Source organism: Desulfovibrio desulfuricans DSM 642, assembly GCF_000420465.1.
Classification (GTDB): Bacteria; Desulfobacterota; Desulfovibrionia; order Desulfovibrionales; family Desulfovibrionaceae; genus Desulfovibrio; species Desulfovibrio desulfuricans.
The window spans coordinates 1-115,343 of sequence record NZ_ATUZ01000017.1 but is presented as its reverse complement, the minus strand read 5'-3'; the positions used below and the strand labels follow the sequence as shown (position 1 = coordinate 115,343).

Sequence of the window (115,343 nt, the reverse complement as noted above, 5' to 3'; positions counted from 1 at the left end):
AACCATGACGGAAACCAGCACCAAGGCCTCCCGCCCCGTATTCAAGACGGGCCTGCCCCACGTGGCCTATGTTCTGCTGTGGTATCCGCTGTTTACACAGCCCTTTATCTTCAGGGAAGTGGAAGGCCTCAAGGGGCTTCTGCCGCTTTCCGTCTACAGCCTGTACGGCCCCAACCTGCGCCACTGTTCCAACGAAATGCGGGCCGTAGCCGGAGAAACACGCACCTACGGCATGCGCGCTCTGGGGCGTGTGCTGGGTGAATGCTTCCGGCAGATTGCGCTGCACCCGCTGCGTACCGGACGCCTCTTCCGCAGGGCCATCTTCCGCCGCTGGCGCAGCTGGGAAACGCTGGGGGAAAACCTTTGGGCATTCTGCGCCGGCATGTACCTGGGCCGCCTTTTCAGCGAAGCCGGCATAGACATGGTCTACGCTCCCTGGCCGCGCGGCACTGCCACAGCTGCCTGGGTTGCCTCGCAGATCGCCGGATTGCCCTTTGCCACTGCCGCGCGCGGCGACAATCTGGAGCCAGCAGACCCGGACCTCGGCGACAAGCTGACCGCAGCCTTCTTTGTACGTGCCAACAACGAGGCGGACAAAACCCGTATCGAGGTTTTTGCCAAGGGGCAGGCCAAGGGCAAGGTAGAGCTGATCTACAACAGCCTGACCCTGCCGCCCTTGCCAGAAACTGAAACAGCCGCAAGCATCGCCGCACCCAAGGCACAGGAACATGCCCAGACACAGCAGCCCATGGAGCGCCCAGTGCGTCTTCTGGCTCTGGGGCGGTTTGACGTTACCAAGGGTTTTGACGTGCTGATCAAGGCCTGCGCCATCCTGCGCGACAGGGGCGTGGATTTCAGGCTTACCCTTGCTGGCGGCGGCGGCGCTGTTATGGGTCTTGGGCGTATGGAAGCCGAAATACTGCGCCTGCGCGAGGAGCTGCGGCTTGAAGACCGTGTGCTGCTGCCGGGCATTATTTCGCACAACGAACTGCCGCACATCCTGGCCGAGCACGACATTTTTGCAGCGCCCTGCGTGGTGCACGAATCTGGCCGCCGCGATGGCATTCCAAACACGGTTATTGAGGCCTTGGCCTACGGCCTGCCCGTGGTGAGCACCACGGTCAACGCCCTGCCTGAAGTGGTGATCAACGGTAAAACCGGCCTTGCCGTGCCGCCCAACGACCCCGAAGCTCTGGCTGATGCCCTGCAACGCCTTGCCGATGACGACGCCCTGGCTCAGGAACTGGCGCGCAACGGCAAACAGCTTGCGGCGGATATGTTTGACCCGACCCGCAACAATCGGCGTCTGGCAGATATTTTCATCAAACACTACACGATCTGGAAGCAAAAATGTGCGGTATAGCGGGCATTTGCCAAGTTGACGCCTCGCCTCTCACTCCCGAAGCCGGGCAGTGGGTCAAGGCCATGACCGATCGCATGTCCCATCGCGGCCCCGACGGTGAAGGACAGTGGAGCAGCGGCCCGGTCTGTCTTGGGCACAGGCGGCTCTCCATCATCGACCTTTCCGGCGGCGGCCAGCCCATGCACAGCGCCGATGGTCAGATGACCGTCACCTTCAACGGTGAAATATACAATTACGCCGAACTCAAGGAACAGTTGACCGCCCTTGGCGGACAATTTCAGACCAGTTCCGACACGGAAGTCATTCTTGAAGGCTACCGCATTTGGGGGCCGGACTGTCTGGCCCGCTTTGACGGCATGTTTGCCTTTGCCCTGTGGGACAACCAGCAGCGCCGTCTGTTCTGCGCCCGCGACCGCTTTGGCAAAAAGCCATTTTTCTATACCGTGCAGCACGGCAGGCTGTATTTTGCCTCCGAGCTGACCGGGATTGAACAGTTGCGCCATCTGAGCCTGACCATGAACCCGCAGGCCGTTATGCGCTATCTGGCCTACGAATATGTGCCCACGCCGCACAGCGTCTACACAGAGGTGCAGAGCCTGCCGCCTTCGCACATGCTGCTGCTGCAGGACGGCAATCTGAGCATTTCCCGCTACTGGGATATGCCCATGCCCGATGAATCCGACAGACGCAGCGACAATGAACTTTGCGAAGAACTGCGCTTTCTGCTCTCACGGGCGGTGCGCCGCCGTATGGTCAGTGATGTGCCGCTGGGCGTCTTTCTTTCCGGCGGCATTGATTCTTCCATTGTGGCGGGGCTCATGGCCCGCCAGTCTTCCACGGCCATCAAGACATTTTCCATCGGCTTCAGCGAGGCCAGCTACGATGAGTCGCGCTATGCCCGCATCGTGGCCAAGGCCTTTGCCACCGACCACCATGAACGCGTGCTTTCCGCCGAGGAATGCGCGGATACCCTGCCCGGCATCATCAGCCGCATGGACGTGCCCATGGCGGATGCGTCCGTGGCTCCCACATGGCTGCTTTCCGGCGTCACGCGCGAAAAGGTCACTGTGGCTCTTGGCGGCGACGGCGCGGACGAACTGTGGGCGGGGTACGAACACTATATCGGCTTCAAGGTTGCCCAGTGGTACAATGCTGCCCCCTCTGCGCTGCGCAAGGGCATCATAGAACCGCTCGCGCAATTGCTGCCTTCCTCTGCGGGGTACATCAACCCCCGCCTGGCCGTTGCAACATTCCTGCGGGCGGCGCATGCCCCGGCATGGCAGCGGGTGCAGACCATGCTCACGGCCTTTACGCCCGACATGCAGGAATCCATTCTGGATAGCGCTTTCAAGGCGCAACAGCCCGGTTTTCTTGCTCCCGAAGTTCTCTTTGCCCCCACGCGCGAACACTATGACCACTGGCAGCCGCAAAACGCCGCCACGCCGCTTGCCCGCGCTTTCCACGTGTATGCCCGCCAGTTCATGCTCGATGATATCCTGGTCAAGGTTGACCGCTGCTCCATGCTGCACAGCCTGGAGGTACGCGCGCCGTTCCTTGACAAGGACGCAGCGGAGTTTGCCGCACGCCTGCCTGTGAGCAGGAAACTGCACGGCTTCAAGCGCAAGTGGCTGCTCAAAAAGGCTTTTGCCGAACTGCTGCCTGATGAAATCCTGTACCGCAACAAACGCGGTTTCCAGATCCCTGTGGCAGAGTGGCTGCGCGGCCGCATGCGGCCCCTCATGGAAGACCTGCTGAGCGAATCCACCCTGAAGGCGCAGGGCATATTCAACCATCAGGCGGTTCGCGCCCTTATGGACGAGCATGTCTCCGGCAGGGCCGACCTGCGCAAGCCCCTCTGGACGCTGCTGGTCTTCCAGCTGTGGTGGAGGGCTCGCCATCCCTGAGCCTGCCCCGCTTGCCACCATCAACAGAGTGCTTATAATCAAAGAAGCATGCGGAAAACCCGCAGCTTAAATCTGCTTGAGAGGAAAATGCATGACCAGCCAGATCAAGACTGTTCTTCTGCTCGCCCTGCTTTCCGCCATTATAATCATGCTTGGCGGCCTGATGGGCGGGCGCACAGGCGTTATCTTTGCCTTTGGCCTAGCCCTGATCATGAACGTGGGCAGCTACTGGTATTCCGACAAGATAGTGCTTTCCATGTACCGCGCGCGCGAGCTCGCACCGGAAGAAGCACCATATCTGCACAAAATTGTGGAAGAACTTGCCCACAATGCGGGCATTCCCAAGCCGCGCATCTGCGTGGTGCCTGAAGAAGCTCCCAACGCTTTTGCCACGGGCCGCAACCCGGAAAATGCCGTTGTTGCCGTCACGGAAGGCATCATGCGCCTGCTCTCGCCCGAAGAACTGCGCGGTGTGCTGGCGCATGAAATCGGGCACATCGTCAACCGCGACATCCTTATTCAGACCATTGCGGGCGTTATGGGTTCCGCCATCGTAACCCTTGCCAATATCTTTCAGTTTACGGCTATCTTTGGCGGCAACCGGGACGAAGAAGGCGGCGGAACCAACCCCATTGCCGCCATTGCCATGGCCCTGCTGGCACCCATGGCTGCCGGGCTTATCCAGATGGCGATTTCACGCTCGCGAGAGTATCTGGCGGACGACACTGGCGCCGCACTTTGCGGTCAGCCGCTGGCCCTTGCCGGGGCGCTGAACAAGCTGGGCATGGCCAGCGGCCAGATCCCCATGCAGGAAGGCAACCCCAGCACTGAACAGATGTTCATTGTGACCCCCATGTACGCTCATGGCGGCATGGCAAGCCTCTTCAGCACCCATCCGCCCCTGGAAGAGCGCATTCGCCGTCTGCGCGAAATGGCCGCTTCGGGGCGCTGAAACCACAGCACAATGAGGTAGATGATGCACGTACGCCTTGTTTGCGCCGCCCTGTTGAGCCTTGCGCTGATGGCCTGTACCAGGGCGCAGCCAACGCAGGATACAGCGCCCCTTCCCCCGGTTGAGCCTTGCCCATTTGTGTACGTCTACGCCCCTGGCAACTACATTGTAGATATTGCCAGCGGCTCGGAAGTGATTCTTGACCCCGGCGTACAGGAGTTCGATCTTTTCTGCTCACCTGGCGAAGCACGGGCGGCCGTTAATGAAGCAGTGCGGCTCGGTGTTCTGACCGAGGGCGACTGGCGCATTTACCGGCTTGAGGGCTCCATGGAAGAGATCGGCCAACGGCAGCGTAACAACCAGCATACCCTCACCCGCATGACTCAGATTGTGGACTGGGTGGCTGAAGGTTTCTAAACGCCGCATATGAATGAAGTGCGAAAGCTCCGGGCATTTTCCATGTCCGGAGCTTTTTTGTCTGCACTGGCAATATGGGCTTAGTTTTTACGAAACACCATGGTCATCATATTGCCCCAGAATGGCGGCGACATCCCTTCCGGTTCATCACCCCTTTTTCTGGCTTCAATGGCCTTGTACAGCGTCTGAATGTCCCGTGGCGGGTCCGCGTAAGGAGTTTCCTCATAAAAGAAGGCCTGCCCGGCTGTGACGCAGCCCTGCGCAGCAAACTCTGCCGCCAGCGACTGCGGCGTGTACCCCACGCAATCACATGGGGTTAAACTGAAGCGAAATCTGTTGCGGTACACATGGTGGCAAAACGCTTCCATGTTGGGCTGCGCGGTCACGTACACATGGCCGCCAGGTGCGAGCAGGGAAGCCGCCTTGCTGAAAAAACTGCGCGGCGCATGCACATACTGCAATACACCGCGAAAAATAATCAGGTCGTAACCGGGGGCTAAGTCCAGATCTGGAAAATATCCCTCCTGAACAGGATACCGCTGCGCTGCCTTCAAAGCTGCTTCATGGCCAAATTCCACCCCGCTGCACTCGTGTCCGGCCGCCGCGAACCAGTCCAGAAACAGGCCATCCGCACAGCCCACATCCAGCACCCTTGCCCCGGGTTTCAGAAACTGCGCAATATACGCATAATCCACCGCGTACATGCGCTGCCGCAGGGCGCACTCCTCCTCCACTGCACTATGTTCACGATTTTGATAGTCCTGCCAGTAGGCTGACAAACCTTCGGGGTTAAGGCGATGGTCGCAATAGTACCCGCCACAAGCGCACTTTTGCGCCATGACTCCCTCGCCAGCCTCATAGACTACCTGACTCTGTCTGCTGCCACAGACAGGACAGGCGTCAACATTTTCCAGATAGCGCTGGTCAAAAAAATCTTCTTCCATAATTCCCTCCTCAAAAACACTAAAGCTCCTCTGGCCTGCCTGTCCAGCATGTCTGCGTGAACTGGAAGCAGAAATTATGACGTGCAGAAAAATCGTATCTGCATGCAGCATGGAAGGCGTAAAAGCATGTATGCATCCTTCCATGTCAGGCAAGTATCTGTGAAAATGCAGGAAGGATACAGCAAAATCCCCGCAACGCGCAGGTAATGCCTGATGCGGTGCGGGGCTTGATAATAAAGGTCAATGACAGTGTGAAGTGGTGGAGAAACCTTATGAACGGTAGTCAGAGTTCAGGGTCACGTATTCATGACCAAGGTCGGAAGCCTGAAAATTGTAGAAGCCGGAACCGCCACCCAGATCGATCTCCACCTGCACGTCCTTGGCCTTGAGCAGTTCGGCCAGGGCGTCTTCCTTGTCTTCATTGACAGGGCAGCCCAGGCGGAAACGCTCGATGCCGCACAGTTTCATGCTGACCTTGGAGGGGTCAAACTTTGCGCCGCTGTAGCCAACAGCCGTGACGATGCGGCCCCAGTTGGCATCGCCGCCGTAGATGGCGGTTTTTACCAGCTGTGAATGCCCCACGCTGCGCGCCACGGTGCGGGCATCGTCATCGCTGGCGGCTCCCGTCACGGTGATGTGGATAACCTTGCTGGCTCCTTCACCATCCATAACCAGCATATGCGACACAGTGCCCAGAATGTCGGTAAGCGCTTCTTCCAGCAGGGCCAGATCTGCCGCACTTTCAGCGGCAACGCCAGCCGCGCCGTTGGCAAGGCCCAGGATGGTGTCGTTGGTCGAGGTATCACCGTCAACGCTTACGCGGTTGAAGGTCTTCTCCACAGCACGCCCAAACATGGCCTGCCAGGGGTCGCGCGCCACCTTGGCGTCTGTAAGCGCCACGCAGAGCATGGTTGCCATGTTTGGGCAAATCATGCCCGCGCCCTTGGCCATCACGGTAAGGCGCACAGTGCCGCCTGCAAGCGTAACCTCGCGCATGGAAAATTTGGGAAAGGCATCCGTGGTCATGAAGGCGCGTGTAAAGCCCTCCGCATCGCGGGTGCCTATATTGCTGACCAGTTTGGGCACTGCATCAAGCCACAGATCCATCTTGAGATGCGCGCCCACAACGCCAGTAGAAAGGGGCAGGATCTCATCGGCCTCAAGCCCGGTAAGGCCAGCCACCATAGCCTGCGTGGCGCGACAGTTGGCAAGCCCCTCGGCACCGGTGCAGGCGTTGGCCTGACCGGAATTTGCCAGAACTGCGCGCGCTGTGCCCCGGCTTGCCAGTATCTCCTGGCACACCAGCACAGGTGCGGCCTTGAACAGGTTCTGGGTGAACATGCCCGCCAGCACGGCGGTTGTGTCTGAAACAATAATGCCAAGGTCGTCCCGGCCAGCCTTTTTGAAATTGGCAGCCGCAGCCCCAGCCCTGAAACCCTTTGGCAGATCGTCCTGCATCACCTACTCCATCACATCGTTGACTGTGCCGTGATGCCCCAACAGAGTGCGAAGCCTCACGCAATATAGCAAATCCAAGTTTCCGTTACAGCAGAATGCCCTTTTCTTGCCCCGCCAACAACAGCTAATTTCAGTGCCCGCCACAAGCAAGGCGGGGGAGAAAGCTTGCTGCTTCCTCCCCCGCCACATAAAGTCCTGAGCGGCTAGGCCGCCAGGCTCAGACTATGTACGGCTCTTCTGGATTTCTTCGGCAATGGCCTGGGGCACGCGTTCGTAGTGATCGAACTGCATGGTGAAGGTGGCGCGGCCCTGAGTGCGCGAACGCAGGTCAGTGGCATAGCCGAACATGGCGGAAAGCGGCACCTGAGCGCGCACGCTCTGCGCGCCGCCAGCGCGGGCTTCCATGCTCTGCACGCGGCCACGGCGGCCATTGAGGTCGCCCATGACGTCGCCGAGGTATTCTTCAGGCGTAACCACTTCCACGTCCATGATGGGTTCAAGCAGCACAGGGGTAGCCTTGCGCATGCCGTCCTTGATGGCCATGGAGCCAGCCACGTAGAAGGCCTGTTCCGAGGAGTCGACTTCGTGGTACGAACCGAAAATGAGCTTAACCTTCACGTCCACTACGGGGAAGCCAGCAAGCACACCGGACTTCAGCGCATCAATGATACCCTTGTCCACTGCGGGGATGTATTCCTTGGGAATGACGCCGCCGGAGATGGCATTGATGAACTCATAACCGTTGCCGGGGTTGGGTTCAACCTCGATGACAACGTGACCGTACTGACCACGACCACCAGACTGCTTGGCGTACTTGAGGTCCGACTTGGCAGGCTTGGAAATGGTTTCGCGGTAGGCAACCTGGGGCTTGCCCACGTTGGCGTTCACGCCGAATTCGCGGGTGAGGCGGTCAACGATGATTTCCAGGTGCAGTTCGCCCATACCGGCGATCAGTGTCTGGTTGGTTTCATCATCACCCTTCACGCGGAACGAGGGATCTTCCTTGGCCAGCTTGTTCAGAGCGGCGGAAAGAGCATCACGGTCAGCCTTGGTCTTGGGCTCGATGGCGACTTCAATAACCGGATCAGGAATGTTCAGCGATTCCAGAATGACTTCGCGCTTTTCATCGCACAGGGTGTCGCCGGTGGAGGCGTTCTTCAGGCCCACCAGAGCCACGATGTCGCCAGCGCCAGCCCATTTAACGTCTTCACGCTTGTTGGCGTGCATCTTCAGGATGCGGCCAATGCGTTCGCGCTTGCCGGTGTTGGCGTTGTACACGGTCATGCCGGATTCAAGGAAGCCGGAGTAAATACGGAAGAAGGACAAGTGACCGATGAAGGGGTCGGAGAAAAGCTTGAACACCAGACCGGCAAGGGGTTCCTTGTCGTCGCAATGGCATTCCACAATGTCTTCGGGCTTGCCAGCAACGTGGCCGGGCATGGCCGGGATGTCCACCGGAGAAGGCAGGTAGTCCACCACGGCGTCCAGCAGGGGCTGCACACCCATGTTGCGGAAGGCGGAACCCAGCAGCACCGGCACGATGTTGCGGGAAATGGTGGCCTTGCGGATGCAGGAGATGATTTCTTCTTCGGAAAGGGTCTCGCCGGCAAGGTACTTTTCGAGCAGGGCTTCGTCTTCCTCTGCCACGGCTTCCAGCATCTCGTGATGCTTTTCGTCGTAAAGATCCTTCATGTCGGCAGGCACGTCTTCAACGCTGAATTCCGCACCCTTGGAGCTTTTGTCAAAACGGATGGCATGCCCGCGCACCAGATCCACCACGCCTTCAAATTTGTCTTCGCTGCCGATGGGCAACTGCAACGGCACGGCCTTGGCGCCAAGGCGGTCGTGAATCATTTCCACGCAGCGGAAGAAGTTGGCGCCGATACGGTCCATCTTGTTCACAAAGCAGATACGCGGAACATTGTAGCGGTCAGCCTGACGCCACACGGTTTCAGACTGGGGTTCCACGCCGGCAACAGCGTCGAACACGCACACGGCACCGTCGAGCACGCGCAGCGAACGTTCCACTTCAATGGTGAAGTCCACGTGGCCGGGGGTGTCGATGATGTTAACGCGGCAGTCGTTCCAGAAGCAGGTGGTGGCGGCAGAGGTAATGGTAATGCCGCGTTCCTGTTCCTGCTCCATCCAGTCCATGGTGGAGGCGCCGTCGTGCGTTTCGCCGATCTTGTGGTTAACGCCGGTATAGAAAAGGATGCGTTCGGTGGTGGTAGTCTTGCCTGCGTCAATATGGGCCATAATGCCGATATTGCGCTGTTTGTTTACAGCAACGGTGCGGGACACGGTGTTTCCTCCATACTGCGGATGCGGTGTGGTGCAAAGCCGACGCCGCTTCCTTGCGGACGCGGCGTCGGGCTGAATTCAGATAAAAAACGGAAGGCCCTCTTACCAGCGGTAGTGAGCGAAAGCCTTGTTCGCATCGGCCATACGGTGCGTGTCTTCACGCTTTTTCACCGCGCCGCCGCGACCGTTGAAAGCATCCAGCAGTTCGGCGGAAAGTTTGGCAGTCATGCCTTTTTCACCGCGCGAACGGGCATAGTTGATAAGCCAGCGGATCGACAGGGAAACCTGACGTTCCGGGCGCACTTCCATGGGCACCTGGTAGGTGGCGCCGCCAACGCGGCGGGCCTTGACTTCCATGTGGGGCTTCACATTGTCCAGGGCCTTTTCAAAGGCGCGCATGGGTTCTTCGCCCGACTTTTCAGCCAGGGTCTCAAGGGAGCTGTAGAAAATCTTTTCGGCTGCACCCTTCTTGCCGTCGAACATAAGCCTGTTCACAAACTTGGTGACAAGGCGGCTGGAGTACAACGGATCGGGCAGCACTTCCCTCTTCGGGACAGGACCTTTACGGGGCATGGGGTTTCTCCTTCATGCTTGATTTGCGGCGGTACCAAACCCCGCGGCGACCGGCGCTCCCCAGGGGAAGCAGCCAGGCGGGCCGCATGGCACGCGCCGAAAGAATAAAACTACTTGGGACGCTTGGCGCCGTATTTGGAACGGCTCTTGCGACGATCGGCCACGCCGGACGTATCAAGGGTACCGCGCACGATGTGGTAACGGACACCGGGCAAGTCTTTTACACGACCGCCGCGGATGATGACCACGGAGTGTTCCTGAAGGTTGTGGCCTTCGCCGGGGATGTAGGCCGTAACTTCGATACCGTTGGTCAGGCGCACACGGGCGACCTTACGCAGAGCCGAGTTAGGCTTTTTCGGGGTGGTGGTGTAAACGCGGGTGCAAACGCCACGGCGCTGCGGGCAAGCCTGCAGGGCGGGGGTCTTCTTGCGCTTCACCACGGCCTTCCGCTCGATGCGGATAAGCTGGTTAATCGTGGGCATTATTTCCCTCCATATGGGATATTGCGCTCAAAAAAGAGCTTTTTGAACGACAGGACATAGCGTGTCCGTCGGGGCCTGTCAATAGGCAGGCCCCGACGGACACGCGCACAAAAAATTTATTTTTATACCAAAGGCTGACAAAAAAACAAGCTGTTAGCCAGCGGGCGGCATCAGTAAGTCCGTTTTAGTGGGGCATGGAGCCTGAAAAAAAATGTATGACAAGCACGCCAAGCACAATCAGCCCAAGGCCGAGGCAGGCGGCAAGATCAAGCTTCTGCCCAAAAACCAGCAAGCCCAGAAGCGAAACCAGCACAATGCCGATGCCGCTCCAGATGCCGTATGATATGCCCATAGGCACGACATTGAGCACCTTGGAAAGCAGGTAGAATGAAATGCCGTAGCCGAGCAGCGAAGCAAGGGTGGGCAAAAGGCGGCTCATGCCCTCTGAATGCTTGAGGCAGGCCGTGGCCCCCACCTCGACCAGAATGGCCGCTCCTAGCTGAACATATGCCAATGCGGCAGGAGTCATACCAACCTCTTTTGTATACAGGGGCAGCAAGGCCACCCGCAGGAACTGCGGCGCGGACAACAGGCAACCGCCCGTCGTCCGCGCCGCGTATAAAAACAGCAACCCGTCAGGGTTACAGACGATTACTCTTCGTTCAGGGCCTCGGCAAAGCGGGCACGCAGGGCCTGCATTTTTTCCTTGGCGTCCAGCAGCTTTTCGGCGCGTTCACGCTCGCGGGCCACCACATCCGCAGGAGCGCGGCTCACAAAGCTCTCGTTGCTCAGCTTCATGTTCACGCCCACCACGTCTTTTTCAAGCTTGGCGATTTCCTTGTCCAGACGTGCCAGCTCGCCGTTCAGATCCACAGCGCCCTTGAGGGGCACAATAACCTGGCAGCCTTCCACCACCGCAGAGGCCGAAGCCTTGGGCGCGTGTACATCCGCGCCGATGGTGAGGGTTTCAAGCCGCGCCAGAGTGGCCATGCACTGACTGTTGGCCTCGAGCAGTTCGGCCTGGGCCGCGTCCACAGGGTGCAGCATGAGGCTGACCTTGTGGCTGGGGCTGATGCCAAGCTCGGCCTTGATGGTACGCACTGCCACAATGATGCCCTGAATCAGCTCCATGCGACCGGCTTCCACCGGGCGCTGGCAGGCGGTGCGCGCTGCGGGATACAGCTCACGGGCGATATCTGTGGCCTTTTCGCCTGCCGACACGGGCAACGCGGCCCATATTTCGGCGGTCACAAAGGGCACGATGGGATGCAGCAGCACCAGCAGCTCGCGCAGGGCCAGCCACAGCACATACTGGGCCTCGGCCTTGCGTTTGGGATCTTCAGACTGCATGTCGGGCTTGATAAGCTCAAGATACCAGTCGCAGAACTCATTCCAGAGGAATTTGTAACCCAACTGCGCCGCATCGTTGAAGCGGTAGTCGGCCAGGGCCTTGTCCATGTCCTGCTTGACCACTTCAAGCCGGTGCAGCAGCCATTGGTGGTGCAGGCCGGGAACCGTCTCGGGAGCCACAGGGGCCGGGGCTTCTTCCGGCAGGTTCATGAGGGCGAAGCGGGCCGCGTTCCAGAGCTTGTTCACAAAGTGGCGGTAGCCCTCGATGCGCTCCTCGGAAAGACGGATATCGCGCCCCATGGCGGCAAAGGCCGTCAGGGTAAAGCGCAGGGCATCACAGCCGTATTTGTTGATCATTTCCAGCGGATCAATGACGTTGCCCGTGGATTTGGACATCTTGCGGCCAGAGGCATCGCGCACCAGAGCATGCAGATACACGTCCTTGAACGGCACTTCGCCCATAAAGTGGATGCCCATCATCATCATGCGGGCCACCCAGAAGAACAGGATGTCAAAGCCCGTCACCAGCACCGAGGTGGGGTACCAGCGGCGCAGATCCTTGGTGTCCTCAGGCCAGCCCATGGTCGAGAAGGGCCACAGCGCGGAGGAGAACCATGTGTCCAGCACGTCTTCTTCCTGCTTCAGCGCGCCGCCGCACTTGGGGCAGACTGCGGGGGCTTCTTCGGCCACCACCAGTTCGCCGCACGATTCGCAGTTCCATGCCGGAATGCGGTGCCCCCACCATATCTGCCGGCTGATGCACCAGTCGCGGATGTTATCAAGCCAGTGGTAGTAGGTCTTGAGCCACGTTTCGGGAAAAATCTTGGTCATGCCGGGCACGGCATCACGCGCGGCAGGGGCCATCTTGGTGGCGGCCACAAACCACTGCGTGGAAACGTGCGGTTCAACCACCGTATGGCAGCGGTAGCAATGGCCCACGGCGTGGTCGATTTCTTCAATGCCCTCAAGCTGCCCGGCGGCTTCGATATCGGCCACGATGCGGGTGCGGCATTCTTCCTTGGCAAGGCCCGCATAGGCCCCGGCCTCGGCGGTCATGACGCCGTTTTCGTCAATGGCCTTGAGAAAAACGAGATCGTGCTTCTTGCCCAGCATCCAGTCGTTATGGTCGTGGCAGGGCGTCACCTTGAGCGCGCCTGTGCCGAATTCGCGGTCAACATAGGCATCGGCGATAATGGGGATCTCGCGCCCAAGCACGGGAACCACGGCCTTTTTGCCTATGAGGGCGGTGTAGCGCTCATCTTCGGGATGCACGCAGATGGCGGTATCGCCGGGGATGGTCTCGGGCCGGGTGGTCGCAATGGTGATATGCCCGCTGCCGTCGGCCAGCTGGTAGCGCACCTTCCACAACTTGCCCCGACTCTGCTCGTGTTCCACTTCGTCATCGGCAAGAGCCGTATGGCAGCGCGAGCACCAGTTGATGATGTAGTCGCCCTTGTAAATCAGCCCTTCATTATAGAGCTGCACAAAAACCTTGCGCACGGCGGCGGAGAGGCCTTCATCCATGGTGAAGCGCAGACGCGTCCAGTCCACGGAATCGCCAAGGGCGCGCGCCTGATCAAGAATGCGGTGGCCGTATTCATCGCGCCATTCCCACACCCGGTTGATAAAGGCTTCGCGGCCCAGATCCTTGCGGCTCTTGCCTTCCTTGGCCAGGGCGCGTTCCACCACGTTCTGGGTGGCAATGCCCGCGTGGTCGGTGCCGGGCACCCAAAGCACGTTCTTGCCCTTCTGGCGGGCGTGACGACAGAGCACGTCAATAAGTGTATGGTTGAGCGCATGCCCTATGTGCAGCGCGCCCGTAACGTTGGGCGGCGGAATGACAATGGAATACGGCTCGCCGGGAGCGTCCGGATCGGGCGTAAAGGTTTTGTCATCTTCCCAGTGCTTGCGCCACCGGGCTTCAACGTCATGGGGCTCATAGCCCTTGGGTAGCGTATCCGCCATCTTGCTTTCTCCATGAAAGGCGGCGATAATGCGGTATATGTTTGCCGCACAGCCAATCTGCATTTTATGGGACGCGTCCCACATCTGGGGCCTCATGGCCTGGCGCGCTGTTCGCGCGCTGGGACTGCCCTGCCGCCTGGTTAAGGGACAAGAAATAGCCGAAGGCGCGTATTTAGGCAAGCCGGGGGGCGTCAGCCCCAATGGCGGCCCGCAACAGGGCGCAGCGGGCGTACGCCTGCTGCTGGTTCCCGGCGGCAACGCGCGGCTCAAGGCTGCGGCCCTCGGCAAGAACGGGCGCGAGGCCGTGCGCCAGTGGGTGGAACGCGGCGGCAACTATCTGGGCTTTTGCGGCGGTTCCGGCCTTGCCCTGACCCACCCAAACCCCGACCACGGCCTGAATATCTGCCCCTGGGCGCGGGCCGCTTATCCTGAGCGTCTGTACCATCTTATTTCCGGGCATGTGCGCGCCCACGTTGCCAGCGGGCATGAATTCTCGCCCCGCAGGCCCGCCGCGCCAGCCAGCCAGCCCGTGAACGGGCACAATGATACTGGCGCGACTCCCCCCCTGTGCCCCGGTATTCGCCGCGCTGCCGCACGTCAGGCCCAGAGCGGAGCAGCGCCTGAAATATTTTTTCCCTCGCTGCCTGTCTGGTGGCCGGGGCGCTTTGCACCTGAAAAAAAGGACAACGTCACGGTGCTGGCCTCCTACGGTTCGCCGGATGCGGACTTCTGGCTGGCGGATCTACCCCTGCAAAGCCTGCCCACGAAGGTTTTTTCTCACTGGCGCGACCTTTATGGCCTGAATCTTTCGGCAGATTTTCTTGAAGGTCAGCCCATGGCCGTGACCGGAACTTACGGGCAGGGGCGGTATGTGCTGAGTTATTCGCACCTTGAAACACCGCACAGCCCCGACGCCAACGCGTGGCTGGCCCAGTTGCTGCGCAGCATGACAGGCCTTGAGCCAACGCGCGAGGATGTGCCCCTGTGGCAGCTGCGCCACCCCTGCGCCGCATGGCCAGAAGGTTCGGGCGGCCCCCTGCTGGACGCTCTGCGCCACATGCGCGAGCTGCTTGATCTGGCAGTGGCCCACCACCTTTTCTTTGGGCGCACCCACTGGCTGTGGGGCTGGCGCACGGGCCTGCCCGGTGCGGCCTGCAACAACCTGCATGCGGCCCTGTGCACGGCGGCAAGCCTTGAGCCGTCTGCGGCGGCGCTGGCCTACTGGCAGCAGGTGGCCCCGCGCTTTGCCAAGCTCGAGGGCCTGTTTGCCGCCGGGGCGGAAGATTATTTTCTGGCCTGCCGCCTTGCGGAAACCCTCTCCCCCACAATGCCGGACGCCATTGACAAGCGCGGGCTTGACCACCAGCGGGAATCGCTGTTCGGGCACCCCATGAACGGCGGGGGCATTCTGGCCGAGCTTCTGGAAATGGTTGAAGAGCTTGTCTACCTTTCCCAGACCTCCATGCCCTGCGATCTGGCCTGATTCCGCTGCGCCCTGATCCGTCACGGCGTCATGCCCCGCCCGCCTCTGCGCGCCGCAAACGCTGGACGCCGAGGCTGCAAGCCGCTATGAGGGCTTTTTGCATCAACCTACAATGCCCAAGGCTCACATGTACGCATTTGATCTCGGCTGCGCCGCCTACCAGCGCGCCTTTGAAATACAAAAACAGGCGCAGGCTTACGTGCTTCAGGGCGGCGACGACATTCTGCTGCTTCTGGAGCATCCGCCCACCGTCACCCTTGGTAAAAACTCCGGCCAGGAGAATCTGCCCCCCAACCTCGCCAGCCTGTGGGGTTCAGCCGTGGATGTTGTGCACAGCACGCGCGGCGGCAATATTACCTGCCATTTTCCCGGACAGCTGGTGGCCTACCCCATCATCAACCTGAAAAAACGCTCCGGCGGCGTCCGGGCCTATGTGTATGATGTGGAAGAAACAGCCATCCGCACGGTACGGCGCTTTGGCATTGAAGCGGCCCGCAAGCCGGGTTTTCCAGGCGTATGGGTGGGCGGCAGCAAGATTGCCTCGCTGGGCATTGCCGTGCAGCGCCACGTGACCCTGCACGGTCTGGCCATGAATGTGGACCAGGATCTTTCCCTCTTCAACATCATCACCCCCTGCGGCCTTGACGGCGTGACCGCAACCTCGGTGCAACGGGAGCAGAACGGCGACCCGGCGACTATGGACGCGGTGAAAGCATGCTTTCTTGAGGCTTTTTGCGAGGTTTTCAGCCAACCGCTGCCGCCCTTGCAATCGGCGCAAGCCTGCGAAGCGCTGCTCGTGGCCCAACCGTAACGGGTATGCAGGACGAATCAAATCACAAGCCCAACACCAGATCAGGCAATTTGCGGCATGCCGCCGCAGGTGCCCTAGCAAGGACGAAACAGATGACCCAACCCGATTCTTCCGACAATTCCGGTTCTGCCAATGCCCCTCTGCGCAAGCCCGCCTGGCTGCGCCGACCGCTGGCCTCCGACAGGCGCTTTTTCACCACATCCGCTCTGCTGAACGAGCAGGGGCTTTCCACCGTGTGCAAGGAGGCCAACTGTCCCAACCGGCAGGAATGCTTTTCTTCCGGCACGGCCACATTTCTGATTTTGGGTGAAACCTGTACGCGCAACTGCCGCTTCTGCAATATACACCCCGGCCAGACCAGCGCCCCCGATCCCACGGAGCCGCAACGCGTGGCTCAGGCCGCCGTGACCCTGGGGCTCAGGCATGTGGTTGTCACTTCTGTGACGCGCGATGATCTTGCGGACGGTGGCTCCACCCAGTTTGCCGCCGTCATTCAGGCGCTCCGTGAGGCCCTGCCGCAGAGCAGTGTTGAAGTGCTTATCCCCGATTTTCAGGGCAACGCCGATGCCCTGCGCACGGTCATGGACGCCAAACCCCATATCATCAACCACAATGTGGAAACGCACCCCGCGCTCTATGCGCAGGTGCGCCCCCAGGCCGATTACGAACAAAGCCTGGAACTGCTGCGCCGCGTGAACGACTGCGGCATGACGGCCAAAAGCGGCCTCATGGTGGGGCTGGGCGAAACAGACGCGCAAGTGCTTGAGGTGATCAAGGACCTGCGCACGGTAGGCTGCTCCATTGTGACCATCGGCCAATATCTGCCGCCCACAAGCCAACACCACAAGCTTGACCGCTATGTGACGCCGGAACAGTTTGACGAGTACGCCGCCTACGGCAAATCGCTGGGTTTGCACCACGTGTTTTCCGGCCCGCTGGTGCGCAGCAGCTACCACGCAGCCAACTTTGCCTGATTGCTGGCCCGTCGCTGGTCAGCCTCTACCCGCACCAGCCGCGCAACCATAAAAAGCGGGCTTTGCTCCCAGGATCACCGCCGGAGAACAAAGCCCGCTTTTCTTTTCTCAAATTTCAAGACCCGGCTAAACCATACCCAAGGCCTGAAAACCCCATACAAAACCTGTCAGGGTAAAAATACTCAGCCCGTTGGCGACCACCGCCGTGAGGGCCGCTTCTTCCGGCACGGTGCTGTACACCTCGGCGATGACCGTCACCACCAGAGCTGTAGCCGTGGCGCTGACAATCACGCTGATCACGAGCCACAGGCCCGAAACACCCAAGGCCGCCAGCATGGCCCAGCACAGCAGCGGGTGCAGCACCAGCTTGCAGAGAATAAACCACGCTTGCCGCGCAATGGCGTGTCCGTGCGCCTGACGCGTAGCCACCACCAGTTTTTGCCGCAAATCCAGCCCCAGAGCCAGCAGCATGCAGGGGGCCGCAGTGTAGCCCACAAGGCTCACCGCGCGGTCAAGCGGAGCCCACAACCCGAGCCCGGAGGCGGAAAGCGCTATGCCAGCCAGGGTCGAAAGCAGAATGGGGTTGCCAAGGATGAAGACCTTCAGGAGCTTACCCACAAATTTCAGGGGATTGCCGCCGTCCCAGGCCAGCGACCCGGCCAGGGCATCCAGACGGGACTGCCCGATGATCATGACCACATTGGGCGTGAGGGTGCAAAGACCGGCAATGAGCATGGCTGCGGCATTACCGGGGAACAGATTGGACACGATGGGCAGCCCCACAAAGGCGGCATTGCAGGCGGAACAGGAAAGCCCGGCAATGACGCCCGGCCCCACGCCGCGGCGGCAGAAAATTTTGTCGCCCACGTAGCCAAGGCAGTACATCACAAGCTGGGAACCAAGAATGCCCCCCCAGAAAGCCCAGTGGGCAAGATCCTTCAGGCTGGCCCCGGCCAGCAGGTGCAGAATCAGCAACGGCAGAGCCAGCTTGAGCACATAAATGCCAAGAACAGGGCCAGCGTTTTCGGGCAATACATCGCGACTGCGCAAAAGAACGCCCGCGCCAATAATCAGGAATACGGGCATGACGGCAAACAGCGCTTGAAACATAATCAACCTTTTCCATTCGGATGCGTTTTTCACCCACCGGCATACCCGGCTGGCGACGGCGAAACTATGGCGCGGCTTGTCCACCTTGTCCAGTAAAAACTGTTTGTTCGTTCAAACAGTTTTTAACCTGTATAATTACAGAATATTACAAAAATTATATCATCTGCTTCAAACAATTGCCAACCTTTTGCCAGAGCTTCGCCATCGCCCGCTTTTCAGCTCAGCCTCAGCCAAACCCGCAAACAGGCCATAAAAAAGCCCTCCGTCAATGACGAAGGGCTTTACCAAACATTCAGCCGTCAGATACAGCCGAAAGAATCTGTCTTACTTCTTGGCCTTGGCAGCCTTGTCGTCCTTGGGCGTTTCGGCCTTGGGGGCGGCTTCAGGAGCCTTTTCAGCTTCGGGCTTCACAGACTTGAAATCAAGCTTCTGCTTGTTCACAAGTTCCAGCACTTCATTGGTCACGTCGCTCTTGGAATCAAAAGCGGCGACAGCTTCAGTGCTGATGATGACGGCATAGCCCTTTTCGGTGCGATAGGTATTGATCACGCGCTGAATGGCATCATACAGCAGGTTTACAACATTCTGCTGTTCCACCTGCATGCGCTGCTGGGCAGACATGTAGACGGCCTGCAGTTCTTTCTGCGCTTCAGCGTCCTTGGGGTTGGCTTCCAGGCGCTGCTGGATGTCGTTAAGCTTGGTCTGCATGTCGCCCTGAAGGCTTTCAAGGAACTTCACGCCGGCCTTGCCGGGTTCGCTATCGCGCATCACGCGCGCCATATCCACCACCGCCACCTTGGGCTGGGCATTATTGTCGCCCTGTTGGCAGGCAAAAAGCATGAAACTCAGCAGCAGAGCCAACGGCATAAAAAAACGGATTCGCATGGTTGTGACCACTCCTCTAATAAATGCCGGGCATAGAGTTGGGGCTCGGCGTTGAAGAACATGTACGTTGTTTTTATAGGCACCACAACCATTTTTCGCTGAAATCCCCTCTTGGGCGGTGCTTTGCGCGCGCCCCTGTGCGAGGGAAATCCACATCAGCGCAGTGAGGCGTACTGAGCCTTCATTCTCTGCACCCGGGCAACGTAGAAACGTGTTTCACGGGCTGGCAGACGCGTGGCAAGATCCCTGTAAAAGGCGTCAACCGTCATGGAGTTTATGTTGTCCACGGCTTCTTCCATGGTTTTGCCGTAGAGCCGCAGAAAACGGTTCGGCCCCATATTGTAGGCGGCAATTGCGCAATATTCCCTTGCCAGCGGGTTGTGCACCCCGGAAAAATACCGGGTAAACAGGATGTGCAGGTAGGTGGTGCCATAGCGGATGTTGGTTTCCGGCACGCGCAGGTCGTCAAAACCCACGTCGCCCATGCGCCCGTAAAGGTATTTGTGCACCTCGTCGTTGGCGGTATCCGGCACTACCTGCATGAGGCCCATGGCCGACTTGTTGCTGACCAGGGTTGGCGAAAAGTCGCTTTCGCTGTGGATGATGGCGTACACAAGCTCGGTGCTCAAATTGTATCGGCGCGAAAAATTCTCCACCAGATTCTGATAACGGCGGGCTCTGGCCTGTAGTTTTTCCATGTCGTTATCGTCAATATCGCCCACAAAGTTATCAAAAACCGTACCGTGACGCAGCACTTCAATAGCTGCCCTGCGCACCACGCGGGGCGAATAGCCCGCCATCATGGCCGTGGGCGTCACCCAGCGCAGCGGGCGGCCCGCCGCATCAAGGGCATCGCCGTAATCGCGGGGCTGGTTGCTGACCAGAAGCGGGCTGGACACGCCGTCCAAGGCCAGCAGCGGGGCAAAATCGCCCTGCGCGTCGCCGGAAAAGGCCAGTGATGGCTCGCCAGTATCAAGGATGACGCCGCCCGAACCAAAGGAGACAATGCGCCTGACCAGAGTCTGACCCGTGGCCTTACCCGAGGCAGAACCCGAGGCAGAGGATGTCCCCTGCATTTTGTCCGCAGCAGATACCGGGCGTGCAGATGTGCTGGCATCAACAGGCTGACGCGTCTGCGGACTGCCCCCGGATGTCTGTCCAGAGTGCGGCTCCACCGCCCCGCGCACGGCCCACTGGCGTATGCCGTCACCCTGCGCCTGAATGGGAATGGGCATGTCTTCGGGACGCAGGCGGGCCACCATGCCGCTGGCGCGTCGGCGCAGTTCCGGCCCCTCGCTCTGCGGCACAAAACCGGCCAGCAGACCGAGCACCAGCAAGGCGGCGGCAAGGCCGAGCGATATGAGCAATATTGTGTTACGTTGTTTCATGGGCATCCCCGTGGGCGTCGGCACGGCCTTGAGCCTGCCGCCGTCTGACGGTTGTAGGGCTGATCTCATGCACCCTGCCCGCAGGCAGGATATGCGTCGGAAATCCGACAGCCGAGAATCTTCCGCAACACTTCTTGCAATTCCTTTGCCAATTCTCCACACATCCCAGACAAACCACTTTACAAAATGTGTACTTTAATTCAGAACAGACGGCCCCTTTTATGAGCTACCGTTGACCAGACCTTTTTTCCCACCTATACTTATTTCTGTGAAAAAAGGCTTGCACGCCACGCGCGCGAAAGCCGCCGCACTGGCCTCAAAAGAGCGCCCAAGGCGGCCATCCCTCTGGGAATCAGGCGGTTCAGCCCGGGCAACAACGTCTTAATACGCGCATAGCCGCGCCGGTTCCCCATGCTGCCAGTCACCACAGGCACCCCGGGGAAATGGAGCAAACCGTGTCCCAGCATTCGCCAGAATACATTCGCGAAGAAATCAAGCGACTCCTCAAATATGCGCCACCCGAGATGCGCGCCGCTGCCATTGCCCTGCTGCCCGCCGCAAAGCGCTCTCTCAACACCGGTTATCACCCCTGCCTGCGCGGGGTGCCCATGCGCAGCTGGCGCTGCCTGCTTATGCTGCTCACCTCCATATCTGCCATGCAGAACGACACTGAAATGCTGCTGCGCGTTTCCAACGATCTGCTTGCCATTGCCGACCGCATGGCCCCTCCTGGGGAAGTGCTGCGGCAAAGCGCTGAAATTCTTGTCCACGCCCTGTACGCTGATATGTACGTGTGCCGCCTGCGCAATGCCAATGGCGAATGGGTGGCGCGCTCGGCCAATCAGGTGGACGGCGGCAGCATTCCCATCGTAACCCCCATGCTGGAGGAAGGCCTGCGCGAACACCCGGTGATGCGCGCCATTCTTGAAGGGCACGTCCGCTATGTGGTGTCCAACAACCTTCAGGCCCTGGCCATGGGCGGCGAATCGTTCGACTGCATCATCTACAAGGAAGGCTACCGTTCGCGTCTGGCCTTTGTGCTGCGCGAGCGCAGCAACAAGCCTCCTTTCGGCCTGGTAATGTTGTATACCAAACGTGAGTATGGCTTTGAAAGCTTTGACGAACGTTTTCTTTCAAAATGTGCCAGCATTGTTTCGCTCACCGTGGGCCGCCGCGTGGCCGTTGCCCGCGACACGCTGGAAAAAGCCGCCGGAGCCATGGCCCACTACGGCAACAACGCCCTGAACGTCATGCGCAATCAGGCGGAGTATTGCGGCGAACTGGTGGAAGACCTGGACGCAAACCAGGCGCGCAGCCTGCGCCTTGCGCGCGAGCTGCTGGCCGAGTTTCCTGAAAATTCGCGCGGGCGCATGCTGGGCATGGAGCTGGAACGCGCGCTCGCCCGCAACGACCTCACCGAACTTGCCGGGCATCTTGGCGGCGTGCTTGAAGGTACGCGGCGCATGACGCGCATTATCAATTCGCTCAAAAAATCCGCAGACCGGCCACGCCTGATGCACTACGCCCTTGGGCACGATGTGCTGCGCCTTGAGGACGATGTAACCCGCGAGGATTAGTCATGCGAGCCGCCCGGCTTTTTCCCTTTCTTGAGACCATCAGGACTTATTCCGCCCAGGATTTCAAGGCGGACATGACGGCGGCCCTTACCGTGACGCCCATGGCTGTGCCTCAGGCCATGGCCTACGCCATTATTGCCGGGGTTCACCCGCAGTATGGCATCTACGCCTGCATGCTGCCCGTGGTGCTGGCCGCCCTGTGGGGATCATCCCGCTTTATGGCCGCTGGCCCCACCAACGCCATCTCCATGATTATTTTCTCCACCCTCGCTACCATCAGCGTGGGCGGTGAACTGATCAGCACCATGCCTGAAGAATCGCGTATGGCCTATATTTTCGGCATGGCGCTCCTGTGCGGGCTTATCCAGCTGGGCATGGGGCTGGCGCGGCTGGGCGATCTGGTCAATTTTATCTCGCACTCGGTCATGGTGGCCTTTACCACCGGAGCGGCGCTGCTCATTGCCGCAGGGCAACTCTACATGGCTATGGGCCTGACCGGCCCCAAGCCCTCGGGCTTTTTCAACCAGATGTTCGGGGCGCTGCACGGCCTGCCCTTTATCAATTACTGGAGCCTCGGCATTGCCGTTGCCACCATTGTTCTGACAGTGGCCTTCAAGCGTCTGTCGCCACGCTTTCCCGCATCACTGGCCGCGCTCGGCGTGATTACGCTCTTTGCCGCCCTGTTCAGCGTGGACGCAAGGGGCGTTCCGCTGGTTGGGGCCATACCAAGCGTTGTGCCGCCTTTTTCCCTGCCGCCCTCCTTTGATCTGGACGCAGTGCGCGACCTGTTCATGCCCGCGCTGGCCATTGCCCTGCTGGGGACGGTGGAATCACTGGCCATTGGCAAGCAACTGGCCAACATCAAGGGCGATGTGTTTGACGGCAGTCAGGAGCTTATCGGTCAGGGCCTCGGCAATATCGCCGCGGGGCTTACCTCGGGCATTCCCGGCTGCGGTTCTTTTACCCGCAGCGCACTTGTAGTCACATCCGGCGGCAGAACGCGCATGGGCACGGTGTTTTCGGGCATTCTCGCCCTGCCACTGCTGTTTGTGCTGGCCCCGCTCATAAGCTGGCTGCCGCTCCCCGCCCTGAGCGGCATACTGCTGCTTATTTCCTTCAAGATGATTGATATTGATGCCATCCGCCTCTGCGTTGTGGCAACCAGCGTGGACAGAGCCGTGCTGCTCATCACTTTTTTGTCCACACTGCTGTTTGATCTTGAAAAAGCCATCTTCATCGGTGTGCTGCTTTCCCTCACGCTGTTTATTTACAAGACTGCCCACCCGCGTGTGAACAGGCTTCACAAGGGCGACCCGCTGCTGCGTGAAGGCCCTGCCGAACTGCCGCAGGGCATCACCGTGTACATGATTGAAGGAACCCTGTTTTTCGGGGCCATCCACGAGCTTGAACGTCTGCTGTATGCCGAGGACAACGAGCCAACCCGGCTTGTGGTGCTCCATCTTTCGCGCGTGTTCTGGATTGACGCTTCAGGGGCGCATGCGCTTTCGCAATTTATCGAGCGCTGTTACGCCCGCAGTCTGCCGGTTATTCTTGTGGTGGGCAGCCCCTCGGTGCGCAGCATCTTGCGGCGCACTGGCCTTCTGGATTATCTCAGCAACGGTTTTGTGGCCGACACCACGGGCGAAGGCCTGCGGCTGGCCGCAGCCATGCTGAACCGCTTTGCATGCAGCGATGCCCAGTGCGCAACCGCCGCCACAGACGCAACCGATGCGCAGCCCGCGCATCCTGCGCAGGCAGCCCTGCCTGCTCCAGCCAGTCCCGGCCCGGATTATATGGCGCAGTCTGCCCGCGTGGCGCTGGATCCCCAAGGCAACGTGCTGCCCGCCGAACAAACCGCCCCTGCGGAAAATTCCGCAGAACCGCCGCGCGTGACCAAGGAGCGCCTGTGACCAAGGTTTTTCAACTGCCAACCTGCCCCGCAAACCCAGATTCCCTGCCTTTTGGCCCCGAGCATCCCTGGCTGGCCCCGCTGGCCGGATACAGCGATCTGCCCTTTCGTCTTCTTTGCCGTGAATACGGCGCAGCCGTGTGCGTTACCGAAATGGTCAGCGCCAAGGGCCTTGTTTATGAAAGCCCCGGCACCAACGAACTGCTCATGACCCTGCCCGAAGACCAGCCGCTGGTGGTGCAGCTTTTCGGCGCGGAGGCATCCTTTCTGGGGCGCGCGGTGGAGCTGTTGCGTCAGTCCGGCTTTGGCTGGTTTGACCTGAATATGGGCTGTTCTGTTTCCAAGGTTTTGCGCCAGAGTGCTGGCGCGGCCATGCTGGGCGATACGGAAAACGTGCTTGCCGTGGCCCGCGCCATGATTGAGGCAGCAGGCCGTGGACGCGTGGGCTTCAAATTACGCCTGGGCCTGGACGACGCCCGCCCGGTGCTGCCCGATCTGGCCTTGCGCCTTGAGGATGCGGGCGCTGGCTGGCTGACCCTGCACCCCCGCACGGCCCGTCAGGGTTTTGGCGGCACCGCGCAATGGGAGGCTATTGCCATGCTGGCCCAGCGCCTGACCATTCCCCTGCTCGCCAGCGGTGACCTCTTTAGCGCGGAAGACGGCGTGAACTGCCTCAAGAGCACCGGAGCCAGCGGCGTCATGTACGCCCGTGGGGCCATGCATAATCCCGCCATCTTTGCCGACCACGCAGCCCTGCTGGCCGGGAACACCCCGGTTCAGGCCGATGCCCCCCGTTTGCGGGCCATGATTTCGCGGCATCTGGAGCTTGCCCGCGCCCACTGCCCCGGCAAGGCCGCCCTGTGGAAAATGCGCTCCGTGGTGCCGCGCTACGTGCGCACCCTGCCCGGCGCACGGGCCTTGCGTCAGGAGCTGTGCCGCTGTAATGATTGGGAAGAGCTTGACCGGTTACTGGATATTTTTCTGGGAAGCCCCGGCTAGCAAGGAACAAAAGCGCAGGCGGTCATGTTTGCTGCGCCTCTGCAATACAGTATTGCATACAGGTAAAATTTTTGTTGATGGGTTGGGGTCGGGCGAGGGGCAGTGCAGCCACGGCTCCACGCCTGAAAGCGCCGCCCCTTGAAGGAGATCCATGATGGATGTTTACCGCGCCAAAACAGCGGGCTTTTGCATGGGCGTGAGCCTAGCCCTGCAAAAACTTAACACTGCGCTGGAGCGCAAGGGGGGTACCCCCGAGATGACCCGCATCTGTACCCTTGGCCCCATCATCCACAATCCGCAGGTCCTGGCGGAATATGAGTCGCGCGGCGTGGTCTGCGTCAAGGAAGCCGCGCAACTGCACCCCGGTGATGTGGCGGTTATCCGCGCGCACGGCATCACGCGGCAGGTTGAGGAGCAGGTCAAGCAAAGCGGGGCCGACATTGTGGACGCCACCTGCCCCAAGGTAAAAAAAGCCCAACTTTCCATCGGGCGGGCCACCGCCGATGGCGCAACCCTGCTGCTTTTTGGCGAGGCGGATCACCCTGAAGTGCGCGGGCTGGTTTCTTACGCCTGCGGCCCGGCCCATGTATTCGGCACGGCGGCAGAGCTTGATTCCCTGCACCTTGCCGAAAACAAGGCCTATGTGCTGGCCTCGCAGACAACTCAGGATCGGCAGATATTTCAGGAAATCGTGGAAGATTTGCGCACGCGCATTGCTGACCTTGTGGTGCTTTCCACCATTTGCGACGCCACCCGCGAGCGGCAGGAGGAGGCACGCAACATTGCCTCCTGTGTGGATGTCATGGTAATCATAGGCGGAAGGCAGAGCGGAAACACCCGCAGACTGGCTGATGTGGCTGCTTTGAACGGCATCGACACCTACCTCGTGGAGCGTGTCGAGGAACTGGCCGCAGATAATTTTTCGCAAAAAAATCGTGCAGGTCTAACGGCTGGCGCATCTACGCCGAAAAGTCTTATTGACGCGGCTCATTTGTGGCTGCAGTCGCTTTAATCCCGTTTGCTCCTGAAGCGGTACTTTTCTGGAGGCAGCATGGCCCAGACCAATATTCTGCTGGAAGCCGGCACCAACGAGCTGGAAGTGGTGGAATTCTATCTTGAAGAATTCACCCCTCCTTCTGCCGACGCGCCGCAGCTGGACGAAAATGGCGAACCCGTCCCCGCCAAGCCCTATCGCGGCTACTACGGCGTCAATGTGGCCAAGGTGCTTGAAATTATCCGCATGCCCAAGGTGACGGCGCTGCCCGAAGTGCAGCACCCGAGCGTGCTCGGTGCTTTCAACCTGCGTTCGCGCATTATTCCGCTGGTGGATCTGGCCATGTGGCTGGGCAAAACCCACCCTGCGGAAGAAGAACAGCCCAAAACCATTGTGACGGAATTCAACAACGTCACCACGGCCTTCATGGTTTCCGGCGTCAACCGCATTCACCGCATCAGCTGGGAGCAGGTTGAACCGCCGAACAAGTACGTTGCTGCCGTGTCCAACAATACGGTCATCGGCGTGGTCAAACTTGAAGACCGCATCATCTTTCTCCTCGACCTTGAAAAGGTGGTCGCCAACCTCAATCCCAAGCTGGGCCTGCGGCTTGACGATCTGGGTGAAGACTGGACGAATGAAGGCTACCGCGCCCTCGTGGCCGATGACTCCGCCCTTATCCGCGAAATGCAGCGCGACCTGCTGGAAAAGGCGGGCTTTACCGTTGAAGTTGTTTCCAACGGACGCGCGGCCTGGGATCGTCTGCTGGATTTCAAAAAGAGCGCCGAAGAAGGCAACCGGCCCATCACAGACTTCGTGCATGTGGTGGTTTCAGACATCGAAATGCCGGTTATGGACGGCCTCAACCTCACCTTGCGCATCAAGGAAGACTCCATGCTCAAAAAACTGCCGGTGCTGCTTTTTTCCTCACTCATCACAGAAAAGCTGCGCCACAAGGGCGTGAGCGTGGGTGCGGACGACCAGATTTCCAAGCCGGAAGTGACCCAGCTGGCCCACAGGGCCATGAGCCTCATCAAGGCCAGGGAGCAGGGGCAGGCCTAAAAACTCCCAGCCGCTTTTGCCGTTTTCAAGGGGACCCTTTTTGCAAGGGGTCCCCTTTACGTTTCTGGGCTGGCGCTGTTTGCAAAGGCGCTTGCCAGAGTGTAAACTCGGCCCAAGACCACCAAGGAGCTTTTATGGCAGTAGTGCTAGGCACGGCAGGGCATATTGATCACGGCAAAACTTCGCTGGTACGGGCGCTTACAGGCATTGACTGCGACCGCCTGCAAGAAGAAAAACGCCGGGGAATCACCATTGAACTTGGCTTCGCCTGGGTTGACCTTCCCGGCGGCGAGCGGCTGGGAATCGTGGATGTGCCGGGGCACGAGCGCTTTGTCAAAAACATGGTGGCTGGCGCGGCTGGCGTGGACTTTGTCATGCTTGTCATTGCCGCGGACGAAGGCATCATGCCCCAGACACGGGAACATCTTGAAATCTGCTCTCTGCTCGGCATACGCACCGGGCTTGTGGCCCTCACCAAGGCAGACATGGTGGACGCCGACTGGCTCGAAATGGTGCAGGAAGAAGTACGCGGGTTCCTGCAAGGCACCTTTCTTGAAGGTGCACCCATATTCCCCGTTTCCTCAACCACAGGCGATGGCGTGGACACGCTGCGCGACCACCTTGCGCGCATGGCTGCCGAGCTGCCCGCCCAACGGCGCAGCGATATTTTTCGCCTGCCGGTAGACCGTGTATTCAGCATGAAGGGGCACGGCACCGTTGTGACCGGAACTGTCATTTCCGGCGTGTGCAACCTTGGCGACGAACTGCGCTTCATGCCGCCCGATCTGCCCACCCGCGCGCGGGGGCTGCAACGTCATGGCAAGACCGCCGATTCCGTGCAGCCGGGCCAGCGCTGCGCCGTCAACGTGCAGGGGCTGGATGTGGAGGAAATCGAACGCGGCTTTATGCTGGCCCGCCCCGGCGAACTGTTCCCCTCCAACCGCTGGCTGGTCAGGCTCACCTGCCTTTCCTCCGCCCCCAGAGCCATGCGGCAAAGGGTGGAAATCCATTTTCACCACGGTACGCGCGAATGCGCGGCGCGGGTGGTCTTTCGCGACAGGGACAAGCTGGCCCCTGGCGAAACCGCGCTGGCGGAACTGCGCTTCAAGGAACCTATGGTGGGCGTGTTTGGCGACCATTGCGTGCTGCGGGCCTACTCCCCCTTGCGCACGGTTGCTGGCGGGCTGCTGGTCAGCCCTCTGCCCCCCGAACTGAGGGCCAAAGACCCTGAACTGGCCGACAAGATGCGGCTGTTGCAAGAGCTGCCCGAACTGCGCGATGCGGCAGAAGCCATTGGCGGCGGCAAGGCCGAAGCCAAGGCGCGCGATGAAGCCAGGGCCGCGCTTGTACGCGGCGCACTGACCCTGCGCGGTATCGAAGGTGCTGACGACGCGCGGCTGCGCGCCCTGACGGGCCTTGCCCGGTCCGCCGTGGAAGCGGCGCTGCAACTGCTTTCCGCCCGTGGCGACGCCATCTGCTGGGACAAGGACAACCGCTGCTGGATTGGCAAAATTCCCTTTGAAAAACTGCTGGCCGCCAGCCTTGAACGCGGGGCAGACCTGCACCGCCGCGAGCCTCTCAAACCCGGATTCACCCGAGGGGCCCTTTGCACGGGCTGGAGCCGCAACCTGCCCCCCAAGCTGGTGCAAAAATTGCTGGATCAGGCCCTCAAGCAGGGCGATCTGGTCATCGAGGGCGAGGGGCTGCGCCTGCAAGCGCATACGGTGAGCCTGGCCGCCGATCAGGCAGGCCTGCGCCAAAAGCTGCTGGACGCGCATGCCGGCGCGGGGCTGACCCCACCCAACGCCAAGGACGTGCTTGAAGGACTTGGCGTCACGCCCAAGGAGGCCGCCCCGGTGCTGCGCCTGCTTTGCGAGGCTGGCGAACTGGTCAAGATCAAGGACGGCCTGTATTACCACGGCCCGGCCCTGGCCGATATTCTTGAACGTGTGCGCGGCTGGTTCAGCACCCACGACAATCTCGATGTGGGCGGGCTGAAAGAACTCCTGGGGCTTTCGCGCAAATATCTGATCGCCTTGCTGGAATATATGGATAATGAGCGCATAACCGTGCGCGTGGGCGACCAGCGGCGTTTTCGCGGGCGTTAGGTTATTCCGTAAACAGGAATTGTCCTTGCATTCTTGCCTTGAATGCTCATATATCTCAGTAATGCTCATTTGCTCATAACTCTTCACTAAGGAGCCCGGATATGTCTGAAAAAATTCTGGTAGTTGGTGGTGTTGCCCTGGGGCCAAAGGCGGCTTGCCGCTGCAAGCGCCTCATGCCCGATGCGGAAGTGATGCTTGTGGACGAAAACGTCTTCATTTCCTACGGCGGTTGCGGCATCCCCTACTACGTGTCCGGTGAAATACAGAATCTCGACGACCTGCGCTCCACACCCTATCATACCGTGCGCGACACCGAATTTTTCCGCGATATGAAGGGCATCACCGTACGCACCCAGACGCGCGCCCTGGCCATTGACCGGGCTGCCAAAACCCTGCTCGTCAAAGACGTTGTTTCCGGCAAGGAAGAAAAACTGCCTTACGACAAGCTGGTGCTGGCTACCGGTGCAAGCCCGCGCGTACCCCCCATTGAAGGCAAGGATCTGAAAAACGTGCTTTCCCTGACCCGCCTGGAAGCCGCCGGAGCCATCCGTGCAGCTTGCCAGGAGGGCAAGGTGAGCGAGGCGGTCATTGTGGGCGGCGGCTTCATCGGCCTTGAGGCTGCCGTGGCCCTGGCCGATATGTGGGGCGTGAAAGTCAGCGTTGTGGAAATGATGGATCAGATTCTGCCCGGCGTGCTTTCCCAGCCTCTTTCGCTCATGGCCGCCAACGACTGCCTGACCCACAAGGTCGACGTGTTCACTTCTGAAAAAGTGCTGCGCCTTGAGGGCGAAAACGGCACTGTCACCAAGGTGGTCACGGACAAGCGCGAAATCCCCGCCCAACTGGTGATCTTTGCCGCTGGCTTCATTCCCAACGGTCAGCTTGCCAAGGATGCCGGGCTGGAAGTGGCCCCCTTTGGCGCGGTGGTGGTGGACGAGCACATGCGCACCACCGACCCCTCCATCTATGCGGGTGGCGACTGCGTAGCCATCAAGAACATCATCACCGGCAAGATCGGCTACCTGCCCCTGGGCAGCATGGCCAACCGCCAGGGCCGCATCATCGGCACCAACCTTGCTGGCGGCAATGCCAGATTCCCCGGCTTTGTGGGTTCCTGGGCCGTCAAACTCTTTGCCCTTTCCTTCTGCGGCGTGGGCCTTACGGTTGAACGCGCCCGCAAGGAAGGCTTCGACGCCATGAGCGTCAGCGTGGAGCAGCTCGACCACGCCCACTTCTACCCCGAAAAAGCGATGATGAGCCTTGAGCTGGTGGTGGACAAGGCCACCAGCCGGGTGCTGGGCATTCAGGGCGCCTGCGCCGACCCGGATTCGCTCAAGGCCCGCATTGATGCGGTGGCCGCAGCCCTGCAATACTCCAAGCCCACGGTGGAAGACATCTCCAACCTTGAAATCGCTTACGCCCCGCCCTTTGCCTCGGCAATGGACGTGGTCAACGTAGTTGCCAACGTGGCCGACAACGCCCTTTCCGGGCGCTTCACCCCCGTGACCGCCGACCAGTTCATGGACTTGTGGAAGAAACGCAGCGAAAACCACGTGTTCTTTATTGATTCCCGCCCCGCGGCGGCAGGCAAGGCCACGCAGGAAAAGCATCCCGACTGGCACGCCATCCCGCTGGAAGAAATCGCCGCCAGAATCAGCGAGGTGCCCAAGGACCGCCCTGTTGCCATTATCTGCAACACGGGCCTGCGCGCCTATGACAGTCTGCTGGTACTGGCCCGCAATGGCGTGACCAACGTGGTCAACTCCACTGGCGGCATGCAGGCGGCCATCAAGATGGGCCTCTCGCTGTAACATGCCCGCCAAGAGGGAACGCATCTGAACGCTTTAGGGGGAGGAACTTTTGCAAAGGGGTTCCTCCCCCGTTTCAATCAGGCGCAGGCTTTCTCCACCCGGCGGATTCTGCCACAATCAGCTCAACGCACTGCCCGCAGGGCGGGTTTTGACTGGAGTCCATCCCGGGGCCAGCCCGCAAGCGCCCAAATCCGTAACATTGAATCAGGGGCAAGCCGCAGATTTTTTGCCATGAAACATTTGTAACATTTTTTTCATTTGCCCTGCACATTCCAACATGCCGTCATCATAGGTTTTCCCTTCGGGTATGCCCCAAACCTCCTTGCCATATTTCACAATTCATCACTATTTTCCGCATGTTGCGTCTGTCACAATTTTTTTTGTTGCGCCCCCGATTAAACTGTTCAAACAAACAATTTTATGGTAAGCGCAAAAACGCGCATTCCGTCGGGGCAGACGAGGGTGAGCAGCAAGGCTCCAAAACAAGTGATACCAAGCTTTTTTGGTGGACGCGAAAAGGCGGATTGGGTAGGGTTTTTCTACCACGATTCCACACCCAGCCTCCATTTTGTGTTCACTTCACGGCACTAGCCGTTGCCCGTCCCTGCCCAGTGCAGGGCCTTATCTCAGGGGCCGATCCGACCCAAGCTGATTTTGTAAAAACATTGCGCGCCTGTGGGCGCCAAGGAGGAACAGATGGCTCATATGAAAACTATGGACGGCAACAACGCCACCGCGCACATTGCCTACGCTCTGTCGGAAACGGCAGCCATTTACCCCATCACCCCCTCGTCCGTCATGGGCGAAGTCATGGATCAGTTGGCGGCCAAGGGCACCAAAAACCTGCTCGGCCAGATCGTGAATGTGCGCGAAATGCAGTCCGAAGCCGGCGCCGCTGGCGCTGTGCACGGTATGCTTTCCGCCGGCGCCCTCACCTCCACCTACACGGCTTCCCAGGGTCTGCTGCTCATGATCCCCAACATGTACAAAATCGCCGGTGAACTGCTTCCCGGCGTTTTCCATGTTTCGGCTCGTGCCCTGGCCTCCCATGCCCTGTCCATCTTTGGCGACCACCAGGACGTGATGGCCGCCCGTCAGACGGGCTTCTGCTTCCTGGCTTCCTCCTCCGTGCAGGAATGCATGGACCTGGCCCTCGTTGCGCACCTTTCCGCCATCGACGCCAGCCTGCCCTTCTGCCACTTCTTTGACGGTTTCCGCACCTCCCACGAAGTGCAGAAGATCGAAACCATTGATTACGAAGACATCCGCTCCCTGGTGAACTGGGAAAAGGTGGCCGAATTCCGCGCCACCGCCATGAACCCCGAGCATCCGCACATTCGCGGTACCGCCCAGAACCCCGACATTTACTTCCAGAACCGTGAAGCTTCCAATCTCTACTACGATGCCGTGCCCGGCATCGTGCTTGAGAACATGAAGAAGGTCGAGTCCATCACTGGCCGCAAATACCGCCTCTTTGACTACGTGGGCCACCCCGAAGCCGACCGCGTGATCGTTTCCATGGGTTCTTCCTGTGAAGTCATTGAAGAAACCGTGAAGTACCTCAACGCACAGGGCCAGCGCGTGGGCCTCGTGAAGGTGCACCTGTTCCGCCCCTTCTCCACCGAGCATCTGCTGCGCGCCCTGCCTTCCAGCGTGACCTGCATCACCGTGCTTGACCGCACCAAGGAAAGCGGCGCTCTTGGCGATCCCCTGTATCAGGACGTCTGCACCGCCTTCCTCGAAAAGGGCGAAGCTCCCACCCTGGTGGGCGGCCGCTACGGCCTGGGCTCCAAGGACTTCACCCCCGGCATGGCCAAGGCCGTGTACGACAACATGATGGCCCTTCAGCCCAAGAACCATTTCACTGTGGGTATCAACGACGACGTCACCTACACGTCGCTTGACGTGGAAGAAGAAATTGACACCGTGCCCGCTGGCACCGTGCAGTGCAAGTTCTTCGGCCTCGGCGCCGACGGCACCGTGGGCGCCAACAAGCAGGCCATCAAGATCATCGGCGACAACACCGACCTCTACGCCCAGGCCTACTTTGCTTACGATTCCAAGAAGTCCGGCGGCTTCACCGTGTCGCACCTGCGCTTCGGCAAGGAACAGATCACCTCTTCCTACCTGATCACCAAGGCCGACTACGTTGCCTGTCACAAGGCTGCCTACGTGACCCAGTACGACATTCTTGAAGGCATCAAGGACGGCGGCACCTTCGTGCTGAACTCCAACTGGTCGCTTGCCGACATGGAAAAGCACCTGCCTGCCTCCATGAAGCGCGTCATCGCCCGCAAGAAGCTGAAGTTCTACAACGTGGACGCCGTCAAGGTTGCCCAGGAAGTGGGCCTCGGCGGCCGCATCAACATGATCATGCAGACTGCCTTCTTCAAGCTTGCCAACGTGCTTGACTTTGAAAAGGCCGTGGGCCTGCTCAAGGAATCCATCAAGAAAACCTACGGCAGCAAGGGCGACAAGATCGTCAACATGAATATTGCCGCCGTGGACAAGGGCATGGACGCTCTGGAAGAAGTGAAATACCCCGCTTCCTGGGCCACTGCCACCGAAGGCGCCGCTGCCTGCTGCTGCGACGATGACGAATACATCAGCGCCGTTGTGCGTCCCATTCTGGCCCAGCAGGGCGACAAGCTGCCCGTGTCCGCCATGGATCCGGCTGGCTTCATGCCCCTTGGCACCGCCGCCTGCGAAAAGCGCGGCTGCGCCATCGACGTGCCCGAATGGCAGGTTGAAAACTGCATCCAGTGCTGCCAGTGCTCCTTTGTGTGCCCCCACGCCGCCATCCGCCCGGTGCTCGCCACCGAGGAAGAACTGACCGGCGCGCCCGCTTCCTTTGTGACCAAGGACGCCATCGGCAAGGAACTCAAGGGCATGAAGTTCCGCATTCAGGTGTACACTGAAGACTGCCTGGGCTGCGGCTCCTGCGCTGAAGTGTGCCCCGCCAAGGTCAAGGCCCTCGTTATGAAGCCCCTTGACACCCAGATGCCTACCCAGAAAGAAAATCTGGCCTTCGCAGAAGCCAACATCACGCTCAAGGACGAGCTCATGGCTCGCGACACCGTCAAGGGTTCGCAGCTGCAGCAGCCCCTGCACGAGTTCTCCGGCGCCTGCGCCGGTTGCGGCGAAACGCCTTACGTCAAGGTGCTCACCCAGATGTTCGGCGAGCGCATGATCGTGGCCAACGCCACGGGCTGCTCGTCCATCTGGGGCGCTTCTTCGCCCACCACGCCTTACTGCACCAACAAGGACGGCTTTGGCCCGGCCTGGGGCAACTCCCTGTTTGAAGACGCCGCCGAATACGGCTGCGGCATGGGTATTGCCTACGAACAGCGCCGTGGTCTGCTGGCCATGAAGGTTCAGGAAGCCCTGAAGGAAGAATCCGCTTCTCCCGAACTGAAGGCCGCCCTCCAGGGTTGGCTGGACAACAAGGACGATGCCGAAGGCTCCCGCAAGTACGGCGAAATGATCATGGCCAACCTGGAAGGCTTTGACAGCCCCCTGGCCCATGAACTGTGGCACATGGACGATCTCTTCACCAAGAAGAGCGTTTGGGTCTTCGGCGGCGACGGCTGGGGATACGACATCGGTTACGGCGGCCTTGACCACGTCCTCGCCAGTGGCGACGACATCAACGTGCTGCTGATGGATACCGAAGTGTACTCCAACACCGGCGGCCAGTCCTCCAAGGCCACCCCGCTTGGCGCCGTGGCCCAGTTTGCCGCCGCAGGCAAGCGCACCGGCAAGAAAGACCTTGGCCGCATGGCCATGACCTACGGCTATGTGTACGTTGCTTCCGTGTCCATGGGCGCGGACAAGCAGCAGGTGCTCAAGGCCTTCCGCGAAGCCGAAGCCTACAAGGGCCCTTCGCTTATCATCGCTTACGCTCCCTGCATCAACCAGGGTCTGCGCAAGGGCATGGGCAAGAGCCAGGAAGAAGCCAAGATGGCCGTGCTTTCCGGCTACTGGCCCCTGTACCGCTACAACCCCGAACTGGCCAAGGAAAAGAAAAATCCCTTCCAGCTCGACAGCAAGGCTCCTTCTGCTGACATTCAGGAATTCCTGGGCGGCGAAACCCGTTTTGCCTCTCTGGAAAAGATGGCTCCCGAAGTCTCCAAGAAGCTGCGCGCCGAACTGGCCGAAGCCTATACTGAACGCTACGCCATGCTCAAGCAGATGGCTGATCTGCCCTACCCCGGCACCAGCGCCGAGTAGAGAGGTCTGACGTTATGACTACCCGCGCCCGCCAGCATCTGGCTCCTCTCCGGGGGGCAGCCTGCTGCTGCGGGCGCGGGCTACGTCACACGCTTGGGATCAAAGGTTAAAGGCCTGGGCGCGGGGAATGCCCTCGCGCCCTTTTCGCGTTAATCCGCCAGCCTGCCGGCACAGCAGGGGAGGCACTATGCACAACGGTCTATACATCACCGCCACCGGGCCCATGACGGGCAAGAGCGCCATCGCCCTTGGGGCCATGCAGCTGCTCACCCGCAGCATGCGCAAGGTGGCTTTTTTCCGTCCCATCATCAACGAACCTCTGTGGGACGACCGCGACCCCGACATCCATCTGATGCTTGAATACTTCAAGCTCAAGATGGACTACGCTGACACCTTCGCCTACACCCAGCGCGAAGCCCGCCAGATCATCAATCAGGGTTCGCGCAACCTGCTCATCGAAAACATCATCCAGAAGTACAAAAAGCTGCTGGAAACCTATGATTTCGTTGTGTGCGTGGGCACAGACTTTCTTGCCAAAGACCCGGTTTTCGAGTTTGAACTCAATGCCGAAATTGCGGCCAACCTTGGCTGCCCGGTCCTCTTGGTCACCAGCGGCTACAATGTGAGCGCCGAAGACATTCGTGATTCGCTCCAGATCACCATGGACAGCCTTGAACCCTATGCGCTGGACGTGGTTGCCACCATTGTGAACCGCCGCAGCCTCACGCAGACAGAACTGGACGAACTGCGCGCCCACTTCAGCACGCAGGAAAGCCCAGCCCTGATTTTCTCCGTTCCCAACGACCCCACCATCGGCCAGCCCACCATGGCTGACGTGAAAAAGGGCCTGGACGCGGAAGTGCTGTTTGGCGAAAAACGCCTGGACGCGCTGGTGGGCGACTACCTTATCGCCGCCATGCACGTGGACAATGTGCTCAACTACATTGCCAAAGACCAGCTCATCGTCACCCCTGGCGACCGCGCCGACGTGCTCCTGGCAGCCATTGCCTCGCGCCTGTCGTCTTCTACTCCCGACATTGCGGGCGTTCTGCTGACCGGGGGCATCCGTCCCTCCGAAAATGTATGCAAATTCATTGAAGGCTGGACTGGCTCGCCCCTGCCCATCCTGCTGACGCCGCACCACACCTACAAGGCCTTTATGGCCCTGCAAAGCATCATCGCCCCCATTGAACCGGGCGATCTGCGCAAGATCAACAGCGTGCTGGGCCTGTTTGAACAGTACGTCAACGGCAAGGAAATCGAAAACCGCATCGGCGGCGAGCGCAGCAGCCGCATCACGCCCATGATGTTTGAATTCGAGCTGATCCAGCGCGCCAAGGCCAACAAGATGCGTATTGTGCTGGCCGAAGGCACCGAAGAACGCATCCTGCGCGCAACGGATATCCTCCTGCGCCGCGATGTGGCCGAAATCATCCTGCTGGGCGATGTGGAAGAAATCCGCTCCAAGGCCAGCGCCTTTGGCCTGGACATTGCCAAGGCCCGACTCATCGACCCGGTGAAATCCGACCTGTTTGAAGACTACGCCAATACCTACTACGAACTGCGCAAAAAGAAGGGCATTACCCCTGAACAGGCGCGCGACACGATGACCGATGCCACCTACTTTGCCACCATGATGGTCAAGAAGGACGATGCAGACGGCATGGTTTCCGGTTCGGTCAACACCACGGCGCACACCATCCGCCCGGCCTTTGAATTTGTGAAGACCAAGCCCGGATTCACCGTGGTTTCCTCGGTCTTCCTCATGTGCCTCAAGGATCGCGTGCTGGCCTTTGGCGACTGCGCCGTTAACCCCAACCCCACTGCGCAGCAACTGGCAGAAATCGCCATTGCCTCGGCCCACACGGCCAAGGTGTTTGGCATTGAGCCGCGCGTTGCCATGCTTTCCTACTCCACCGGTACTTCCGGCAAGGGTGCGGACGTGGACGTTGTGGTGGAAGCCACCAAGATCGCGCAGGAAATGGCCCCCGATCTCGCGCTGGAAGGCCCCTTGCAGTACGATGCGGCCATCGACCCCTCGGTTGCCAAAACCAAGATGCCCGACAGCAAGGTTGCCGGTAAGGCCACGGTGTTCATCTTCCCTGACCTCAACACCGGCAACAATACCTACAAGGCTGTGCAGCGCGCTGCTGGCGCGGTGGCCATCGGCCCCGTGCTTCAGGGCCTGAACAAGCCTGTCAATGATCTCTCGCGCGGCTGCACCGTGCCAGATATCGTCAATACCGTGGCCATCACTGCGGTGCAGGCCGCTGCCGAAAAGGCCGCGCAGAAATAGTTGCAGATATTCAGCCCTGGCTGTCATGAGCTTTCGGCGGTTTGCCCTGACAGGGCAAACCGCCGCATAAAGCCTGCCGCCGCAAAAACATTACTGACGCAAGGCATGCGCCACAAACTGCCGGCCCGCGATCAGAATAAACAAGTTTAAGGAAAGGAAGAGTCATGAAAATTCTGGTGATTAACGCGGGTTCCTCGTCCTGCAAGTATCAGTTGCTGGAAATGGACACGCGCAGCGTGCTCTGCTCCGGTCTTGCCGAGCGCATCGGCCAGGAAGGCGGACGCCTCACCCATAAAATCGCCCCCGATACGGACAAGGAAGAAAAGCTTGTTCGCGAGGCCTTCTTCCCCACCCATGTCGAAGCCATGGAACTGGTCATCGCCCTGCTGACCGACGGCGACAAGGGCGTTATCAAGGACAAGAGCGAAATTTACGCCATCGGCCACCGCGTGCTGCACGGCGGCGAAGCCGTGAGCGATCCCGTGCTGGTGAATGAGCGCGTGAAGCAGATTGTGGAAGAATGCGCCGTGCTTGGCCCCTTGCACAACCCCGCCAACCTCATGGGCATTGAAGTTGCTGAAAAACTCTTCCCCGGCGTTCCCAACGTGGCCGTGTTCGATACCGAATTCGGCATGGGCATGCCCAAGGAAGCCTTCATGTACGCTCTGCCATACGAGCTGTACGAAGAACTGCGCATCCGCCGCTACGGCTTCCACGGCACCTCGCACAAGTATATTGCCAACGCCACTGCCGAGTTCCTTGGCAAGCCCCTTTCCGAGCTGCGCTCCATCACCATGCACCTCGGCAACGGCTCTTCCATGAGCTGCGTGAAAAACGGCAAGTGCTTTGACACCAGCATGGGCCTCACCCCGCTGGAAGGCCTTGTGATGGGCACCCGATGCGGCACCATTGACCCGGCCATCGTGCCCTTTGTCATGGAAAAGAAGGGCCTCAGCCCCTCCGAAGCCGATACCCTGATGAACAAGAAGTCCGGCCTGCTTGGCCTGTGCGGCTATACCGACATGCGCGATGTGCATGCCCAGGTGGACAAGGGCAACGAACGCGCCGAGCTGGCCCTCAAGCTGCTCGTACGCAGCATCAAAAAGACCCTTGGTTCCTACTTCTTCCTGCTTGAAGGCAACGTGGACGCCCTGGTGTTCACCGCCGGCATCGGCGAAAACGATGACATCGTCCGCGCCATGGTCTGCGAAGGCCTTGAAGCCTTCGGCATCAAGCTGAACAAGGAAGAAAACAGCACCCGCAAGCCCGGCGCGCGTATCATCACCACGCCGGACAGCAAGATCCCCGTGATCATCATCCCCACCAACGAAGAGCTCCAGATCGCCCTTGCAACGGTGGAAGTGCTGAAAAAGTAAGCTCCCTTACTTTTGCCTTATTGCATGTCAAAGGCCGCCTCCGAAAGGAGGCGGCCTTTTGTTTTGTCGTGTGTTGCTCGCTGGAGTGAGCACCGCGTGGGGCCTCACCGCAAGCTAACCGCTAAATTGATGTGTCAGGATGTAAAGTCTCACCGCAAAATCCAATTCTCCAGCCTCTAACGTATGGACTTATACCCGTCATACGTTTTGAGCTTGCCCGTAAGCTTGGGAGCGTCATTGATCAGCACGGGCACAGGGGTGCCGCTTTCGAGCTTTTTCAGCCAGCCCTCGGCCTTGCTGCTGAGCAGTTCGGGCTTGTCCTTGCCCAGCTGCTGCACTTCGGGCCTGGGCCACAAATATCCGCCGTTTTCATTGCGCCCTTGCAGGAGGTAGCGGGTATTGCCCAGCTGCACGGCTTTGGCCACGGTGAGCTTTTTCTGGTTCTGGTACAGGGCCACGGCTGCCAGAATACCGGCATCGTCCTTGCGGGCGCGGTTAAGCGCAAGGCCCACGGCGGTGTCGGCATATTCGCTCACAAAGTTGAAATCACCCTGCGAGTCAAAGGCCACAAACACGGGGCCGCGCCCACGGTACAGGGGCGCAATGAGCTTTGAAATACTCAGCGTTTTGCCCTTGCCCTGGGTCTGCGCATGAAAATCATAATCATAGGCATTGATGTACTTGCCGTTCTGTTCCTTGTTGGTCATGGCAAGTACGCCGTCCACGCCTTCAATGCCAAAAACTTCGGGGCTGACCGCAGCGGAGATGACATCAATAAACGAGGCAGAACACACCCAGGCGTCAAAACCATTGACTTCAAGCGCGTGGAACAGCTCCTGAATTTCAGGCGATACCGTTATGCCCTGCTTGTATGATACTGTGAGCTGCCCGGCCTTGCTGCCCTTGTAGGCCGCGGGGCTCTGCCACTTGCGCTTTTGCCAGAAGGCAGGGTCGGCGCTGGCCTTGCGGTAGTGCACAAAGGCCTCGTGCGCCATGCCGTAGACCTGCTGGGGCGTCATGCCTGTAAACCAGTAGGTGATCCAGGGGTAGGAAACGGAAACATCCATGGTGTCGCCAATGGCGTCATAAAGCCAGCGCGCCTTGGTGGCAAATTCCTTCCAGTCGTCGCCTGCCTGCATCTTCTGCATTTTTTCGCCGTAAATTCCGGCGGGTGAAACATACCCCTGCGCGTACAGCCTTTTGTATGCGGCAGCGGCATCGGCAGCAACCGTGGCAACCGTGAGGTTGTTATATTCCTTGCCCAAATCCATGTTGATATCCGGCACACCGGTGGTCAGCACGGCGTACATTTGCTCGGGCTTGACGGCAAAGCGCATGTGCTCCAGCTGATTAATGGCAAGCTGCTCTTCCACATCCAGAATGGAAACCGTGTTGTCAAAATCAAAAACAGCGTAAGGCCGGATGGAGGGATTATAGTTGGGGCTGCCCTTGCCGTAGAGCACAAACATTTCATTGAGGCTCTGCCTGACGGTGGGATCCCACCCCTCGCGCTGCAACATGACAGTATCCGCTGCGCCAGCGGCGGAAGCCATGAACATCGCCGCTGTAACCAACAAACAGCACACCCATAATCTGCATTTTTGCATATCGCACACTCCTGCAATCAGTTTTGTTCCTTGCACTGCCATGCCAAGGTGAATCTGCCCCAAGCCGCGGCTCTACGTTAGAATCTTCACAGCTGGAGGAAACTTGTAAGTGACAAAAATGTTGCAGTTTGTGTGCCATCAATAAATCTTCAATATACTGCATTTGTTTATAAAATATGCTGGAAAATTATAAAATGACATAGAACTGATACAATTCCGTAAAAGGCACTTGCGCACGAAACAAAATTGTAATTTTATGCATTTGTGGAATTATATGCTTTTTGCACAAAAAAGGCCGCCCTAAGGGCGACCCTGCTGGCGGCGCAGACACTTCCGCCGACAAATTCAGAACCAGCGTGTTACGCTGAAGCCTGCGGCAAGACCTCGCTCATGGCTTGCTCAAACTGCTGAATATAGCTGTCCAGCTTCTTTTTGCGGTTGTAGTCGTTGGAACTTTTCATGTACAGGCCACCGCCCACGGCTACTACAAGGGCAGAAACACCCCCGAATTTGGCGCTCATGTTCAGGGCATCGGGCAGTCGGCGCACAAATTCATCCATGCTTTCCGTAAACAGATGCATAAGGAAGCTAAAGCACACCAGACCCACCAGAAAAACAATAGCGCTGACTTTACAAACTTTTTTCAGCGGGTACTTTTCAACCACATATTCGTTGGCACGAGCCAGACCGCAGCGCTTCATCACAGTGGCAGCGTCTGCAAATTCGTAGCGTTGAACCATAGATTCGCCGGAGCCATTGGGGGCTGTGCTGCGGACGGCATAGACCTCCAGCGGCACACTTTCGCCGAACGAACCATTTTTTACATCTTCGACGGGGCCCAGACAGCCAAGTACCAGTGAATCACCCTGTGCAGCCGCAAAGGTTCCCGGCAAGGGCAGTTGCACTTCCGTGCCGTATTCCAACTGAAGGGCAGCGCTCTGCCAGCCTTTTTCTCCACGGGGCATACGCAACGCCATGCCGGCGCTATCCCCCAGTGACACAACGGTTCCTCGCGTGTCGGCCGTGGGCGCTGTGCCCAACACAACCGCCTTTACGGCCATCACGCGAAAATTCCTGCCTTCAACTGTAAAATCCATGAAAACCTCTCTCCATAATGCGCCCGTGGGGCTTGCCTCCCTTTACCGGGGCAGCAGCGTTTCCTCAAGGGCAATATCCACTGGAACCTCGCGCGAGGGCAGTGACTTGTCTATGCGCACCGTGCCCGCAGGGGCGTTGCGCATGGGTTTGACGTGACGCACCTCGGCATACTGTATGCGCGCGCGGGCGGCGTCGCGCTGCCAGCTTTTGCAGGCGGCCAGCGCCCCGGCCTCGTCAAGGGTGCGCGGCGGCACTTCCTGCCCGCCGTGGGCGCGGCGGATAATCACATGCGAACCGGGGCCGTTTTCCGCATGCAGCCAGATATCGTGCGGGGCAGCAAGCTTGCGCGCTGCCAGATTGCCCTTGGAATCGCGCCCGCGCAGCAGCACAAAACCATCTGAACTTATAAACATCTGCACATTCTTGGGCAGGGTGGCGGCCATGCCGGAACCTGCTGCGCGCCCGGTGGAAGCCGCCTCATCGGCAGCGCCCGCAACAGCGCCCAGCAGGCTGCCAGGCCAGATGCCGGGCCGGGCCTGACGCAAGGAGGCCAGCTCGTCTTTCAGCGCGGCCCGCCGCACGGCCAGATGCTCCATGCCCCGTTGCCCGCGCCGGGCCGTATGAAAAAGGCGGGCCATTTGCTCGCGCACGGAAAAACGCAGATCCAGCGGTATTTCCCGCGCCGGGCCATGCGAACCTTCCTCCACGCTGACGGAAGCCGCACGAAAATCCGCAGGCCAGCGCCACAACTCGGCCTGAAGCGCAAGAGCGTCTGCCTGGCAAGCCATCATCTTGCCAAGGCGGTTTTCTTCCTCTCGCAGTTTTTCCAGCAGTTTTGCGAGCTTGCGCGCGCGCCTGTCCAGAGGCTGGGCAGCCTCCCGCGCCTGATCCAGAGCCAGTCGGGCAAGCACCATGTCTTGCCCTGCCAGTTCGGTCAGGTTCAGGGCATCCGGCCCGCAATATTCAGCAATGGATGGAGCGTCCGCATCCTTGCCCTGCAAGGCCTTTTGCTGTTCCGGGGGAAGGGGCCAGGCGCTTATGGCAAGCACCGGACGTGGCATGACCGGTGCAGAGGCATTGTCGGAGGCAGGCACGCATGGGCCATAGCAGAATACATCCCCGCCGCCCGCCCGCAGGTCTTCCAGCAAGGCCCACTGTTCCGGTTCTTCAAGGCAGGCAAGGGTTCGGCGCAGGGCGGGGGTAAGCACAGGCCACTGCCGCCAGTTGTTCAGGGCATCCGCCAGTTGCGCTGGCTCGGGCCAGGCGGCCTGCTCATCTTCCGGCGATTCATTCTCGGCCAGAAAGCGGAGCGAAGGCCCATCGCGCAGATCAAGCAGCAGCCAGGTCAGACGCGGGGATTGCTCCGTGCCAGCATCAGCCTGCCCCAGTTGCGGCAATAACAGTTGGGGAGCCTCTGCGCCGCCGCCAAGCAGCAGCCACAAACAGCGCTCGCTCCAGCGAGCTACGCAGGCAACAATGCGCCGACCAGCGGCATATTTGCGCAACCGCATGATGGGAGCTGAAGGTGCGCGGCCCACGCTGATGCGCTGTGAGGTAACAAAGCAGAACGGTTCCTTGCGCCCAAAGCGCAGACAGAGCTGCCGCTTGCGCCCACCGCTGTAGACCATGAGGGCCAGCAGGCCATCAGCGGGTTCCTGAATTTTTTCCACCCTTGCACCAGTGAGCAGGGGGGTCAGGTCTTCACAAAAACGGCGGAAAAGATGGGCATCCATAGAAAAAACCGGCTTCGGGACAAGGTGAGTGGCTGGGGAGTAAACGGGGGGGGCAAAACGGCAAGGCACAGCAGACGGCCCGCTCGGGATGGAAGGCCTACCCTGCCGAAGACAAGGCCGCACAACGCCCCCAGCGTGTGCGCAGACGCAACGGCAAACGCAGTTCCGGGTGCACCCGATGACCGACCGCAGGCTGGCTTAATTGCGCAGGCGGTTCGGGCAACAGCCTCGCCAGCATATCCCATGGGCATGATTCGGCCATTACAAACAGGGCCAAAAGTCTCGCAGACCCAGTTCGCCAGCCCCCCGCCGCACGGCGAATCCACCGGGAGTCTGCCCGAAGAATACATGCAATCAGGCGCAAGCGGGAGTGCGCGAGCGCAGCGCCCGCCTGGCCGAAAGCAACAAAAACAGTGCCTTTAAGGCAAAGAAATGACGTTAATCGCCGCGAAGGTGTTCGTCTTCTTCCTGTTTGGCTTTGCAGTTGATGCACAAACGCGTCACAGGCCGGGCCTTGAGACGGGGAACGCTGATATCGTCGCCGCAGTCTTCACAAATCCCGTAGGTGCCATCGTCAATGCGGGTAAGGGCTGCCTGGATCTTGCGGATCAGGCGGCGCTCACGGTCACGGATGCGCAGGGTAAAGGCCCTGTCGGATTCTGCAGTGGCGCGGTCAGCCGGGTCGGCAAACACTTCGTTGCTATCCGTCAGTTCTTCCAGGGTGCTGTCACCCTTCTGCTTCGCTTCTTCAAGCATGTCGGAAAGAAGCTTGCGAAAGTATTCCAAATCCTTGTGATCCATTTAAATCCTCCGGCGGACGCCGCTGGGGGGCGCATGAACGGTCTACTAATAGGCCTGACAGGAGCATGCATGGAGCAAGCGATTCGCACCGCATATCCTGCATTGGCCAGCCATGCGGCGGCATGGCCCGCTCAGAGCACCTCTCAATGAAAATGCTCTTTTGATGCAATGGACTCATATAGCTACATGCGCAACCTTTGTAAAGCTGTGCCCTCAAGATTACGCAAAGCATGCACTTTGGCGACTGGCACAAACAGAAACCCCGGTTAAACCGGGGCCTAAGGTGTCATAAAAGCACAACAATAAGAAGTTATGGTGAACGTTGTGTGGCAATCAGGCACCAGTTGGATCGTCTTCCCGTCCGGCTTCAAGTCGCTCCGCCTCGTAGCGGGCTTCGCGGGCTGCTGCCTTGGCGGCATCCTGTGCGGCCTGCCGCTCGCGCGCTTCGGCGCGGATAACGCCCTTGATCTCGTCCCAGGCAGGCTCGTTCCACAATTCCTCGCAACGCTGCGTGGGAACGGATATGTCTGTGAATTCCTCGCCACGGCGGGCGCGCACAAACACATCCCCGCCGGTGGCGACGGCCTTGGGCGCATAGGAGGACGTCATCTGACAGGCGGTGCGCAGCACGTCCTCGGGCCACAAGGCTCCGTTGCGGGCCAGAGCCAACGGCCCCGGCATGTCGCGCATGCGCAGGATAAGATCGTCCGAGCCTGCGGCTGCGGCCAGCAGGTCGTTGTCCGCGCTGTTGCGCCCAACGCACAGCCAGTAGTGGTTCTGCCCTTCGCTGTGCCAGAACTGACGCCCAAGATTGGCAAGGGTAAAATCACTGGCGCTTGGCTCCGACAAACGGGTAAGCACCAGCCAGTAGCGGCGGGCGTTCTCACGCTCGGTCAGACGGCAGCCGCCCCCCGGCGTGGGAATTTCCTTGATGCCGTATTCCTTGGCAAGGTTCAGCTGCTCGGTGCGGCCCCGGCCCCAGATGCCCAGCAGACGCGAGCGGTCCACAAGCCCGCTGTCTTCAACAGGGGTCGGCGGCAGATGCTTGGCGCACAGTGGCCGCAGCAAAATATCGGCCACGGCGGCATCACGCATGATAACGTTCAGCGTGTCGCGCCGCTGCGACATGGGGCGCTGGCCCAGCACCTCGCCCGAGGCCAGAGCCTTGGCGCCCACGCTTTCCATATATTTGCGGGCCTCGCGCAGCAGCAGTATCTTGCAGTCAACGCAGGGGTTGAGCACCTTGCCAAAGCCGTGTTCCGGCCTTTGGCGCAGCATGGCTGCAAACTGTGGCCCGACGTCCTGAGTAACAATATCAAGGTCGTAAATCTTGCGCCAATGTGCCGCCGCCGCTTCGCCGCCAAAAAAGGGCGAATAAAAATGCAGGCAGCGCACGGCAAGCCCTTGGCGTTCGAGCAGTTTGGCTGTGAGCAGGCTGTCGAGCCCGCCGGAAAACAATACGATGATTTGGGGAGAATCGCTCATGCCCGCGCTTGTACGACAGCATGCGCCGCCGCGCAAGGGGCGCATGCAAGCCTTGCCCTGCTTTTGCCTGCTTGCAATTATCATTATCAGGAATTAAACTCAATTAACGGCGACACAAGCGCAGCCCCTCCGCCGACCTGGCATTTGCCTTGCTCGCCTTGGTCTGCTACACTGACGCGCTTGAAGATATTTTTACCCGGAGCAATGAGCTATGGCGAAGAAACCGGCCATGAGTCAGGAAAACGCGCGCGCCGAAGCCTTGGGCACCGCACTTGCCACCATCGAACGCAAGTACGGCAAGGGCGCTGTGATGAAGCTTTCCGACGATGCCCACGTCAATATTCCCGTGATCCCCACAGGTTCAATCGGCCTTGATCTGGCACTTGGCGTGGGGGGCATTCCGCGCGGGCGCATCAGCGAAATTTTTGGCCCGGAATCTTCGGGTAAAACCACGCTCACCCTGCACATCATCGCAGAATGTCAGAAGATGGGCGGCACCTGCGCCTTTGTGGACGCAGAACACGCTCTTGACATTGCTTACGCCAAGCGTCTCGGCGTCATCACCGACGAACTGCTCATTTCGCAGCCCGATTACGGCGAACAGGCGCTGGATATTGCCGACATGCTCGTGCGTTCCGGTGCGGTTGACCTTGTGGTAGTGGACTCTGTGGCCGCGCTTATTCCGCAGGCCGAACTTGACGGCGACATGGGCGAAACGCAGGTAGGCGGCCATGCCCGCCTTATGTCGCACGCCATGCGCCGCCTCACCGGCACCATTCACAAATCGCGCACGTCTGTGATCTTTATCAACCAGATCCGCATGAAGATCGGCGTGACCGGCTACGGCAGCCCCGAAACCACCACCGGCGGCAACGCGCTCAAGTTCTATTCTTCCGTGCGCCTTGATATCCGGCGCATCCAGACCCTCAAGGACAAGGAAGAATCGTTTGGTTCGCGCACCAGGGTCAAGGTGGTCAAAAACAAGGTTGCCCCGCCCTTCCGCAGCGCCATTTTTGATATTCTGTACGGACAGGGCATCTCCCGCTCTGGCGAACTGCTCGACCTTGGTATTGAAGCCAAGATCATCGACCAGAGCGGCTCGTGGTTTGCCTTTGGCTCTGAAAAGCTCGGCCAGGGCCGCGAAAAAGTACGCGCGCTGCTGGACGAAAACCTTGATCTGCGCAACCAGATTGAAGCCAAGGTTGTGGAATTTCTGGGCCTGAACCCCAAGGAATTTGTACCCACAGAAGAAGACCTGGACGAAGGCGAAGCCCCCACGCCCACTTACGAATAAAGGCCATTTTTTTACTTGCGACCGCGCGCCTTGGTGGTGCGCGGTCGTTGTTCGCGCAGACCCCATTACGGAGCCAGTAAATGCTCACCGCCAAAGAAATACGCCGCCGCTACCTCGAATTTTTCAAACGCCACCAGCATGAAATTGTCGAATCCGGCCCCATCATTCCGCCCAACGACCCCACCCTGCTGTTCACCAACGCGGGCATGGTGCAATTCAAAAAACTGTTTCTTGGCGAGGAAAAACGCGCTTACAGCCGCGCCACCACCTGCCAGAAGTGCCTGCGCGTTTCGGGCAAGCACAACGACCTCGAAAACGTGGGCCGCACCGCGCGCCACCATACGTTTTTTGAAATGCTGGGCAACTTTTCTTTCGGCGACTATTTCAAGCGCGAAGCCATCACCTGGGCCTGGGAATTTGTAAGCAAGGAGCTTGAACTGCCCAAGGAAAAGCTCTGGGTCACAGTGTTCCGCGAGGACGACGAGGCCGCGGCCATCTGGGCCGAGGTTGCCGGTCTGCCCGCCGACCGCATCGTGCGTATGGGCGAAAAAGACAACTTCTGGACCATGGGTGATACCGGCCCTTGCGGCCCCTGTTCCGAAATCTATGTGGATCAGGGCGAAGACATGTCTTGCGGGCCGGACTGCGGCATCGGCAAGTGCGACTGCGACCGGTTCCTTGAAATCTGGAACCTCGTGTTCACCCAGTTTGACCAGTCTGCCGACGGCACCCGCGTGGCTCTTGCCAACCCCAACATTGATACGGGCATGGGCCTTGAACGCATGGCCGCCGTTGCCCAGGGCAAGCGCTCCAACTTTGACTGCGACCTGTTTCAGGAAATCATCCAGTACGCCGCCTCGCTTGCCAATGTGAGCTACAGCTTCAGCGCGCCCGACACCAACGATGTGGATACGGCCCTGCGCGTCATTGCCGACCACAGCCGTTCGGCGGCCTTTCTTGTGGCTGGCGGCGTGCTGCCCTCCAACGAGGGCCGGGGCTATGTGCTGCGCCGCTTGATCCGCCGCGCCCTGCGCTTTGCCACGCTCATTGGCGTGAACGAACCCTTCATGTACAAGGTGGCCCGCAAGGTTACGGAAGTGATGGGCGATGCCTATCCCGAACTGACCGAACATGCCGACTTTATCGCCCGCGCCGTGCATGAGGAAGAACAGCGTTTCTCCCTCACCCTGCAAAAGGGTCTGGAACTGCTGGACGAAGAACTGACATCCCTCAAGGCCGCCGGACAGACGCAAATTCCCGGTGAGTTCTGCTTCAAATTGTACGACACCTACGGCTTCCCGCTCGATATCGTGACTGACGTTGCCGAAAAGCGCGGCTTCACCGCTGATGCCAAGGGCTTTGAAAAGCATATGGGCGAACAGCGCAAGCGCGCCCGCGAGCATCAGAAAAAGGGCGGCCTGCTGGGCCAGGCTGACGGCGCAAACGTGTTCAAGCCGCTGCTGGACGCTGGCGTAACCAGCACCTTTGTGGGCTATGAACGTCTGACCGAAACCAGCCCCCTGACCCTGTTGCTCAATGCTGCTGGCGAAGAAGTGGCCGACCTCGGCGAGGGCGATACCGGCTACGCCATTACCGCTGCCACGCCTTTTTACGGCGAGGGCGGCGGTCAGGCTGGCGACATGGGCACGCTGGCAAGCACCTCTGGCGAGGCGCGGGTGCTGACCACCCACAAACCTGCCCCCACCCTGCTGGTGCATGAAATTGAAGTGACCAAGGGCGAGCTGCACAAGGGCGGCGAGGCCACCCTCAAAGTGGACGCTGACCAGCGCAAATCCACTGCCCGCAACCACACCTGCACTCACCTGCTGCATGCTGCCCTGCGCCGCGCGCTGGGCACCCATGTGAAGCAGGCCGGTTCTCTGGTTGACCCGCACCGCCTGCGTTTTGACTTTTCGCACATTGCGGCCCTCACGCCTGAAGAACTGGCTGCGGTGGAGCGCGACGTGAACCGCGCCATCATGGCCGACCTGCCTGTGGCCGCCAGGGAAATGCCCGTGGCCGAAGCCATGGCAACCGGAGCAATGGCCCTGTTTGGCGAAAAATATGGCGATATTGTGCGCGTGCTCACAGTTTCCGGCGCGGAAAAGGGCGAACCTGAATCCGTGGAACTGTGCGGCGGCACACACCTTGAACGCACCGGCGAGGCCGGGGCCTTCATGATCGTTTCTGAAAGCGGCGTAGCCGCCGGCACACGGCGCATAGAGGCCGTAACCGGCTGGAACGCCTATGCCCAGGCTGTTGAACAGCGCGCGGAACTTGCCGCGCTTTCGGGCATACTCAAGGCGCGCCCCGGTCAGTTGGCCGAACGCGTGGCCGCCCTGCAAGGCGATGTGAAAAAGCTGCGCAAGGCCTCGGAAAAGGCCGCCGCCGCGCCTGCCACCGGGGCCGATCTGGCCGCCCGCGCGCAGGACGTCAACGGAGTGCGCATGCTGGCCGCCAAGCTTGATAATGTTCCTGTGAAAGCCCTGCGCGAAGTCATGGACGATGTACGCTCGCGCCTTACCGACAATGCCGTTGTCTGCCTGGCAACGGCTGAAGACGGCAAGGTTGGGCTTTTGCTTTACGTTTCCAAAGACCTGCACGGAAAATTCACTGCCCCCGCGCTTATCAAGGACGTGGCCGCTCCCTGCGGCGGCTCCGGCGGCGGCAGACCCGACCTGGCCCAGGCGGGCGGCACAAAGGCCGATGGCATTGACGAGGCCTTTGCCGTGCTGAAACAACGCATCGAACAATAAGGACAAGGCCATGATAGGCATTTCCAAACTGTATTGCGGACAGGTCGAACCTTCCGACGCACTGCGTTACGGACGTGAATCGGGCAAGCTGCCCTCGCACCTGTTGCAGTTCTCCAAAGATAAGAAGCCCGTTGTGGTCTGGAACATGACCCAGCGTTGCAACCTCAAGTGCGTGCACTGCTACGCCCACGCCATTGAGGTTGACGGTTCGGACGATATCAATACCGCTCAGGCAAAAACCATGATCGATGATCTGGCGGCCTACGGCGCGCCGGTCATGCTGTTCTCCGGCGGCGAACCACTGGTGCGCAAGGATCTGGTGGAGCTTGCCAGCCACGCCACCTCCAAGGGCATGCGCGCGGTTATTTCCACCAACGGCACGCTCATTACCAAGGAAAAGGCCCGCGAACTCAAGGAAGTGGGGCTTTCCTACGTTGGCATTTCGCTGGACGGCATGGAAGCAGTGCACGACAAGTTTCGCGGCGTGCCCGGTGCTTACAAAAAAGCGCTTGAAGGCATTGCCAACTGTCAGGCCGAAGGCCTCAAGGTGGGCCTGCGCTTTACCATCAACAAGCGCAACGTGTCTGAAATTCCCGGCATCTTCCGCCTGCTCAAGGACCTGGAAGTGCCCCGCGCCTGCTTCTACCACCTGGTGTACTCTGGCCGTGGTTCCGAGCTTATCAAGGAAGACCTGGATCACGCCGAAACCCGTCAGGTGCTCGATCTTATCATGGATGAAACCCGCGCCCTTTTTGACGCTGGCAAGCCCAAAGAAATCCTTACTGTCGACAACCACGCCGACGGCCCCTACGTATGGATGCGCATGAAGCGCGAAGATCCCAAACGGGCCGAAGAAGTGTTTGAGCTTTTGCAGTACAACGAGGGCAACAGCTCTGGTCGCGGCATCGGCTGTATTTCGTGGGACGGCAAGGTTCACGCCGACCAGTTCTGGCGCGACCACACCTTTGGCAACGTGCTGGAACGCCCCTTCTCGCAAATTTGGGACGACCCGCAGATCGAACTGCTGCACAAGCTCAAGGACAAGAAGACCCACGTCAAGGGCCGTTGCGCCAAGTGCCAGTTCCTGAACATCTGCGGTGGCAACTTCCGCGCCCGCGCCGAAGCCTATTACGGCGACGAATGGGCTCAGGACCCTGCCTGCTATCTGACTGATGAGGAAATCGGCATCAAGTAGCGCCCCGGCGCAGCCCTTTTTCCGCTGAATGTGCAAGCATGGCGGCGCGCCCCGGTCGTAGCCCGCTACGTTCCGCCCAGGCGCGCCGCTTGTTTTTTATGTGGACAAAAGGGCATACTGATACTGCGTAAAGCACCCGGCAACCGCTGTGCAAACAGCAACAGTCACGGCTGCCGCGCCTTTGCCATACAGAACAACTACTGCATCACCGGCAGCATTGCCGCACAGGCTGGCCAAGCACCGACCTGCAACTCGCAGAATAAAGGACAACAGCCATGACCACATTCCATAGAGGCCGCCGCCTTCGCGCCACCCCGGAACTGCGCTCCATAGTACGCGAAACCCCGCCCCTTCTGGTTGAAGACTGCATCATGCCCTATTTCGTTGTGGAAACTGACGACAAGGGCTTTCGCAAAGAAATAGGCTCCATGCCCGGCCAGTTCCAGCTCAGCCTTGCCGAACTGGAAAAGCAGGTGGAAAAGGCCGTGGATACCGGCCTGAAATCCGTCATTCTTTTCGGCATTCCCGAACTCAAGGACGAATACGCCTCCGGCGCTTACGCCGAGGACGGCATCGTGCAGGAGGCCGTGCGTCTGCTCAAGCACCGCTGGCCCAAGCTCTACGTCATCACTGACGTCTGCCTGTGCGAATACATGAGCCACGGCCATTGCGGCGTGCTCATGCCCTCTGGCGAAGTAAACAACGACGCCACCCTGCCCCTGCTTGCCAAAACAGCGGTGAGCCATGCGGCGGCAGGCGCGGACATGGTTGCCCCTTCCGACATGATGGATGGCCGGGTAGCCGCCATCCGCGAGGCGCTGGACGAAGGCGACCTTATGGCAACGCCGATCATGTCCTATGCCGTCAAATACGCCTCGGCCTACTACGGCCCCTTCCGCGAAGCGGCGGAAAGCGCCCCGGCCTGCGGCGACCGCAAATCCTATCAGATGGACCCGGCCAACGCCCGCGAAGCCCTGCTTGAGGCCTTTGCCGACCTAGAAGAAGGCGCGGACGCCCTCATTGTGAAGCCCGCCGGGCCTTACAGCGACATCATCCGCACCGTGCGCGACAATACAAGCGTACCCCTGTGCGCCTATCAGGTGAGCGGCGAATACTCCATGATCCGCGCGGCTGGCCTCAATGGCTGGATCGACGAGCGCGCCGTCATGCTCGAATCCCTCACGGGCCTGAAGCGAGCCGGGGCGGACATGATCATCACCTACTTTACAGAAATCATCCTGCGCGAAGGACTGGCACGATAATGAGCAATCACCCTCACAACATGGGGCACCCCGGCGGCCATCCCGCTGGCCATCCGGGCGGGCACCCCGCAGGCGCTGCGGGCAACCCTTCCTCCGGTCATCCGGACGGCATCTCCGCCACCCTGCGCACCCTTGAGGACGGCAGCCCCGCCTGTCGCCTCATCGCCTGGGAAGTGACCCGTTCCTGCAATCTTGCCTGCAAGCACTGCCGTGCCGAGGCCCACACGGAGCCTTACCCCGGCGAGCTTTCTACGGAAGAAGCCAAGGCGCTCATCGATACCTTTCCGCAGGTGGGCAAGCCCATCATCATCTTTACCGGCGGCGATCCCATGATGCGGGCCGACGTGTACGAGCTGGTGGCCTATGCCCACAGCAAGGGCCTGCCCTGCGCCTTTTCGCCCAACGGCACCCTCATAACCCCCGAAAACGCACAAAAAATCAAGGATGCCGGGGTCAACCGCTGCTCCATTTCCATTGACGGACCAGACGCCGCCAGTCACGACAGCTTCCGGGGCGTACCCGGCGCGTTCGAGGCTTCGCTGCGCGGCATCGAATACCTCAAATCCGTGGGCGTGCCCTTTCAGATCAACACCACGGTCACGCGCAACAATCTGAGCAGCTTCAAAAAGATATTCGAGCTGTGCGAAAGCATCGGCGCTGCCGCATGGCATATTTTTTTGCTGGTGCCCATGGGGCGCGCCTCAGGTCTGGCCGATCAGGTCATCACCGCGCAGGAATACGAAGACGTGCTGCACTGGCTGTATGATTTCCGCAAGAGCACCAGCATGCACCTCAAGGCTACCTGCGCACCGCACTACTACCGCATCATGCGCCAGCGCGCCAAGGAAGAAGGCATCAGCGTTACGCCCGAAACCTTCGGCATGGACGCGCTCACGCGCGGCTGTCTTGGCGGCACGGGCTTCTGCTTTATCAGCCATGTGGGGCAGGTGCAGCCCTGCGGCTACCTTGAGCTGAACTGCGGCAACGTGCGCGAAACTCCCTTTCCGCAGATATGGCGCGAGAGTAAATACTTTTTGCAGTTCCGCGACCAGTCCTGTTATACGGGCAAGTGCGGCGTGTGCGAATATCACAAAGTCTGCGGCGGCTGCCGCGCCCGCGCCCACAGCATGGACGGCGACCACATGGGCGAGGAGCCCCTGTGCACCTATATTCCGGCCAAACTGCGCCGCAAGGAAAACCCCTGAGCCACATGAGGAACGCCATGACGCAGCCTACGGCCCACGCGGCCACCACCGAAACGCTGATGGACAGCGTTGACCGTCAACTGCTGGATATCATCCAGACAGGCTTTCCCCTCACGCCGCGCCCCTATGCAGATCTGGGCCAGATGCTTGGCATCAGTGAGGAAGAATCTTTTGAACGCGTGCGCGGCCTCAAGGCCCGCAAGATCATCCGCCGTCTGGGGGCCAACTTCCAGTCGGCCAAACTGGGTTTTGTGTCTACCCTGTGCGCCGCCAAGGTGCCGGACGACAAAATGGACGACTTTGTGGCGCGGGTAAACGCCTGCCCCGGCGTGACGCACAACTACCTGCGCGAGCATGCCTACAATATCTGGTTCACGCTTATCAGCCCCTCGCGGGAAGAAAGCCAGGCCACGCTTGATGCCCTCACCGAGGCCACCGGCATTACCATTCTTAACCTGCCTGCCACCAAACTGTATAAAATCCGTGTGGATTTCCGCATGGATAATTGAAACAGTCAGTTAATCGGCGCCCGACTGCCGGGCGCATCTGCCCACTAGAGAATCCTTCAGTCTAGCACAACCCCACCCGAGGTGCGCTCACGCAAGCGCACCTCGGGTGGGGATCCCCCTTGATTTTCTGTCATTAAAATTGAATATTAATTTCAATTTAATGCCTAAACTATTTGCCTGTCCGATCCGAAAAGTCTTTCAGACAAGAACCAGCATAGGGGGAAGAATGAATATTTCTGTTAAGTTCAAGGCATTGCTGCTTGTCAGCACGATGATGCTGGTATCGCTTGGAGGATATGCTCTGCTGCTGCTCAACATGGCGACTATGGAGCAGGAATATAACGAGCAGACCAAGACCGCGGTTGAACAGAGCATCCGCACCGAGGCAGAAAAAGTTAACACATATATGGCGCTGGTGCAGGAAGGCGCCGCTGCCATAGCCATAGCCGGGCAAAATCTGCGTCATGTCCAGCAGGGGCACGAAGCGGATCTCGCCGATGACGTTGCAGCCATGCTCAAGGCGAGCCTCACCCGCTACCCCGAGGCTTCGGGATGCGGCCTCTGGTTTGAACCGGGCGCTTTCCGGGCCGATCAGCGTTATTACGGCCCCTACGCCTACTGGGACAAAGGCAAGATCGAAATGACCATGGAGTACAGCACGCCTGAGTACGATTACCCCAGGCAGCCATGGTATACTCAGGCCATTCCCGAGCAGTGGGACAGAAGCAAAAAACGCCAGGACAGCGTATACTGGTCTGCCCCGTATCTGGACGAGACCTCCCACAAGCTCATGATAACCGTGGCTGGCATCATGCATGACCGCCAAGAGCGTATTGTCGGCGTGTCCACTCTGGACGTGAGCCTGGAAAACCTCCGCAAGACCGTGGATGGCATTAGAATCACCCCCAATTCCCGCGCCTTTGCCGTTGATTGCAGAAGCGGGCTCATCGCCGCTTTTCCCGCTGATAGTGCCCTGTTGTTGCAGCCGGTGGCAAAGCTGCCCTTCAACGGGGCAAAAAACGAGCTCACCACCACAGCGCCCGGCAGCCTCGCCCAGTACACTCTTATGGTCAGCGGTCAGCCCACCACGGTTTTTTACAGCGTATCTCCCACCGGCATGGGCCTTGGCATAGCCATTCCCGACGCCGAACTCTTTGCAGAAGCCCGGCAGCTGGCCGAGAGCAACCGCCACACTGCCATGGGTGCTGTGGGCATACTCCTTGTGCTGGCCTGCGTGGTTATTCTGGTGCTGAACAGAACCATCATCAGCCCCATTCTTTCACTGGCCTCATTCTCCCGCTCTGTTGCGGCGGGCAACCTTGAAACACCCATCTCATCTGACTACCAGAGCGAATTTTCCGTTTTGCGCAACGCGATGGTATCCATGCTGGAATCGCTGAAAGAAAAAATGCGCGAAGCTGATAATCGCACCGCCGAGGCGCGCGTAAGCGCAGAAAATGCCGAGCAGGCGCAGCATGCAGCAGAAGAAGCCACCCGCAAGGCCGAAAGCGCCAGAACAGAAGGCATGCGTGACGCCGCCCAGCGCCTGAGCCAGGTTGTGGCGGCCCTCACAGCGGCCCTTGGCAGTTTGGCTGCCCGCGTGGATGAAACATCGGAAGGCGTGGAAACGCAAACACACAGGATTGCGGAAACAGCTTCTGCCGTGGAAGAACTGAGCGCATCCGTGCTCGAAATAGCCAAAAACGCGGAAACTACCGCAAATCTGTCAGAAGACTCCCGCCATGCCGCCGAGCAGGGTTCGCAGCAGTTTGCAACAGTGCTGCAGGACGTAAGCGCCATTCACAAGGATTTTCAGACTGCCTGCGACTCTGTGGACGACCTGAGCAACAAGGCTGATGCCATCGGGGCCATTGCCCAGACTATTGAAGATATTGCCGACCAGACAAACCTGCTGGCCCTCAATGCGGCCATTGAAGCCGCCCGGGCAGGCGAAGCCGGACGCGGCTTTGCCGTTGTGGCCGATGAAGTGCGCAAACTGGCGGAAAAAACCATGACCGCAACGCGCGAGGTGGGGCAGTCCATTGATTCCATCCAGCAGGCCGTGCGCGGCACCCTTGGCAGCATGGGCAGCACCAAGGAAGTGCTTGAAAAATCCATGCAGGAGGTCAACAAGGCGGAAAGCCTGCTTGGAAGTATTGTCAGCCTCGCCATGGAATCTTCCGATCAGGTGCGCGCCATCGCCACGGCTTCCGAGCAGCAGTCGGCCGCCACAGGCGAAATCAACGCCTCCGTGTCTGCCGTGAGCAGCATTGCCGAAGGCACAGCTACTGCCATGCAGGAGGCCGCCAACGCGGTTGAGGCGCTCAGGCGCCAGTCTTCTGCCCTGGCCGAACTGATAGCAGAGCTGGAAAAAGCCTAGGCCCGAACCTAGCCCGATCACACATAACCGCCATGCCTCGTTCTTTCATGGGTTCGAGGCATGGCGGTTTTTGTAACCCACCCTTGGGGAACAATCGCTTTGGGAATACATTTCACCAAGGCAGCCGTGGCTACCGCGCCATGAGTGCAAACACGCCCCAGCCAAGGTACTCGCGCGTATACATGGCGTACCGCTTTGGCTCGCTGGTCAACTGGCTGCGAATTTCTTGGGCAAAGTCGTCATCCGGGTTCGCCTCAAGCCAACGCCGCATGGTCAGCCACTTGGCAGCTTCGTACCTGTCCCAGCCATCCTGATTTGCCAGAACCATTTCCACAACATCATAGCCGAAGTTGCCAAAGCATTCTATGAGCCCAGGCAGGGGGAGAAAGTCGGCAATGGCAGTTGCGCCGCAGCCTCTGGCAATGTCTTCCGTGGGCGGCATACAGCGCCAGTACGGCTCGCCAATGAGGATGATCCCGCCAGGGCAAAGGCTTTGCTTCAAAAGCTCAATGGTGCCCGCAACGCCGCCGCCTATCCATGTGGCCCCAACGCAGGCGGCCAGATCAACCTTTTCAGCCGCAACGTAACCTGCGGCGTCAGCATGGACAAACTCCACCTGACTGGCAACGCCCAGCTCTTGCGCGCGGAGCCGTGCCTGCCCGCAAAACAGCGGGCTCATGTCTATGCCAAGGCCTGTGATGCCGTAGTCACGCGCCCATGTGCAGAGCATTTCGCCCGAGCCGCTGCCAAGGTCGAGCACGCGGGTTCCCGGTTTGAGCCGCAACGCCGCGCCGAGGGTAGCAAGCTTTTCTGACGTATAAGGATTATGGATGCGGTGTTCGCCTTCCGTGATGGTGAAAATACGGGGGATGTCCAACACTGTAGCCTCCTTGCCATGTTTCATGCACCGCAATATGGGGTGGCCTGTGCCACCAGCCAGTTGCTCTTGCATGTTGCAATAAAGAGATAAAAGCATTTTATTCTTCAGTTCATGCAGTCATGATGCCGTGCCGTCATATACCGCACATGCCACATGCAAGAGCATACTATGCTGCACCCACAGCAAAAGCATTCTACTTATTGCTTCAGAAATGAATAAACACCACGCGCATTCCCTTATGGCATCAGGCGCCGATTACGCCTGAACCACTGCCGCATTCAATGAAGTCTCTGCGGCTAAATTCCGCTGCAACCGGAGTTGGAACAACGTTCCCCGGGCTGGCACGCACAAGCGCGCAAAAAGATCGCAAAGCGGGGGCGCACTGCCCGCTTGCCATAACTGCCCATCTTTAGTACACAAGCATTGCGTTGTTCCATTTAGCAAATCTCTAAACTTTTTCTCGTGGCTTTCCTCAACACATACGCCCGCGACCCCACGGCCCAGCCGTTGCAGCCGCGTAGCGCAGCGCACTTGAGGCTTGACGTCCAGCCAACGCATAAGGACTGTGCATGACCAGCACCCGTCGTTTTTGCCTGCCGCTCCGCACGCTCTTTGCTATCGCCGCCCTGCTTTGTGCAGCTCTTCTGTCACACCCCGGCGCTGCGTTTTCGGCCCCGCCCATTCCGCCGCAAAGTTCCCTTGGCGTCTGCTCCGCCATTTTATACGACCTTGACCGCGACGCCATACTGTTTGAGCAAAATGCCGACCAGCGCATTCCCCCTGCCTCGCTGACCAAGATCATGTCCATGTTTCTTGCCATGGATCAGATCAATTCCGGCCTGGCCCGCAGTGACAATACTACCACGATCAGCCGCAATGCGGCCCGCACCGGCGGCTCGCGCATGGGCCTCAACGAGAACGAGCAGGTTACGCTTGACCAGCTCCTTACGGGCATGGCTGTTTCTTCCGGCAACGACGCCAGCACGGCCATGGCCGAATATGTGGGCGGCTCCGTGCCCGCGTTCATCAACATGATGAACGCCAAGGCCCGCGATCTGGGCATGCGCGACAGTTACTTTGTCAATCCGCACGGCCTCCCGGCCAAGGGGCAGTACACCACCGCGCGCGACATGCTGACCCTTGCCCGCGCCTATCTGCATGCATACCCCGATGCGCTGCGCTTCCATAACACCCATGTGCTAAACTACCGGGGCCGCGTCACCTGGAACAAAAATCCCCTCCTTGGGCAGTACCCTGGCGCGGACGGCCTTAAAACCGGCTGGATCAACGCCTCGGGCTATAATCTGGTTTTCACGGCGCTCAAGGGCGACAAACGCCTGCTGGCCGTTATCATGGGCGCGCCCGATTCGCAGATCCGCAGCATTGAAGCCTTCCGCCTGCTGGATGCCGGTTTTGAGGTATGCAACAGCGAGGCTCCCACAGTGCTGGCTGCTCTGGATACCTTGCCGCGCGAAAAGTATCACCCCGACATTCGCAAAAATGCCCGCGAGGCTTACCACCAGTTTGCCGGAAATGACCGGGGCGAGGGCACGCAGACCGTACACCGCGCCAAGGCCACCAACCACAGCAAGCAGGCCAAGGCAACCAAAACGGCCAAGAACAAAAAGAAAAACGTGGAAAAAGTCGCCCGCCAGCGCGGCAATGACAATGACGGACAGGCAGCCCGACGCGTTGCCAACAACGCAAGCTAAAGCAAAGCCGCCCAACTGAAAATTTTGAAGGCCCGTGAACCACAAAGGTTCACGGGCCTTTCTTATAAAACCGCGGGGGGAGAGACGTTCCACGTCTATTGCGCAGTGTAGCCACCGTCTACAGTATAACAACCGCCTGTAATGAACGATGCTTCATCTGAAAGCAAAAAAGCCGCCAGTTTGCCCACCTCTTCCGGTTTCGCCATCCGTTTCATGGGGTGAGATTCCGCCATCATCTGCCGAACGCCTTCCGGCAACTCTTTCATCCGGGGGGTATCAACATAGCCTGGGGCCAGAGCGTTTACACGTATACCTTTTTCTGCAAATTCCAGCGCAACAGATTGGGTCAGTCCCACAACGCCATGTTTGGCGCAAGTGTAAGGGGCAATCCCCGGAATCCCCACCATGCCGTTGACGGCGGAAAGATTGACCACCGCGCCACCTCCGTTCCTGAGCATGGCGGGGATAGCATACTTCATCCCATAAAAAACGCCGCTCAGATCCGTCTGGATAACTTCCTGCCAGTCTTCCACATCATAATCGCATATGGAGACGCCATGCGGCCCGGTTATACCCGCATTGTTCACAAGATAGTCAATTCTTCCCCAGCGCTCCATGATGGAATCAATCAAGTTTTTGACGGAAATGTGGTCTTTGACATCTGCAATCATGGGGAAAACGCGTTGTCCGGATGGATCCATGTTCCGTGCCGTGGCCTCGATAGCCGCACTGTCCCTGGCCGTTATAACCACTGTAAGCCCACGGCCATAAAGCTCCTGAGCGATGGCTTCGCCAACGCCGGTGGAAGCGCCTGTAACTATGGCGATATTGCCCCTAAATTTCATTGGTTACGCCTTTTCCTTTCCCTTGGCGGACGAAGCTACGATTTTGCGGCAAAGGGTCGCAAAGGTTTCGCGTTCCTGTTCCGACAAGGCGGCTTCGATAGTGAGCAGCAGTTCTTTTCTGAATTTTTCCGCCCTGTTAAGAAAATCTCTTCCCTCGGGAGTGATTGATATGTCGTAACTGCGCCTGTCGGTTCCGCTTTTCTTTTGCACAATATGATTTTTATCCAAAAGCCTTTTGGTAAGCTTGGACGTGCCAGATTGCGAAATTCCACGCAGGGTGGCCAGTTCCGTGGTGGTTTTGCTGCCGTTCGCGACCAGGGCATCCAAAATTTCGTATTGCGCGGTGGTGATGCCTTCCACATTGAATCGGTTAAGAGTGTTGATTACCAAACATTGAAAAGGGATGTACGATTTTTCCAACATATCGTTTTCCATAAACACCTCATATATAGAACTGGGGAAATATATTCCTCGGTTGATATATGACTGTGTCATGTATTTAGTCAAGAACACTTCGCGCCCAGGTGTCGCCCTAAATTAGGGCTGACCAAGGGCGTTAACATTCTTTAAATTTGTGGGATGTTGCTGTGTTGAAAAGAGAATCAGCCTCTGTCCAGCACCCGGAGCGACACAGCTTCGGCCAGGTGCCGCGTGGCAATGCTGGCGGCATCGTCCAGATCGGCAATGGTCCGGGCCATGCGCAGCACTCTGGCGCATGCCCGTGCGGAGAGGGAAAGACGGTTGACCGCGCCCTCCATCAGGGCATGGCCTTCGGCATCCAGCGCGCAATGCTGATCGAGCAACGCGCCGGAAAGTTCCGCATTGCAGCGTGGCCCGTCGCTGCCGTAGCGCGCCCGCTGGGTTGATCGAGCCTTGAGCACGCGTTCGCGCATCTGCGCGGACGAAGCGCCTCGGCCTGCACCGCGAAAATCCGCATAGGCCACAGCAGGCACTTCCACATGCACGTCAATGCGGTCAAGCATGGGGCCGGAAAGGCGTGACTGATAGCGCACCCGTTGTTCCTCGCGGCAGGTGCACTGGTGCGTGGGGTCGCCGTAATAGCCGCATGGACAGGGATTCATGGCTGCCACAAGCATGCAGGCAGCGGGAAAGTTCACACTGTGCGCGGCGCGCGCAATGGCAGCCACGCCGCCTTCCAGAGGCTGGCGCAACGCCTCAAGGGCTGTTTTGCGAAATTCGGGCAGTTCGTCCAGAAACAACACCCCTCGGTGGGCAAGACTTACCTCGCCGGGGCGCGGGTAGCCCCCGCCGCCCACCAGCGCCACATCGGATATGGTGTGGTGCGGCGCGCGAAAGGGCCGCACACGCATAAGTCCGGCCTCGGGCGGCAGCTTGCCCGACACGCTGTAAATCTTTGTGACTTCCAGAGATTCTTCAAAGTCCAGCGGCGGCAGAATGGTAGGCAGGCGCTGAGCCAGCATGGTTTTGCCGCTGCCGGGCGGGCCTATGAGCAGCACGTTGTGGCCGCCAGCTGCGGCCACTTCCAGCGCACGTTTGGCGGCCTCCTGGCCTTTAACTTCGGCATAATCCTGCCTGTAGGCAGGTGCTTCAAGCATATCGGGCACGGGTTCGCACAGAGGCTCAAGCGGCTCCGCACCAGCCAGAAAGGCCGCGCAGCGGCCAAGCCCCTCGGGCGCAAACACCTTGAGCCCGCGAACCACCGCAGCTTCCGCGCCGTTGCCAGGGGGAACCACCAACCCTGCGGCTCCCTGCTGGCGCGCCAGCAGGGCCAGAGGCAACACGCCGCTCACCGGGCGCAACGCCCCGTTGAGAGAAAGTTCGCCCGCAAGATACATTCCCTGTAAAGGCTCCGCAGGTATAATCCCCGCAGCGGCCAGCAACCCAACGGCCAGCGGCAGGTCATAGCTTGCGCCGCTCTTGCGCCGCCAAGCCGGTGCAAGGTTTACCGTAATCCGCGCCGGGGGCAGCTTGAAGCCGCAGGCCCGCAAGGCGGCAAAGACCCTGTCCTTGGCCTCGCGCACCGCTGTTTCCGCCAGCCCCACCATGGTGAAGCCGGGCAGCCCCTGCCGCACGAAGTCCACTTCCAGTTCCACGGGGTAGGCATCCACACCTTCAACCCCGCCGCTGTTCAAACGGACAACCATGCGTTCTCCTTGACCCTGCAAATGATAAGCGGCGCGGATTGTTGCATCTACCCGCGCCGCAAAAGTCTTGTCGTCAGGCGCACCGGGCAAATCCCGTCCGCGCCTGCAAGCAGAATGTACCGCCAGATGCTATTGCACGGCCTTGCCGATGCGATCCCAGCGGATATCGCCCAGACCGCCCCACGACCAATAGATGCGCCAGGCTTTGGCGCGTATGGCGCTGCGGTCCACGAGGCCCCAGAAGCGCGAATCCATCGAGTTGTCGCGGTTGTCGCCCATGACAAAATACTTGTCTGCGGGCACGGTAATAGGGCCAAAATTGTCGCGCACCGGCTGGATGCGGTCAGGCTCGGTAAAGCGGATGTAGGCTTCCTTTACCGGCTCGCCGTTGCGGAACAGCTGCTTGTTGCGCACCTCAATGGTGTCGCCGGGCGTTCCAATGATGCGCTTGATGTAGTCCACGCTGGGATCATTGGGGTATTCAAAAATGATAATGTCGCCCTTGACCGGGTCGCTCCCCTTGTAAATGTAGGAGTGGGTAAAGGGAATCTTGATGCCGTAGGAAAACTTGCTTGCCAGCAGGTGATCGCCCACAAGCAGGGTTTTAACCATGGATTCCGAAGGAATCTTGAATGCCTGCACCACAAAGGTGCGGATGACCAGAGCCAAGATAAGCGCGACGAACAGAGCTTCGCCGTATTCCCGCCACAGGGGTTTGGGGGGGCGCTGTGATTGCAGAAGCATTGCCATGTGCGAATATTCCTCATGTGCCCTTGGGGCTGGTGAGCGTTACATTTTCGGTCGCAAAGTATGCCCTGATGCGAGAGTAAAGGCAAGGTGCAGTGCTTCTTCTCCCCGCGGTTCCGCAAAAAAGCAGGCCCCCGCCCGGCATCAGCCGGAACAGGAGCCTGTTCAGCAATCACAGTGCGTTGCCGTTATGGGGCTTGGAGCAGTCTACTCTTGCAAGGTTCGGATGCCCCGCGCGAATCTTGAAAAATCGCGCCGCAAAACACTCTACTGAAGGCGCAGGGCAAAGTTGACCACAAAGCACAGGGCAATGATCAGCATCACCACGTTAAGATCCTTGAAACGCCCGGAAAGCACCTTGATACCGACCCAGCTCACAAAGCCAAAGCCAAAACCCGTGGCGATGTTGAAGGTAAGCGGCATGCTGATGATGGTCAAAAAGGCGGGCAAAGCCACGGTAAAGTCCTTGAACTTGATGCGCCCCACTTCCTGCATCATCATGGCGCCCACGATGATCAGCACAGGGGCCGTCGCATAGGCGGGCACCATGCCCACCAGCGGCGCAAAGAACAGCGTGAGAAAAAAGAGCACGGCAATGGTCACGGCGGTCAGGCCGGTGCGGCCGCCCTCGGCCACGCCTGCGGCGCTTTCCAGATAGCTGGTGGCGGTGGTCGCGCCCATGACGGCGCTGGACATGGTAGCGATGGAGTCGGAAATCAGGGCCTTGTCCAGATTTTCGATGTGCCCGTCTTCACGGATGAATCCGGCTTTCTGCGAAAGGCCGATCAGCACGCCCATGTTGTCGAACAGGTCAACCATGGTCAGGGTAAAGATGATGGAGATCAGGCCGTGGTGCAGCGCACCCTTGAGATCCATCGCCATGAAAGTCTCGGTGGGCAGGGGCAGGGCGGCGTTGAAAATGCTGCCCTGCGGCATCTGCGACACGCCAAGCATCATGCCGGCGGCGGCAATAACCACGATGCCGATGATCATGGCGCCAGGCACGCGCAGAGAAAGCAGCGCGCCGATGAGGAAAATGCCTGCCACAGAAAGCAGGGTCTTGGGATCGCCAAGGTTGCCCAGCGTCACAAAAGTGGCGGGGCTGGCGGCCACAAGGCCGCAGCTCTTCATGCCGATAAAGGCGATAAACGCGCCAATACCCACCACAATGGCGTACTTGAGATCCATGGGGACGGCATTGATGATAAGCTGGCGCACCTTGGTGACAGTGAGCAGCAGAAAAACCACGCCTGAGATGAACACAGCGCCGAGGCCGGTCTGCCATGTATAGCCCGCCGGGCCGCAAACATAGTAGGCAAAAAAGGCCGTGATGCCGAGGCCGGGCGCGACGCCCACGGGAAACTTGGCCCACAGGCCCATGATCAGCGTGGCGATGACGGTAATCCAGATGGTGGCCGCCACGGCGGAATCCTTGGGCATACCAGCGTCAGCAAGCATGCCGGGAACCACAAAAATCAGATAGCACATGGCCATAAAGCTGGTGAGTCCGGCCAGCATTTCGCGCCGGACCGTGCTGCCTCTGGCCGCAGGATTAAACATTTTTTCCAGTATGCCCATGACATCCTCCTCTTGTTGCCGCACCGCGCGCCCAAGATATCAAGTTGCTTTGCGCCGGGCAGCAGCCCCCATGCCGTTAATCGCCTCGTCGGTCTGCCCTTTGCAGCGCTGCCGCTTGCGGCCATCGCTCCGGGCCTCGCCCCTTGCTCGCGCCCAGGGTTGTACCTGAACCACAGCCGGGGCGGCCTACCCCTCTACCGCCAAATTCTGTTTATTTTATAGAAAGCGCGGCGAAATCAGTATCTTTCGCCGCCTGTTCGCATTGTTTGCCCGAGACAGCAGGCAACGGGCAAATATTCTACCCCAGAAAGGCCCGTATACCTGTAAAGATCACCTGCGCCGCAATGGCTGCCAGCAGAAGCCCCGTCAACTTGGACAGCACGGCAATGCCCGTGCGGTGCAGGGCGCGCACCACGCCATCGGCCATGCACAGCAGCACAAACATGCCAAAGGCCGCGGCCAGCAGCGAAAAAACGCCCACCAGCACCTGATGCATCTCTGTGGCGGACGCGCCCATGACCATCACCGCGCCGATGGAGGCAGGCCCCATGCCAAGCGGTATGGCCAGCGGCACAACGCTGATGTCGCCCTCCTTGCCGGAAAGCGCGTCCTTGCCGTCATCGTTCATGAGGGAAACTGCCGTAAGAAAAAGCAACACGCCCGCGCCTATGCGAAAGGCGTCAAGCGTGAAGCCGAAAAGCGAAAACAGGTGCGGCCCAAACAGGAACAGCGTTACGCCGATAAGAAAGATGGCCGCAGAGGTTTTGGCGGCCACCCTGGATTTCTGTTTTTTGTCAAAGCCCTTGGTGCCGCTGATAAAGGCGCTCAGCACGGCAGGGGGCGTCATGAGCGCATAAATTTTGATGCTCGTGCCCACAACTTCAGTAAAAAATTCCATGCGAACTCCACTTCCTGCGCCGGAAGCCTGACGTTAGAGCAACTGCCGCCCTGCACAAATTGTTGCAAAAATCCGCGCCATGAAATGCTTGCAAGGCAATGTGTCTTGTCCGTTGCCCCCATTGTTGCCCTACAGGACGTTACCCATGAAGACAGCATGAAGGCTTTGCTGGCAGGCAAACATTTCAAAATGAAAACACACCAAGGAACACGCGCCGCGAAAGGCCCAAATTTATGAAGGCGGGAGTATGTCATGCAAGAGGCGTCATGTCCATACCGTCAGCCCGCCTGAACCTGAAATTTCCTGCACTGGCGCGCCCTGCACGGCCTGATGCCTGCGCGTTTTCGAGCACCCGCTGCCAGCATGCCAGCAACATTGCTCACAGTTTCAAAAACAAACAACAGACCCTGCCGTCCCTGCACACCTCTTGGCGCGCAAAAACGACAGGGCTTGTCAATTTGAGACAGGGGGCGCAAGCCGGGTCAATGCCCCACGCTAACGCCTGTCACCACCTGCCCTTTAGGCTTTACACTGAGGCCGCAGCCGCCAAGGTTCAGCAAGGCGGCGCACAGGGCCACGCAAGACAAGAGCAGCGCCATGCGGCGCCACAGCTTGGGGCCTTTAGTCACGGGGTTTCTCCTGAGTAATGCGGGCTCCCGCCTGTACATCCTGAGTAATCCACACATTGCCGCCGATGACGGCCCCCTTGCCCACTGTCACGCGGCCAAGAATCGTGGCCCCGGCGTAAACAGTGACGTTGTCGCACAGTATTGGGTGCCGGGGATTGCCCTTGGTGAGGGTTCCGTCCGCATTCTTGGGAAAGGAGAGCGCGCCCAGAGTCACACCCTGATACAGGCGGCAGTTACGCCCGATGATGCAGGTTTCGCCAATAACCACGCCTGTGCCATGGTCGATGAAAAATTCCTCGCCAATGGCCGCGCCAGGGTGGATGTCGATACCCGTTGTGCCGTGGGCCATTTCAGAAATGATGCGCGGAATGACCGGCACCTTGAGCTTGTAGAGTTCGTGGGCAATGCGGTGGTGAAACATGGCCCGCAGCGAAGGATAGCAGAAAATGGTCTCACCTGGGCTGGTGGCCGCAGGGTCGCCCTCGTAGGCGGCCTTGGCATCGCCAGCCAGCAGGCGACGTATTTCCGGCAGGCTGTCCATAAATGCCAGGGCGGCTTGCTGCCCCTCTGTTTCGCACGAGGTGCAGGGAATGCCCAGCCCCGCGCAGCTGAAGCAGAAGCCGCGCACTATCTGCTCGCCCAGCAGGCGGTGGATGCTGTCCAGATTGGCGGCAAGGTGATAGCGCATGGATTCGCGCCGCACAGTGGCCGCGCCAAAATAGCCGGGAAAGATAGCCGCGCGCAGACGCTCAAGTATTTCGGAAAGCACCGGCAAAGACGGCATTGGCGCGCCCTGACCAGAGCGATGCCACACGGTGCTGAGCGAATCTTCTCGGCAGAGGCGTTCAACAACGCTGTCTATGAGGGGCATGCCGATCGTGGTGATGTCCTGCTTTTTGTTCATGGCAAAATCCTGCGGAAATATTCGGTTGCGCGTGAAACCACAGGCGGCACAGGCCGGCTGCGGGCATCCCGGTAATTCTTATCAGTCTACATGGAGTTGCCCGCTGCCGCAATGGGCAGCCAGCTCCGCTCCAGAGAATACACGATAAATCATGCCCTTCGTTAAAACTTTTAACGCAAGCTGGCGTGACTTACTCCAAACCATCCAACATCCTTTCACAAAAACACTGCATGCAGAAGAAATATTCCACACGCTGCGCGCCCTAAAAACGCACTGGCCCGTTGTTATTCAGTAAGCACACTCCTGGCATAAGCAAGGCCGCAGCACAGCTTAAATCCACAAAACTGTTCTCTGCGTTTTTTCAGTCTGCCTTGCCTGCCCGCATCCGGCAGATGGGCAGAGGACAAACCTGCCGACGCCATGCCCGCAAGCTGAGTGCAGACTGCCACGAGCTGGAACCGCCCAGCACAGACCGCCGCACCGGCAAACAAAGCCATGTGCAACGCCTCAAGGTTTGATCACTTCATTTATCGCTGTGTTAATTTTTACAACCAGTACGTACGCAATATAAACGCACAATGGGGCTTCTGCGCAGCGCAATTTCAGAAAAACACACATAACCATCTAAAAAATAATGTTATTCCCCATGTGGCATGATTGCTGCTTATTTGTGGGCAATTCGTAACAAGCGCCTCAAGCTCCCGGTAAATGACGGCTCACGTTACGTCAAAACAGACAAGTTACGCGCGGAGTGTCCGCGATTTTATTGAATATGTTGTCGCCGTCTTGCTGGACGCACATACCATCGGCAGGCGTTTGGAAGGCTCAAAATTTTGCACACCGCGCCAATGCGGTTAGCGAGGAGAAAAAATGCTGACAAAAGAGGATGTTCGCACACATATCGCTTCATTTATCGGTGAAAAAAACATGCTCACCAAGCAGGAAGACCTCGTTTGCTACACCTACAACGCTGGCGGGGCGGCTCCATCGGCTTTTCTGCCCATTCTGGTAGCCTTGCCCGTCACCGCCGAAGAGGTTTCCAAAATCGTCGGCTTCTGCAATGAGCACAAAATCAGCGTGGTTACACGCTCACAGGGAAGCGGCCTCAGCGTCAACGCCATTGCTGAAAGCGACTATTCCATCATTATTTCGCTGCAACGCATGAATTCCATCATCGTGGAGCCGGAGATCCTGATGGCTGTTGTTGGCCCCGGCGCAATCACTGCTGACATCAAAAAAGCCGCCGCCGCGCACAGCCTCATGTACCCGCCGGATCCCGCCAGCTTCACGTTTTCTTCCATCGGCGGCAATGTGGCGACCGATGCAGGCGGCTTGCAGTGCGTCAAATATGGCACCACCAAAAGCTACGTCACGGGCATGCAGGTCGTGCTGGCTTCGGGCGAAATTATCCGCGCTGGCGGCAAGTGCATCAAGGACGTGACCGGCTACAACCTCACCCAGCTGTTCACGGGTTCCGAGGGCACGCTGGGCGTCATAACAGAAATCACCCTCAAGCTCATTCCCCTGCCGCAGGCAAAGCGCGCCATGCGCGTTGCCTTCAACAACATTGAAAACGCTGCCAAGGCTGTTTCTGCAATCATGACCAGCGGCGTTGTGCCCTCAATCATGGAATTTCAGGAACAGACCCTGATCCGCGCTGTTGAAGACTACACCCATGCGGGCCTGCCCGTGGATGCGGGCGCAATGCTGCTTATCGAAGTGGACGGCGATGTTTCCACCCTCAAGCCGCAGGTGGAGGTCATCCGCCGGGTGTGCGAGCAGCTGGGCATGGTCGATTTTCACGTGGCAGAAACCGCAGAAGAGGCCGAGCAGCTCTGGGTTGCGCGCCGTTCCGGCCTGCCCGCCCTTGCCCGCGTGGCAAAGGGACGCTTGGGCGGCGATCCGGCTGTGCCCATCAACAAGCTTGCCCAGGCCGTGCACATGCTCTTTGAAGTGGGCAAAAAGCACGGCATCAAGGTGAGCTGTCAGGGCCATGCGGGCGACGGCAACATTCATCCGCACTTCTTCTTCAACTCTGATGAAGAAAAGAAAACAGCCGCCAAGGCCCGTTCCGAGTTCCATTACGAAATCATCAAGATGGGCGGGACAGTTTCTGCGGAGCACGGCGTGGGCCGCGAAAAAGCGCCCTACATCACCAAGCAGCTGGGCGAAGCTCAGGTCGGGGCCATGCGAGCCATCAAAAAGGCTCTTGATCCCAACAACATCCTGAATCCTGGCTGCATCTTCGGAGGCCAGGCATGAGCAAGTCCCTGGACGAATTGAAAGCAGCCGCCCTCAAGTGCACCCGTTGCGGGCAGTGCCTCACCATCTGCCCGGTTTACGGCAAGACATACGAAGAATCCAATTCTTCACGCGGCAAGCTTTTTCTGCTGCGTTCTCTGGCGGACGGCACGGTAAAGCCCACCAAGGAGCTGATGGAACTGGCCGCCCGTTGCACCCTGTGCATGCGCTGCAAGGCCATCTGCCCTTCCGGCGTCAACACCACCGACCTGATCATGGCCTTGCGCCGCAAGATGGCGGAAGAAGGCCAGCTGCCAGCCGCAAAGAGTATCGCATTCAAAGCTGTCACCAAGGGTCGGCTGTTTGATATGGCCCTGAGCCACGCCAAACCTTTTCAGTCCATACTCTTCAAAAATACTGAAAACGGCGCGGGCAAGGTTTCACGCATTCCCATCCCCGCCGCAGGGCTGAACCTTCGCCGCGTTGTCCCGGCTCTGGCCGACAAGCCGCTGCGCAAGATCATGCCTGCCGTCAGCAGCCCCAAGGGATCCGCCCGTGCTCGGGTGGCCTTTTTCCCCGGCTGCATGCTCAACTATGTCTATGCCAATGCAGGCAAGGCCCTCATAGACGTGCTGGTTGCCAACGGCGTGGAAGTGCATTTGCTGGACAACCTTCAGTGTTGCGGCACGCCACTGTTTTCGTCCGGCGATTTTGACGGCGCGGCCCTGCTGGCTGAAAACAACGCACGCATCCTTTCACGCGGCAGCTTTGACGCCGTCATCACCGGCTGCGCCACCTGCGGCTCGGCCCTCAGCAAGGAATACGGCGAGGTGCTGCAAAACAGCGACGCGCTTTCTGCATGGGAAGGATTCAAGGACAAGGTCTTCGACATTTCCGACTTTCTCACCAGGCTTGGCCCTGCGCCCTATGTGCAGAACGTCCCCCTCAAGGCGACCTATCACGATGCCTGCCACCTTGTGCGCGGCATGGGCGTATCCAAGCAGCCCCGCGGTCTCATCCGCGCCATACCCGGCCTGCGTTTTGTGGAAATGAGCCGCCCAGATGTCTGCTGCGGTTGCGCGGGCACGTTCAGCGCCACCCACTATGACCTGTCTCAGCAGATTCTGGCGGATAAAACCAGCGACATTCTGTCCACTGGGGCGGATGTTGTCGCCACTGGCTGTTCTGCCTGCAAGATGCAGCTTATCGACGGTTTGAGCCACCGCGGCGCAAACATTCGCGTGCTGCACACTGCCGAACTGCTTGCCAAGGCATATGGCCTGTAACAGGGCCATGCCGCGTCCCCTACGCGGCGTCCCTTGCGGGCATGCTTGCTGTTTCGATTGAGCCATCTGCACAGCGAGCATGCCCGCAGGGGAAACAAGATACAGATCAACCGCAAAGTATTTATAACTACCTGTTATTTAATTTTTTTGCGGGAATACCGGATCAGCCCGACACTTCGCAGCCGTACTCAACGTTAACTTTCGCAACACATCCGAAAACATAGTTAACAAAATAAACCAGCCTTCAGAAAAAAGAGAAGCAATTTCAGCGCTGTGCAGTAATTCGTTATTTGGCATAATACTTGCTGAACTAAAAACTGCAACTCTTGGATAATGACAGAAAAATACTCTCCATAGTGTTTGTATTTTTCATATAAAAAAGAAAGTCTCAGCCATACAAACTGCAATCAATGCCGTTACTTTCGGCAAATGAAGTTGTTTTGCACAAAGAGTACACATCAATTGAGAGATGGCAGAACAATTACTGGTGGCACCACAACGGAAATGAGGTTTAGAAAGGCAATGAAAAAACAAAGCAAGCTCATCCAGGGTAACGCCGCCATAGCCCAAGGCGCGTTCTACGCAGGAGCGCGGTACTACGCCGGGTATCCCATCACCCCTTCTTCCGAAATTGCTGAAATCGCCTCGCGCGAGCTCCCCAAGCTTGGGGGCATTTTCATGCAGATGGAAGACGAACTGGCGAGCATGGGCGCCATTGTGGGCGCATCACTGGCAGGCGTGAAGTCGTTTACCGCCACCAGCGGCCCCGGTTTTTCGCTTATGCAGGAAAACCTCGGCATGGCGACCATGGGCGAAGTACCCGTGGTGGTAGTGAACGTGCAACGTTCCGGTCCATCCACAGGCCTTGCCACCAAACCGGCCCAGTCCGATATCATGCAGCTGCGCTGGGGACGGCATGGCGACCAGGAAATTATCGCGCTGACCCCGGCCTCGGTACAGGAATGCTTTGACCTGACGGTCAAGGCCTTCAACCTGTCCGAAAAATACCGCGTGCCGGTCATCATGGCCCCGGAAGAAGTTTGCGGCCACATGCGTGAAAACATTGTCATTCCCGACCAGGGTGAAGTGGAGGTTGTTGACCGCAGCCAGCCTGCCTGCGCACCCGCCGACTACAAGCCCTTCTGCTTTGACGAAGGCGCTGTTGCGCCCCTGGCCAGCTATGGCAGCGACTATGTCTTCCATGTCACAAGCTCCATGCACGGCGAAAACGGCTTTAGCTGCAATACGCCCGAAAATGCCGGACGCAGGGTCGCCCAGCTGCACACCAAGATTGCCAAGGGCCGTGATGAAATCGTCATGACGCGCTACTTCGGCAAAGAAGACTGCGATACCCTGATCATTACTTCCGGCGTGGTCACCCGCGCAGCCCGCAGCGTGGCGCAAGAGGCCAATGCCAGCGGCGGCAAGGTTGGCGTTCTCCAGCTGCAGACCCTGTGGCCCTTTGCCGATGTGGAAGTGCGGGAAGCCGCACGCAAGGCCAAGCGCATTGTTGTTGCTGAAATGAACTATTCCGGCCAGTTGGCTGGAGAAGTGAAAAAGTATGTGCCGGATCCATCGCTGGTTGTTGGGGTTAACAGCTACAACGGCAGCATCATGACCCCGGCCCAGATCGCAGCCGCCTTGAAGTAAAGGAGAAATACAATGGCACAGGCTATTTCACGCTCGCTTCTTAACAAAGAGGCACTGCCGCTCATGTGGTGTGCGGGCTGCGGCAACGGCATTGTCCTGAACGCGCTTTTGTGCGCCATGGACGAGCTGAATCTCAAAAAAGAAGACGTTCTTGTCGTCACCGGCATTGGCTGCTGGGGCAAGGCCGATGATTATATTTCCGCCAATGCCCTGCATACCACGCACGGGCGCGCCCTCACCTTCGCCACCGGCGCCAAGGCGGCCAACCCCAATCTCCACGTCATTGTTCTTATGGGCGATGGCGACGGCACCACCATTGGCGGCAACCATCTTATCCATACGGCCCGCCGCAATATGGACCTTACGGCCATCATTGTGAACAACCTGAACTACGGCATGACCGGCGGTCAGTACTCGGCAACCACGCCCAACGGGGCCATCACCAGCACGTCTGTTGGCGGCAACCCCGAGCGCGGCTTTGACGTGTGCGATCTGGTGCGCGCGGCAGGGGCCAACTTTGTGGCCCGCGAATCCGTCACCAGCGGCATGCGCCTCAAGAACCGCATTGTTGCCGGTATCCAGAAAAAAGGCTTTTCACTTATCGAAGCCATGAGTCCCTGCTCCACCCTGTTCGGCCCCCGCAACAAGATGAAGCAGCCTGTGGATATGCTGCGCAATCTCAAGGAAAAGGCCGTTTCCCAGGCCAAGTTTGATTCCATCGAGAACGCAGCGGATCTTGGCTACTTTGTCACCGGCGTCATCGCCGACAAGGACGTTCACGATTTCAACACTCGCTACGAGGCCGAGCGCGCGGTGATCACGGCCGCCAAGGGAGGAAAGTAGCATGGCCCAGTATGAATTTATCATGGCTGGCACCGGCGGGCAGGGCCTTGTGTTTTGCGCGTCCTTTCTTGCCGAAGCCGCTATTCTGGGTGGCCGCAACGTAGTGCAGTCCCAGTCGTACGGCATTTCGCAACGCGGCGGCTTTATCAGCGCCGAAGTGCTGATGGATGATGCGGAAATCCTTTTCCAGCAGGTCGTCAAACCCAACCTGATCATTGCGCTGAACGAGGTTGTGGGCACCCGCTACGACAAAGCCGTAGCCCCCGTTGTGTACGACACCTCGCTCATGAAACCCCGCCAGCTGAGCAACTGGATCGGCATCCCCATGACCGAGATCGCCCACGAGCTGGGCGCGCCCAAATCGGCCAACCTTGCCGGTCTTGGGGCGGCCATGGCGCTTACCGGGGCACTGCCTCTGGACACGTTGCTGAGCATCGCCGAGCGCAAGGGCAAACCCGAAGTGGCCAAGATTAACATGGAAGTGATCAGGCGGGGCGCTGCTGCTGCCCAAGCCGCCCGGGGGGGAAACTGATGAGCGAGGAAAAGAAAACTTTTGAAGTTTGCGTGGACGCCGTGCTCTGCAAGGGCTGCGGCTACTGCAAGGAACTCTGCCCCAAGTCCGTCTACGACTTCGGCACGGAATACAATGCGGCTGGCTACCTTTTTATGACTCCGGTCAATGCGCAGGCCTGCATAGGCTGCCGCACATGCATGATGGTCTGCCCCGACTTTGCCATTGAAGTTCTGGAAAAATAACAGGCCGGAGTCAGTCATGGTATACAAGAGCTTTGACGAACTTGAAGCAGCAGTGATGCAAAAAGCCCACAAGTGCAAGGTGGCTGTGGTGGAAGCCGCAGACGAGCATGTGCTTGAAGCTGTGCGGCACGCTGTTGAAGTGGGCCTTGTGGAGCCGCTGCTGTTTGGCAAGAAGGAAGATATCGCAGCAAAACTCAAGGCCATAGGCCTGCCGGGCGATGCCTATCCCATTGTTGAAACTGCCACGCCGCAGGAATCCGCCACAGGGGCTGGCATGGCGGTCAAGGAAGGCCGGGCCAACTTTATTCTCAAAGGCCTGATCCAGACCGGTGTTCTTCTCAAGGGGCTGTTCAAGGAAGAAACCGGCTTCCGCACCGGGCGGCTGATCTCGCACATGAACATTGTGCAGGTTGCCACCTACCCCAAGCTTCTGGCCCTGTGCGATGCCGCCATCAACATTGCGCCTTCGCTCGAACAGAAGCGCGACATTATCCAGAACGCGGTGGATGCCCTTGCGCGCATGGGCATTGATAACCCCAAGGTTGCGGTGCTGGCCTCTGCGGAAACCGTTAATGAAAAAATGCCTGAAAGCGTTGACGCCGCCGCGCTGAAAGAAATGAACAAAAACGGCCAGATCACCGGCTGCCTGATTGAAGGCCCCATATCCTACGACCTGGCGGTATGCGCTGAATCAGCCGCCACCAAGGGCTATGAAAGCCCCGTTGCAGGCGATGCCGACCTGCTGGTGTGCCCCAATATTGTCACCGCCAACGTGCTTATCAAGTGCCTGCGCCATACGGCCAACGCGCTGACCGCAGGCATAGTGGTGGGCGGCAGGGTGCCGGTGGTGCTCAATTCCCGCGCGGCAAGCGCTGAAGACAAGTTCAGAACCATGGTTCTTGCGGCCTCTGCTGCGGGATAGCCAACTGCGGATGGGCTGGCCCTGCCGCTTGCGCCCCTGAGCCAACCGCTCGCAAGGTTTCAGGCTGCCGCGCTGCAATGCAGCTCAGCGCATCAGGCGCGGCAGCCCATGACAGCAAGAGCATTTCACATTGTCCCATAAGGATATGACATGGCGGAAACCAACTATACCGTTCTTTCCATCAATCCCGGTTCCACCTCCACGCGGATTGCCGTTTACAAGAACCACGAGCTTTTGTTCCAGAAAAAAGTGGATCATCCGGCAGAATCCCTGCGCGGGTTTGAAAGCAACGTCGCCCAGTTTCCCATCCGGCTGGATGCCATACTGAAGGCGCTGCAAGAAGAGCAGTTTGACCTGCACCAGCTTTCCGCCGTGGCCGGGCGTGGCGGCAAACTGCCCCCACTGTTGCAGGGCGCGTATCTTGTTGATGAGGGCATGCTGGACTTTCTGCGGCACCGCCCCATTGACGACCACGCCTCCAACCTCGGGGCGCTGCTGGCGCACGAAATCGCCAAGCCGCTAAACATCCCCTCCTACATCTATGATGCCGTGGTGATGGATCAGATGGAAGACATCGCCAAGCTCTCCGGCCTGCCGGAAATTCGCCGCAAGGCCTCGTGCCATGCCCTCAACATGCGCGCCATGGCCATCAAGGCCGCCACGAGCAAGGGCTGGAAACTGGCGGACAAGAACATCATCGTCAGCCACATGGGTGCGGGCATCAGCGCCACGGTCATTCATCAGGGGCGCATGATTGATGTCATCACTGATGAGGAAGGCCCCTACTCGCCCGAGCGTTCCGGCGGCCTGCCCAACAGGCAGCTCATCGACCTGTGCTTTTCGGGCAAGTTTGACCGCCATTCAGCCACGCGGCGCACGCGCGGTCAGGGAGGCCTGATGGCCTACCTTGGCACCAACAATGCCCTTGAGGTTGAACGCCGCATTGCCGAAGGCGATGAAAAAGCCCGCCTTGTGTACGACGGCATGACCTATCAGGTTGCCAAGCACATTGCCTCGCTGGCTGCGGTCATCAAAGGCCAGGTGGATGTTGTGGTGCTTACCGGCGCATTGGCCAACTCCTCGTACATCATTGAGCGCGTGGTGCCCCGGATACAGTTCCTCGGCGAGGTCATGGTGCTGCCGGGAGAAAACGAGCTGGAAGCGCTGGCCTACGGAATTTTGCGCGTACTGCGCAATGAGGAAGGTTTCCATACCTTCCACGAATAGTCAGGTGCACCCGTGTCGCGCTGCTTACCCCAATCCCTGTAGATCAAGCAGCCCCCTCAGGGGCAAGGCGGATCTCCGCCTTGCCCCTGCGAGCGACATAGCGTTCCGGCCTGTTGGCGCATTGCTGACACCGCAACATTTAACTTGCTTATTGTTATACTTAGCGCAAAAAAACACTGGCGCACGGCACATTGCAGTTAGCTGAAAAACAAACAATATTTTTACGATACCCATGGCGCAAATGCGGCCCAAAGCGGGATCAAAAACAAAGCGCATAAAGAGATTCTGTGGATATCTCAAACGCGTTTAACAGACTGGTTGTTTGTGTTTGGCATGCGCGCACTAGAGCCCGGCAAGAGCGTTATTGTGGTTGTATCTGAAGTGACGCTCAACATATGAAGCAAAACACCTTTTTACGTTGGGTTGCTGGCGCCTCTTTTGCGTTTTCGGTCTGCTCCGGTTTTTTAATTTTCCATTCATTTTTTTGCCCCGAGGCCGTTCCATTTTTTACACAGAGGGAGTGTCATGGCTGAAATCGCTGCTGAAAACAAAGGGAATCTGGTCAAGAACATTCGCCTTGCGGGGTCTGTTCTTTCCATCATCCTTGGTATCTGGGTCGCCCTGCAAGCGCCGCCAGAAGGCCTGAACGAAAAGACCATGATTGCTCTTGGCATCACCGTGTGGGCTGTGGGCTGGTGGATCACCGAGATCGTGCCAGAATTTGTCACCGGTTTGATGATGTGTATCTTGTGGTCGGCCTTCAAGTGCGTGCCTTTCAAAACAGCGTTCGCCACGTTTTCCACCTCCGGCTGGTGGATCATGGTCGGTGCATTCGCCCTGGGCGCAGTGGCTGGCAAAACAGGCCTTTTAAAGCGCATCTCGCTCTGGGTGCTCAAGCTTTTCCCTGCCAGCTTTGCCGGACAGGTGTGGGGGCTGATTGGTTCGGGCACTGTGATCGGCCCGCTCATTCCCAGCATGAACGCCAAGGCCACGCTTTCTTCGCCCATTGCCATGGGCATCAGCGATGAACTTGGCATTGAACGCAAGTCCAACGCGGCCAACGGCCTGTTCGGCGCATGCTATGTGGGCTTTATCCTCATGGGGCACATGTTCATGAGCGGCTCGTTCAGCCATTACGTGCTGGTGGGCATGCTGCCCGAGGCCTATCGCGGCGTTACGTGGCTGCAGTGGCTTTTGTGGTCGTTGCCCTATGGCGTGTGCGTTTTCCTCGGCATGGGTCTTTTCATCGTGACCTGCTACAAGCCCAAGGAAAAAGTCAGCCTGCCCGCAGGCTACAGCACCGCTCAGCTTGAAAAGCTCGGGCCCATGACCCGTAATGAAAAGCTGTGCATGGGCGTGCTTATTGTCACCCTGCTTATGTGGATGACCGAATCGCTGCACAAGATATCTGCCGGTGAAGTTTCCCTGATGGCCATGTGCACACTCATGTTGCTCAAGGTTATGGACAAAAACGATTTCAAGACGGGCATCGACTGGTCGTCCGTTGTTTTCGTGGGCAGCATCCTGAACATGGCCTCGGTTATCCAGTCGCTCAAGGTTGACCGCTGGCTTGGTACGGAACTGCAGCCCCTCCTTGCCAACGTGATTTCCGAACCCGCCCTGTTCATTGTGACGCTGGTGGTTGTGGCCTCGCTCGTCAAACTGGTTATTGTGTCGCTCACATCCGCCTCGGCAATCTTTGTGCTGATTCTTCCGCCCATCATGATTGCCCACGGCATGAACCCCTGGATCGCCTGCATGGTCACTTTTGCCGGCAGCGATATCTGGTACCTGAGCTACATGAACTCCATTTACCTTTGCGCCCATTTCGGCACACAGGGCAAAATGGCACGGCACGGAGCCATGATTAAACTTTCGGCTGCCTATACCGCCATATGTATAGTGGCCTTTCTTATCAGCATACCCTACTGGAAAATGCTCGGCCTCATAAAATAGCGCGATTCCGGCGTATCTGGTACGCAAGTTGGATTTATTACGCAGTCGCGGCATGGATTTTATTGTGAAGTCCTTGCCGTGACTGCGTCGTTGAACAGAAGATACGGGATAATCGCGGCATACATGGTGCAAGACATTCCTGCCTTGCGTTGCTTGCATGGCAGGGTAATGCGGCGCTGACGCAATACAGATTTTGGCCTGTGTTTTCTCAATACCTGCTGTATTCATTCAATATTCCATGCTGTTCATGTTTACTTTGCATACAGCGAGGTTTATGTTTTTTACACCGCCCGGCACATGCGCCATGTGCGAATCCATCAGATGACGAGGCTCCCATGCTGCCAGCCAGTTTCAAACCGCGTATTCTTTGCGTTTCCATTTATGATGAAATGGCCCAGCTTGTGCGTCACTCCGCAGGCCAGTTCGGCGTTGAGGTTGATGTGTTTGATGGCGGCATTTACAACAGCGGGCACCTCCACGCGCTTGAGGTGGAAAACCGTTACGATGTCATCATCAGCCAGGCGGGAACGGCCATCGCCATCCAGCAGATGGTCAAAACACCAGTAGTGCCCATCCAGATTACAGCCAACGACATCGTCACCCCCCTGCGCGAAGCGTCAGAGCGTCATCAGAACCTGCTCTGCATCACTTACGACAGCAATCTGAGCGTTGATATTGAATCGCTGGCAGCCTTTGCTCGACTTAAAAATTTCCGTCAGGTCATCTACCGCAACGAGCAGGACTTCAACAGTATTATTGCCCGCCTTCCCACGCTGAAAGATGTTGCCATTGTCGGATTTGGCGGATGCGTCATTGAAAAGGCGGCACAGTACGGCCTGCCCTACTATCTCATACGCTCCAGCAAGGACAGCGTGCATCAGGCGGTGCTTTCCGCCCGCAATATTGTTGACCAGCACATCAAGGAGCGTACCCGCTCCCGCCGCCTGAACAATATTATCAACTATTCCCTCAGCGGCATTGTTTCCGTCAATCGAGACAAAACCATTGCCATCTGCAACCGCCCGGCAAAGCAGATGCTTGACCTGCACGGCAAAAAGCTGGTGGGCATGAACATTGATGCCCCGTCAACGCCGCCGGAACTCAAACAGATGCTCGGCAACGGCGAATACACCGTGGACAAGGTATTGCCCCTCAAGGGCAAGACCCTGGTGGTCAACCGGGTACCTATCCGCGTGCGTGAGCATGACCAGGGCACCATCATTGTTTTTCAGGAACTTTCCAAAATCCAGAAAATTGAAGCTGAGGCCCGCGTGCAGCTTGCCAGCAAGGGCTTGGTGGCAAAATACAATTTTCCAGACATCATAGGATCAAAAAACACCCTTGGCCCGGTTGTGGCCGAAGCCAAGCGCTACGCCCGCAGCAGCGCCTCCATCCTCATTGAAGGAGAAACTGGCTCCGGCAAGGAGCTTTTTGCCCAAAGCATCCACAATTTCAGCGAACGCAAAAAAGGCCCCTTTGTGGCCCTGAACTGCGCGGCCCTGCCCGAGCACCTGCTGGAAAGCGAACTTTTTGGCTATGAGGAAGGGGCTTTTACCGGCGCGCGCAAGGGCGGCAAGCCGGGCATGTTTGAGCTGGCTCACCGGGGAACGCTGTTTCTGGATGAAATCAGCGAAATGAGCCTCGCAACACAGGTGCGTCTGCTGCGCACCTTGCAGGAAAAAGAAATCTTCCGCATTGGCGGCGACCGCGTGATCAACATTGACGTACGCATCATAGCGGCTTCAAACCGCGACCTCTACGCCATGGCGCAGGAAGGCTCCTTCCGGCGCGATCTGTTTTTCAGGCTCAACATCTTGCCGCTGCAAATACCGCCGCTGCGCAAGCGCAAAGAAGACATTCCCACGCTCATTGCCCATTTTATCAAAAAAAGCCATCAACACGTGGCCGGACGCAGCCGCCTCAAGTTTGACGATGCAACGCTTTCCGCGCTGTCAGCGCACGGCTGGCCGGGCAATGTGCGCGAACTGGAGCATATTCTGGAGCGCGTGTTTACCCTCTATGACGAGCAACAGGACTTTGACGCGCTGATTACAGACATCATGCGGCGGCATTGCCTGCGGCAGGGCATGGCTGGCCCATGCCATCCGCTGGATGATGTTTTGCAGGTGCCGCGCGGCACCATGGCAGAGATGGAGCGCTTCATTCTGGAGGCCTCGCTTGAAGAGCACGGCGGCAACAAAAAGGCCCTGGCTGACGCCCTTGGCATCAGCCGCGTGACCGTGTGGAAAAAACTCAAGGAACTTGAAGGCGAAGAGCAGGGGCAGGACTGACCCCAGGTTGTGCGAATCTGACCTGAAACCAATCGCGCCCCCCTAATCGCGGCTGGTTTTGCCTTTGTATTTTTGCCCTACAGTTTTTTGCGCTTTGGCCGATCAGATGGATGCACAGGTTCGCACAAGCGGCCAAGGAGCAAGCCATGGATGATGTGAAGATGGGCATGAGCGTAAGCCTGGCCAGAAGCGCCTTGAACATTCAGGCCAACATGTCTGCAGCGCTTATCAGCGGCACTATTGATAAGGGCGCGGAAATGGAGCAGAACATGCGCAGCCAAGGGCTTGCCGCCGAGGGCATTGGCGGAAAGCTGGACGTGCAGGCATAATACGCTTTGCCGTACGAAGAGGAACAGCCGCCGGGTTTTGCCCGGCGGCTGTTGCGCGTCAAGAGGACAAGCCAGGAATCAGGATCAGCCTGCGGCCCGGCTGCAAGCGGCCATTTTGCGCATTCCGCTGCCACCGTTCCGGCGGTTTTTCGCTTATCCGCACTCGTTGACAAATACCCGCAGAGTAGTAAGGCTGTATGCGCCGGTTCCCGGCCCAGATTCTGCCCATATCCGCACAAGGAGTTTTTGTGAAAATTCTTGTAACACCCCGTTCTTTCGGCAAAACCAATCCCGAGCTGTTTGACCGTCTGGCCCAGGCCGGGCTGGAAGTGATACGCAACGACACGGGCGGCATTCTCTCCGCCGAGCAGATGAAGGAAAAGCTGGCCGACTGCGCTGGCGTTATTCTTGGCGTTGACCCAATGGACGCCCCTGTGCTGGCTGCTGCCCCCGCCCTCAAGGCCATTGCCAAATACGGCGTTGGGCTGGACAACATCGACCTTGCGGCCTGCAAGGAGCGCGGCATCGCGGTTTCGCGCACCGTGGGGGCCAACAGCAATGCCGTGGCCGACTACGCCCTGACCCTCATGCTCATGGTGGCGCGCAAGGCCGGGCTTATTGATCGCCGCTGCCGCCAGAAAGACTGGGGCAAGATCACCAGCATTGACCTGTACGGCAAAACCATCGGCATCATCGGCCTTGGGGCCATTGGCCGCTGCGTGGTCAAACGCGCACAGGGCTTTGGCATGAAGATTCTTGCCCACGATGTTGTGTGGGACGATGCCTGGGCCGCCAAGGAAGGCGTGGAACGCGCGGACGTTGACCGCATTTGCCGCGAGGCCGACTTCATCACCCTGCATACCGTGCTGACGGATGAAACCCGCAACCTCATCAATGCCCAGCGCCTTGCGAGCATGAAAAAAACCGCCGTGCTGATCAATACCGCGCGCGGCGGGCTTATTGACGAAGCCGCCCTGCTGGAAGCCCTGAAAGAAGGCAGCATCTACGGTGCGGGGCTTGACGTATTTGAGCAGGAGCCCCCGGCTGACCCGGCGTGGTATGAGCTGGACAACCTTGTGATGGGTTCGCACTGCTCGTCCTCCACCGCAGGAGCCACGGAAACCATGGGCAACATGGCTGTGGCCAACCTGTTGCGCGATCTGGGGCTGTAAGCAGCTTCACGGCCTGAATAGTACGCGCCTGTGGGCGCGAAATGCAGCCCGCCCGCATCCTTACAGGAGAATGCGGGCGGGCTTTTTCTGTCCAGTTGTGCAGCTGACTGACTGGCTTAGCCGTTGTTCAGCGTTGTCTTCAGCACTGCCACTGTTACTTCTTCAGAAGAACTGTCGGTATGCGTGATTGTGCAGGTCATGACGTTGTAGTCGCCATGCGTTCCAGAGTCAGCCCATGTGGCGTTGCTCGTATTGGCGGTAGTCACCTTGCCATCGCTGCCCACAGTCATGCCAATGTCGCTCAGCTTCCCCACGTCCGTCAGGCTTTCAACGGTTCCGTTTTCCTTGCCGCTGATGAGGATCTCGCTATTGGTGATATTGCTGTTCAGCTTGCCATCGCTGTCAAACAGCGCATCCACGCTGCCGCCCTTGACCAGCAGCACGTCCGTGCCGCTGCCGCCGTCAATGGTGTCGCCCTGATGGAACACCAGCACATCGTTGCCTGCGCCGCCATACAAATGGTTGCCGCCGCCATCGGTGGCGAAGGTATTGGCTCCGCCATCAAGGAAATCGTTGCCTGTCCCGCCGTAGAGATGGTCGTTCCCATCACCGCCGTAGAGGTGGTCGCCATCATTGCCGGCATAGAGGGTATCGTTGCCGTCTCCACCGTATAATTCATTGTGCCCAGCGCCACCGTAGAGGATGTCGTCCCCGGCGCCCCCGTAAAGGATATCGTCATGGCTGCCGCCAATCAGTATGTCGCTGCCAGCGCCGCCTGCGGCCTCATAGTTATGCGTCGCGGTGTTCTCCTGGGCGAAGAGCAACTGCCCGCCTTGGCCGTCCCAGTTGTCAGTATTGATATCCACAGCGATAGTGCCGCTTGCCTGCCCGTTGGTGGTACGGCCGTCAGACACTGTATAGCCAAAAGTGTCCTTCAAGTCCGAGCCTGCGTCATGCAGGGCAGCAAGTTTGCTTATGGAATCGTAGCTGGAATCAAGCTCATAACTGCCATAGGAGAACACATCCGGATGCGTTGCGTCAGCGGTAAAGGTCAGTGTGCCGAACGCGCCATGCACCTCTGTGGCGCCCTGCGGAACAGCATTCAGCTCGTGCCCGTTCACGGAAAACGCAAGGTGATCTCCCAGATCAACGTCTGTGGCTGAAAACGCATGACTTGCGGCATCAAGGTGCGCCACCGGCGCATCGTTGGTGCCGGTGATGTTGACAACAACGTCATGGTTTACCGTGCCGCCGTGCCCGTCATTCACTGTAACGGTGAAGGTTTCCGTGGCTTTCGCACCCTGGGCCAGTTCGTGGTTGGTCAGGGTGTATTTGTAGTTGCCGGAGGCATCCAGGGTCAGCTGTCCGTAGTGCCCTTCCACAACAGCATTTGTTGCACCGGAAGCCGTGGCGCTGCTAGAGCCGTAGGCAATGCTGTATGTCAGCAGTCCGGCATCGTTGGTGTCCACGTCCGCAGCACCCAGGTTCCCGGTGAGAGGGATCGCCCCCTCCACAATGGAAAGGCTGGGCGCGGTGAAGGTTGGATCGTTGTTCACGCCCTTGAGGGTGATTGCCAGCGTCTGGCTGGCCTCAACGCCGTATTTGTCCACAGCCACAACGGTAAACGAGCCGCCTGCGGTTGCAACATCCTTGCCCTGGGCCTCGAGGTTCTTAGCGTAATCAGCATCAAGCTCGTAGGTATAGCTGCTGCCCACAAGCTTGAGAGTGCCGTGCCCATCATGCAGTTCCGTCACATACTTGCCGCCAGACATGATGTAGTAGGTCAGCGTGTCACCATCCACATCGGCGACGGCAATGGTGCCCGAAAGCATCTGAACGCCAGCGCCATTATCTGTGAGCGTTGCTGCACCTGCATCAAAGGCCTCCATTCTGGGGGCGTCATTGGTGCCCGTGACGGTGACGGCAACCTTTGCTGTATCTGTTGCTCCAGCTGCATCGCTCACGCCGATTTTGGCGTCGATGGTCAGGGTTTCACCCTGGGCAAGGTGCGCAATACCGCCCTTGTCGCCCTGAAAATTGTAGGTGCCGTCCTTGTTCAGTTCCAGCAGGCCCATATACACCGTGCCAGAAGAGGTGCTTGTCGTATGCCAGCCAGAGGCATCCCTGTAGGCATACACAGCCTCAGTGACGAAAGTGCTGCCCGATGCGATGGCATGCCCGTTGAGGTTGAGCGTCAGGCTGTCGCCCGCATCAACATCGTACGTCACTGCCGTCCCGCCGACTGTCAGGTTTGCCTGACCATCAGCCAGGAAGAGGGCCGTGCCCGAGCCAGCCACGCTGGAACCATCGGCATGCAGGGTAATGACAGGGGCATCGTTGACCCCATTCACCGTGATTGTGAGGGGCGCATCGGTGTAGCCGCCATGTCCATCGCTCGCGCGGACCGTGAAGGTCACTTCATGCGATTTCCCGTCGCCAAGCTGCTGCACAGCCTCGCTGCTGGTATTGAGATGGAATTCGTACGTGCCATCCTTGCCCATGATCAGGGTGCCATAATCCTTGTCCGTGACCATGCCCGTGGATTTGCCATCGCTGCCGACAATGGCGAAGGAGAGCGCATCCTTGGGCGCGCCAGTCGCGGTTACGTCCGGATCTGTAGCGGCAATGGAGCCCTTGGCCACCATGTCCGCCGGGGAATCTTCCGTTACCGCGACATCAGAACCAGCCACCAGCACAGGGGCACTGGGGTTGTCGTTGGCGTAATTAAGATCAGCGGACAGTTTGACATCCACCTTGTCGCCAGCAGTGTTGCCATTGGAAAGAGTCAGCGTTGCGCTGTCTTCCATATGCCCGCTGAAGTTCGTGCCGCCAGCGGGAGCCGCATAGGTGTATGAGAAATTGCCGTTGCTGCCCTTGGTGACAGTAAATATGCCGCCGAGCTTGCCTGCAACCGTGTATGAGGTCGGTTCAAGCTTGTCGGTTTCACCCCTGTCAACATCGGCCAGGGTGAAGGAGCCAGAGGGGTCTGTTTGCGCCCATGTGCCGTCCGCGTGCTGTTCCAGGCCCACGGTGTCGCTTTGCGAAACCACGTATGGCTTGTCGTTGCTGCCATTGATGGTGATGGTAATTGTTTTGTAATCGCTGCCGTTGGTGACCGTAAACTTTTGAATGATCGCATCCGTTTTTGTCAGCGCCTGCACGTCCGGATGATCATTGTTCAGCGTGTAGCTGTATCTGCCATTGGGCAACAAGGTAATCGTTCCGTATTTATCTGAAATAACGGATGTCTCATGCCCAGCCCCATCAATCAGGAACATATCGGCATCATACTTGCCATTGTTGCTCGGTGTTACGCTGCCCACGGCAACAGTCTTACCCGTAGGTTGCCCGCCAATCAAACTGTCTTCCTGTACGGAATCAGTCACAGCCTTGATAGGGAGACTGCCGGACTTGGTGCCGTCTCCGCCAACACTATCGCCCATCTTGCCCACATTGATGATCAGCTCAATGGGCTTTTCGGCCACGGCGTTGTGGTCGTCACGCGCATAGATGGTGAACATTTCCGTTGTTGTATCGCCGTTGGAATGATGTTTCACATAGTCCTGGTAATTTTTGCCCGCCCTGTCCAGCACATACTGATACGTGCCATTGGGGCTGATGATCAGCGTACCGTATTCTCCCTTTATTTCCTGAACAAGATTGCCCGATCCGCCTTTTTCAACAGCAAAGAACGTAAGACTGGAGCCATGATCATTGTCGGTCACGAGGCCAGCAGTCATGGGGTCAGCGGCATTGGCGGTATTGAGTGTACCGCGCACAACAGGATCGCCAGAGTGGGAACCATTGGACCATGCAGCAACTTCATCAGAATCTACCACAATGACACGTTCAGCACCAATCACGGTAGAGAGAAAGGAACTCACGTCCTTTCCGAGATTCAGACGGGTGAGAAGGTTATCGAGCCTGCCAAAATCATCAAGAGTTTTGGCCGCGCCGTTGGCAACCTCGGTCAGCCAATTCTGCACTTCGTTCCATCCATTAAAGATGTCGATGAGCTTACCTAGTGGGCCAGAATGGCTCTTCACCGCATCCATGATGTTATCTATGCCCTGAGTGACGTATGCCCTGATGAGATCTGGGTGGTCAGTCAGATAGGTGATGGCAGTGGCGGGGTTTGCCAGCGTGGTAAAGCTGGCGTCCTCATTCCCCCCGGTAAAGGCATCCGCGTAGTCGTGCACCGTAAACGATGAGGCCGCGGCCTTCACCACCGGCACATCGTTGGTGCCGGTGATGGTAATACTGAGAGAACTGTCAATGGACTGGCCGTGCGAAGCGCTGTCGCTGTGGGCAGTCACGCCAAGGTTCACACTGACATGTTCACCTTGGGCCAGATCGTTGAATGCCTGGCTGCTGGTGTTGGGCGTGAAGGTATAGGAACCATCCCCGTTCACATGCAGTTTGCCGTAATCGCCAACCTCGTAATCATATCCGCTAGTGGCATTGCCGCTGCCGCTGACAGAGTGCGTGCCCGTGCCGTCAGTATAGGACAGGGTCTTGTAGGTGTAGGTGCTGTAGCTGTCTTTCTCCGCGCCTGCGGTGAGGTTCTTGAGGGCATGCCCACCGGCATCCAGATTGGTATCCGGATCATTAACACCAAAATGCCCGCGAATAACCCCGGCAGCGAGTATTCCACCGCTGGCATCAACAGGCTGCGCCTTGTTGGCGCCCAGCTTGTCAGCCGCTGTGTAGTGCAGAACTCCCTGGATTGAACCTGTGACGCCGTCTTCCTTGACGGTCAGGGCGTTGCCTGCCAGCTTGCCTGCGGCATCCTCACCTGTGATGGTAATGACAATGGGCTTGATTTCAGAATACGCGCCGTCGGCATCCTTGACGCGCACATAGAAGGTATCGGTAACAGAACTGCCCTTGGCAAGGGACGTCAGGTCTTCTGTACGCTCATAACGGTATTCGCCAGTGGCCTGATCAATGATCAGGCGACCGTACGTGCCTTGCTGAACTGGCGTGTCGCCAGAATAGTCCGTGGTGGACTTTACCAGCGAGAAGGTGAAACCCGAGGATACCGTCTGTGCTGCGCCTCCGGTCTGTTCGTAATCCAGCAGTTCTACCTGTCCGGTCGTGGAATGCGCATCACTTTCAGCCAGGATCACGGCAGGGGCCTGCGTTATGATCGGCCTGTCGTTGGCGCCCTCAATGCGGATGGATATGGGGACGGGGTCCTTGATCACCTCCGCCCCGGCACTGTCATGAATAACCACAGCGAAGTTGTCCTCAGTGTGTCCATGAAAATTCAGCTTCTGCACATCGGCATCGGTGTTGTCCACCGTGTAGACGTATTTGAACACGGACGTGCCGTTGGCGTCAGTATGCGAGGTATCCTTGGAGATGGTCAGCGAACCGTTCTCCAGCTTGATGACAATATTGCCGCTGGCATCTTTGGCGGCCTGCCCCACGCCAAGAGTGCCGGCAGAACCGCCCGTAAGGGCCAGCTTGCCAGTATCCGGATCAATAACGGCCGTACCGGTCTGCAAGCCTGTGCCAGCCATAAGGGCATTCAGATCGCAGTCCTTGCCGTCCACCTGAATAACATAGTGCAGCCTGGCGTTCTCCAAAGTGGAAGCAAGAGCGCTGTTGTCCGTGGTATCGGCATCGTGCGCGCCAATGTAGCCCGTGGCAGTGCGTACGCCAGCGCTACCGTCCTGCATTTTTGTGGCATTGGCCGCAGCAGCGGCACTGGTGACCGGGTTTACCCCAGACTCCACAACGGCATTGCTGGGCGTGACCCAGCCAGTATTGATGATGGTGGGATCGTCCTTGCCGTTAATTGTAACCGTGATGGTTTGCAGGCTGTACGCGCCGTATTTGTCCACCACGGCAACCTGAAAGGTTTCGGGAAGCGTTTCACCCTTATCCAGGCTGATGACGGCGGCGTTATTCTTGGCGAGGGTGTAGGTGTATTCACCCGTCTGCGGGTTGATGCTCAGCGTACCGTAATGGCCTGCCGCAGTCGAAGTCATTGCAGGGGTATTGCCAGTTTCGGTAACGCTGTTGCTCACGATGCCGAAGGTATGCGAATCGTTCACATCCGCATCCGTCACCTTGACGCTGCCTGCCAGGGCGGTGTCAGAAACAGGGCCGCCATCGGTCACTTCAAGGGAACTGTCGGTCAGGGTCAGCACGGGTTTGTCGTTGGTGCCGTAAATGACAATGGGAATGGTAATCGCTGTGGAAGACGCGTTGTGTTCGTCCACGGCCACGGCCTGGAAGTTCAGAGTGAGCGTTTCACCGGAACCAAGAGCGTTGACCACGCTGCTGCCCGTAGCCAGCGTAAAGGTATATTGCCCGGTGGTTTCATTGAGGTACAGCGTGCCGTAGAGGTTATCGGCAGTATGCGGCTGCCCGGCAGCGTAGACGCTGATAACCGTGGCGTTGCCGCCACCAGTGCCGGGATACGCGCCAGTGCTCGCAACCATGTCTGCGCTGAGGGAAGCAGGCGTATCTGACGGGAGTGCACCATCCTTAAGAACGGTGCCAGCCACGGTACCTGTTGAAAACTCGCCGGAATCTGTGCCAAGATGCTTATAAGCATTTGCGCCGGAAGTGGCGGTGATGAGCCCATACGTCAATGTGGCGCCGGTATCGGAATCCTTGCCTGTCAACGCGCCCTCAACCGAATCTTTATAGCTGTTGCCGTGGGCCGCAGGATCCTCTGTGCCGGAAGGCATCTGGGCATTGCCGCCGTCCAGCCGTCCGTCGTCCTTCAGCGTAAGGGTTTGCCCCGTCACGGAGGGCGCATCGTTGGTGCCCTGCACGTTGATGGTGATATTGTGTTCCACAGGAGTGCCGTGACTATCCGTGACAGTAATCTTGTAGTCCAGAGTTTTGGTCTGATCTTGGGCCAGGCTCTCAGTCTTGGACTGATCTACTGCATAACTGTACGAATAGGTGATCGATTCCGAGCCGTTGCTGTTGACTTTGCGCACACCAGTGACAGTGAGGGTGCCGTAGGTGTCATTGACGGTCCACGTGCCTGCGCCGCTCATGGTAGAAATTCCCCTCAAATCTACACCAGATGTGCTGCTGAGCGTGGCCTTGAGGACATCCGTGGTGTCCATGTCCGTCACTTTAAACGAACCGGCACTTACGGCATCGGAGCCGTTATTCAGCTTGCTGCCGCTGGCCGCCACGTTATTGTAGCCTGGGATGGACGAATCAGAATCGGTGTGCGCCCGGTCAGTCAGAGAAACCACGCCCGCTTCCTTGACCGTCAGGGTGCCGCTGGTTTTGTCAATCAGGGCCTGATCATTGGTGCCCGTAATTTTGAAGGTCAGGGGTTTTGTGTCTGTGGAGCCGTGCAGATCCTTCACCGTAATCTGGAAAGTCTCGGTATGGGTTTGTCCCTCGCGCAGATTCTGCACTGCATTGGAATTGTTGGTCACATCATACTTATACGTGCCATCCGGATTGACGGTAAGAACTCCGTACTTGGTCGTATAGGTAGCCACGCCAGTGCCTGGATCCACACCGGCAGTACCCTTGGTTCCGCTAGTGATGGTATAGCTGTGATTGGCCGCGCTGCCTGTGTGCTCTTTGAACGCGCCGTCAGCATCGGCATCCGTCACAGTAAAGGTGCCGCTGGCCTGATAGCTGCCGCCGTCTTCCTTAAATAAACTGGCGCTTGGCGCTGCCAGGGAAAGCTTGGGCTGATCGTTGGTGCCTGTGATGGTCACGGTAATGGGCTGGGTTACTGACCCGCCGTGTCCGTCAGCCACTTTGACCACAAAGGTTTCCGTGACTTTCTGGTTTTCGTTGAGCGCATCGGCCTTGGTGTTGTCGAGCGTGTAGGTATAAGCGCCAGTCTTGGGGTCAATAACAAGGGTACCGTAGGTGGTGGTGACGGTTGTTGCACTGATGTCCACATTGGTGTCGTTTCCAGCGGCCACGCTGAAGGTCAGCGCGGGTTTGCCGCCAGAATTGTCGTTATCGTCCACATCCGTGGCGGTAACGTAGCCTTGAGCCGCAACCGTGCCGTTGAAAAGATCATTGGAGTGGGCGGGGTCATGGCTGCCCTGCACGCCCTTTTCAATCACGTCAACAGCGATAACGGAGCTGCCAATGACGGGATTGTCATTGGTGCCGTTGATAACCACTGTTATTGCCTGGGAGTGGTTGGCTCCATGTCCATCCGTAGTGGTAACGGTGAAGCTTTCCGTGTGCGACTGTCCGTCTCCAAGTTTCTGCACGGCGGGCTTACTGTTATCCAGCTCGTAGGTATAGGTGCCGTCAGACTTCAGGGTCAAAGTTCCGTAGTCCGTTGCGACGGAAACGGGGCTGCCCGCATGGCTGTTTATATTCATTGAGCCGCTGGCAGTCTGTCCCATGCCTGCAATGGAGAGGGTCTGGCTGGCACCATCGTTATCAGGATCGACCACGGCCCAGGTGCCTGCGGATGTGGTTGTGGCAGCGTCTTCCTTTAACGTGCCGGTGTCGCCGGGGGTTATGGTCAACTGGGGCTGGTCGTTGGTGCCCGTGATGGTCAGGCTGACGGCCTGATCAACATGCGCGCCCTTGCTGTCCGTGACAGTAACCGTAAACGTATAATTGCGCGTTTCGCCCTCATGGAGGGCCTGCGTTTTGCTGGCGGAGTTATTCAGCTCGTAGGAATACGTGTAGGTTGTGCTGCTGCCGGAATCATTGGCAACGGCAGCGCCAGCCGTGAGCGTAAACGTGCCTTCAGGAGTGGTGACGGTATAGGTGCCGTCATGGTTGTCCTTAAAAGCCGCGCCCGGCAATTCCTTCACCGCAATACTGACGGCCTGAGTGTCGTTATTATCCACATCGGTCACAGTAAAGCTGTGTCCAGAATCAGCATCCTTGGGCGTACCTGCAAAGGCCTCGTTGGGATCGCCGTGCACATTCTTGACGCCGAGTTCCACCACAGACATTGCGGCGAGAGTCGGTGCGGTAGTGATAACAGGCGTGTCGTTAGCGCCCTTGACGGTAACGCTGACGCTTTCCTGCACATAGGCGCCAAAGCTGTCTCGCGCCACCAGACCAATGGAAACATCCCTCGAATCGCCATCGTGCATGCCCTGCACGGCGGGCGAATCATTGTACAGAGTAAATTTATAGGACGCGCCCTTGGTGGGGTCTGCATCTTCTGTCAGAGAGAATTCGCCCACATAGTTTTTGGCTGTGGCGGCGGTGGATGCATCCGTGGTGGTCGTTAAGGTGTGCCCGTCACTGGCAAGCACTACATACACCTTGCCGTGCATGGTGTCGCTGCCGGGCTGGATCAGACCGTAGTGCAGCGAGTCGCCATTATCCACATCATGCCCAATGATCGTGCCGGTCACAGTGCTTTGGGCGGTGCTGTCGCTGGCTTCAGTCAGGGTGGCGCTCAGGGCGGTGCTGCCGCTTTGGCCGTCCCAGGCGTTTTGCGTAATGGTGGGCGCATCGTTGGTGCCCAGAATGTTGATAACAATGGCGTTGCCCGCCACGGCACCGTCCCGCAGGGTTGAGCTGTTGCCGTCTTCAGCGCCGTGCTCGTCACGCACATAGGGCTCAAACTTCAGGCTGACCTGCTGGCCCTCGGCCAGTTTGTTGGTGGCCCCCTCGCCATCGGCGTTTTTCAGCGTAAACACATACGTGGCCGTGGTGTCGCTGGTTTTTCCCAGCACCAGATCGCCATAATTGGTGCTGATGACAATCTGCCCACCCTGCTCGGCTATGCCCGTTACCACCACATCAGAAGTAGTATGGTCGAGATTATTCACAGCACCGATCACAAACGTGCCCTTGAGGGTGCCGTCAGCGTTGACGCTGGTCATGTCCAGCAGATTGCCGTTCACGTCCTTGAGGCCAAAATACAATTGCGCGCCGTGGTCGGAATCATGAGCCGTAATGGCGCCGCTCAGGGTAGCCTGCACACCGGGTGCGCCCTTCAGCTCATCCGCATGCAGTTTGTCCCCCACAGGCTGGTCGGCGTAGACGCCGCCTTCCTTGAGCGTCAAGGTAGAGCCAACCCCCGTAATATCCGGCGCATCGTTGCTGCCAGTGATCACCACGTTGATGGGCTGGGTCACGGTATGGCCCTGCCCGTCATTGATGGAGAAAACAATGTTGTCGGCCTGCTTCTCGCCTTGGGCAAGGCTGTCCGTGGGGCTGTCGGGATCCTGTTTGAGGGTGTAGGTATATTCAAAGGTGACATTGCTGCCGCCGCCCTTGGGCGTGATAACAAGCGTACCATAGTCGCTTTCAACAGTCGTGGGGCCAGCGGTGCTGACCGCTACAACCTTGCCGCCCATGTTCACGGTGGTGGTCAGGCTGTCGCCATCCGGGTCGGCCACAGAAAATGAGCCGCTCTGGCTGACCACAGGCGCGGCGCTGGCGCTTTTGCCGTCCCATGCGGATTCCGTGAGGCCAATGGCAATGGCTGCACCGCCCGTGGACAACGAGGGTGCAGCATTGGTGAGAAAGGGCGAAGCGTAGGGATTGATGTTTGGCTGGGTATCGCCGCCAAAGCCAAGACGGTAATCAAGCCCGTCAAGGTGGTTTACGCCGTCTTCAAGCCCCGCGTTGGCAAAATCGCTGTATCTGCCGCTGCGGGTGGGCGATGCCGAAGGGCCAGCGGCAGGGGCAAGGTCAGGCCCGAAGGCGTTGAAAAAGTCCGCACCCGCGATGAGCTGACCGTCAACCTCAAATGAGGGGATGTCGTCCTTGTTGTACTGGGTGTAAAAATTCTGCAATTCAATGGCTGCGCCATCGTCAAAACGGAAAAAGAGGCTGTCGGAGCCTTGCGGGCGTTCAATGCTGACCTGGTCAGCAGAAAAATCAAGAACCATGCGGGCATCGGGCGCGCTGGGAATAACGGCAGTCTGACCGGCGGAGGGGCGAACAAGCTTGATGTCTGCCATGGAAAAACCTTCTTTTTACTGGGCATTACAACAATGCCCGGTTTAACGCGCAAAACGGCATAAGCCGCAAAAACGGAACTCACGCGTTTGCGGAAAACAGGCGCTAAGTGCGCCGCAATGACGGGGAGTAAAGAAGGGGAAACCTTCGCGAATAAAAAGGAAAAGCTTCCAGCAGCCAATGCTGCCGACAGCCCTTTTTATCGACACACCGGAACCTGAAGCAGGCTCGGCGTATTAATCATGTCTATGAGAGGCTCAGGGTCGGCCTCCGCCACTGGCCCGCGCAAATACGGCTGCTGCCGCCACGCGTGGTACCCAGCTCTGGCAAAAACACTTTGCCGTGGTTTGCAAGGATATGTCAAGCAGCCCGAGCATTCCCCCGCAGGGCAAAACTTTCTCCATACTCTGGCGAGCGCCTCAATTCCAGATTTTTTCAACGATATCCGCATCCTCACGGATCAGCCGCCTGCACTGTTCAAACAACTTATTTCACGCAACATCTCTATAATATTGATTACTATCATATATAAAATATTTGCATACAATATATAATATCATTTACAACTGGAAAATTTTTTGTACTATACCCTATGATAAACCAGAAATATGCCGAATGAGATTGCATTAACAAGCGTTCCCCCAGACGCTTTCGCACCATTAACTGGCAATATCCATCGTGCGGAGGGGAAAATGATTAAGCTTTCTACAATGCAAAAATTGTTTGGACTTTCATTGCTCCTTTCACTCTTTACAGTTGCCATCGGAACATATTCCGTTGGCAGCCTCAGCAATCTTTCTGATGGCATAGATAATCTTTATAACGTTCATGTTAAAGGGCTTAATACCGCTCGGGATATTAATGTAACCGTGCTAAGGCTAATCAGAGAAGAAAAGAATCTCATTCTCACCAATGACTCTGCTGAAATTCAGCGCTGCCTTCAGCTGCTTGCCGATGAAAGGAAAAAGCTGGAGGCCCTGATACAAACTTTGCCCAAGTATTTTACATCGGGTGAAGGCAAGGCGCTCTGCGACAAAATGATCCAGTCTATTAAAGTATGGCTTGCCCAGCACGAAAAGGTTATTGAACTCGGCAAAACAAGCGATGCCGACATGAATGAGCAGGCGCAAAAACTTTCCAACAGCCAGGCGCGGCAAGCCATGAGAGACGTGGCACAGGCCATTCAGGCGGTTGTTGATCTTAAACTGCACCGAGCAGATGAACTGAACCACGAAAGCACGCGCATGTATGAAACCTCACGCCTCATCACCATTGTGGGTATTATTGCCTCTGTGCTGGTGGGCCTTGGGCTGGGCTTTTTCATGGCCCGCAACATGCTGCGCCAGTTGGGCGATGAACCCGCCTCACTTTCAAAGCTGGCTCTGGCAATCGCTGGCGGTGATCTGGACGCGCGCTTTGACCCGGCCCGCCCCGAACAGGGCGTGTTTGGCGCCATGAAGAACATGGTGACCACGCTGAAAACCAAGATCGCCGAAGCCGAACAAAAAGGCCTGGAGGCAGCGGAAGAGTCGAAAAAAGCCCAGCAGGCAACCCTTGAGGCAGAGGCTGCCCGCAAGCAGGCCGAACGGGCCAAGGCCGAGGGCATGTTGCAGGCCGCCCGCCAGCTTGAAAGCGTTGTGGGTATTGTCAACAAGGCCTCCGAGCAGCTTTCCGCCCAGATCGAACAGTCCAGCCGTGGCGCTGACGAACAGTCCAGCCGTGTGCGTGAAACCGCCACAGCCATGGAAGAAATGAACGCCACCGTGCTTGAAGTGGCCCGCAACGCCCAGCAGGCCGCGGACGCCTCCTCCCAGACCAAGCAAAAAGCCCTTGAAGGCTCCAATATCGTCAGCGATGCGGTCAAGGGCATTGAAACTGTCCGTAATCAGTCGCTGGCCATCAAGGAAGACATGAATGCTCTTGGCAAGCAGGCTGAAGGCATTGGTCAGGTCATGAACGTGATCGCCGACATTGCAGACCAGACCAATCTGCTGGCCCTCAATGCGGCCATTGAGGCGGCACGGGCGGGCGATGCCGGACGCGGGTTTGCCGTGGTTGCTGACGAAGTGCGCAAACTGGCGGAAAAAACCATGTCCGCCACGCAGGAGGTCGGGCAGGCTATCCGCGATATTCAGGAAGGCACCCGCAAGAACATTGAAAACGTGGACAAGTCGGCGACGTCTATTGAAAGCGCCACCACTCTTTCTGTAAAATCAGGCGACTCCCTGCAACAGATTCTCACCCTTGTGGAACACGTGAACGATCAGGTGCAGTCCATCGCCACTGCCAGCGAAGAACAGTCCGCCGCCAGTGAGGAAATCAACCAGTCTGTGGAACAGGTGGCTACTATTTCTGCTGAAACCGCCCAGGCCATGGAACAGGCCTCGCGCGCAGTTTCCGAATTACTGGAGCAATCGCAGGTGCTGCAAGGCCTTATCTCTGAAATGAAGGCTCAGGGGGAAGCCGCATAGGCACCACACTGCTTTACACCGTGCAGAATCACCTGTTGCAACCGCCTGCCTCCGGCTTTGACAGACACCTTTCGGGCAAACCCCCTTTTGCGGGGTTTGCCCCGCCACTGGCGGCAAGACTGCGGGTTGAGACGAAAAAACTCGCTCGCCATATGCCCTCGCGCAGCAGGGGCGTAGCTGGCTCCTGCTTCCCCTTGCGTTGACATGACCAACAACACAAACGCCAATTCTCCCCCGCGTTTTTTGCTATGGTGGCCGCCTTCATCCGATGCCGCAATGGTACGACACAAAAACGTATCATAGGCCACAATAGTACAATTCCCAATTGTTAAACTCCACTTTGCCGTTAGATATTATGCCGCTACTATACAGATTCTACATTCACAATATTTTTTCAAATTCTCAAATTTACATTTACTACAAACAAAACTTCAATTAATTCATTTTTCTTAAACACTTTAATTACAAATACGATTTCGTTAATTTTTTTTACACACCCTTACAACCAGCTCCAACCAATTACATTCTTTACAAGCCATATTCTTCGCCCTAATCTTATTACATAATCAGCCGATAAGTTAGTTGAATACCAATTTCTATTGGTTGAACGCTCAATAAATAATAATTTTGTTCATAGCATAGAGGTTCAATCCTGTGCCGATCTTTCGGTGCCAATCTCAGGGGGGGCAAGGACTTATGCGTTCTATCAAGCAAAAAATTGCGCTGGCTGCGGGTCTTGGGCTGATTGCCACGGCTGCCATACTGATGGCTTTCGGGCTGTACTCCACCAGCAACACCAAGGAGTTTGTTTCCAACCGCGTTTCGCAGCTTTTGGAAAAAAGCGCCATTTCATCACTTGAATCACTGGTTTCAGACAGGGCCTCCGTTGTGGAAACTGCCCTTCAGGACAACATTGACACCGCCCGCACAACAGGAAAGATATTCGAGGTGTTGCGCGCCAATATCGGCAGCGAGCACCTGCGCGATCTTTTTGTCAAAATTCTGCGCGCCAACCTTGATAACAACCCCACATATCTGGGTTCATATTCCGCATGGGAACCAAACGCCCTTGACGGCATGGACGCCCTGTACGCCAATACAGAAGCCCACGATGCCTCAGGCCGCTTTATTACGTACTGGAACCGCGATGAAACGGGCAAGATCAACCGTCAGGCCCTGGTGGAGTATGAAAGCGATGCCAAGCACGCCAACGGCGTGCGCAAGGGCGGCTGGTATCTTGGCCCCAGGGAAACCGGCAAGGAAAGCGTGCTTGACCCCTTCCCCTACATCGTGCAGGGCAAAACAGAGTGGCTGACCACAATCTCTGTGCCCGTCAAGGAAAACAACAAGTTTCTTGGCGTTTCCGGCACAGACCTTCGCCTCACCTTCTTGCAGAAGATGGCAGAAGACGTTGACGCCAAAATCTACGGCGGTGCTGGCGAGGTATTTATTGTCAGCTATGATGGTCTGGTAGTTGCCAACAGCGGCGACGCCTCAATGGTGGGCAAAGCATTGAGCAACGGCCTGCCCAATGCAGACAAGGTCATGCCCAACGTGCGTGACGGCAAGGCCTATGCCGGGCTAAGTGTGGACGGCAAGTCCATTGTGGCCTACGCCCCGGTGAAACTTGGCCGCTCCGGCAAGTTCTGGTCCGTGCTTGTCAGGCTGCCCAGAGGGGTTGTGCTGGCCGAGGCCGCAGCCCTTGAGGCGCAGCTTGCAGAGCGCGCCAAAAACGACGCTTTCAATCAGATCATGGTCGGCGCAGGCGTGGCCCTGTTGGGCATAATCTGCCTGTGGTTCTTTGCGGGTTCGCTTACGCGGCCGCTCATCAGGGCCAAGGACTACGCCGAAGGCGTGGCCGCTGGCGATTTCAGCGGGGAACTGGTGGTGAACCAGCAGGACGAAATCGGCGTACTGGCCAGCTCTCTGCGCACAATGGTCGCCAATCTGCAAGCAATGATCGCGGAGGCGCACTCCAAGGGCGAGGAAGCTCAAAAAGCCATGCAGGAAGCGCAGGCCGCCATGCAGGAGGCCCACGCCGCCAAGGCCCAGGCAGAGCGTGCCAAGGCCGAAGGCATGTTGCACGCTGCCGGGCAGCTTGAGGGCGTGGTGGAAATCGTCACTGCTGCCTCGCAGCAGCTTTCATCCCAGATTGAGCAGTCGAGCCGTGGCGCGGACGAGCAGTCTGGCCGTGTGCGCGAAACCGCCACAGCCATGGAAGAAATGAATGCCACCGTGCTTGAGGTGGCCCGCAACGCACAGCAGGCAGCGGATGCCTCCACCCAGACCAAACAAAAAGCCCTTGAGGGCTCCAATATTGTCAGCGATGCGGTCAAGGGCATTGAAACTGTCCGGGATCAGTCGCTGGCCATCAAGGAAGACATGAACGCCCTTGGCAAGCAGGCCGAAGGCATTGGGCAGATCATGAACGTGATTGCCGACATTGCCGATCAGACCAACCTGCTGGCCCTTAACGCCGCCATCGAGGCCGCCCGCGCTGGCGATGCCGGACGCGGATTTGCGGTAGTGGCCGATGAAGTGCGCAAACTGGCGGAAAAGACCATGGCCGCCACGCAGGAAGTGGGACAGGCCATCCGCGACATTCAGGAAGGCACCCGCAAAAACATTGCCAACGTGGACAAGGCTGCCGTAACCATCGAAAGCGCTACAGACCTTTCTGTACGTTCCGGCGAAGCCTTGAGCCAGATATTCAACCTCGTTGAACAGGTTAATGACCAGGTACAGTCAATTGCGACTGCAAGTGAGCAGCAATCTGCCGCAAGCGAAGAAATTAACAAGTCTGTTGAACAGGTTTCTGCAATTTCTGCTGAAACAGCACAGGCAATGGAACAGGCATCAAGTGCCGTGTCTGAACTTGCGCAGCAGTCAAAAGTACTGCAAAACCTCATTCACGAAATGAAAACACAGAAATAAATAATGTAACACATAATGGCTTTCCCGGCCCTTCCTTGCGCTGAGGCCGGGCAAGCCATTGACACACCTTCACTTTCACTGCATTAAACTAGGAGAAAATTTTCCAACCAGCGATGCTGCATTTTTTGAAATAAATATTTTGAAACTGCTGGCAAGCCTGACAGACACACAACTCCAACGGCCCAGGAATTCTATGCGCGGCTTTATTGCTGGAATTTTGCTTTTTATGGCGATCGCATCCATTACGACCGCCGCAGTTCCTTCCCGCGCTCTGGCCGCCGACAGCCAAGACCCGATCATTGTTTCCCTTCCCCGCGAAAACGAGCCTTATTCCTTTGTCTCCATGTTTGGTGAGCCATCTGGCCTGCTTGTGGATATCTGGCGACTGTGGGGCGAGAAAGTCGGGCGAGATGTCAAATTTCGCATGGGGGAATGGCCTGACCTGCTAACCGATGTCCGCTCCGGTCAATCGCAAATCCATGGCGGACTTTTTCGCTCCGCCACCCGCTCCCTGATGCTGGATTTCGGCCCAGCGCTCTTTCCCTCGCGCGGCGTGATCATTATGGCTTCGGGCGCCAACGCTGATCTGGACAGCACTCCGGCACCGGTTATCGCCACCCTCAAGGGCACCATCATTGAAACGCATCTGCGCACCCGCTACCCCACACTGCGGCTTTTGTCGCTGGCATCCTTCAAGGACATGATCATGGCTGTGGGCGGCGGTCTGGCTCAAGGCGTTGCCGGACCGCTCTTGCCGCTTGTCAGTGCCATCGACCGCCTGGGACTCAACGAAAAATTTTCCACCGAGCCTTTCCCGCTGCTGGAAGACACGCTCCGCCCTGGCGTGCGCAAAGGCGATATGGGCACGCTGGAACTTGTAGAACAGGGCATGGCCCAGATTCCCCGTGCGGAACTCATTGCCCTTGAGGAATACTGGGTGCGCGTTCCCGCCATGCGCGAAACAAACCGGGTGCGCCGCCCCCTGAACCTCAGCACGCATGAACGCCAGTGGCTCGAAACGCATTCGCGCTGGCGCGTTGGTTTTCTTAAAGATGGCGCACCGCTCGCCTTTACCAATAAACAGGGGCAGTTTGACGGCATCAGCGCTGATATTTTGCGGGCTGTCGCAGGGATTCTTGGCGTGGAAATTGTCCCCCATCCCGAAGCTTCTACCCGAAACCTGAGCACAGATCTGGCAACCCAGCAGATAGACGTGGTGCCTTTCAGCGAAAAACTGCCGCCAGCGCACGAAAATACGCACCAGCACAGCCTGTTGTTCTATCTGCCGCTAGATGTGGTTACCAGGGCCAATGCGGGTTTTTCCGTTACCAGCCCCCGCGATCTGGCAAAAAAGACCATAGCCGTGCTGGCATACCCCGGCGTAGCAATCCAGTTGGAAAAACTCGTGCCCAGCGCCATTGTGGTTCCCTTGCAGGTCATGGACGATGCCCTTAATGGGCTGCTGTCAGGGCGCTACGATGCTGTGGTGGGCCTTTCTGTATCCGTCAGTTTTTTTCTGACCAATGGCGAGCGCAACGACCTCAGGCATACCCGGCTGCCCGATCTGCGCTATGCTGCGCAAATTGCCTTTCGCTCTGACTGGCCAGAACTTCCCAGAATTTTTGAGAAAGCCTACGAGAGCATCCCCTACACCAACCTGCTGGAAATGGCCCAACGCTGGGGCAGCCTGCGGCTTGAAAAGAATATCGACTGGGAACGCATCAAGCAGGTGGGCGGCGTGGTTGCGCTGCTTGTTGGCAGTTTTTTGTGCGTAATACTGATTGCCAACCACAGGCTCGCGCGCGAAAGCCAGGCCACCCAGATCGCGTTAAGCGCCCTGCGCCAACGGGAGCGGCAGCTTAAAACGGTTATGGACAACCAGCCAAGCATGGTCATGCTGATCGACACGGCTGGCAGATATGTACTGGTCAACCGCCAGTTTGAACGATTTATAGGCCGCCCGGCAGCGGCCATGATCGGCAAACAGAACGAAGACAACCTGCCTCAGGAAATTGCCGCTTCCGCAACACTTGCTGATGCAGAAGTTCTGAAAACCGGGGAGCCGCTTACCAGTGAAGAATCCTACCGCAATGCCAACGGCGACCTGCGAGATCTTGACACCTGCAAGGTTCCCCTCAAGGACGACAACGGCAACATATTTGGCATTGTCATTACGGCAACAGATATTACCGAAAGGCGCAAGGCCGAACGGCAGGCCCTGCGCACGCAAACGGAAATGTCCCAGATATTCAACGCCGCAGGCAGCGCCATGCGCGTGCTGGACACCAACCGGGTTGTCTTGCAGGCCAACGATGCCTTTTTGAAACTGCATGGCTTCAACCGCGAAGAAGTCATTGGGCACCGCTGCTCGGACTACACGCGCACCCCCGAAAAATGCGCCACCTGCGCTGTAACCCGCGTGCTGAACGGTGCCCCAAGAGCGGAAGAAACAACCATGCGCCGCCGCAAGAACGGCGATGAGATTTACTGCGATATTGTGGCTACGCCCTTTCTTTCGCCCGAAGGGGAACTGCTGGGGGTCATTGAAGACTGCCGCGATGTTACAGAGCTTGTAAAAAGCCAGCGGGCCATGCAAAAGGCAGCACGGGCCGCGGAAGAAGCCAACCGCGCCAAGAGCGAATTTCTGGCGAACATGAGCCACGAAATCCGCACCCCCATGAACGCCGTTATCGGCATGGCCTACCTTGCCCTGCAAACCAAACTCACAGGCAAACAGCACAGCTACGTCTCCAGCATCAAGGATTCCGCCAAATCACTGCTGCGCATCATCAATGACATTCTGGATTTTTCAAAGATTGAAGCGGGCCGCATGGATATTGAGAATGTGGACTTTGAGCTGGACGAAGTGCTGCAAGGGCTGGCAAGCCTCGACATTGTCAAACTGGCCGAAAGCAAGGTCGAACTGCTGATTGACGTGGAGCCGGACGTTCCCTTCATCCTCATGGGCGACCCTCTGCGGCTGGGGCAGGTGCTTATCAACCTTGTGGGCAACGCCATCAAGTTTACCGATCAGGGCGAGGTTTGCGTGCGGGTGCAGCGGTGTGAAGCCGTGGGCAACAAAATAACCCTGCTTTTCAGCATCCGCGACACTGGCGTCGGCATGTCGGAAGAGCAGAAACAAAAGCTGTTCCACGCATTTTCGCAGGCCGATATGTCCACAACACGGCGATTCGGCGGCACAGGTCTGGGGCTTTCCATTTCCAAAAGGCTTGTGGAAATGATGGGGGGCACTATCACTGTCGAAAGCACGCCCGATCAGGGCAGCACATTTCTCTTTACCGCATCTTTTGAGCTGCCCCCGGCTGGCCTTGCCTCACTGCCGGAGGTGCAGGCGCTCTCTGGCCTGCGCGCCCTTGTGGTCAACAGCAACAGCGCCCAGGGGGAGAAACTGGGGCAAACCCTCGCAGGCCTTGGGCTGCAATACGGCGAGGCAGCAGACTGCACTCAGGGTGCGCGCGTTGCCGCAAAAGCCGCCAAGGCAGACATGGCCTACGAAGTCGCGCTGATCGATTGCAACCAGTCTGAAAAAATCAATCTGAAAGCGGCAGTCCGGCTAAAAAAATTGCAGAACATGCCCGTCATTATCCTGGCCGGGGTTCACAATCTAGGCAAACTCCATGCGCAGGCAACCGCCCTGGGCATCAATCATGTCCTCTGCAAACCTGTTTGCAGAACAACGCTGCTGCGCGCCATTCAGGAGGCCACGCGCAGCAACCAGTCGACAGCGGACAACCTGCTGGCCGGCAACGAGTTGCCAAGGTTTATAGAGGGGCTGGAAGGCCAGCGTGTGCTTTTGGCTGAAGATAATGAAATCAACCAGATTGTCGCCAAGGAGCTGCTGGAAGGCATGGGTCTTGTGGTGGATATCGCCGATAATGGTCGCATCGCCTTGGATATGATTTGCAAAGGCGCATACGCAGCCGTATTCATGGACATACAGATGCCCGAAATGGACGGATTTGAGGCAACACGCATGGTACGCGCCACACCAGGGTTCCGCCATTTGCCCATCATTGCCCTCACAGCCCACGGCATGGTGGGCGACAGGGAAAAATGCCTCAAGGCTGGCATGAACGACCACATTTCCAAGCCCATCGACCCCACGACTCTGGCAGAAGTTGCCATGCGCTGGTGCCGCAAATCCGGTGGGGACGTCCCCCGGCAAACGGTCGATTTGTAGGAACCCGCCTCCTCGCCCTTCGCACTGCCCCTCTGTACTGTTTCCCATACACTGCATCAAACAAGCGGCCTCTGATGCGCTACGTTTGCTGCGCTGGCCCGATGCCTCAGGCCCCGGCGCTGGCGCTGTTTGCATGCCCGGGCCGTATGAGCAGCCATGTGCCTGTGAGCGCTGTAAAGGGCGCAACCGTCACAAGCCCGATACTGCCCACCAGTGTGTTCATTATTTCAGCAGAAACAAAGGGCAGGTTGAGGGCGTTTTCCAGCGGGATGCCCTGCGCCATGAACAGCATCAACGTGGCAATGTAACCGCCGGAATAGGCCAGCAGCAAGGTTGTGGTCATGGTGCCCACAACGGCGCGGCCCACGCGAAGACCCGAGGCCAGCGCCGCACGGCGCGAAATGCCGGGATTCTGCGCCGCCAGCTCGGCCATGCTGGCAGCCACATCCATGGCAAGATCCATCAGCGCGCCAGAAGAAGCCATGAATATGCTGGCAAGAAAGATGCGCGTCATGTTCAGATGCGGATAGCCGGAATAGAGCACGGTTTCCGCATAGGGGCGCACGGCCCCGTGCAGTTGGAACGGCCCTGCAAAAGCCAGCGCAAGCGCACAGGTGGCGGCAATTCCCAGCAGGGAGCCAAGCCAGGCAGCCAGCCCGCGCCGGTTCATGCCGCCCACAAGCAGGATGGTGGCGGCGGTTATGGCAGTGGTGACACCCAGCCCCAGCAGTATGGGGTCTACATCGCGCAGCAGGGCCGGAACCAGCGCCTTCCAGATCATCAGGGCAGAAAACACAAAGGAGAGCAGCGCCTTGAGGCCAGTGGCCCCGGCAAAGGCCAGCAGCAACAGGGCAAATATGCCAAAGGCCACGGCCTGCGTGTGCAGCCGGTAGTGATCCTGCGCCACGGCATCGGCCACCTTGCCATCGCGCAGGGTAAGCACCATCAGGGCTGTGTCGCCGGGCGCGAATACTTTATCCAGCTCCATCTTGCCCACCAGATCATTGCCCGCCTGCCATGTCTGCCCTGCATAGGGGCCATCGATGGCGCGCATGGTCACATATTGCGTACCCATGCGCACAATGCCGTACTGGTGCACCCGCTCGTTGTCCACGCTCAGCACCGTTGCACGGCAGCGCACCGCATTATCCGGCAGGCGGTTTTCAAAACCAGTGGGCAGCAGATACAGCACAAGACAGGCCAGCCCCAGCACCACGCACAGCAGGGCATCGCGCCGGGTGGAGCGTAAGGGCATATGCCCTGCGGCGGCCCCAATCGGCATCGGGGCCAACGATTGAGCCTGTATTTGCGGAAGCGCCTGATCTGCTCCGATCACAGCCGCTGGGCTGCCCGACAATTTGTTTTCTTCACCCTGCTGCGCCATGATGACTCCTGCGTTGCACTCATGCCTTTGCTTTTTTACGCCATAAAAGCAGGCCGGACAGCAGGCATATAGCCCGCCGCCCGGCCTGCAACATTACGCCAGGCTTGCGCCAAGCCTTCGTTAGTTAGCGGCTGTCGCCAGGCTGACTGCCGGGCTGACAACGGTATTTACGGCAGGGCTGACTGCGGCGGAGGATTTTTTCATCCCCATGATTTCAGCCATACGGGCAAAGATGTCTGTATTGTCGTAAAACCCGCCAAAGCGATCAGCGCCCACGCCTCCGGCAGAGGTCAGCACCGGAACGCCCGTGTGGGAATACGTTGTCCACGCAATGCCCGACTTCTGGTTGAGCAGATGGGTAAGGGTAACAGTGAACGGCTCATACTCGCCGTAGAGCAGATAATCCTGATCCGAGAGCTTCTTGCGGTCGCCGCCCTTCATGCTGCGCTCAAAGGCCGCGCGCAGTTCGTCCACCTCGTAGGGTTTCAGCACCATGCCTGCGGCGTCGCCATCCTTGGGCAGGGCGGCGGCTTCCGCATCAGAAAGCACCACGAGGCCAAAGTTTTCCTTCACCAGAGGCAGCACGTCTTCCAGCTTTGCCTGCGGGTTGGCCTTGCGGAAGGCGTTGAACTTTTCGTCAAAGGCCACGTAGGATATCTTCTGGTTTTTCAGGCGGGTATGGTACGAATCGTACTTGGTGCCCGCAAAACCGATGGACATGCCACCAGTTTCGTGGTCGCCCGTAACAATAACCAGGGTGTCATCCGGGTGGCTGCGCATGAACTGCATGGCCTCGGCCACAGCGGCGTCAAAAGCCAGCACATCAGTAATGGAGCTTACGGCATCGTTGGCATGGCAGGCCCAGTCAACCTTGCCGCCTTCGATCATCATGAAAAAGCCTTTAGGATTATCCAGCAGTTCAAAGCCCTTGCGCGACATCTCGGCCAGCGAAACATCGTCCTTGGCGGCATCCATGGCGTAGGTCATGGCGGATTCGTCCTGAAGGCGCGGATTGACGAACACCACACGTTCCTTGCCGGGCTTGAGCGAGCGAAAATCCTGCGCGCTGTTCACATAGTGGAATCCATTGGCGCGGATGGCGTCCAGCACGTTGCGCTTGTCGCCTTCCATCTTGGATTTTTTGCCAGCAGGATCAAGAAAACCGCCGCCAGCAAAATAATCCATGCGGCTCGCGGCCAGTTCAAGGCCGATTTCGTAATAATTTTTGCGGCTGGGCTGATGCGCGTAAAAAGCGCCCGGGGTGGCGTGGTCGAGCGACACGGTGGACACGATGCCCACCTTCATGCCCTTGTCGCGCGCCATTTCGGCAATGGAAACCACGGGCACGTTCTTGCCGTCCACGCCAAGGCCGCGATTGGTGGTCTTGACGCCACAGGCCATGGCGGTTCCAGCGGCGGCGGAATCCGTAATGAGCGAATCAATGGAATATGTGGTGGTTGCGCCCTGCACGGGCAACTGGCTCATGTTGAGCTTGACGATGCCGGGGGTGGTGTCGCCCTTCTGCGCAGCCAGATACAGCTCCGCCGCGTTGCGCTGGGCCATGCCCATGCCGTCGCCTATGAGCAGAATGACGTACTTGGCCTGCCCTGCGTGGGCAACCCCCATAAAGCCGAACAGCATGACGCAAAGAACAAAAGCCGCGCGAGCAGCATTGTGCCAACGAAACTGGGCCATGACCCGAACCTCCTGCATGAATGCAATGGTGGAAAGCCCCCGAAAATCGGTCAGCCTTCCCCAAAACCATACAAGGCTGCCTGCGGGCTCTGCAATGGGCTAACGCTCGCCCATGCGGGTGACGCCTGCGTTACGGGCAGACGCATGTTACGTGACGGGCGCGGTACAACCTGTTACCGCAGCTTTGACAAGCAAGGCAACGCAAAAACGGCCTGCCCGCAGCAGCGGGCAGGCCGTTCACATAAGGCGTCATCAGCCCGTTAGTAGGGCAAGCCAAGGCCTGTTGCGGTGTGGATGGTATCCTTGAAAAAGACGATGCGGCTGAGCAGCACGGCGCAGAGCACCAGCAGGCCAAACGCGCAGGCGCGTTGCCGCGCAGCATAGGTCAGCCCAAAGGCCGCGCCCAGCAGCGCCAGCCCGCCCCAGAACAGGGGAGAAGCCAACCATGCCTGGGCCGTGGCCTGCATGATCGTACCGCCGGAGGCCCACACGCAGGGCACAATCAGCAGCACCGCCATGAGCATACCCAGGAACACCCGCAGCACCCCAACCCGGTTTTGCGCAAAGGCCGCGCCCAGCGAAAGGCTGGTGAGGGCAAAGATCAGCATGGGCACGCCGTTGCTGATGGCAGGCATGGATATGACGGCGTAGGTCATGCCCTGCATGATGATGCCCGCAAGCCCCGCCACGGCAGTGAGTACGCACAGCAGGCGCGAAGGCTTGAAGCAGCAAAGGCAGGCCAGCGCGGCGAACAGGCCGAATACCAGCCCTTCCCTGCTGAGCCAGGAACCGCCCATATTGGTAAGTGCCGTTGCGGCGCGCCAGGGCTGGGCCAGATGCAGCATGGAAGCCGCCAGCCCAAGCAGGGCGGCCCCGGCCACAACATACCATTCCTTGCCGCCAAGAGGCTTAGCTCCTGCGGCCTGTCCGGGGGCCGAGGTTACGGCCCCGGCAGCCGGGCGCAGCATTCCAAAGGCCGCAAATACGGCCATGCCCACGGCAAGCTGGGTAAGCACCGTAAAGAAGACAAGAGGGAATTCATAATGCATGGCGTTACCCCCTGACCTGACGCGGCATCCTGGGCAGGATAAACCGGGTGGAAGGATTAAGGCGCGGCATGGCGGGATAGCCAGCCGGATTCTGTACGGCGTTGGTATCGTCAAACTGCTCCAGATCCACAAGCTCCAGCGCGCCAGTGGGGCAACCCTGCACGCAGGCGGGCAACAGCCCGGCATCTAGGCGCTCATGGCACATGCTGCATTTTTCCGCATGTTTTTCCGCCTTGTTGAAGCGCGGCGCGCCGTAAGGGCAGGAGCGGATGCAGTTGGTGCAGCCGATGCAGGTTTCCTTGTGGTGCACGACCACGCCGTCAGGCCGCTTTTCATACGATGACGTTGGGCAGGCATCCATGCAGGCGGGATGCTCGCAATGGTTGCACGCCAGCGAAAGAAAGGCCCTGTCGTGATGCGGATAAATGGCCTCGTCCAGCGGATACACCTGTCGCCAGACCATATCCGGTTCGAGCTGGTTGAAGTTTTTGCAGGCCATGGCGCAAGAGCGGCAGCCAATGCACTTATCCATATCCATCAAGAACGCGCGTCTTTTACTCATGCCAAGCCTCCGTTCACCGCAATCACGTCTGCAAACTGATCGTGAATTGCAACACCCGGCGAACCGGTTTTCATGGCCCCCATGTCTGACGGGCAATCGTCCACAAGGTTCTGCACGTTAAAGTCGAGTTTGCGGAACCATGCCTCGTACATGACCAGACAATCTGCAGCAACGTTGGTGCTGAGCCGCGCCCGCAGCCGCACCTCGCCTATGCCGTTGAACACCTTGACCATGCCCATATCCCTGATGCCGCGCTCCTGCGCCGCCTTGGGGTGGATGTAGACATATGGCTCGGGATAGAAGTTTTCCATCCAGTCCAGATTGATAAACTGGGAGTGCAGGCCAAACTGCACATGCGGAGTCAGCAACCGGAACGGCCCGTTGGCCTTGCGACCTTCCACAAATTCGGGCAGGGCCTTGAAGCCGTTTTTGGCGCAGAGGTCGGACTTGAACTCGTACTTGCCCGAGGGAGTCTTGAAGGTGCGCTCCGGCCATGCGGCAGAAGATTTGCGCTTGGCCTTGACCGGCCCCTGACGCAGCGCCTCCCAGCTGGGGATGCCAAACAGATCGTAAATGCCCTTGTTGCATTCCTTTGCCATCCATTCCTTGCCGTCCACTTCCTGCGGGAAGGTGCACGACCCGGCTTCCTTGCGGTTCATGGCGCGGGAGAGGGCCGCCGCGATTTCAATGTTCGACCGCGCCTCGTGCATGGGCTTGATGGCCTGTTCGTTGAGCGAAAGCCAGTAGTGCCAGTATGATACGTTGATCGTCCATTCCTCAAAAAGCGTTGTCACTGGCAGCACGATGTCGGAATGGCGCACGGTTTCCGTAAAGAACTGCTCTACGGAGACAACCATATCCAGCTTTTTGAAGGCCCGTTCCAGCTTGTTGCGGTCAAAATCCTGCGCAAAGGGATTTTTACAGGATACCCAGAGCATTTTCAGCTCCGGGTCTTTCGCATCCAGAATTTCCTGAGCAATCCTGTTGATGTTCAGGGAGCGGTCGGTGTAGGCGGCCTTTTCACCTCCGCCAAAGTCAAATTCGCCCTTGGGACCGCCGCCGCCCACAAAACCCCTGGAGCCTGCAGGGCGCTGCTGCGCCATGGCGTGGTAGTTGAACCCCCAGGTTTGCAAATGCCCGTAGCGAGCGCCGCCGCCCTCAACACCCACGTTGCCAGTCATGGCCACAAAGGCATCCACGGCGCGCACCATTGCCCCGCCGTTGGTGTGGCGCTGCATACCGTAGCCAATCCACACGGTCGCGGGATGGGCCGAGGCAAATTCTTCTGTCACCGCGCGGATTTCATGGGCGGGTATGCCAGAAACCTGCGCCGCCCACTCCACGGTGACGTTGGCCCGCAGATAGGCCGCAAATTCGTCAAAACCCACGGCCCGGTTTTTGACAAAATCCTGATCCACAAGTCCGGCATCCAGCAGATGGCGGGCCATACCTAGCGCCAGCGCGCCATCGCCGCCGGCGCGCACCTGCCAGTACACATCGCCCTTGGCCGCAGTCTGGGTAAAGATGGGGTCAATAACCACCACCTTGGCGCCCTTCTGCCGGGCCTCGTAGATGTACTTCATGGTGTGCATGGAACACCACGCCGGATTTGCGCCCCACACGATGATGTACTTGGCCTTGACCATGTCTTCCGGGTCATTGCACCACATGTCGCCGAAGTCATAGTTTTGGGCGTCAATACCCGCAGGCCAGCAGGGCGTACCCACAAAGCGGCTGGTGTACCCGAGGGAAGACATCATGCCTTCCACACCGTAGTTGGTGATGCCGAAGTTGCCGGAATATTTGGTAAGACCCAGCCCCAGCAGATTGCCGTCCTTTTTTTTCAGCTCCAGAATCTTGTCCGAAATCCGGTCCATGGCTTCGTCCCAGCTGATCCTGCGCCAGTTGCCCGAACCTCGGCCCTCCTGAATCATGGGATACTTGATGCGGTCAGGGCTGTAGACCCGCCGGGGATAGGAATAGCCCTTTACGCACAAGGCCCCCTGTGTGAAGGAGGATTCCGGCGCGCCCTCCACAAACTGCACGATGCCGTCCTTGACGTAGGTCTTAATGCTGCATGTATCGTAGCAGTTGCGGGGGCAGGCGTTGCGAAACACCTGGTAGGCCGAGGGGTCAAAGGGTTTTGCCTCGCTGCGCGCAGGCAGGAGCAGCGAACCGGAAACGCCGCCAAGCGCGCCCGCAGCCCCGGTCGCCAGCAGCCCTTTAAGGAAGCCACGCCGTTCTTTTGAGCAATCAGATTTATGCATACATACTCCTTTGCGTGCAATGACACAGCCAATATTCAAGACAGCGCAGGGCCGCCTGTATTGCGGGCGTAGGCGCGTCCGCCTTGCGCGCCCTTGCCACAAAAGCGGGGAGCCACCGCGCCATGTGCTCATCCACAAGCCAGGCAAGGGCCTCGCGGGCATGAGCGCGCAGGGGGTCGCCGCACTCGGGGCGCAACAGCAAGGTCAGCATAGTCCAGGCTTCCAGCTCGCAGGCGATGAAGTCGTCCGGCTGGCCCTCCGGCGCGGCAAGGCCAAGGGCTTGCAGTATTTCGCGCATATCCGTTGCGGCATTACCCATGAGCCGGGGTTCCGCTTCCAGATACACCGAGGCGTAGGGAGGCGCAGGCACGGCCTGCGGCCCCACAAACAGCCGGTTGAAGGCGTATTCTTCCGTCTGCCAGTCAAGGGTTCCGGGTAGGGTTTCAACGGGCGCAAAACGCGTGGCCGCAGCAGCCAGCGCGTCAGCATCCGTGCTGCTGAAAAAGTCGCGCAAGGCCTGAGCCAAGGCCTGCATTTCTGGTAATGATGGGGACATTCAAGCCTCCGGGCAGGATGCCTCAAGCGGGGCATCACGAGCATTTTGATATGGTATTAAAATGCCCGCTCTGTGTGCAGTGCGCCAGAGTGAATGTTTGGTGAGAGATCGGGTATACAGATATACCCGATTAACCGGAACTGGGTAGGAAGGGGAAAGCGAAGGGGCGAAGTGAGGAAGCGCCGGGCTGCGGATGCAATCCGGCAGAGCCTCAGGCCTGACTGGTAATCAGGTACATGGCAAGCTGGGTATCGTGCCCGCGCACGCCAAGCTTGCGGCGGATGTTTCTGCGGTGGGTCTGCACTGTCTCCGGCGAAATGCGCAGGATGGCGGCAACCTCCTTGGTCGTGCGCCCGGTCTGGATCCACTGGCAGATTTTAAGTTCTGCGAGGGTCAGCTTGCCCAGCCCCTTGTCTTTAACCATCTGCTCCTGCGCCGAGCCTGTACCGCCAAGGATGCGCTCAAGCTGTTCACGCGCAAGCTCGATTCCCTGTTTGCGGGCTGCGGCATCCTGCTCCCTGCCCAGCTCCGCCAGGGCGGGCCACAGGAAGCTGCGCACGTTTTCGGCCAGCGCATCGCTCTGCTGGCAGCGCTCTTCCTCAACATGTCGCAGCACGTTGCGCAGGGTGATGTTCAGCTCTTCAAGGCGCTGCTTTTCCTGCTGGAGATCCTGCGTTTGCCGCTGCACCGCATCTTCGAGCATTTCCCTGTGCAGAACGTGCGGCGTTATGTTGGTCAGCAGGAGCAAAAAGTCGCCGGAGCTTGCCATGCTCAGGTCGCCCAGCGAAGCCATGGAAAGCCGGAACACCAAGCCATTGCCGAAGGGCGAAATCTCGACAGTCTGCCCCACCTTGTAGCGGGCAAAAAATGCTTTGGCGTCTGCTTCTTCCAGACCAAGCGCATCCCAGACGTATTTGTTTTCAAGATGTTCGCCCGCGTACTGCCGCAAGGAGCGGTTGGCGGTGACTATGCGACAGGCGGAATTCATGACCAGCACGCCGTCGGATGTGGCGTTGAACACATTTTCAAAACGGCACTTTTCCACGGTCAGCAGACGGAACAGCTCGTCCTGATCAAAGGTGTGGGCGCATTGAGTCGCCTGCATGCAGGTTTCCATCCACACAATTTCAAAAGCCTGACTGTAAACCTCCACCAGCCGCGAGGCCAGGGCCGCTGCGCGCTCCGTGACCTCAGGCGCGAGGCGCGGCAGGGCCTCAAGGGCATCCTGCACGGCCAGGGTGAAGGTTTTGTAGCAGCCCAGAAACATGCTGCTGGTGATGCCCCGCCGCAGGTGGCGCAGGCCCGAACTTTTCAGCGCGTCGGCCCATCCGTCGGCATTGGTGCGTAACGTCTCGAAAGAAGGCGGCGTATTGCGCTCGGCATGGCCTTTCACCGCGTCCAGCAACCCGTCGCAGGAGGTCATGCAGTCTTCCCGCCGGGCGGTGGTAAAGGACAGGTAGCCCGCAGCCTTCATGCGCACTGTCCACTGCCCGAGAAAAACCTCGGCGCAGTCATCAAAGTGATTTACCGCACCAAGCGCGCACCGCCACTCTTCGCTGCTCAGGTCAAAAAGACCGGAAGACGCGTTCTGCTCCGCAGGGCGGGATGTATGACTTTGGGAAATCGCTTTTAACATGGCTGCCTTAACGCGCATGGACGCTTGCAAGAGGGGCTACGCGGGATTCAGGGCAAGGACTGGTTGCGGGCGTGGAACAGATCACGGGCATGGTTCTGGGGCGGGATGCGCAACGAATAACGGGAACGGCACGCTTACAAAAAAGTGACGCACAATCACTCTTTCTGTCAAGAGCGTGAAGGGGCAGACCGAGCGCGGCAAGGCGAACGCCTTGCAATAAAAGCAGTTACGAGCGTCCCGCCCGAATGCATGGCAGGAAGGAATGGGCATAAGGGGGACAAGCACAGGTTATGTGCAGTCCTGCACCCCAAAGGGGGGAGAACGGGGGGAGAGAAACAGCCAAGAAACAGAAAAAGGACTCATGCAAATCATGCATAAGTCCTTGAAATCTATATGGTGCCGAGGGACAGAATTGAACTGCCGACACGGGGATTTTCAGTCCCCTGCTCTACCAACTGAGCTACCTCGGCCCATTAGGGCTTGCCTCCAGAGCGTTTGCTCTTTCACAGCGGCTGGAAACGTCTTCTATCTACTTGCGTTCACTTTGGCAAGCTTTTTTTTAAGAATTTTGCACAACGGCTTGAAATGTGGCTTTCTTCCGGCCATACTTTCCCCCGTCAACAGATCAAATCAAGGATTTATCGTGCCTTTTCACAGCCCCATCCCCCCAACATTGCGGGATCTCGACGCACTGCGCAACATTGGCGTCAGGCGCGTCATCATGCAGGCCCTTGTTACCGGCGGTGTCACCGGTGCCGTTATCGGCCTTTTTCGCCTTGCTTACGACCACATCAACGCCGCGCTTGTGCACACCATACGCCAGCACGACCTTTATGACCCTGTTGTGGCTGCCTGGATTTTCGGCGGTTTGGCGATCTTGGCTCTGCTGGCACTGCTGGCCCTGCACCTTGAACCCCTTGTGAGCGGCAGCGGCATTCCGCAGGTGGAGCTGATGGTGCGCGGGCAGATGCGCATGAACTGGCTGCGCGTGCTGCTGTGCAAATTTGGCGGAACCCTCGTTTCCCTCAGTGGCGGCCTGTCTGTGGGCCGTGAAGGGCCTTCCATCATGATGGGCGCGGCCGTGGGGGCTGGCGTGGGGCACCTGTGGGGCGAGCGCAGCGGGCAAAGCCTGCCGCGTTATCTTGTGGGGGGCAGCGTTGCAGGGCTTGCCGCCGCCTTTGGTGCGCCTCTGGCGGGCATGTTCTTTGCGTTTGAAGAAATGAAAACCATCCTCAGCGCCCCCATGCTGCTGTTTACGGGCGTGTGCGCCCTTGCCGCATGGTTTGTGGTGCAGGTTCTGCTTGGATTCGGCCTGGTGTTCCCCTTTGCGCAACAGCCCTTCATCCACTGGACGCAGTGGTGGATCATCCCCTTTGTCGGCATTGCCATGGGCGTGCTGGGCGCTTTTTATAACCTGATACTGCTGCGCCTCACCCATTGGGCCGACCACAGCCCTCTGATGCCCCGCCACTTGCGCGTGCTCCTGCCCTTCATGCTGGCTGGCGTGCTGCTTTATTGTTACCCGCAGGTGCTTGTGGGCATTGGCTTCAGCACCTTGCAGCTTGAGAGCCTGCCCCTGCCCTTGCTGGGCCTCTTCGGCCTGCTGGCGGTAAAGATGGCCTTTTCATGGATAAGCTTTGCCTCCGGCGTTTCCGGCGGCCTGCTGATGCCCGTGCTGCTCATGGGTTCCATTGGCGGGGCATGCATGGCCTCGGGCCTGCAATCAGCCGGAATTATCAGCCCGGAGCAGACCGCCACAGTGCTGACCCTCGGCATGACAGGCCTTTTTGCCGGTTCCGTGCGCGCGCCGCTGACTGGCTCATTTTTGCTGCTTGAAATGACAGGATCGTTCCATAACATTCCCACGGTGGTGCTCACGGCCTATATTGCCGCTTTCACCGCCAATGCCCTGCGCTCCGAGCCTGTGTACGACAGTCTGCGCGCCCGCGGCCTTGATCTGGCTGGCGCGGCAGCCCCAAGCGACAAAAATGGCAATGATACCGATGCGTCAGGCAGCGCAACACAACTGCAAAAATGAAAGGTCGTGCAAAAGGCGCACGATGCCGCAAAAAATTTATTCATATAAATATTTGTTATATTTGAATTTTTAAAAAAATGCTTGCGTTTTACAATTGGAGTGTCTATGTTCACCAATTGCAAAACCAACCGCGCCCCATGGAGTAGGTATGACCCGTAAAGACCGCACAGAAGGCATATACAGCCGCCGAGAAGTACTGGACGAAAGTGAGCGTCGCCAGTACTGCCTTATTCAGCTCAAAGATTTGCTCTCCTACGCATACCGCTATTCAGAAGACGTTAAAAAACGCTTCGACCGTGCGCAGTTCAATGTGGAGAAATTCAAAACACTTACCGATATAAAGCACATTCCCATCCTGAAGAAGAAAGAACTTATCTTCCTTCAGTCCATGGGGCCGCGCCTGGGCGGTCTGCTGACCAAGGATATCGGCGAGCTCAAGCGCATCTTTTTGTCGCCTGGGCCCATCTTCGATCCCGAAGACCGTGGAGAAGACTACTGGGGTTACACCGAAGCCTTCTATTCCGTTGGCTTTCGCCCCGGCGACGCCGTGCAGAACACGTTCAACTACCAGTTGACGCCCGCTGGCCTCATGTTTGAAGAGCCGCTGCGCAACCTGGGCTGCGCGGTTATTCCCGCTGGCCCCACAGACGCCGCCACCCAGCTCGACATCATGCAGAAGCTGCGCGTCTCCGGCTATGTGGGCACGCCCAGCTTTCTCATGCACCTTGCGCAAAAAGCCGAAGAAAAAGGCCTCAACCTGCGCAAGGATCTTTTCCTCGAAGTGGCCTTTGTCACCGGCGAGCGCCTGTCTGAAAAGATGCGCTCCCAGATGGAAAAGAAGTACGACCTCGTCATGCGTCAGGGCTACGGCACCGCCGACGTGGGCTGCATCGGCTACGAATGCTTCCACAAAACCGGCCTGCACATTGCCAACCGCTGCTACGTGGAAATCTGCCATCCTGACACGGGCATCCCGCTGAAGGACGGCGAAGTGGGCGAAATCGTGGTGACGGCCTTCAACAAGACCTACCCGCTCATCCGCCTTGCCACGGGCGACCTTTCGTACATTGACCGCAGCCCCTGCGCCTGCGGCCGCACCAGCCCGCGCCTCGGCAGCATTGTGGGCCGCGTGGACACCACCGCCCGCATCATGGGCATGTTTGTGTACCCGCATCAGGTTGAACAGGTCATGAGCCGCTTTGAAGAAATCAAGCGTTGGCAGATCGAAGTCACCAACCCCGGCGGCATCGACGAAATGACCCTGTTTGTGGAAACCAGCGGCTTCAAGCGTGAAGAAGAGCTGCTGCACCAGTTCCGCGAAAAGATCAAACTGCGCCCCGAACTGCGCGTGCTGGCTCCCGGCAGCCTGCCCCCGCAGATCAGACCCATCGAAGACAAGCGTCACTGGGATTAACCCGCAGATATACGCAACAAGCCCGGCCAAGAGCCGGGCTTGTTTTTTGCAATTCTAAAAGAACCGCAAGCGGCGTGGAAAAGAAGCAAACCACTTTTTCCACACTGCAATTTTTACAGTTTACTTTACGTATCAAGCCCAAGCGTCATATCAAACCACTGCGCTCCGCCATGACTTGATTTCGAAATTCCATCATTCACATAACCAAAGCATTCATAGTAGCGAATCAGTCGCTCTTTGCACGTCAGTATAACTTTCTTTTTGCCTAACTTTTTAGCTGTTTGCACAAAATTCCTCATAAGCTGAGAGGCAATGCCTTGCTTCCGAAATTCTGGAATCACAGCCAGCCCGAAAACAGTTAGGTTTTCACCAGTCTTATTGTGGTGAGACGTGCTATAAAAGAGTTCATCGAATATGACGGGGCTATCGGTAGCGCATCCGTTAATATACCCCACCAATCTACCGCCAACTTCAGCCACAAGAAAAAACTCAGGAAAAGCCGCAATCCTCTGTTTAAAGGACTCGCGTGATGCAGCTTCAGCCGCAGGAAAGCACACTGCCTCTATTTCAGCTATACTCTCCAAATCATCCTGGCAAACACGTCTAACTGCGAATTCTTGCATGCAATTTACTCTTTACTGGTGATTGTGCTGGCTTGCCCATGTCTCTAGCCGATTATGCTTTGTACTAATTTGATGTCAACCTAAGGAGTACATGACAGGCCTCGGCAACCAATAATCGCAACGAATCAGTACACAGGCGCACGCAAATTAGGCCCAGGGGAGTATTCTACCTTGCTAATGCACATTCTGCCCTTTGCTTTTTCCACATATACTACGATATCTGGTGCGTACTCTTTGTTATAGTGACCTTACCCCACTGCGTATACCACTTGTAAGTTAGTGGTTCCCAATGGGTTGCAGGTTATATTCTTTGCCCGAAATTCTTCCGGTGTCAGCCAGCCTAAGGAACTGTGCGGTCGCCGCTGGTTGTAATCCTGCCGCCAGGCTTCGACTGTTCTGCGGGCATCGTGCAGGGACAGAAACACGTTCTGATTTAAGCACTCATCTCGGAATTTTCCGTTAAAGCTTTCAATGTGTCCATTATCTGTGGGCTTCCCTGGACGAGTGAACTCTATCTGCACGCCGTGTTCAAAAGCCCAGGTATCCAGGGCGTTACCGCTAAATTCTGGCCCGTTATCAAC

At 58.3% G+C, this 115,343-nt stretch carries 76 protein-coding genes and 1 tRNA gene; 42 read left to right on the top strand and 35 right to left on the bottom strand.

Features of this window, described 5'->3' with window-relative positions; genetic code table 11:
- Positions 1-4: 4 nt before the first annotated feature.
- The 4 genes from G449_RS17160 to G449_RS0112940 all read left to right on the top strand — a co-directional run bounded on the left by G449_RS17160 (position 5) and on the right by G449_RS0112940 (position 4,636).
- A complete protein-coding gene (locus G449_RS17160; RefSeq protein WP_022659745.1) occupies positions 5-1,363 on the top strand; it encodes a glycosyltransferase family 4 protein in 1,359 nt (452 codons plus the stop codon).
- Positions 1,351-3,267: an asparagine synthase (glutamine-hydrolyzing) gene (gene asnB, locus G449_RS0112950; RefSeq protein ID WP_022659744.1), complete on the top strand. Its 1,917-nt coding sequence runs from the start codon at positions 1,351-1,353 to the stop codon at positions 3,265-3,267. The genes G449_RS17160 and asnB overlap by 13 nt, the downstream gene beginning before the upstream one ends.
- Before the next feature lie 91 nt (positions 3,268-3,358).
- The gene (locus G449_RS0112945; protein WP_022659743.1) at positions 3,359-4,219 is read left to right on the top strand and encodes a zinc metalloprotease HtpX; all 861 of its coding nucleotides are present in this window, start codon (positions 3,359-3,361) and stop codon (positions 4,217-4,219) included.
- A gap of 21 nt (positions 4,220-4,240) precedes the next feature.
- Complete coding sequence (locus G449_RS0112940; RefSeq protein WP_022659742.1) at positions 4,241-4,636, top strand: DVU_2496 family lipoprotein; 396 nt, start codon at positions 4,241-4,243, stop codon at positions 4,634-4,636.
- A gap of 80 nt (positions 4,637-4,716) precedes the next feature.
- Here G449_RS0112940 and G449_RS0112935 read toward each other — a convergent pair whose 3' ends face one another.
- The 7 genes from G449_RS0112935 to G449_RS0112905 form a co-directional block, all read right to left on the bottom strand.
- Positions 4,717-5,580: a class I SAM-dependent methyltransferase gene (locus G449_RS0112935; RefSeq protein ID WP_022659741.1), complete on the bottom strand. Its 864-nt coding sequence runs from the start codon at positions 5,578-5,580 to the stop codon at positions 4,717-4,719.
- A gap of 270 nt (positions 5,581-5,850) precedes the next feature.
- Positions 5,851-7,038, bottom strand: coding sequence for a bifunctional glutamate N-acetyltransferase/amino-acid acetyltransferase ArgJ (gene argJ, locus G449_RS0112930; protein ID WP_022659740.1), 1,188 nt, complete (start codon positions 7,036-7,038; stop codon positions 5,851-5,853).
- 222 nt (positions 7,039-7,260) lie between these two features.
- Positions 7,261-9,339, bottom strand: a complete 2,079-nt coding sequence (gene fusA, locus G449_RS0112925; protein WP_022659739.1) for an elongation factor G — start codon at positions 9,337-9,339, stop codon at positions 7,261-7,263.
- A gap of 102 nt (positions 9,340-9,441) precedes the next feature.
- The gene (gene rpsG / locus G449_RS0112920; RefSeq protein ID WP_022659738.1) at positions 9,442-9,912 is read right to left on the bottom strand and encodes a 30S ribosomal protein S7; all 471 of its coding nucleotides are present in this window, start codon (positions 9,910-9,912) and stop codon (positions 9,442-9,444) included.
- Between the two features lie 110 nt (positions 9,913-10,022).
- Positions 10,023-10,394: a 30S ribosomal protein S12 gene (gene rpsL, locus G449_RS0112915; RefSeq protein ID WP_008683436.1), complete on the bottom strand. Its 372-nt coding sequence runs from the start codon at positions 10,392-10,394 to the stop codon at positions 10,023-10,025.
- 184 nt (positions 10,395-10,578) lie between these two features.
- Entirely contained in the window at positions 10,579-10,923 is a 345-nt protein-coding gene (locus G449_RS0112910) for a DMT family transporter (protein WP_022659737.1), read from the bottom strand.
- Between the two features lie 122 nt (positions 10,924-11,045).
- Positions 11,046-13,709 carry a valine--tRNA ligase gene (locus G449_RS0112905; protein WP_022659736.1) on the bottom strand — a complete coding sequence of 888 codons (2,664 nt, stop codon included), beginning with the start codon at positions 13,707-13,709 and terminating at the stop codon, positions 11,046-11,048.
- A gap of 28 nt (positions 13,710-13,737) precedes the next feature.
- Here G449_RS0112905 and G449_RS0112900 point away from each other — a divergent pair, with 28 nt between their 5' ends.
- The 3 genes from G449_RS0112900 (at position 13,738) to lipA (ending at position 16,977) form a co-directional block, all read left to right on the top strand.
- A complete protein-coding gene (locus G449_RS0112900; RefSeq protein ID WP_022659735.1) occupies positions 13,738-15,192 on the top strand; it encodes a BPL-N domain-containing protein in 1,455 nt (484 codons plus the stop codon).
- Between the two features lie 97 nt (positions 15,193-15,289).
- Positions 15,290-16,003, top strand: a complete 714-nt coding sequence (gene lipB, locus G449_RS0112895) for a lipoyl(octanoyl) transferase LipB (protein ID WP_245170790.1) — start codon at positions 15,290-15,292, stop codon at positions 16,001-16,003.
- A 92-nt stretch (positions 16,004-16,095) separates the two neighbouring features.
- Positions 16,096-16,977: a lipoyl synthase gene (gene lipA, locus G449_RS0112890; protein ID WP_022659733.1), complete on the top strand. Its 882-nt coding sequence runs from the start codon at positions 16,096-16,098 to the stop codon at positions 16,975-16,977.
- A gap of 126 nt (positions 16,978-17,103) precedes the next feature.
- On the opposite strand, the gene G449_RS0112885 is transcribed toward lipA, so the two are convergent.
- From G449_RS0112885 to G449_RS0112875, 3 genes are all read right to left on the bottom strand, one after another.
- On the bottom strand, positions 17,104-18,087 hold the full coding sequence (locus G449_RS0112885; protein WP_022659732.1) for an AEC family transporter: 984 nt from the start codon (positions 18,085-18,087) through the stop codon (positions 17,104-17,106).
- A gap of 324 nt (positions 18,088-18,411) precedes the next feature.
- Positions 18,412-18,972, bottom strand: a complete 561-nt coding sequence (locus tag G449_RS0112880; protein ID WP_022659731.1) for an OmpH/Skp family outer membrane protein — start codon at positions 18,970-18,972, stop codon at positions 18,412-18,414.
- A gap of 155 nt (positions 18,973-19,127) precedes the next feature.
- Positions 19,128-20,429, bottom strand: a complete 1,302-nt coding sequence (locus tag G449_RS0112875) for a transglycosylase SLT domain-containing protein (RefSeq protein ID WP_245170791.1) — start codon at positions 20,427-20,429, stop codon at positions 19,128-19,130.
- A gap of 386 nt (positions 20,430-20,815) precedes the next feature.
- On the opposite strand from G449_RS0112875, the gene G449_RS0112870 reads away from it, so the two are divergent.
- The 10 genes from G449_RS0112870 to G449_RS0112820 all read left to right on the top strand — a co-directional run bounded on the left by G449_RS0112870 (position 20,816) and on the right by G449_RS0112820 (position 38,722).
- Positions 20,816-21,937, top strand: a complete 1,122-nt coding sequence (locus tag G449_RS0112870; RefSeq protein WP_027180987.1) for a hypothetical protein — start codon at positions 20,816-20,818, stop codon at positions 21,935-21,937.
- A gap of 2 nt (positions 21,938-21,939) precedes the next feature.
- The gene (locus tag G449_RS17155; RefSeq protein WP_022659728.1) at positions 21,940-23,847 is read left to right on the top strand and encodes a SulP family inorganic anion transporter; all 1,908 of its coding nucleotides are present in this window, start codon (positions 21,940-21,942) and stop codon (positions 23,845-23,847) included.
- Positions 23,844-24,845, top strand: coding sequence for a tRNA dihydrouridine synthase (locus tag G449_RS0112860; RefSeq protein ID WP_022659727.1), 1,002 nt, complete (start codon positions 23,844-23,846; stop codon positions 24,843-24,845). The genes G449_RS17155 and G449_RS0112860 overlap by 4 nt, the downstream gene beginning before the upstream one ends.
- A gap of 154 nt (positions 24,846-24,999) precedes the next feature.
- Complete coding sequence (ispH, locus tag G449_RS0112855; RefSeq protein WP_027180986.1) at positions 25,000-25,857, top strand: 4-hydroxy-3-methylbut-2-enyl diphosphate reductase; 858 nt, start codon at positions 25,000-25,002, stop codon at positions 25,855-25,857.
- Positions 25,858-25,896: 39 nt separating this feature from the next.
- Positions 25,897-26,901, top strand: coding sequence for a chemotaxis protein (locus tag G449_RS0112850; RefSeq protein WP_022659725.1), 1,005 nt, complete (start codon positions 25,897-25,899; stop codon positions 26,899-26,901).
- 134 nt (positions 26,902-27,035) lie between these two features.
- The gene (selB, locus tag G449_RS0112845; protein WP_022659724.1) at positions 27,036-29,009 is read left to right on the top strand and encodes a selenocysteine-specific translation elongation factor; all 1,974 of its coding nucleotides are present in this window, start codon (positions 27,036-27,038) and stop codon (positions 29,007-29,009) included.
- A gap of 101 nt (positions 29,010-29,110) precedes the next feature.
- On the top strand, positions 29,111-30,820 hold the full coding sequence (locus G449_RS0112840) for an FAD-dependent oxidoreductase (RefSeq protein ID WP_022659723.1): 1,710 nt from the start codon (positions 29,111-29,113) through the stop codon (positions 30,818-30,820).
- Positions 30,821-31,516: 696 nt separating this feature from the next.
- The gene (gene nifJ / locus G449_RS0112830; RefSeq protein WP_022659721.1) at positions 31,517-35,050 is read left to right on the top strand and encodes a pyruvate:ferredoxin (flavodoxin) oxidoreductase; all 3,534 of its coding nucleotides are present in this window, start codon (positions 31,517-31,519) and stop codon (positions 35,048-35,050) included.
- Between the two features lie 187 nt (positions 35,051-35,237).
- A complete protein-coding gene (gene pta, locus G449_RS0112825) occupies positions 35,238-37,346 on the top strand; it encodes a phosphate acetyltransferase (protein WP_022659720.1) in 2,109 nt (702 codons plus the stop codon).
- Positions 37,347-37,510: 164 nt separating this feature from the next.
- Positions 37,511-38,722, top strand: coding sequence for an acetate kinase (locus G449_RS0112820; protein WP_022659719.1), 1,212 nt, complete (start codon positions 37,511-37,513; stop codon positions 38,720-38,722).
- Positions 38,723-38,898: 176 nt separating this feature from the next.
- On the opposite strand, the gene G449_RS17150 is transcribed toward G449_RS0112820, so the two are convergent.
- From G449_RS17150 to G449_RS17145, 5 genes are all read right to left on the bottom strand, one after another.
- Positions 38,899-40,275, bottom strand: coding sequence for a haloacid dehalogenase-like hydrolase (locus G449_RS17150; RefSeq protein WP_159060478.1), 1,377 nt, complete (start codon positions 40,273-40,275; stop codon positions 38,899-38,901).
- A gap of 413 nt (positions 40,276-40,688) precedes the next feature.
- The gene (locus G449_RS0112810) at positions 40,689-41,426 is read right to left on the bottom strand and encodes a hypothetical protein (RefSeq protein WP_022659717.1); all 738 of its coding nucleotides are present in this window, start codon (positions 41,424-41,426) and stop codon (positions 40,689-40,691) included.
- A gap of 42 nt (positions 41,427-41,468) precedes the next feature.
- Positions 41,469-43,160: an NFACT RNA binding domain-containing protein gene (locus G449_RS0112805; protein WP_022659716.1), complete on the bottom strand. Its 1,692-nt coding sequence runs from the start codon at positions 43,158-43,160 to the stop codon at positions 41,469-41,471.
- 438 nt (positions 43,161-43,598) lie between these two features.
- Positions 43,599-43,961 carry an RNA polymerase-binding protein DksA gene (dksA, locus tag G449_RS0112800; protein WP_022659715.1) on the bottom strand — a complete coding sequence of 121 codons (363 nt, stop codon included), beginning with the start codon at positions 43,959-43,961 and terminating at the stop codon, positions 43,599-43,601.
- 333 nt (positions 43,962-44,294) lie between these two features.
- A complete protein-coding gene (locus G449_RS17145) occupies positions 44,295-45,446 on the bottom strand; it encodes an adenine nucleotide alpha hydrolase family protein (RefSeq protein ID WP_081640572.1) in 1,152 nt (383 codons plus the stop codon).
- Between the two features lie 211 nt (positions 45,447-45,657).
- Between G449_RS17145 and recA the strand changes: the two genes are divergently transcribed.
- The 7 genes from recA (at position 45,658) to G449_RS17140 (ending at position 56,047) form a co-directional block, all read left to right on the top strand.
- The gene (gene recA, locus G449_RS0112790; RefSeq protein WP_022659713.1) at positions 45,658-46,740 is read left to right on the top strand and encodes a recombinase RecA; all 1,083 of its coding nucleotides are present in this window, start codon (positions 45,658-45,660) and stop codon (positions 46,738-46,740) included.
- An 80-nt stretch (positions 46,741-46,820) separates the two neighbouring features.
- Positions 46,821-49,496, top strand: coding sequence for an alanine--tRNA ligase (gene alaS / locus G449_RS0112785; protein WP_022659712.1), 2,676 nt, complete (start codon positions 46,821-46,823; stop codon positions 49,494-49,496).
- Positions 49,497-49,506: 10 nt separating this feature from the next.
- A complete protein-coding gene (ahbC, locus tag G449_RS0112780) occupies positions 49,507-50,691 on the top strand; it encodes a 12,18-didecarboxysiroheme deacetylase (RefSeq protein WP_022659711.1) in 1,185 nt (394 codons plus the stop codon).
- Positions 50,692-50,966: 275 nt separating this feature from the next.
- Positions 50,967-51,953 (top strand): porphobilinogen synthase, encoded by a 987-nt coding sequence (gene hemB, locus G449_RS0112770; protein WP_022659709.1) that lies wholly within the window; start codon positions 50,967-50,969, stop codon positions 51,951-51,953.
- Positions 51,953-53,158: a heme b synthase gene (ahbD, locus tag G449_RS0112765; protein ID WP_022659708.1), complete on the top strand. Its 1,206-nt coding sequence runs from the start codon at positions 51,953-51,955 to the stop codon at positions 53,156-53,158. The genes hemB and ahbD overlap by 1 nt, the downstream gene beginning before the upstream one ends.
- 17 nt (positions 53,159-53,175) lie before the next feature.
- Positions 53,176-53,667 carry a siroheme decarboxylase subunit alpha gene (ahbA, locus tag G449_RS0112760; RefSeq protein WP_022659707.1) on the top strand — a complete coding sequence of 164 codons (492 nt, stop codon included), beginning with the start codon at positions 53,176-53,178 and terminating at the stop codon, positions 53,665-53,667.
- A 226-nt stretch (positions 53,668-53,893) separates the two neighbouring features.
- Positions 53,894-56,047 (top strand): methyl-accepting chemotaxis protein, encoded by a 2,154-nt coding sequence (locus G449_RS17140; RefSeq protein ID WP_051135456.1) that lies wholly within the window; start codon positions 53,894-53,896, stop codon positions 56,045-56,047.
- A 130-nt stretch (positions 56,048-56,177) separates the two neighbouring features.
- On the opposite strand, the gene G449_RS0112750 is transcribed toward G449_RS17140, so the two are convergent.
- Positions 56,178-56,924: an SAM-dependent methyltransferase gene (locus G449_RS0112750; protein WP_027180984.1), complete on the bottom strand. Its 747-nt coding sequence runs from the start codon at positions 56,922-56,924 to the stop codon at positions 56,178-56,180.
- Between the two features lie 572 nt (positions 56,925-57,496).
- Between G449_RS0112750 and G449_RS0112745 the strand changes: the two genes are divergently transcribed.
- Positions 57,497-58,639 (top strand): D-alanyl-D-alanine carboxypeptidase family protein, encoded by a 1,143-nt coding sequence (locus G449_RS0112745; protein WP_022659705.1) that lies wholly within the window; start codon positions 57,497-57,499, stop codon positions 58,637-58,639.
- A gap of 95 nt (positions 58,640-58,734) precedes the next feature.
- Here the strand turns inward: G449_RS0112745 and G449_RS0112740 are convergent, their stop codons facing one another.
- The 8 genes from G449_RS0112740 to epsC form a co-directional block, all read right to left on the bottom strand.
- On the bottom strand, positions 58,735-59,484 hold the full coding sequence (locus G449_RS0112740; protein WP_022659704.1) for an SDR family NAD(P)-dependent oxidoreductase: 750 nt from the start codon (positions 59,482-59,484) through the stop codon (positions 58,735-58,737).
- A 3-nt stretch (positions 59,485-59,487) separates the two neighbouring features.
- Positions 59,488-59,919 carry a MarR family winged helix-turn-helix transcriptional regulator gene (locus tag G449_RS0112735; protein WP_022659703.1) on the bottom strand — a complete coding sequence of 144 codons (432 nt, stop codon included), beginning with the start codon at positions 59,917-59,919 and terminating at the stop codon, positions 59,488-59,490.
- 167 nt (positions 59,920-60,086) lie between these two features.
- Entirely contained in the window at positions 60,087-61,610 is a 1,524-nt protein-coding gene (locus G449_RS0112730) for a YifB family Mg chelatase-like AAA ATPase (RefSeq protein ID WP_022659702.1), read from the bottom strand.
- 129 nt (positions 61,611-61,739) lie between these two features.
- Positions 61,740-62,360 (bottom strand): signal peptidase I, encoded by a 621-nt coding sequence (gene lepB, locus G449_RS0112725; protein ID WP_022659701.1) that lies wholly within the window; start codon positions 62,358-62,360, stop codon positions 61,740-61,742.
- Positions 62,361-62,624: 264 nt separating this feature from the next.
- On the bottom strand, positions 62,625-63,935 hold the full coding sequence (locus tag G449_RS0112720) for an NCS2 family permease (RefSeq protein ID WP_022659700.1): 1,311 nt from the start codon (positions 63,933-63,935) through the stop codon (positions 62,625-62,627).
- Between the two features lie 298 nt (positions 63,936-64,233).
- Positions 64,234-64,833: a MarC family protein gene (locus G449_RS0112715; RefSeq protein ID WP_022659699.1), complete on the bottom strand. Its 600-nt coding sequence runs from the start codon at positions 64,831-64,833 to the stop codon at positions 64,234-64,236.
- Positions 64,834-65,315: 482 nt separating this feature from the next.
- A complete protein-coding gene (locus G449_RS18490) occupies positions 65,316-65,462 on the bottom strand; it encodes a hypothetical protein (protein WP_022659697.1) in 147 nt (48 codons plus the stop codon).
- The gene (gene epsC / locus G449_RS0112705) at positions 65,455-66,366 is read right to left on the bottom strand and encodes a serine O-acetyltransferase EpsC (RefSeq protein ID WP_022659696.1); all 912 of its coding nucleotides are present in this window, start codon (positions 66,364-66,366) and stop codon (positions 65,455-65,457) included. The genes G449_RS18490 and epsC overlap by 8 nt, the downstream gene beginning before the upstream one ends.
- A gap of 870 nt (positions 66,367-67,236) precedes the next feature.
- On the opposite strand from epsC, the gene G449_RS0112695 reads away from it, so the two are divergent.
- The 12 genes from G449_RS0112695 to G449_RS0112635 all read left to right on the top strand — a co-directional run bounded on the left by G449_RS0112695 (position 67,237) and on the right by G449_RS0112635 (position 81,039).
- Positions 67,237-68,628: an FAD-binding oxidoreductase gene (locus G449_RS0112695; protein ID WP_022659694.1), complete on the top strand. Its 1,392-nt coding sequence runs from the start codon at positions 67,237-67,239 to the stop codon at positions 68,626-68,628.
- A complete protein-coding gene (locus G449_RS0112690; RefSeq protein ID WP_022659693.1) occupies positions 68,625-69,893 on the top strand; it encodes a (Fe-S)-binding protein in 1,269 nt (422 codons plus the stop codon). Before G449_RS0112695 ends, G449_RS0112690 begins: the two co-directional genes overlap by 4 nt.
- 522 nt (positions 69,894-70,415) lie before the next feature.
- Positions 70,416-71,543, top strand: coding sequence for a 2-oxoacid:acceptor oxidoreductase subunit alpha (locus tag G449_RS0112685; RefSeq protein WP_022659692.1), 1,128 nt, complete (start codon positions 70,416-70,418; stop codon positions 71,541-71,543).
- 12 nt (positions 71,544-71,555) lie between these two features.
- Positions 71,556-72,386, top strand: a complete 831-nt coding sequence (locus G449_RS0112680) for a thiamine pyrophosphate-dependent enzyme (RefSeq protein ID WP_022659691.1) — start codon at positions 71,556-71,558, stop codon at positions 72,384-72,386.
- 1 nt (position 72,387) lies between these two features.
- Positions 72,388-72,918 carry a 2-oxoacid:ferredoxin oxidoreductase subunit gamma family protein gene (locus G449_RS0112675; RefSeq protein ID WP_022659690.1) on the top strand — a complete coding sequence of 177 codons (531 nt, stop codon included), beginning with the start codon at positions 72,388-72,390 and terminating at the stop codon, positions 72,916-72,918.
- Positions 72,918-73,142, top strand: coding sequence for a 4Fe-4S dicluster domain-containing protein (locus G449_RS17135; RefSeq protein WP_022659689.1), 225 nt, complete (start codon positions 72,918-72,920; stop codon positions 73,140-73,142). The genes G449_RS0112675 and G449_RS17135 overlap by 1 nt, the downstream gene beginning before the upstream one ends.
- A 16-nt stretch (positions 73,143-73,158) precedes the next feature.
- Complete coding sequence (locus tag G449_RS0112665; RefSeq protein ID WP_022659688.1) at positions 73,159-74,064, top strand: bifunctional enoyl-CoA hydratase/phosphate acetyltransferase; 906 nt, start codon at positions 73,159-73,161, stop codon at positions 74,062-74,064.
- A 150-nt stretch (positions 74,065-74,214) separates the two neighbouring features.
- Positions 74,215-75,291, top strand: a complete 1,077-nt coding sequence (gene buk, locus G449_RS0112660) for a butyrate kinase (protein ID WP_022659687.1) — start codon at positions 74,215-74,217, stop codon at positions 75,289-75,291.
- A gap of 525 nt (positions 75,292-75,816) precedes the next feature.
- Positions 75,817-77,247, top strand: a complete 1,431-nt coding sequence (locus tag G449_RS0112655; protein WP_022659686.1) for an SLC13 family permease — start codon at positions 75,817-75,819, stop codon at positions 77,245-77,247.
- Positions 77,248-77,582: 335 nt separating this feature from the next.
- On the top strand, positions 77,583-79,538 hold the full coding sequence (locus G449_RS17130; protein ID WP_022659684.1) for a sigma 54-interacting transcriptional regulator: 1,956 nt from the start codon (positions 77,583-77,585) through the stop codon (positions 79,536-79,538).
- A 146-nt stretch (positions 79,539-79,684) separates the two neighbouring features.
- Positions 79,685-79,867, top strand: a complete 183-nt coding sequence (locus G449_RS0112640) for a hypothetical protein (RefSeq protein ID WP_022659683.1) — start codon at positions 79,685-79,687, stop codon at positions 79,865-79,867.
- 248 nt (positions 79,868-80,115) lie between these two features.
- Entirely contained in the window at positions 80,116-81,039 is a 924-nt protein-coding gene (locus G449_RS0112635) for a phosphoglycerate dehydrogenase (protein WP_027180979.1), read from the top strand.
- Positions 81,040-81,155: 116 nt separating this feature from the next.
- Here G449_RS0112635 and G449_RS18310 read toward each other — a convergent pair whose 3' ends face one another.
- A complete protein-coding gene (locus G449_RS18310; protein WP_022659682.1) occupies positions 81,156-91,934 on the bottom strand; it encodes a VCBS domain-containing protein in 10,779 nt (3,592 codons plus the stop codon).
- A gap of 606 nt (positions 91,935-92,540) precedes the next feature.
- Here G449_RS18310 and G449_RS0112625 point away from each other — a divergent pair.
- The 3 genes from G449_RS0112625 (at position 92,541) to G449_RS17880 (ending at position 101,538) form a co-directional block, all read left to right on the top strand.
- Positions 92,541-94,403 (top strand): methyl-accepting chemotaxis protein, encoded by a 1,863-nt coding sequence (locus G449_RS0112625; protein WP_342662228.1) that lies wholly within the window; start codon positions 92,541-92,543, stop codon positions 94,401-94,403.
- 696 nt (positions 94,404-95,099) lie between these two features.
- Entirely contained in the window at positions 95,100-97,337 is a 2,238-nt protein-coding gene (locus G449_RS0112620; protein WP_022659680.1) for a methyl-accepting chemotaxis protein, read from the top strand.
- A 193-nt stretch (positions 97,338-97,530) separates the two neighbouring features.
- On the top strand, positions 97,531-101,538 hold the full coding sequence (locus G449_RS17880; RefSeq protein ID WP_022659679.1) for a PAS domain-containing protein: 4,008 nt from the start codon (positions 97,531-97,533) through the stop codon (positions 101,536-101,538).
- Between the two features lie 106 nt (positions 101,539-101,644).
- Here G449_RS17880 and G449_RS17120 read toward each other — a convergent pair whose 3' ends face one another.
- The 8 genes from G449_RS17120 to G449_RS0112575 form a co-directional block, all read right to left on the bottom strand.
- Entirely contained in the window at positions 101,645-102,793 is a 1,149-nt protein-coding gene (locus G449_RS17120; RefSeq protein WP_034605728.1) for a YibE/F family protein, read from the bottom strand.
- Between the two features lie 249 nt (positions 102,794-103,042).
- Positions 103,043-104,617: an alkaline phosphatase gene (locus tag G449_RS17115; RefSeq protein WP_022659677.1), complete on the bottom strand. Its 1,575-nt coding sequence runs from the start codon at positions 104,615-104,617 to the stop codon at positions 103,043-103,045.
- 260 nt (positions 104,618-104,877) lie between these two features.
- Positions 104,878-105,666, bottom strand: a complete 789-nt coding sequence (locus G449_RS0112600; protein WP_022659676.1) for a DmsC/YnfH family molybdoenzyme membrane anchor subunit — start codon at positions 105,664-105,666, stop codon at positions 104,878-104,880.
- Between the two features lie 4 nt (positions 105,667-105,670).
- Positions 105,671-106,228: a 4Fe-4S dicluster domain-containing protein gene (locus tag G449_RS0112595; RefSeq protein WP_022659675.1), complete on the bottom strand. Its 558-nt coding sequence runs from the start codon at positions 106,226-106,228 to the stop codon at positions 105,671-105,673.
- Positions 106,225-108,495 (bottom strand): molybdopterin-dependent oxidoreductase, encoded by a 2,271-nt coding sequence (locus G449_RS0112590; RefSeq protein ID WP_022659674.1) that lies wholly within the window; start codon positions 108,493-108,495, stop codon positions 106,225-106,227. The genes G449_RS0112595 and G449_RS0112590 overlap by 4 nt, the downstream gene beginning before the upstream one ends.
- Positions 108,488-109,051 carry a TorD/DmsD family molecular chaperone gene (locus G449_RS17875; protein WP_022659673.1) on the bottom strand — a complete coding sequence of 188 codons (564 nt, stop codon included), beginning with the start codon at positions 109,049-109,051 and terminating at the stop codon, positions 108,488-108,490. Before G449_RS17875 ends, G449_RS0112590 begins: the two co-directional genes overlap by 8 nt.
- A gap of 211 nt (positions 109,052-109,262) precedes the next feature.
- A complete protein-coding gene (locus G449_RS17870) occupies positions 109,263-110,687 on the bottom strand; it encodes a LuxR C-terminal-related transcriptional regulator (protein WP_022659672.1) in 1,425 nt (474 codons plus the stop codon).
- A 394-nt stretch (positions 110,688-111,081) separates the two neighbouring features.
- Positions 111,082-111,157, bottom strand: a tRNA-Phe gene (locus G449_RS0112575).
- A 173-nt stretch (positions 111,158-111,330) separates the two neighbouring features.
- On the opposite strand from G449_RS0112575, the gene G449_RS17100 reads away from it, so the two are divergent.
- Positions 111,331-112,725, top strand: coding sequence for a chloride channel protein (locus tag G449_RS17100; protein ID WP_081640565.1), 1,395 nt, complete (start codon positions 111,331-111,333; stop codon positions 112,723-112,725).
- Positions 112,726-112,873: 148 nt separating this feature from the next.
- Complete coding sequence (locus tag G449_RS0112565) at positions 112,874-114,139, top strand: phenylacetate--CoA ligase family protein (protein WP_022659670.1); 1,266 nt, start codon at positions 112,874-112,876, stop codon at positions 114,137-114,139.
- A 125-nt stretch (positions 114,140-114,264) separates the two neighbouring features.
- Here G449_RS0112565 and G449_RS0112560 read toward each other — a convergent pair whose 3' ends face one another.
- Together G449_RS0112560 and G449_RS17095 are read right to left on the bottom strand one after the other, a co-directional pair.
- Positions 114,265-114,762 (bottom strand): GNAT family N-acetyltransferase, encoded by a 498-nt coding sequence (locus tag G449_RS0112560; RefSeq protein WP_022659669.1) that lies wholly within the window; start codon positions 114,760-114,762, stop codon positions 114,265-114,267.
- A 248-nt stretch (positions 114,763-115,010) separates the two neighbouring features.
- Positions 115,011-115,343: integrase core domain-containing protein (locus G449_RS17095; RefSeq protein ID WP_022659668.1), on the bottom strand; the 333-nt coding region annotated here is incomplete at its 5' end.

Excerpts from the sequence above, each read along its gene's own strand:
- G449_RS17145 (WP_081640572.1), bottom strand. The coding sequence starts at position 45,446 with ATGAGCGATTCTCCCCAAATCATCGTATTGTTTTCCGGCGGGCTCGAC.
- G449_RS17870 (WP_022659672.1), bottom strand. The coding sequence starts at position 110,687 with ATGTTAAAAGCGATTTCCCAAAGTCATACATCCCGCCCTGCGGAGCAG.
- dksA (WP_022659715.1), bottom strand. The coding sequence starts at position 43,961 with ATGGATCACAAGGATTTGGAATACTTTCGCAAGCTTCTTTCCGACATG.
- G449_RS0112880 (WP_022659731.1), bottom strand. The coding sequence starts at position 18,972 with ATGCGAATCCGTTTTTTTATGCCGTTGGCTCTGCTGCTGAGTTTCATG.
- G449_RS0112565 (WP_022659670.1), top strand. The coding sequence starts at position 112,874 with ATGACCCGTAAAGACCGCACAGAAGGCATATACAGCCGCCGAGAAGTA.
- hemB (WP_022659709.1), top strand. The coding sequence starts at position 50,967 with ATGACCACATTCCATAGAGGCCGCCGCCTTCGCGCCACCCCGGAACTG.
- G449_RS0112595 (WP_022659675.1), bottom strand. The coding sequence starts at position 106,228 with ATGAGTAAAAGACGCGCGTTCTTGATGGATATGGATAAGTGCATTGGC.
- G449_RS0112745 (WP_022659705.1), top strand. The coding sequence starts at position 57,497 with ATGACCAGCACCCGTCGTTTTTGCCTGCCGCTCCGCACGCTCTTTGCT.
- G449_RS0112640 (WP_022659683.1), top strand. The coding sequence starts at position 79,685 with ATGGATGATGTGAAGATGGGCATGAGCGTAAGCCTGGCCAGAAGCGCC.
- G449_RS0112875 (WP_245170791.1), bottom strand. The coding sequence starts at position 20,429 with ATGAGATCAGCCCTACAACCGTCAGACGGCGGCAGGCTCAAGGCCGTG.
- G449_RS0112685 (WP_022659692.1), top strand. The coding sequence starts at position 70,416 with ATGAAAAAACAAAGCAAGCTCATCCAGGGTAACGCCGCCATAGCCCAA.
- G449_RS17880 (WP_022659679.1), top strand. The coding sequence starts at position 97,531 with ATGCGCGGCTTTATTGCTGGAATTTTGCTTTTTATGGCGATCGCATCC.
- alaS (WP_022659712.1), top strand. The coding sequence starts at position 46,821 with ATGCTCACCGCCAAAGAAATACGCCGCCGCTACCTCGAATTTTTCAAA.
- G449_RS17150 (WP_159060478.1), bottom strand. The coding sequence starts at position 40,275 with ATGGCTTCCGCCGCTGGCGCAGCGGATACTGTCATGTTGCAGCGCGAG.
- G449_RS0112695 (WP_022659694.1), top strand. The coding sequence starts at position 67,237 with ATGCTGACAAAAGAGGATGTTCGCACACATATCGCTTCATTTATCGGT.
- G449_RS0112735 (WP_022659703.1), bottom strand. The coding sequence starts at position 59,919 with ATGGAAAACGATATGTTGGAAAAATCGTACATCCCTTTTCAATGTTTG.
- G449_RS0112850 (WP_022659725.1), top strand. The coding sequence starts at position 25,897 with ATGGCCCAGACCAATATTCTGCTGGAAGCCGGCACCAACGAGCTGGAA.
- G449_RS18310 (WP_022659682.1), bottom strand. The coding sequence starts at position 91,934 with ATGGCAGACATCAAGCTTGTTCGCCCCTCCGCCGGTCAGACTGCCGTT.
- pta (WP_022659720.1), top strand. The coding sequence starts at position 35,238 with ATGCACAACGGTCTATACATCACCGCCACCGGGCCCATGACGGGCAAG.
- G449_RS0112680 (WP_022659691.1), top strand. The coding sequence starts at position 71,556 with ATGGCACAGGCTATTTCACGCTCGCTTCTTAACAAAGAGGCACTGCCG.
- G449_RS0112590 (WP_022659674.1), bottom strand. The coding sequence starts at position 108,495 with ATGCATAAATCTGATTGCTCAAAAGAACGGCGTGGCTTCCTTAAAGGG.
- buk (WP_022659687.1), top strand. The coding sequence starts at position 74,215 with ATGGCGGAAACCAACTATACCGTTCTTTCCATCAATCCCGGTTCCACC.
- ispH (WP_027180986.1), top strand. The coding sequence starts at position 25,000 with ATGGATGTTTACCGCGCCAAAACAGCGGGCTTTTGCATGGGCGTGAGC.
- rpsL (WP_008683436.1), bottom strand. The coding sequence starts at position 10,394 with ATGCCCACGATTAACCAGCTTATCCGCATCGAGCGGAAGGCCGTGGTG.
- G449_RS0112900 (WP_022659735.1), top strand. The coding sequence starts at position 13,738 with ATGCGGTATATGTTTGCCGCACAGCCAATCTGCATTTTATGGGACGCG.
- G449_RS0112805 (WP_022659716.1), bottom strand. The coding sequence starts at position 43,160 with ATGGATGCCCATCTTTTCCGCCGTTTTTGTGAAGACCTGACCCCCCTG.
- G449_RS0112740 (WP_022659704.1), bottom strand. The coding sequence starts at position 59,484 with ATGAAATTTAGGGGCAATATCGCCATAGTTACAGGCGCTTCCACCGGC.
- G449_RS0112720 (WP_022659700.1), bottom strand. The coding sequence starts at position 63,935 with ATGGGCATACTGGAAAAAATGTTTAATCCTGCGGCCAGAGGCAGCACG.
- G449_RS17155 (WP_022659728.1), top strand. The coding sequence starts at position 21,940 with ATGCGAGCCGCCCGGCTTTTTCCCTTTCTTGAGACCATCAGGACTTAT.
- G449_RS0112910 (WP_022659737.1), bottom strand. The coding sequence starts at position 10,923 with ATGACTCCTGCCGCATTGGCATATGTTCAGCTAGGAGCGGCCATTCTG.
- G449_RS0112600 (WP_022659676.1), bottom strand. The coding sequence starts at position 105,666 with ATGCATTATGAATTCCCTCTTGTCTTCTTTACGGTGCTTACCCAGCTT.
- G449_RS17135 (WP_022659689.1), top strand. The coding sequence starts at position 72,918 with ATGAGCGAGGAAAAGAAAACTTTTGAAGTTTGCGTGGACGCCGTGCTC.
- G449_RS17115 (WP_022659677.1), bottom strand. The coding sequence starts at position 104,617 with ATGGCCCAGTTTCGTTGGCACAATGCTGCTCGCGCGGCTTTTGTTCTT.
- lipA (WP_022659733.1), top strand. The coding sequence starts at position 16,096 with ATGACCCAACCCGATTCTTCCGACAATTCCGGTTCTGCCAATGCCCCT.
- recA (WP_022659713.1), top strand. The coding sequence starts at position 45,658 with ATGGCGAAGAAACCGGCCATGAGTCAGGAAAACGCGCGCGCCGAAGCC.
- G449_RS17120 (WP_034605728.1), bottom strand. The coding sequence starts at position 102,793 with ATGCCCTTACGCTCCACCCGGCGCGATGCCCTGCTGTGCGTGGTGCTG.
- G449_RS17140 (WP_051135456.1), top strand. The coding sequence starts at position 53,894 with ATGAATATTTCTGTTAAGTTCAAGGCATTGCTGCTTGTCAGCACGATG.
- selB (WP_022659724.1), top strand. The coding sequence starts at position 27,036 with ATGGCAGTAGTGCTAGGCACGGCAGGGCATATTGATCACGGCAAAACT.
- G449_RS0112935 (WP_022659741.1), bottom strand. The coding sequence starts at position 5,580 with ATGGAAGAAGATTTTTTTGACCAGCGCTATCTGGAAAATGTTGACGCC.
- G449_RS0112665 (WP_022659688.1), top strand. The coding sequence starts at position 73,159 with ATGGTATACAAGAGCTTTGACGAACTTGAAGCAGCAGTGATGCAAAAA.
- epsC (WP_022659696.1), bottom strand. The coding sequence starts at position 66,366 with ATGAACAAAAAGCAGGACATCACCACGATCGGCATGCCCCTCATAGAC.
- G449_RS0112945 (WP_022659743.1), top strand. The coding sequence starts at position 3,359 with ATGACCAGCCAGATCAAGACTGTTCTTCTGCTCGCCCTGCTTTCCGCC.
- G449_RS0112905 (WP_022659736.1), bottom strand. The coding sequence starts at position 13,709 with ATGGCGGATACGCTACCCAAGGGCTATGAGCCCCATGACGTTGAAGCC.
- G449_RS0112730 (WP_022659702.1), bottom strand. The coding sequence starts at position 61,610 with ATGGTTGTCCGTTTGAACAGCGGCGGGGTTGAAGGTGTGGATGCCTAC.
- G449_RS0112655 (WP_022659686.1), top strand. The coding sequence starts at position 75,817 with ATGGCTGAAATCGCTGCTGAAAACAAAGGGAATCTGGTCAAGAACATT.
- G449_RS0112715 (WP_022659699.1), bottom strand. The coding sequence starts at position 64,833 with ATGGAATTTTTTACTGAAGTTGTGGGCACGAGCATCAAAATTTATGCG.
- G449_RS0112885 (WP_022659732.1), bottom strand. The coding sequence starts at position 18,087 with ATGTTTCAAGCGCTGTTTGCCGTCATGCCCGTATTCCTGATTATTGGC.
- G449_RS0112840 (WP_022659723.1), top strand. The coding sequence starts at position 29,111 with ATGTCTGAAAAAATTCTGGTAGTTGGTGGTGTTGCCCTGGGGCCAAAG.
- G449_RS0112625 (WP_342662228.1), top strand. The coding sequence starts at position 92,541 with ATGCCGAATGAGATTGCATTAACAAGCGTTCCCCCAGACGCTTTCGCA.
- G449_RS0112620 (WP_022659680.1), top strand. The coding sequence starts at position 95,100 with ATGCGTTCTATCAAGCAAAAAATTGCGCTGGCTGCGGGTCTTGGGCTG.
- G449_RS0112690 (WP_022659693.1), top strand. The coding sequence starts at position 68,625 with ATGAGCAAGTCCCTGGACGAATTGAAAGCAGCCGCCCTCAAGTGCACC.
- G449_RS0112940 (WP_022659742.1), top strand. The coding sequence starts at position 4,241 with ATGATGCACGTACGCCTTGTTTGCGCCGCCCTGTTGAGCCTTGCGCTG.
- lepB (WP_022659701.1), bottom strand. The coding sequence starts at position 62,360 with ATGGCAATGCTTCTGCAATCACAGCGCCCCCCCAAACCCCTGTGGCGG.
- ahbA (WP_022659707.1), top strand. The coding sequence starts at position 53,176 with ATGACGCAGCCTACGGCCCACGCGGCCACCACCGAAACGCTGATGGAC.
- ahbD (WP_022659708.1), top strand. The coding sequence starts at position 51,953 with ATGAGCAATCACCCTCACAACATGGGGCACCCCGGCGGCCATCCCGCT.
- G449_RS17130 (WP_022659684.1), top strand. The coding sequence starts at position 77,583 with ATGCTGCCAGCCAGTTTCAAACCGCGTATTCTTTGCGTTTCCATTTAT.
- argJ (WP_022659740.1), bottom strand. The coding sequence starts at position 7,038 with ATGCAGGACGATCTGCCAAAGGGTTTCAGGGCTGGGGCTGCGGCTGCC.
- G449_RS0112675 (WP_022659690.1), top strand. The coding sequence starts at position 72,388 with ATGGCCCAGTATGAATTTATCATGGCTGGCACCGGCGGGCAGGGCCTT.
- rpsG (WP_022659738.1), bottom strand. The coding sequence starts at position 9,912 with ATGCCCCGTAAAGGTCCTGTCCCGAAGAGGGAAGTGCTGCCCGATCCG.
- G449_RS0112560 (WP_022659669.1), bottom strand. The coding sequence starts at position 114,762 with ATGCAAGAATTCGCAGTTAGACGTGTTTGCCAGGATGATTTGGAGAGT.
- G449_RS17875 (WP_022659673.1), bottom strand. The coding sequence starts at position 109,051 with ATGTCCCCATCATTACCAGAAATGCAGGCCTTGGCTCAGGCCTTGCGC.
- asnB (WP_022659744.1), top strand. The coding sequence starts at position 1,351 with ATGTGCGGTATAGCGGGCATTTGCCAAGTTGACGCCTCGCCTCTCACT.
- G449_RS0112810 (WP_022659717.1), bottom strand. The coding sequence starts at position 41,426 with ATGGATTTTACAGTTGAAGGCAGGAATTTTCGCGTGATGGCCGTAAAG.
- G449_RS17160 (WP_022659745.1), top strand. The coding sequence starts at position 5 with ATGACGGAAACCAGCACCAAGGCCTCCCGCCCCGTATTCAAGACGGGC.
- G449_RS0112820 (WP_022659719.1), top strand. The coding sequence starts at position 37,511 with ATGAAAATTCTGGTGATTAACGCGGGTTCCTCGTCCTGCAAGTATCAG.
- nifJ (WP_022659721.1), top strand. The coding sequence starts at position 31,517 with ATGGCTCATATGAAAACTATGGACGGCAACAACGCCACCGCGCACATT.
- ahbC (WP_022659711.1), top strand. The coding sequence starts at position 49,507 with ATGATAGGCATTTCCAAACTGTATTGCGGACAGGTCGAACCTTCCGAC.